Annotated in this window: 99 protein-coding genes and 1 pseudogene (2 of these 100 running past the window's edge); 80 read left to right on the top strand and 20 right to left on the bottom strand. The window is 39.2% G+C overall.

The genetic code is table 11. The annotated features are described in order from the left end of the window. Nucleotides 1-254 carry the beginning of a PLP-dependent aminotransferase family protein gene (locus V5M37_RS16540; RefSeq protein WP_423798272.1) on the bottom strand. The gene continues 1123 nt to the left of window position 1, outside the view, so 254 of the gene's 1377 nt are visible here — the first part of the coding sequence; the start codon lies at nucleotides 252-254; the stop codon falls past the left edge of the window. 164 nt (nucleotides 255-418) lie between these two features. Between V5M37_RS16540 and V5M37_RS16535 the strand changes: the two genes are divergently transcribed. After that, nucleotides 419-1363: a DMT family transporter gene (locus V5M37_RS16535; protein WP_423798271.1), complete on the top strand. Its 945-nt coding sequence runs from the start codon at nucleotides 419-421 to the stop codon at nucleotides 1361-1363. Nucleotides 1364-1765: 402 nt separating this feature from the next. On the opposite strand, the gene V5M37_RS16530 is transcribed toward V5M37_RS16535, so the two are convergent. Both V5M37_RS16530 and V5M37_RS16525 read right to left on the bottom strand, forming a co-directional pair. Further along, nucleotides 1766-2236, bottom strand: coding sequence for a DinB family protein (locus V5M37_RS16530; RefSeq protein ID WP_423798270.1), 471 nt, complete (start codon nucleotides 2234-2236; stop codon nucleotides 1766-1768). A 192-nt stretch (nucleotides 2237-2428) separates the two neighbouring features. Further along, complete coding sequence (locus tag V5M37_RS16525) at nucleotides 2429-2593, bottom strand: hypothetical protein (protein ID WP_423798269.1); 165 nt, start codon at nucleotides 2591-2593, stop codon at nucleotides 2429-2431. Nucleotides 2594-3493: 900 nt separating this feature from the next. Between V5M37_RS16525 and V5M37_RS16520 the strand changes: the two genes are divergently transcribed. The 10 genes from V5M37_RS16520 (at nucleotide 3494) to V5M37_RS16475 (ending at nucleotide 16190) form a co-directional block, all read left to right on the top strand. Further along, entirely contained in the window at nucleotides 3494-4750 is a 1257-nt protein-coding gene (locus V5M37_RS16520; protein WP_423798268.1) for an amidohydrolase, read from the top strand. A 63-nt stretch (nucleotides 4751-4813) separates the two neighbouring features. Next, entirely contained in the window at nucleotides 4814-6406 is a 1593-nt protein-coding gene (locus V5M37_RS16515) for an ABC transporter substrate-binding protein (RefSeq protein ID WP_423798267.1), read from the top strand. A 179-nt stretch (nucleotides 6407-6585) separates the two neighbouring features. After that, the gene (locus tag V5M37_RS16510) at nucleotides 6586-7539 is read left to right on the top strand and encodes an ABC transporter permease (protein ID WP_423798266.1); all 954 of its coding nucleotides are present in this window, start codon (nucleotides 6586-6588) and stop codon (nucleotides 7537-7539) included. A gap of 28 nt (nucleotides 7540-7567) precedes the next feature. Then, the gene (locus tag V5M37_RS16505; protein WP_423798265.1) at nucleotides 7568-8470 is read left to right on the top strand and encodes an ABC transporter permease; all 903 of its coding nucleotides are present in this window, start codon (nucleotides 7568-7570) and stop codon (nucleotides 8468-8470) included. Between the two features lie 50 nt (nucleotides 8471-8520). Beyond that, nucleotides 8521-9522: an ABC transporter ATP-binding protein gene (locus V5M37_RS16500; protein ID WP_423798264.1), complete on the top strand. Its 1002-nt coding sequence runs from the start codon at nucleotides 8521-8523 to the stop codon at nucleotides 9520-9522. After that, entirely contained in the window at nucleotides 9512-10567 is a 1056-nt protein-coding gene (locus tag V5M37_RS16495; protein ID WP_423798263.1) for an ABC transporter ATP-binding protein, read from the top strand. The genes V5M37_RS16500 and V5M37_RS16495 overlap by 11 nt, the downstream gene beginning before the upstream one ends. Continuing rightward, a complete protein-coding gene (locus tag V5M37_RS16490) occupies nucleotides 10549-11928 on the top strand; it encodes an amidohydrolase (protein WP_423798262.1) in 1380 nt (459 codons plus the stop codon). The genes V5M37_RS16495 and V5M37_RS16490 overlap by 19 nt, the downstream gene beginning before the upstream one ends. A gap of 35 nt (nucleotides 11929-11963) precedes the next feature. Next, the gene (locus tag V5M37_RS16485) at nucleotides 11964-13322 is read left to right on the top strand and encodes a CapA family protein (RefSeq protein WP_423798261.1); all 1359 of its coding nucleotides are present in this window, start codon (nucleotides 11964-11966) and stop codon (nucleotides 13320-13322) included. A 33-nt stretch (nucleotides 13323-13355) separates the two neighbouring features. After that, nucleotides 13356-14798: a M20 family metallopeptidase gene (locus V5M37_RS16480; protein ID WP_423798260.1), complete on the top strand. Its 1443-nt coding sequence runs from the start codon at nucleotides 13356-13358 to the stop codon at nucleotides 14796-14798. Nucleotides 14799-14966: 168 nt separating this feature from the next. Beyond that, entirely contained in the window at nucleotides 14967-16190 is a 1224-nt protein-coding gene (locus V5M37_RS16475) for a threonine synthase (RefSeq protein WP_423798259.1), read from the top strand. Nucleotides 16191-16213: 23 nt separating this feature from the next. Here the strand turns inward: V5M37_RS16475 and V5M37_RS16470 are convergent, their stop codons facing one another. Beyond that, nucleotides 16214-17110: a LysR family transcriptional regulator gene (locus V5M37_RS16470; RefSeq protein WP_423798258.1), complete on the bottom strand. Its 897-nt coding sequence runs from the start codon at nucleotides 17108-17110 to the stop codon at nucleotides 16214-16216. A gap of 165 nt (nucleotides 17111-17275) precedes the next feature. On the opposite strand from V5M37_RS16470, the gene V5M37_RS16465 reads away from it, so the two are divergent. Beyond that, the gene (locus V5M37_RS16465) at nucleotides 17276-18445 is read left to right on the top strand and encodes a M20 family metallopeptidase (protein WP_423798257.1); all 1170 of its coding nucleotides are present in this window, start codon (nucleotides 17276-17278) and stop codon (nucleotides 18443-18445) included. Between the two features lie 197 nt (nucleotides 18446-18642). On the opposite strand, the gene V5M37_RS16460 is transcribed toward V5M37_RS16465, so the two are convergent. Beyond that, nucleotides 18643-18933, bottom strand: a complete 291-nt coding sequence (locus V5M37_RS16460; protein WP_423798256.1) for a transposase — start codon at nucleotides 18931-18933, stop codon at nucleotides 18643-18645. A 210-nt stretch (nucleotides 18934-19143) separates the two neighbouring features. Between V5M37_RS16460 and V5M37_RS16455 the strand changes: the two genes are divergently transcribed. The 3 genes from V5M37_RS16455 (at nucleotide 19144) to V5M37_RS16445 (ending at nucleotide 19976) form a co-directional block, all read left to right on the top strand. Continuing rightward, complete coding sequence (locus V5M37_RS16455) at nucleotides 19144-19347, top strand: zinc ribbon domain-containing protein (protein ID WP_423798255.1); 204 nt, start codon at nucleotides 19144-19146, stop codon at nucleotides 19345-19347. Nucleotides 19348-19424: 77 nt separating this feature from the next. After that, nucleotides 19425-19727 (top strand): Ada metal-binding domain-containing protein, encoded by a 303-nt coding sequence (locus V5M37_RS16450; RefSeq protein ID WP_423798254.1) that lies wholly within the window; start codon nucleotides 19425-19427, stop codon nucleotides 19725-19727. Nucleotides 19728-19814: 87 nt separating this feature from the next. After that, nucleotides 19815-19976, top strand: a complete 162-nt coding sequence (locus V5M37_RS16445) for a hypothetical protein (protein ID WP_423798253.1) — start codon at nucleotides 19815-19817, stop codon at nucleotides 19974-19976. Nucleotides 19977-20686: 710 nt separating this feature from the next. Here V5M37_RS16445 and V5M37_RS16440 read toward each other — a convergent pair. Then, nucleotides 20687-21259 (bottom strand): hypothetical protein, encoded by a 573-nt coding sequence (locus V5M37_RS16440; RefSeq protein WP_423798252.1) that lies wholly within the window; start codon nucleotides 21257-21259, stop codon nucleotides 20687-20689. A 133-nt stretch (nucleotides 21260-21392) separates the two neighbouring features. Beyond that, nucleotides 21393-22376 (bottom strand): glycosyltransferase, encoded by a 984-nt coding sequence (locus V5M37_RS16435; protein WP_423798251.1) that lies wholly within the window; start codon nucleotides 22374-22376, stop codon nucleotides 21393-21395. A 193-nt stretch (nucleotides 22377-22569) separates the two neighbouring features. Here V5M37_RS16435 and V5M37_RS16430 point away from each other — a divergent pair, with 193 nt between their 5' ends. The 9 genes from V5M37_RS16430 to V5M37_RS16390 all read left to right on the top strand — a co-directional run bounded on the left by V5M37_RS16430 (nucleotide 22570) and on the right by V5M37_RS16390 (nucleotide 26914). Beyond that, complete coding sequence (locus V5M37_RS16430; protein WP_378582203.1) at nucleotides 22570-22818, top strand: hypothetical protein; 249 nt, start codon at nucleotides 22570-22572, stop codon at nucleotides 22816-22818. A 107-nt stretch (nucleotides 22819-22925) separates the two neighbouring features. Further along, the gene (locus V5M37_RS16425) at nucleotides 22926-23435 is read left to right on the top strand and encodes a hypothetical protein (protein WP_423798250.1); all 510 of its coding nucleotides are present in this window, start codon (nucleotides 22926-22928) and stop codon (nucleotides 23433-23435) included. Nucleotides 23436-23673: 238 nt separating this feature from the next. Further along, complete coding sequence (gene lgt / locus V5M37_RS16420; protein WP_423798249.1) at nucleotides 23674-24495, top strand: prolipoprotein diacylglyceryl transferase; 822 nt, start codon at nucleotides 23674-23676, stop codon at nucleotides 24493-24495. A gap of 170 nt (nucleotides 24496-24665) precedes the next feature. Beyond that, nucleotides 24666-25226: a hypothetical protein gene (locus V5M37_RS16415; protein ID WP_423798248.1), complete on the top strand. Its 561-nt coding sequence runs from the start codon at nucleotides 24666-24668 to the stop codon at nucleotides 25224-25226. Further along, nucleotides 25227-25472: a hypothetical protein gene (locus V5M37_RS16410; RefSeq protein ID WP_423798247.1), complete on the top strand. Its 246-nt coding sequence runs from the start codon at nucleotides 25227-25229 to the stop codon at nucleotides 25470-25472. A gap of 112 nt (nucleotides 25473-25584) precedes the next feature. Further along, nucleotides 25585-25971 (top strand): Hsp20/alpha crystallin family protein, encoded by a 387-nt coding sequence (locus tag V5M37_RS16405; protein ID WP_423798246.1) that lies wholly within the window; start codon nucleotides 25585-25587, stop codon nucleotides 25969-25971. Between the two features lie 11 nt (nucleotides 25972-25982). Beyond that, complete coding sequence (locus V5M37_RS16400) at nucleotides 25983-26165, top strand: hypothetical protein (protein ID WP_423798245.1); 183 nt, start codon at nucleotides 25983-25985, stop codon at nucleotides 26163-26165. A gap of 16 nt (nucleotides 26166-26181) precedes the next feature. Beyond that, nucleotides 26182-26535: a hypothetical protein gene (locus tag V5M37_RS16395; protein ID WP_423798244.1), complete on the top strand. Its 354-nt coding sequence runs from the start codon at nucleotides 26182-26184 to the stop codon at nucleotides 26533-26535. Between the two features lie 16 nt (nucleotides 26536-26551). Further along, on the top strand, nucleotides 26552-26914 hold the full coding sequence (locus V5M37_RS16390) for a hypothetical protein (RefSeq protein WP_423798243.1): 363 nt from the start codon (nucleotides 26552-26554) through the stop codon (nucleotides 26912-26914). A 111-nt stretch (nucleotides 26915-27025) separates the two neighbouring features. Here V5M37_RS16390 and V5M37_RS16385 read toward each other — a convergent pair whose 3' ends face one another. Beyond that, nucleotides 27026-27571 carry a TetR/AcrR family transcriptional regulator gene (locus tag V5M37_RS16385; RefSeq protein ID WP_423798242.1) on the bottom strand — a complete coding sequence of 182 codons (546 nt, stop codon included), beginning with the start codon at nucleotides 27569-27571 and terminating at the stop codon, nucleotides 27026-27028. Nucleotides 27572-27829: 258 nt separating this feature from the next. Here V5M37_RS16385 and V5M37_RS16380 point away from each other — a divergent pair, with 258 nt between their 5' ends. From V5M37_RS16380 to V5M37_RS16370, 3 genes are all read left to right on the top strand, one after another. After that, complete coding sequence (locus tag V5M37_RS16380; protein ID WP_423798241.1) at nucleotides 27830-28825, top strand: aldo/keto reductase; 996 nt, start codon at nucleotides 27830-27832, stop codon at nucleotides 28823-28825. Nucleotides 28826-29215: 390 nt separating this feature from the next. Next, on the top strand, nucleotides 29216-30220 hold the full coding sequence (locus tag V5M37_RS16375) for a DUF3231 family protein (protein WP_423798240.1): 1005 nt from the start codon (nucleotides 29216-29218) through the stop codon (nucleotides 30218-30220). A 225-nt stretch (nucleotides 30221-30445) separates the two neighbouring features. Continuing rightward, nucleotides 30446-30880: a CBS domain-containing protein gene (locus V5M37_RS16370; protein ID WP_423798239.1), complete on the top strand. Its 435-nt coding sequence runs from the start codon at nucleotides 30446-30448 to the stop codon at nucleotides 30878-30880. A gap of 176 nt (nucleotides 30881-31056) precedes the next feature. Here V5M37_RS16370 and V5M37_RS16365 read toward each other — a convergent pair whose 3' ends face one another. After that, a complete protein-coding gene (locus V5M37_RS16365) occupies nucleotides 31057-31194 on the bottom strand; it encodes a hypothetical protein (RefSeq protein WP_165976406.1) in 138 nt (45 codons plus the stop codon). Between the two features lie 302 nt (nucleotides 31195-31496). On the opposite strand from V5M37_RS16365, the gene V5M37_RS16360 reads away from it, so the two are divergent. The 12 genes and pseudogenes from V5M37_RS16360 to V5M37_RS16305 form a co-directional block, all read left to right on the top strand. Beyond that, entirely contained in the window at nucleotides 31497-32303 is an 807-nt protein-coding gene (locus V5M37_RS16360; protein ID WP_423798238.1) for an IclR family transcriptional regulator, read from the top strand. Between the two features lie 396 nt (nucleotides 32304-32699). Beyond that, a complete protein-coding gene (locus V5M37_RS16355) occupies nucleotides 32700-33866 on the top strand; it encodes an acyl-CoA dehydrogenase family protein (protein WP_423798237.1) in 1167 nt (388 codons plus the stop codon). Next, complete coding sequence (locus tag V5M37_RS16350; RefSeq protein WP_423798236.1) at nucleotides 33866-35038, top strand: acyl-CoA dehydrogenase family protein; 1173 nt, start codon at nucleotides 33866-33868, stop codon at nucleotides 35036-35038. Before V5M37_RS16355 ends, V5M37_RS16350 begins: the two co-directional genes overlap by 1 nt. Before the next feature lie 68 nt (nucleotides 35039-35106). Further along, on the top strand, nucleotides 35107-36276 hold the full coding sequence (locus tag V5M37_RS16345) for an acetyl-CoA acetyltransferase (RefSeq protein WP_423798235.1): 1170 nt from the start codon (nucleotides 35107-35109) through the stop codon (nucleotides 36274-36276). 2 nt (nucleotides 36277-36278) lie between these two features. Next, on the top strand, nucleotides 36279-36683 hold the full coding sequence (locus tag V5M37_RS16340) for a Zn-ribbon domain-containing OB-fold protein (protein ID WP_423798234.1): 405 nt from the start codon (nucleotides 36279-36281) through the stop codon (nucleotides 36681-36683). A 384-nt stretch (nucleotides 36684-37067) separates the two neighbouring features. Next, nucleotides 37068-38258, top strand: a complete 1191-nt coding sequence (locus V5M37_RS16335) for a TAXI family TRAP transporter solute-binding subunit (protein ID WP_423798233.1) — start codon at nucleotides 37068-37070, stop codon at nucleotides 38256-38258. Nucleotides 38259-38377: 119 nt separating this feature from the next. Next, nucleotides 38378-40285, top strand: a complete 1908-nt coding sequence (locus tag V5M37_RS16330) for a TRAP transporter permease (RefSeq protein WP_423798232.1) — start codon at nucleotides 38378-38380, stop codon at nucleotides 40283-40285. Between the two features lie 3 nt (nucleotides 40286-40288). Further along, entirely contained in the window at nucleotides 40289-42442 is a 2154-nt protein-coding gene (locus tag V5M37_RS16325; RefSeq protein WP_423798231.1) for an acetate--CoA ligase family protein, read from the top strand. Between the two features lie 77 nt (nucleotides 42443-42519). Next, nucleotides 42520-43290, top strand: a complete 771-nt coding sequence (locus tag V5M37_RS16320; protein WP_423798230.1) for a citryl-CoA lyase — start codon at nucleotides 42520-42522, stop codon at nucleotides 43288-43290. Between the two features lie 14 nt (nucleotides 43291-43304). Then, nucleotides 43305-45116 carry an acyl-CoA dehydrogenase family protein gene (locus V5M37_RS16315; protein WP_423798229.1) on the top strand — a complete coding sequence of 604 codons (1812 nt, stop codon included), beginning with the start codon at nucleotides 43305-43307 and terminating at the stop codon, nucleotides 45114-45116. 209 nt (nucleotides 45117-45325) lie between these two features. Further along, nucleotides 45326-46732 carry a hypothetical protein gene (locus V5M37_RS16310; RefSeq protein ID WP_423798228.1) on the top strand — a complete coding sequence of 469 codons (1407 nt, stop codon included), beginning with the start codon at nucleotides 45326-45328 and terminating at the stop codon, nucleotides 46730-46732. A gap of 330 nt (nucleotides 46733-47062) precedes the next feature. Continuing rightward, nucleotides 47063-47254: pseudogene (locus V5M37_RS16305) on the top strand (lactonase family protein); the annotation flags it as partial. Between the two features lie 306 nt (nucleotides 47255-47560). Here V5M37_RS16305 and V5M37_RS16300 read toward each other — a convergent pair. Beyond that, nucleotides 47561-48877 (bottom strand): neutral/alkaline non-lysosomal ceramidase N-terminal domain-containing protein, encoded by a 1317-nt coding sequence (locus V5M37_RS16300; protein WP_423798227.1) that lies wholly within the window; start codon nucleotides 48875-48877, stop codon nucleotides 47561-47563. Nucleotides 48878-49189: 312 nt separating this feature from the next. Here V5M37_RS16300 and V5M37_RS16295 point away from each other — a divergent pair, with 312 nt between their 5' ends. Both V5M37_RS16295 and V5M37_RS16290 read left to right on the top strand, forming a co-directional pair. Beyond that, the gene (locus tag V5M37_RS16295) at nucleotides 49190-50596 is read left to right on the top strand and encodes an alpha/beta hydrolase domain-containing protein (protein ID WP_423798226.1); all 1407 of its coding nucleotides are present in this window, start codon (nucleotides 49190-49192) and stop codon (nucleotides 50594-50596) included. A gap of 66 nt (nucleotides 50597-50662) precedes the next feature. Next, nucleotides 50663-50803 carry a hypothetical protein gene (locus V5M37_RS16290; protein ID WP_423798225.1) on the top strand — a complete coding sequence of 47 codons (141 nt, stop codon included), beginning with the start codon at nucleotides 50663-50665 and terminating at the stop codon, nucleotides 50801-50803. Nucleotides 50804-51054: 251 nt separating this feature from the next. Here the strand turns inward: V5M37_RS16290 and V5M37_RS16285 are convergent, their stop codons facing one another. After that, on the bottom strand, nucleotides 51055-51465 hold the full coding sequence (locus V5M37_RS16285; RefSeq protein ID WP_423798224.1) for an Lrp/AsnC family transcriptional regulator: 411 nt from the start codon (nucleotides 51463-51465) through the stop codon (nucleotides 51055-51057). A 131-nt stretch (nucleotides 51466-51596) separates the two neighbouring features. Here V5M37_RS16285 and V5M37_RS16280 point away from each other — a divergent pair, with 131 nt between their 5' ends. Beyond that, the gene (locus tag V5M37_RS16280; RefSeq protein ID WP_423798223.1) at nucleotides 51597-52358 is read left to right on the top strand and encodes an MBL fold metallo-hydrolase; all 762 of its coding nucleotides are present in this window, start codon (nucleotides 51597-51599) and stop codon (nucleotides 52356-52358) included. A 450-nt stretch (nucleotides 52359-52808) separates the two neighbouring features. On the opposite strand, the gene V5M37_RS16275 is transcribed toward V5M37_RS16280, so the two are convergent. Then, nucleotides 52809-53681, bottom strand: coding sequence for a LysM peptidoglycan-binding domain-containing protein (locus tag V5M37_RS16275; RefSeq protein WP_423798222.1), 873 nt, complete (start codon nucleotides 53679-53681; stop codon nucleotides 52809-52811). A gap of 657 nt (nucleotides 53682-54338) precedes the next feature. Here V5M37_RS16275 and V5M37_RS16270 point away from each other — a divergent pair. The 5 genes from V5M37_RS16270 (at nucleotide 54339) to V5M37_RS16250 (ending at nucleotide 58329) form a co-directional block, all read left to right on the top strand. After that, entirely contained in the window at nucleotides 54339-55106 is a 768-nt protein-coding gene (locus tag V5M37_RS16270; protein WP_423798221.1) for an SDR family oxidoreductase, read from the top strand. Nucleotides 55107-55397: 291 nt separating this feature from the next. After that, nucleotides 55398-55715 (top strand): Ada metal-binding domain-containing protein, encoded by a 318-nt coding sequence (locus tag V5M37_RS16265; RefSeq protein WP_423798220.1) that lies wholly within the window; start codon nucleotides 55398-55400, stop codon nucleotides 55713-55715. Between the two features lie 12 nt (nucleotides 55716-55727). Continuing rightward, complete coding sequence (locus V5M37_RS16260; RefSeq protein ID WP_423798219.1) at nucleotides 55728-56687, top strand: winged helix-turn-helix domain-containing protein; 960 nt, start codon at nucleotides 55728-55730, stop codon at nucleotides 56685-56687. A 72-nt stretch (nucleotides 56688-56759) separates the two neighbouring features. Beyond that, nucleotides 56760-57554 carry a hypothetical protein gene (locus tag V5M37_RS16255; RefSeq protein WP_423798218.1) on the top strand — a complete coding sequence of 265 codons (795 nt, stop codon included), beginning with the start codon at nucleotides 56760-56762 and terminating at the stop codon, nucleotides 57552-57554. Between the two features lie 31 nt (nucleotides 57555-57585). Beyond that, nucleotides 57586-58329 carry an SIR2 family NAD-dependent protein deacylase gene (locus tag V5M37_RS16250; protein WP_423798217.1) on the top strand — a complete coding sequence of 248 codons (744 nt, stop codon included), beginning with the start codon at nucleotides 57586-57588 and terminating at the stop codon, nucleotides 58327-58329. A 308-nt stretch (nucleotides 58330-58637) separates the two neighbouring features. On the opposite strand, the gene V5M37_RS16245 is transcribed toward V5M37_RS16250, so the two are convergent. Next, entirely contained in the window at nucleotides 58638-61016 is a 2379-nt protein-coding gene (locus V5M37_RS16245) for an immune inhibitor A domain-containing protein (protein ID WP_423798216.1), read from the bottom strand. A 218-nt stretch (nucleotides 61017-61234) separates the two neighbouring features. On the opposite strand from V5M37_RS16245, the gene V5M37_RS16240 reads away from it, so the two are divergent. From V5M37_RS16240 to V5M37_RS16225, 4 genes are all read left to right on the top strand, one after another. Next, nucleotides 61235-61510: a Sir2 family NAD-dependent protein deacetylase gene (locus V5M37_RS16240; protein WP_423802635.1), complete on the top strand. Its 276-nt coding sequence runs from the start codon at nucleotides 61235-61237 to the stop codon at nucleotides 61508-61510. 263 nt (nucleotides 61511-61773) lie between these two features. Further along, on the top strand, nucleotides 61774-62883 hold the full coding sequence (locus tag V5M37_RS16235) for a hypothetical protein (RefSeq protein ID WP_423798215.1): 1110 nt from the start codon (nucleotides 61774-61776) through the stop codon (nucleotides 62881-62883). A 1-nt stretch (nucleotide 62884) separates the two neighbouring features. Further along, entirely contained in the window at nucleotides 62885-64843 is a 1959-nt protein-coding gene (locus V5M37_RS16230) for an McrB family protein (RefSeq protein ID WP_423798214.1), read from the top strand. Beyond that, the gene (locus V5M37_RS16225; protein ID WP_423798213.1) at nucleotides 64827-66671 is read left to right on the top strand and encodes a DUF2357 domain-containing protein; all 1845 of its coding nucleotides are present in this window, start codon (nucleotides 64827-64829) and stop codon (nucleotides 66669-66671) included. The genes V5M37_RS16230 and V5M37_RS16225 overlap by 17 nt, the downstream gene beginning before the upstream one ends. 80 nt (nucleotides 66672-66751) lie before the next feature. On the opposite strand, the gene V5M37_RS16220 is transcribed toward V5M37_RS16225, so the two are convergent. Both V5M37_RS16220 and V5M37_RS16215 read right to left on the bottom strand, forming a co-directional pair. Further along, nucleotides 66752-67696, bottom strand: a complete 945-nt coding sequence (locus tag V5M37_RS16220) for a hypothetical protein (protein WP_423798212.1) — start codon at nucleotides 67694-67696, stop codon at nucleotides 66752-66754. A gap of 9 nt (nucleotides 67697-67705) precedes the next feature. Further along, nucleotides 67706-68095 carry a hypothetical protein gene (locus tag V5M37_RS16215; protein ID WP_423798211.1) on the bottom strand — a complete coding sequence of 130 codons (390 nt, stop codon included), beginning with the start codon at nucleotides 68093-68095 and terminating at the stop codon, nucleotides 67706-67708. Nucleotides 68096-68449: 354 nt separating this feature from the next. Between V5M37_RS16215 and V5M37_RS16210 the strand changes: the two genes are divergently transcribed. The 16 genes from V5M37_RS16210 (at nucleotide 68450) to V5M37_RS16135 (ending at nucleotide 88795) form a co-directional block, all read left to right on the top strand. Next, the gene (locus V5M37_RS16210) at nucleotides 68450-70747 is read left to right on the top strand and encodes a dynamin family protein (RefSeq protein WP_423798210.1); all 2298 of its coding nucleotides are present in this window, start codon (nucleotides 68450-68452) and stop codon (nucleotides 70745-70747) included. Then, the gene (locus V5M37_RS16205; RefSeq protein ID WP_423798209.1) at nucleotides 70744-73083 is read left to right on the top strand and encodes a dynamin family protein; all 2340 of its coding nucleotides are present in this window, start codon (nucleotides 70744-70746) and stop codon (nucleotides 73081-73083) included. Before V5M37_RS16210 ends, V5M37_RS16205 begins: the two co-directional genes overlap by 4 nt. Nucleotides 73084-73093: 10 nt before the next feature. Beyond that, on the top strand, nucleotides 73094-75460 hold the full coding sequence (locus V5M37_RS16200) for a dynamin family protein (RefSeq protein ID WP_423798208.1): 2367 nt from the start codon (nucleotides 73094-73096) through the stop codon (nucleotides 75458-75460). An 87-nt stretch (nucleotides 75461-75547) separates the two neighbouring features. Then, entirely contained in the window at nucleotides 75548-76753 is a 1206-nt protein-coding gene (locus V5M37_RS16195) for a hypothetical protein (RefSeq protein ID WP_423798207.1), read from the top strand. 1 nt (nucleotide 76754) lies between these two features. Continuing rightward, nucleotides 76755-78314, top strand: a complete 1560-nt coding sequence (locus V5M37_RS16190; protein ID WP_423798206.1) for a hypothetical protein — start codon at nucleotides 76755-76757, stop codon at nucleotides 78312-78314. Between the two features lie 4 nt (nucleotides 78315-78318). Beyond that, nucleotides 78319-78648 carry a hypothetical protein gene (locus V5M37_RS16185; protein WP_423798205.1) on the top strand — a complete coding sequence of 110 codons (330 nt, stop codon included), beginning with the start codon at nucleotides 78319-78321 and terminating at the stop codon, nucleotides 78646-78648. A 220-nt stretch (nucleotides 78649-78868) separates the two neighbouring features. Then, nucleotides 78869-79291: a DUF6884 domain-containing protein gene (locus V5M37_RS16180; RefSeq protein ID WP_423798204.1), complete on the top strand. Its 423-nt coding sequence runs from the start codon at nucleotides 78869-78871 to the stop codon at nucleotides 79289-79291. Next, nucleotides 79284-79916 (top strand): hypothetical protein, encoded by a 633-nt coding sequence (locus V5M37_RS16175; RefSeq protein WP_423798203.1) that lies wholly within the window; start codon nucleotides 79284-79286, stop codon nucleotides 79914-79916. The genes V5M37_RS16180 and V5M37_RS16175 overlap by 8 nt, the downstream gene beginning before the upstream one ends. Nucleotides 79917-79987: 71 nt before the next feature. Then, a complete protein-coding gene (locus V5M37_RS16170) occupies nucleotides 79988-80710 on the top strand; it encodes a DUF6946 family protein (RefSeq protein WP_423798202.1) in 723 nt (240 codons plus the stop codon). Between the two features lie 7 nt (nucleotides 80711-80717). Continuing rightward, entirely contained in the window at nucleotides 80718-81548 is an 831-nt protein-coding gene (locus tag V5M37_RS16165; RefSeq protein WP_423798201.1) for a hypothetical protein, read from the top strand. A 185-nt stretch (nucleotides 81549-81733) separates the two neighbouring features. After that, nucleotides 81734-82456: a uracil-DNA glycosylase gene (locus V5M37_RS16160; RefSeq protein WP_423798200.1), complete on the top strand. Its 723-nt coding sequence runs from the start codon at nucleotides 81734-81736 to the stop codon at nucleotides 82454-82456. A 302-nt stretch (nucleotides 82457-82758) separates the two neighbouring features. After that, entirely contained in the window at nucleotides 82759-84318 is a 1560-nt protein-coding gene (locus tag V5M37_RS16155; RefSeq protein WP_423798199.1) for a helix-turn-helix domain-containing protein, read from the top strand. 284 nt (nucleotides 84319-84602) lie between these two features. Further along, nucleotides 84603-85262: a flavin reductase family protein gene (locus V5M37_RS16150; RefSeq protein ID WP_378582135.1), complete on the top strand. Its 660-nt coding sequence runs from the start codon at nucleotides 84603-84605 to the stop codon at nucleotides 85260-85262. 213 nt (nucleotides 85263-85475) lie between these two features. Continuing rightward, a complete protein-coding gene (locus V5M37_RS16145; RefSeq protein ID WP_423798198.1) occupies nucleotides 85476-86825 on the top strand; it encodes a YjiH family protein in 1350 nt (449 codons plus the stop codon). Nucleotides 86826-87686: 861 nt separating this feature from the next. After that, the gene (locus tag V5M37_RS16140; protein ID WP_423798197.1) at nucleotides 87687-88631 is read left to right on the top strand and encodes an alpha/beta hydrolase; all 945 of its coding nucleotides are present in this window, start codon (nucleotides 87687-87689) and stop codon (nucleotides 88629-88631) included. A 29-nt stretch (nucleotides 88632-88660) separates the two neighbouring features. Further along, nucleotides 88661-88795 (top strand): hypothetical protein, encoded by a 135-nt coding sequence (locus tag V5M37_RS16135; protein WP_423798196.1) that lies wholly within the window; start codon nucleotides 88661-88663, stop codon nucleotides 88793-88795. A gap of 196 nt (nucleotides 88796-88991) precedes the next feature. On the opposite strand, the gene V5M37_RS16130 is transcribed toward V5M37_RS16135, so the two are convergent. Continuing rightward, the gene (locus tag V5M37_RS16130) at nucleotides 88992-90038 is read right to left on the bottom strand and encodes a hypothetical protein (protein ID WP_423798195.1); all 1047 of its coding nucleotides are present in this window, start codon (nucleotides 90036-90038) and stop codon (nucleotides 88992-88994) included. A 214-nt stretch (nucleotides 90039-90252) separates the two neighbouring features. Here V5M37_RS16130 and V5M37_RS16125 point away from each other — a divergent pair, with 214 nt between their 5' ends. The 3 genes from V5M37_RS16125 to V5M37_RS16115 are packed head-to-tail and all read left to right on the top strand — an operon-like array spanning nucleotide 90253 to nucleotide 96537. Further along, complete coding sequence (locus V5M37_RS16125; RefSeq protein WP_423798194.1) at nucleotides 90253-91449, top strand: DUF6361 family protein; 1197 nt, start codon at nucleotides 90253-90255, stop codon at nucleotides 91447-91449. Then, the gene (locus tag V5M37_RS16120; protein WP_423798193.1) at nucleotides 91442-93220 is read left to right on the top strand and encodes a phospholipase D family protein; all 1779 of its coding nucleotides are present in this window, start codon (nucleotides 91442-91444) and stop codon (nucleotides 93218-93220) included. The genes V5M37_RS16125 and V5M37_RS16120 overlap by 8 nt, the downstream gene beginning before the upstream one ends. Beyond that, nucleotides 93217-96537 carry a DEAD/DEAH box helicase gene (locus V5M37_RS16115; protein ID WP_423798192.1) on the top strand — a complete coding sequence of 1107 codons (3321 nt, stop codon included), beginning with the start codon at nucleotides 93217-93219 and terminating at the stop codon, nucleotides 96535-96537. The genes V5M37_RS16120 and V5M37_RS16115 overlap by 4 nt, the downstream gene beginning before the upstream one ends. Nucleotides 96538-96989: 452 nt before the next feature. On the opposite strand, the gene V5M37_RS16110 is transcribed toward V5M37_RS16115, so the two are convergent. The 3 genes from V5M37_RS16110 to V5M37_RS16100 all read right to left on the bottom strand — a co-directional run bounded on the left by V5M37_RS16110 (nucleotide 96990) and on the right by V5M37_RS16100 (nucleotide 98507). Then, nucleotides 96990-97304 carry a DMT family transporter gene (locus V5M37_RS16110; protein ID WP_423798191.1) on the bottom strand — a complete coding sequence of 105 codons (315 nt, stop codon included), beginning with the start codon at nucleotides 97302-97304 and terminating at the stop codon, nucleotides 96990-96992. Nucleotides 97305-97322: 18 nt separating this feature from the next. Further along, complete coding sequence (locus V5M37_RS16105) at nucleotides 97323-97688, bottom strand: DMT family transporter (RefSeq protein ID WP_423798190.1); 366 nt, start codon at nucleotides 97686-97688, stop codon at nucleotides 97323-97325. 147 nt (nucleotides 97689-97835) lie between these two features. Next, nucleotides 97836-98507, bottom strand: a complete 672-nt coding sequence (locus V5M37_RS16100; RefSeq protein WP_423798189.1) for a hypothetical protein — start codon at nucleotides 98505-98507, stop codon at nucleotides 97836-97838. 280 nt (nucleotides 98508-98787) lie between these two features. Here V5M37_RS16100 and V5M37_RS16095 point away from each other — a divergent pair, with 280 nt between their 5' ends. The 6 genes from V5M37_RS16095 (at nucleotide 98788) to drmB (ending at nucleotide 108996) form a co-directional block, all read left to right on the top strand. Next, entirely contained in the window at nucleotides 98788-99213 is a 426-nt protein-coding gene (locus tag V5M37_RS16095) for a hypothetical protein (protein ID WP_423798188.1), read from the top strand. A 472-nt stretch (nucleotides 99214-99685) separates the two neighbouring features. Beyond that, the gene (locus V5M37_RS16090) at nucleotides 99686-102184 is read left to right on the top strand and encodes a hypothetical protein (protein ID WP_423798187.1); all 2499 of its coding nucleotides are present in this window, start codon (nucleotides 99686-99688) and stop codon (nucleotides 102182-102184) included. Then, nucleotides 102181-102450: a hypothetical protein gene (locus V5M37_RS16085; RefSeq protein ID WP_423798186.1), complete on the top strand. Its 270-nt coding sequence runs from the start codon at nucleotides 102181-102183 to the stop codon at nucleotides 102448-102450. Before V5M37_RS16090 ends, V5M37_RS16085 begins: the two co-directional genes overlap by 4 nt. Nucleotides 102451-102460: 10 nt before the next feature. Continuing rightward, nucleotides 102461-103840 (top strand): hypothetical protein, encoded by a 1380-nt coding sequence (locus V5M37_RS16080; RefSeq protein ID WP_423798185.1) that lies wholly within the window; start codon nucleotides 102461-102463, stop codon nucleotides 103838-103840. An 88-nt stretch (nucleotides 103841-103928) separates the two neighbouring features. Then, the gene (gene drmA, locus V5M37_RS16075; RefSeq protein ID WP_423798184.1) at nucleotides 103929-107297 is read left to right on the top strand and encodes a DISARM system helicase DrmA; all 3369 of its coding nucleotides are present in this window, start codon (nucleotides 103929-103931) and stop codon (nucleotides 107295-107297) included. Then, nucleotides 107290-108996: a DrmB family protein gene (drmB, locus tag V5M37_RS16070; RefSeq protein WP_423798183.1), complete on the top strand. Its 1707-nt coding sequence runs from the start codon at nucleotides 107290-107292 to the stop codon at nucleotides 108994-108996. The genes drmA and drmB overlap by 8 nt, the downstream gene beginning before the upstream one ends. 53 nt (nucleotides 108997-109049) lie before the next feature. Here the strand turns inward: drmB and V5M37_RS16065 are convergent, their stop codons facing one another. Then, a complete protein-coding gene (locus V5M37_RS16065) occupies nucleotides 109050-111596 on the bottom strand; it encodes a sigma factor-like helix-turn-helix DNA-binding protein (protein WP_423798182.1) in 2547 nt (848 codons plus the stop codon). 160 nt (nucleotides 111597-111756) lie between these two features. Between V5M37_RS16065 and V5M37_RS16060 the strand changes: the two genes are divergently transcribed. The 4 genes in view from V5M37_RS16060 to V5M37_RS16045 are tightly spaced (at most 37 nt apart) and all read left to right on the top strand, a layout consistent with a single transcriptional unit that may run on beyond the window. Further along, nucleotides 111757-112839 carry a Wadjet anti-phage system protein JetD domain-containing protein gene (locus V5M37_RS16060; protein WP_423798181.1) on the top strand — a complete coding sequence of 361 codons (1083 nt, stop codon included), beginning with the start codon at nucleotides 111757-111759 and terminating at the stop codon, nucleotides 112837-112839. Nucleotides 112840-112842: 3 nt separating this feature from the next. Continuing rightward, nucleotides 112843-114330 carry a hypothetical protein gene (locus V5M37_RS16055; protein WP_423798180.1) on the top strand — a complete coding sequence of 496 codons (1488 nt, stop codon included), beginning with the start codon at nucleotides 112843-112845 and terminating at the stop codon, nucleotides 114328-114330. 37 nt (nucleotides 114331-114367) lie between these two features. Beyond that, a complete protein-coding gene (locus tag V5M37_RS16050; protein ID WP_423798179.1) occupies nucleotides 114368-115132 on the top strand; it encodes a DUF6063 family protein in 765 nt (254 codons plus the stop codon). Beyond that, a protein-coding gene (locus tag V5M37_RS16045) for a hypothetical protein (protein ID WP_423798178.1) crosses the window boundary here: on the top strand, nucleotides 115119-115343 show its start. The gene runs 4236 nt beyond the window's last position; the window shows 225 of its 4461 coding nt (coding positions 1-225); it begins with the start codon at nucleotides 115119-115121; the stop codon falls past the right edge of the window. Before V5M37_RS16050 ends, V5M37_RS16045 begins: the two co-directional genes overlap by 14 nt.

Below are 115343 nucleotides of genomic sequence, written 5' to 3'. Positions count from 1 at the left end.
GACAAAAAATCAATTACCTCATTTTCATCCTTCGCATTTAGATACTCATTCAAAACAAAGTAGCCACTTTTAGGGACAGAATAAATTAAATGCTCTTTTTCTAGTTCCTCGTACGCTTTAATGACCGTGTTTTTGCTACATGAAAAATGCTCAGATAGCTGACGAACAGAAGGGAGTTTACTACCTGCACGGAGCGATCCATCCCCTAGTCGAAGCTTAATTTCTTCCATTATCCTATTATATTTTGGGCTCAAATCTTTGATCCTCCTTTTAACTGAACCAGGACAGAAGGGTAAAAAAATGGTTTATTTTTATTGAGTGTACCCGTTATTATTTTGATTATATCAGAACTGTTTTTTAATAAAAGTAGAAAATGGTACAGATATGATACAAAATAAAAAGACAGGGGTAGGATAAAATGCAGAGAGAGACCAGAGAGAAATTTGGATTATTTATGGGATTAGTAGGTGTCATTTGTTTTAGCTTAACGCTCCCTTCTACAAGAGTGGCAGTAGAGTATTTTGGGACTACGGTCGTCGGTTTAGGAAGAACCGTTGCAGCCGCTATTTTAGTTACTGTTGTATTGATTGTTCGTAAAGAAAAACTACCTTCTCCTCGCCAATTCAAAAGTTTACTTATTGTTGCTGTTGGTGCAGTTTTAGGATTTCCTCTCCTCACCTCTTGGGCAATGGAATCCTTGCCTGTTTCTCATGGTGCTGTGGAATTAGCCCTGTTGCCATTAGCCACAGCAGGATTTGCAATGTTTAGAGCTGGTGAAGTCCCTTCTCTTAAATTCTGGATTTTCAGTATAATCGGTTCTTTTGCAGTTATTATGTATGCACTGCATCTAGGGTTCGGGCAATTACATTTTGCGGATTTAGCTTTACTAGCAGCAGTGATTATACTTGGACTTAGTTACGCAGAAGGTGGGAAACTAGCAAAAGAATTAGGAAGCTGGCAAGTAATTGCTTGGGCGATTATGATTGGTGCCCCATTTTTCATTATTCCAGTTGGGCTAAACCTTACAACTGAAATGCTACATGCTCCTTTACAAGCTTGGGTCAGCTTTATTTATCTCGCAGTGGTTAGTCAATTTCTAGCATATGTTGCTTGGTATAGCGGAATGGCTATGGGCGGAATAGCAAGAGTTAGTCAGATTCAATACTTACAACCATTTTTGATGATACTATTTGCAATAGTTTTCCTCCATGAATCCATCACATTTTTCACTCTTGTAATAGCAGTGATTGTTGTCTTTTCTGTTATATTTGGCAAAAATGCTCCCGTATCAAAAAAAGCAACTGTATCAGAGGACCAAATTGTATTAGATGAGGAAGCTGTCATTAATAAAGACCATGGTTAAAAAAATGGTTATCTTATAGAGAATTTTAAGGTTTAATGATAAGTAAAGATTCTGAGAGGAAAAAAACATGTATATTCCTGCACATTTTAAAATAAAAGAGGAAGCAATTGCATTCGACATTATAAAGGAACATAGTTTTTTTTATAGTCAGGTTAGCTGAACAAGAATAAAAAAGCGTTACTCCTTGGAGTAACGCTTTGCCAAATCTAAGCTATTCCATTCTTAATAATTGCCTAACAGACAGACAAACTCGCATATCTTAAACAAACGGGTGCTTGAGTGTAAGAAAGGATTGCTGCGGCGACCCTTTTTGCACTAACGGGGAGTTGAAGAGGGACACTAAAAAAAACAATACGCAATAAAAATGGTGCTTCACAACAGTAAAAGCACCTATATTACGCACTAATCCCAGATACGGATTATTGGAACACCTGCCGTTCTTAAATAATCTAATAACTGACCAGTATGAACAGATTCGTGATACGCAATGCGTAGGAGCATATCCCCTAGGTCCCTTATGTATCCTGCATCAGAACGGTCAATCTTAATATTTGTTAAGTCTTCTTCAGAAAATGATCTGATTGTATTTATGAATTGATTACGATAGGGTTCGGCAAATTCCAATTCAGAATTTACAGAAGTAAAAGGCCTGTTTTCAAAAGGGGAATTAAAAACGGATAAACTTCCTTGATTTTTAAGTGCAAGGTGATAATAATGTTCGCTTTCCAGTACGTGTCTGATCATTTCTAGGCAATTCATTGCTTCATTATCTGGCTTCCAACTTAGTTTTTCTTCAGGAATAGATCTCCAGACTTTTATGCTTCTTCTTCTAACTTCATTTAAATTTAATATAATTAATTCAATTGAATTCATAAAAAGTTCCTCCTTTGATAAGCATATTATAATTATACACGAATAAACGTTCGTGCCAATCTGAAGGAGGAATATTTTACAATATTTAGTTGTACTTTAAACGAACGGGTTGCGTTAGTTGGATAAATAAAATATAAATTCTCAATGAAGCCAAAGTATGCATTATTTTTTCGTAAAAAAGCGGAGAATCGGTTAATTCTCCGCTCTTTTACTTTCTAGTATTATTTTTAAGGCCTCAATTAGCCCAGGGAGTTTTTCATAATTTAGTTGATCGTTGTTATTTATGATCTCATTGATCCTGTTTTGGATTCGGGTCTCTGCCTCCTCTATAGTAAACAGAACAACTATTTCCATCATCCATAGTCCACCTCGAATCTTTTCATTATTATATGTGAGAAAATTGAAAGTGTTTGTACTTTTCCCCATTTTAAACATAGGACCAAAGTTTAAGAATGAACTACTACTTGATTACAAGTTTTTCTTTTATTAAAGAGAGTTAACAATTCAGTTAAGAGTTAATAATCCCAGATAAATCGACATATTTTAATAGATTGCTTGTCTATAATGACAACAGTCAAGGGGAACGGAGTAGAGATAATAACTTAACTCGAAAGGAGGAATTAGTGATAGTAGTTTTAAAACAGTCCAGTGATAAAAAAACGAGAATTATAGAAAATAAACACAAGGCCGAAGCCAAATAAATTAAAAAATAATAGAAAGGGTTGATACTTTATGAAAAATCGGTTCAGAAGTCAAAAAAGGAAGTTTATAAAGGCTTGTTTGGCTAATAAACATACAGGGAACATAAAATACCGTGTCTCAAACCTGATCATGATTGCCAGCTTCTTCTATAAATAGAGGTGATAAAAAATAGGAAATATACTACGAAACGCTGTTCAGTATCCAAATTAGTAAAGAAAATAATCCGCTCCAAACGTAATTGGGACGGATTATTTTTATTTATCAACAGTTAGAAATTTCCACTATAAAAGCGAATAAATAAATTAAACAAAAAAGCGTTTCTGTACATAGCAGAAACGCTTTTTCTAAAGCAAGAAGAGAATTCAGTTTAACATTCTATTCTATTAATTCAATGATTAAAAAAACTCATTATCAATATTTATAAAACTAATTTTATTTATTATCTTAACTTTGGTAATATTCTAATAACTTAAAAAACTATTGTCAAAATATCTCACATGATTCTAATTTATACCATTATTTTACCTATTTTTCAAGAGTAAGGAGGGATTCTACGTGAATGTCATAGATTTAAGAAGAGATTTTCATCGTTATCCTGAACTGGGTTTTACTGAATTCAGAACCGCTTCAAAAGTGGTTGGGGTCCTAAAGTTTTTAGGGTTTAACGTTTTATATGGCGAGGATGCAATCGATTCTGACTCTCGTCGTGGAGTTCCATCTAAACGAGAATTGGACGAGGCGTATGCAAGGGCAATAAACTACGGAGCCAATTTGGAAATAATTGAAAGAATGAAAGGCGGCAATACCGCAGTCGTAGGAGAATTAAAAGGAAAAAAAGAAGGGCCTACTGTAGCTTTCCGATTTGATATGGATGCACTACCTATTCATGAGAGCAGGGATGAGGATCATTATCCGTACTCGAAAGAATTCTCCTCTGAATACTTTGGAATTATGCACGCTTGTGCGCATGACGGCCATACGGCCATTGGGTTATTACTAGCTGAAAGATTAGCATACCGAGAGTTTGCTGGTACCTTGAAATTGATTTTTCAACCTGCAGAAGAAGGAGGACGAGGCGGATATGCGATGTCCCAAAAAGGGATTGTCGATGACGTGGACTTTCTCTTTTGCTCCCACCTTGGATTAGATTTGCCACTAGGTGAAGTTCATGGAGGAAATTCAAAATTTTTAGCTTCTTCCAAATTGAAGGCCTATTTTTACGGTGTTCCATCCCATGCTGGCGGTACTCCTGAAAAAGGCCGTAATGCCTTACTAGGAGCAGCTACTGCTCTATTAAATATCCATGCCATCCCTCGATTCAGCGGTGGGACCACTCGGGTGAATGTAGGAATTTTAGAAGGCGGAACAGCGGCAAATATTATTCCGAGCGAAGCTTCTATGGTCATTGATGTCCGTTCTGATAAAGCAGAAATAAAAGACGAACTAGAAGAACGGGTGAAATCAATTGTCGAACATAGTGCCTTGATGCACGGATTAACCTCTAAGATAGACATCATTGGTGAAGCGACCACAATCCATCCTGATCCAGAGTTAGTTTCCGTGGTACTCGAAGAGGCAAAGCAAATAGAGGGATTTACCTCTTTCAAAGAAGATTGTGACATTAGCCTAGGCAGTGAAGATGCTTCCTTCCTTATTAAAAGGGTTCAAGATAAAGGAGGAAAGGGAACTTATATGAATATTGGTTCCCCATTACCGGCGCCTCACCATCATCACAAATTTGATATTGATGAGGCTGTTCTGCCGCTAGCCGTTCAACTGTTAGTAAGAATTGGAAAACGGATGTTAACTTAGAAGAATAGTTCTAAATCCAACATACCGATTTCCGAATTTTTAAATAAAAAAGGGGGTTTATTTATGACAAAAACGTTTAAAAAGCTCAGTTGGTTAATCACATGTCTGTTATTGCTCTCAATAGCCTTAATCGGGTGCAGTAGTGATTCAGACAAAGAAACGAAATCCGCTAGCGGTGAGGCTGTAACGAAAAAAGGGGGAAATCTTCACGTTGCGATTGATGCCCAGCCGCCAACATTAGATCCCCAAATCTCTACCACCACTGCTACCAAAGAAATCGCCAGACACATCTTTGAAACCTTATTGGTGTTAAACCCGGATTATGAAGTGCAGCCGATGTTAGCAGAATCCTATGACGTAAGTAAGGATGGTTTAACATATACCTTCAAATTAAGACAAGGGATTAAATTCCATAATGGTAAAGAGATGACAGCAGAAGATGTAGTTGCATCGATGAACCGCTGGTTAACCAAATCAACACGGGCTGCTAATGCGATTGGAAAAGGTCAATTTGAGGAAGTAGATAAATATACGGTTCAATTAAAAATTGAAAAGCCAACCATTGGTGTATTAGATGTCATTGCTTCCACCAACCAGTTTGCTGGCATCATGCCGAAGGAAATTATTGACAATGCTCCAAAGGACGGGATAACCGAAATTGTCGGGACCGGACCATTTAAATTTGTTGAATGGAAACCAGACCAATATATTAAAGTGGCAAAATATGATGATTACAAACCTGTAGATGCACCATCTGATGGATTAGCAGGTAAAAAGGAAGCTTTGGTAGATAACATTATTTTTGAAGTTGTTACTGATGGCTCTACTAGACTAGGTGGAATTACAACAGGTCAATATCAGATTGCGTACCAAATCCCTTCTGATAACTATGAACAAATTAGCAGTTCCTCTGATATGAAACCAATCTTAAATTTATATGGGGGTCTGTCCTTCGTATTTAACAAAAAACAAGGGCCATTTACGGACGAAAAACTTCGTCAGGCAGTAAACACAGGGATTAATAATAAAGACGTATTGATTGGGGCGTTTGGGAATAAGAAATTTTACCGATTAGATAATGGGTTAATGTATAAAGACCAGAAAAAGTGGTACACAGATGCCGGGAAAGAGTATTATAACCAAAATAATAAAGAAAAGGCTAAACAGTTACTTAGTGAATCAGGCTATAAGGGAGAAGAGATCCGTATTCTAACAACCAGGGATTATGAGTATAGTTATAATTCTGCTGTTGTCTTGAAAGAAGAGTTAGAAGCGATTGGAATTAAGGTGAAATTGGACGTCGTGGACTGGGCAACATTAACTTCGAAACGGAATGATCCGGCTGCTTGGGATGCATTTATTACTGGATTTTCTCCAGTATCTTTGCCAACTCAAACGCTACCATTAGACCCTAATTACGCAGGCTGGCCGGCGGATGAGAAACTTCAACAATTCACAGAACAAATTCGTACCGCTGCATCTGATAAGGATGCTTATGCCAAATGGGAAGAAATGCAGGAATATGCTTGGAAAGAGTATGTACCTTACATTAAAATCGGTGATTATTATACCTTCCATGTCTATCGAAATAACGAAATTAAAGGAAACACTTATTTCGAAGGTATGATCCTATGGAATACAAGTCTAACAAAATAATAACTTCTTAGAATAACAAGAGGTTGACTGGTAAGGGGCGACCTCACGAGTAAGACAATGACCGGAAGGATGTTCAAACATCTAAATCTGGAAATTGTGCAGTGAGGTTTGCCCTTTACTAGTATAAACCCTACTTGTTATCTTCCGTTACATACTCTGCAAAAGGAGGCTTGTTTAATTTGAAATCGTATATTTTAAAAAGAATTCTTTCTCTTATTCCTGTTCTTCTCATCGTATCGATTGTCGTTTTCATGATTATCCATTTAACACCAGGAGACCCTGCAGCCGTGATACTTGGTCCTGAAGCAAGTCACGAAGATGTCAAGCAATTGCAAGATGATCTAGGACTAAACGACCCCGTTTACCAGCAATATTTCCATTGGGTTGAAGGTGTTTTCCAAGGAGACTTGGGCGAATCATTTTTTATGGACAAACCGGTAACAGAGGCGATCCTAGAACATCTTGGTCCTACCATATCACTAGCCATTTTGTCTCAAATTACAGCTATTCTTATTGCCTTGCCTTTAGGAATTATGGCTGCTAGAAAGCGGGGAACTGCAACTGACCAAACTTTTATGGGCCTTTCCTTGCTGGGCATTTCTATCCCCCATTTCCTCTTCGGATTATTTTTAATTATTATTTTGGCAATTAACTTAAGGTGGCTTCCGGTAGCTGGGTATAAGCCATTGAGCGCCGGATTTTGGGAGCATATTAAATATCTGATTATGCCAGCCATTGCCTTAGGTACCGGCCAAGCCGCACTTATTGCCCGGATGACTAGGTCTTCCATGGTCGAAACGTTGAATTTAAACTTTATTAAAACAGCTCGATCAAAAGGACTTCATGAGAGAAAAGTCATCTATAAGCACACGTTAAGAAATGCCTTTATCCCGATTTTAACAGTTATTGGGCAAACCTTTGGAACGCTTGTTGCCGGGGCTGCCGTTACCGAAACTGTATTTAATATTCCTGGCATTGGCCAATTAATCATCAATTCCGTTGAACGGAGAGACTACATGGTCATCCAGGGTACGGTTTTAATGGTTACTTTAACCTATGTATTAATCAATTTATTAGTTGATTTACTTTATGGAGTCATCGACCCACGGGTACGACTAAAGAAAGAATCGTAAAAAATTTGCTCTGACTGGAGGAAATCGAATGGAAGTAGCTGTTGAAAAGAGACGAGAATTAAGCGATTTTAGGCGAGATATTAACCGAGAACGGAGACGTTTGTTCGTCCGCCGGTTTTTTTCCAATAAATTGACGGTTACCGGAAGTGTCATTATCCTTTTTACCTTACTGGTTACCTTATTGGGACCTTTACTTTCGTCCTATACTCCCTATGAAATGGTAGTGACTAGCAGATTAAAAGCTCCAAGTGCAGATCATCTTTTTGGAACAGATAACTTAGGCCGGGACTTATTTGCACGAGTCGTATACGGGGCAAGGGCCTCTATGGGTGTTGGACTTTCTGTTGCCATCATTACATCGGTGTTAGGCATGATTATCGGTCTATATTCCGCTTATTATAAGGTATTAGATCATGTTTTGATGAGGATTTGTGATGGATTAATGGCTTTTCCTGCTATTTTATTAGCAATCGCATTAATGGCAGCATTAGGAACGAAAATTGACAATGTCATTATTGCTTTGGCCGCAGTCTTTACTCCTTATGTTGCTCGGGTAGTACGTTCAGCAGCGTTAGTAGTAAGAGAACAAACCTATATTGAAGCGATGAAGGCACAAGGGGCTTCCTCCATGAGAATTATTTGGGGGCATATAGCACCTAATACTCTTTCCCCATTAATTGTCTACTCTACCTTTATCTTCGCCGATGCGATTATTATTGAAGCCGGTTTGAGCTTTTTAGGTGTGGGTGTACCAGCTCCCGACCCAAGCTGGGGCAATATTCTTTTTGATGGCAAATTGGTTATTTTTAATGCTTGGTGGATGACCTTTTTCCCAGGGGTGGCCATTATTTTAAGTGTATTAGGCTTGAACCTGTTTGGTGATGGGTTGAGAGACTTGTTAGACCCGCATACAAACCATGCCAAGAAATAATCGAACAAGCTAGGTTTCCGAAAGCTAGTTTTGAAAGGAGGATGCGAAAAATGGGTGACCATTTATTAGAAGTAAACAACCTTAAGACTCATTTCCGAACCGAAAGAGGGAAGGTTACAGCAGTTGATGGGATTTCCTTTCATGTCGACCGTGGTGAAGTGTTAGCCATTGTTGGGGAATCTGGATGCGGAAAGAGTGTGACAGCACAGTCGATTTTACGATTGTTTGAAGAAAAAGGGGTAACGACCTATGATGGTGAAATTAATTTTGAAGGAAAAAACCTTTTAAAAATATCGGATTCTGAAATGAGGAAGATAAGGGGAAATGATATTTCTATGATCTTTCAAGACCCCTTAAGTTCTCTCAATCCTGTTTTTACGATTGGAGATCAAATCATGGAGCCGATTATGCTCCATCAGAAACTATCGAAGAAAGAGGCCTTCAACCGAGCGATCGAAATGCTGAAATTAATTGGCATTCCGGCACCTGAACAAAGGGTTCATGAATATCCTCATCAAATTTCAGGCGGGATGCGGCAGAGGGTCATGATTGCCATTGCCCTTGCCTGTCAGCCCAAACTGTTGATTGCAGACGAACCAACTACAGCATTGGACGTGACGATCCAATCACAAATTTTGGAACTCATTGACAGTCTGAGACAAAAATTAAATATGGGTATTATGCTGATTACCCATGATTTGGGTGTGGTGGCCCAGCATTGTACACGAGTAACTGTTATGTATTTAGGGGAAGTGGTGGAAGAAGGAGATGTGGAATCCTTATTCGAAAATCCGCTTCATCCCTATACACAAGGGTTAATCAGCTCGATACCCCAGCTTTCAGGCGATCGAAATAAAAAACTCGCCATTATTAAAGGAATGGTTCCGTCCCTAAATGAAATTCCAAAAGGATGCAGATTCGCTCCAAGGTGCCCCTTTGCAGATGCAAAATGCATGAATGAAAAGCCAGAATTAGAAACGCTGGATCACAATAAAAGAATTAAGTGCTGGCATCATCAAACAATAAAGGGGGCTGTATTGAATGCAACATGAAGCATTGAAACTGGACAGTGACCATGGGAACGGTTCTTATGGAACCGCCGCCTTTGAAGCCCGGCCAATAATAGGGAATGCAAGAGAGAAGCTTCTTGATATTAAAGGAATCAAAAAATACTTCCCGGTGAAAAATACGATCGGGGTCACCAAAAAATATGTGAAAGCAGTCGATGATGTTTCCTTTCATTTATATGAAGGCGAGACATATGGATTGGTGGGCGAGTCTGGCTGCGGTAAAAGTACTCTTGGTCGTACCATTTTACGGTTGACTGAACCGACGGATGGCGAGGTGTTTTTTGGGGGAACCGACATTTTTAAACTATCAAACTCAGAGTTTAGAAAACAACGGCAAAATTTACAAATGGTGTTTCAGGACCCGTATTCCTCGTTGAATCCCCGAAAAAGGATTGGAGACAGCATTGCAGAACCGATGGTGATTCATAATATTGGCACCAGTCAAGAACGGATGGAAAGGGTATTCGACATTCTGGAAAAAGTAGGCTTACATGCAGACACTTATTATCGCTTTCCCCATGAATTTTCTGGCGGTCAGCGACAAAGGATTGGTCTGGCGCGTGCATTAGTAGTGAACCCAAAGCTTGTCATCTGTGATGAACCAGTTTCGGCTCTTGATGTATCCATTCAATCACAGATTATTAATCTTCTCGAAGATTTACAGGAAGAATTTGGTCTGACCTACTTATTTGTAGCACATGACTTAAGTGTAGTAAGACATATATCCGATCGAATTGGTGTCATGTACTTGGGGAAAATGGTCGAGGAAGCCGAAACAGATGAACTTTTTGCCAATCCGCTTCATCCGTATACAAAAGCTTTGTTATCTTCCATTCCACATCCAAATCCAAAAATAAAACAAGAAAAGATTATCTTAAAAGGAGAAATTCCTTCTCCTATTAATCCTCCTTCAGGGTGCAACTTTCATACTCGCTGCCCTTTAGCAACGGACATTTGTAAACAAGCCGTTCCGAAAAGAGTAGAGAAGACACCAGGACATTTTGTGGCATGCCATTTAGCAGAGTAATCGCAACTAAAAAATTATATGAAATGGGTGATGAAATGAACTTAGTGATTAATGGTTTAATAGAAGAAATTTATTCTGAGATGGTGGAATGGAGAAGGGATTTTCATAAACATCCCGAATCGGGCTGGCTTGAGTTCCGCACTTCTTCATTAGTTGCTGAAAAGCTGGAGGCATGGGGATATGATGTGAAGATTGGGAAACAAGTCATTGACACCAATGCAAGAATGGGTGTTCCGCCAGAGGAGATATTACGGCAGCATGAACAAAGAGCGCTGAAGCAAGGAGCGAATGAAAAATGGCTGGAATATGTAAAAGGCGGTCATACCGGTGTTGTAGGTATTCTAGATACCAAGCGCCCTGGTCCAACGATTGGCCTGCGATTTGATATGGATGCGCTAGATTTAGTGGAATCAGGCGTTCCTGAACATGTACCTGCTGCAATGGGATTTCGTTCGGTGAATGAAGGAATGATGCATGCATGCGGCCATGATGCCCATACCTCAATCGGATTAGGATTGGCGAAATTATTTTCGCAAATTCAGGATCAACTTTCAGGGAAAATTAAGCTGATTTTCCAGCCGGCAGAAGAGGGCGTCCGCGGAGCAAAGTCAATGGTGGTTGCTGGTGTTCTAGATGATGTGGACGTTTTCCTTGCCAATCATATTGGCACCGGTGTGCCGCTGGGAGAATATGTGTGCGCCAATAACGGCTACCTATCCACCACTAAAATCGATGTCACCTTCACTGGAATCGCTTCCCATGCAGGCAAATGTCCGGAAGAAGGCAGAAATGCCTTACTTGCTGCGGCATCAGCGGTCCTTAACTTACACGGAATTTCCCGCCATGGCGACGGTAATTCTCGAATCAACGTTGGTGTCTTAAACGCAGGAACAGGAAGAAATATTATTCCGTCGTCTGCAAAACTCAAGATTGAAACCCGAGGCGATACCCCTGAGGTTAATGAATATATCTTATCCAATGCCATCAATATTCTTAAAGGAACAGCAATGGCTCATCAGGTGGATGTAAACATTGACATCGTAGGAGAAGCTAAATCGATCGATTGTAGTGAGGAATTGGCAGAATTTGTGCAAGAAGCCATTCAAAATATAGAAGAAATCAGTCAAGTTCATTTACTTTCAAATGAAAGTTCTGGTTCTGAAGATGCAACCTACATGATGGAAAAGGTCAAGAGCAACGGGGGATTGGCAACCTACGGTGTCGTGGGAACAACCCTTGCAGCCGGTCATCATAATGAAAAATTTGATATTGATGAACTTGGTATGAAGATTGGCGTAAAGGCATTAGCCCAAGTGGTATTAAACTCTACTAAACTCAATGTTAAAAAGGCATTAGTATAAGTTTTTTCCTAACTAAGGATAAGGGGTGCCAAACGATGAAGAGTACGATTTCATTTGCAGCCACCGGGGATTACTTACCTACACGACGAATTTCAAGTTATCAGGAGGAAAGCTTTCAAGCGATTGAAAAAATTATCAAGCAAGCGGATGGAAGAATCACAAATCTTGAAATTAGTATTTTACAAAATGAAGGTACCCCTGGAGCCATTCCGGGCGGTACTCACATCCGAACGACACCCGATCGTTTAGATGATTTAAAAGCCTATGGCTTTAATCTTGTTGGCACTGCAAATAATCATGCCTTTGACTATGGGTATGACGGACTCGAAGCAACGAACCGTCATCTGGATGAAGCAGGCATACTCCATACAGGAACCGGTGAGAACTTATATGAAGCAGGAAAGCCGATTTTCTTGGATACAACCGCTGGCCGTATTGGATTTATTTCCGTTTCGGTTGTTTCTCATTTAACCCACATGGCTACAGAACAAAGGCATAATATCAAAGGGAGACCCGGAATTAATGGTCTTCGTCATGTTCGTAAACATATGATTAGCTCTGAAGATCTCGCGGTGTTAAAAAATATTGCCGATAAAACAGAGGTAAATGCCTTCACCCAAATGTCCATCAATGAAGCATTCATGCTGCCATTTCCTGAAGGAATTTTACCTTTTGGAAGAGATCAATACGGCTACCAGATGTTATTTGAAGTCGGGGAGGAACAGTGCCTCGTAACCGAACCTAATGAAAAAGACATGAAACGTATTGAAGGGGTTATCGATGATGCACTAAGACAAGCGGATTATGTAATGGTTAACTTTCATGCCCATGAAATGAAGGGGACGAATAAACGAATCGGAGCTGATTTTGTAGGAAAAGCTGCGAAACGATTTATTGATGCCGGTGCCCATAGTGTCATTGGCCATGGACCGCATACATTGAGAGGCATTGAAATATACCGGGGAAGACCGATTTTTCATAGTCTAGGAAACTTTATTTTCCAAAATGAAACACTGGATGCCCTGCCGCAGGATTTTTATGATAACCATAATATTCCTAATGAATATGGCGTGATGAAGGCAATGGACAAGAAATCCTTTAACGGCACAAAAGGATTATTGAGTATACCGGAAATGATGGAGTCCGTCCTTCCCTTTTGGACCATGAAAGACGGAGAGTTAGTCGAAATAACCTTATATCCGCTTGAACTTTCTCATGGAAAGAAACGCCATCAAAATGGATTTCCGGAAATTACAAAGAATGAATCCATACTTAAAAGGCTTCAAGATTTATCGAAACCGTTTGGTACCAACATCATCATTGAAGATGGAATTGGTCGGATTTATGGGCAAGCAACCGCTGAAAGAGAGAAACCAGAAGTGAAATTTGTCTAGAAAAAATAGCGGTAATTGGAGGGAGAAGTGGTTTTGAAGCAAGTTGATTGGGTCAACAAATATATCGAACAAACACAGGAGAAATGGAAGAAAATCAGTGACTTTATCTGGGAAAATCCTGAAACAAGATTTTCGGAATACGTTTCTAGTAAGTATTTATGTGAACAGCTACAGAAAGAGGGATTTAAGGTTACAAGCGGTGTTGCAGGAATCGAAACAGCTTTTATTGGTGAATTTGGTGAAGGGAAACCAGTAATAGGCTTCTTAGGCGAGTTTGACGCATTATCCGGATTGAGCCAAACATGTGATGTAGACTATCAGGAAGCCATTCAGGCTGGTGGCAATGGTCATGGTTGTGGTCATAATTTATTAGGGACCGGTGCATTAGCAGCAGCTTCCGCATTGAAAAAATATCTCGAAGAGAATCGATTAAAAGGAACGGTTCGCTTCTATGGCTGTCCTGGTGAGGAAGGCGGATCAGGAAAAACCTTTATGGCCCGTGAAGGGGTATTTGATGATGTGGATTTCGCCCTGACATGGCACCCGAATAGCCGTACCGGTGTTCAGGGGTGCAGTTCATTAGCCAACATCCAAGTCTATTTTAAGTTTAAGGGGAGAAGCGCTCATGCCGCAGCCACTCCCCACTTAGGAAGAAGTGCTTTAGATGCCGTGGAACTAATGAATATTGGGGCTAATTATATGCGTGAACATGTCAGCCAAGAAGCACGGATCCACTATGCCATCACTAACTCTGGCGGCATTTCACCAAATGTGGTTCAGTCAGAGGCTGAGGTGCTTTACCTTGTGCGTGATCAGAATATGAACAAAACCAAGAAAATCTATGACCGTCTATGTAAGATTGCTAAAGGGGCCGCTTTAATGACGGAGACCGAAGTGGAGATTAATTTTGATAAAGCTTGCTCCAACTATAACCCTAATTATACTTTAGGAAAAGTGTTGGAACAATCTCTTCAAGAGGTGGGTATGCCTTCCTATACGACAGAAGAATATCAATTTGCCAAGCAGATTTGGAATACCTTAACGGAAGCGGAAAAACAAAATGGAGAGTATTTTCAGGCAGTTAGTAACAAGAGATTCCCGATTAGTCCTGAAGGTCCTTTCCTCGCTGCTGAGCCTATTCCTTTTGACGGACAGGGATTCCTCTCCGGCTCTACTGATGTAGGCGATGTAAGCTGGATTACTCCAACGGCCCAATGTATGTATACGACTTCTGTTTTGGGGACAGTGCTTCACAGCTGGCAAATGGTCACCCAAGGAAAGTCTTCCATTTCCCACAAAGGGTTGCTGCAGGTTTCTAAAGCATTGGCGTTAACAGCCATTAAGGCATTGGAAAATCAGGAAATCATCGAGCAAGCCAAAAAGGAATTACAAGCACAACTGGCGGAACACCCATACCAATGTCCGATTCCTTCTGGAGTAATGCCTACTAAATTAAAGGAAGGGCTATTAGTATAAAGATGAGGGACTGCTTAATGATGATGAATTAAGCGGTCCTCTTTTATAGCTTGATAGAAATGATGTCATTAAATTTCTAAATGATTTCCATTAATATTATTAATTTCAGTTATCAAAAACAATCAAGTATGATGTTTTACAAGAACGATAAAGAATGGAGTGAGCCCTATGAAATACAGTTACATATCACATTTATATTGTCCTAAATGCAGCAACACTTATTCACACGAACAGAAAAATCAGTTATGCACCTGTGGATCACCGTTATTAGTTGAATACGATTTAGAACAACTAGGCAAGGAACTTACAAAAGAAGATTTAGTTGGTAGAGTATCCAGCTTATGGAGGTATCATGAACTGCTTCCTGTTGGTGATGAGAATGATGTCGTTACGTTAGGTGAAGGGATGACTCCGCTTATTAAGATGCCTGCTATGGGTGAAGATATGAAAATAGCAAACTTGTGGATGAAAGACGAGGGAATCATTCCGACGGGAACATTTAAAGCTCGAGGAGCGGCAGTGGGAGTATCCAAAGCAAAAGAGTTAGGTGTAACAGAACTTGCCATGCCTACGAATGGAAATGCGGGTGCTGCTTGGTCACTTTATGCGGCGAGAGGTGGAATTCAATCTACCATCGTCATGCCTATTGATGCACCCAAAATTACTAGAAATGAATCAGCGATCTCTGGTTCAAACCTATATCTTGTTGATGGACTAATCAGTGATGCAGGAAAAATTGTGGCTCAGTCGGTCGCAAATCATGGTTTATTCGATGCTTCGACCTTAAAGGAACCATACCGGATTGAAGGAAAAAAGACCATGGGACTCGAAATTGCCGAACAAATGGATTGGAAGCTGCCGGACGTCATTTTATATCCAACAGGCGGCGGCGTAGGGATAATTGGTATTTATAAGGCACTTACTGAACTGAAAAAGTTGGGCTGGGTGGAAGGAGAACTTCCTCGCTTGGTCGCTGTTCAAGCAGAAGGCTGTGCCCCGATTGTTAAAGCATGGGAGGAAGGAAAGTCTGAATCAGAGTTCTGGAATGATTCTGAGACGGTTGCATTCGGAATTAATGTTCCAAAAGCATTAGGAGACTTTTTAGTACTAGAAGCCATTTATCAAACAAATGGTTGTGCTGTTGCGATTGAGGATGAGGCGCTTTTGGCGGAACAAAAGAAGCTAGCAAGCCTTGAGGGGGCATTCGTTTGTCCCGAGGGAGCTGCAACGTTTGTCGCAGCTCGCAGATTAAGAGAACAAGGCTGGATTAAAGAGCAAGATATCGTTGTTGCCCTCAATACAGGAATGGGAATTAAGTATCCCGACACCATTACCGTTGAGGTACCGATCCTACAAAAAGGGGACACAATTAAGAAGAGTATTAAATCATAAGCAAATCATGCTGATAACTAAAATTAAACGAAAATGTCTAAGGTTGAGTAGTTTTCTAGAAAGGATAAAAATAAACTAACGGATCTAGGTTGAAGGTCCATCTTAGGGATGACATAGCAAAAATTACGAATAAGCGGGTTGTTCTTAATTCTTAAGGTATGTAAGGATTTGAGTTCCATTTCTTTACGAATGGTATGAATGGATAAAATAGAAATCCCTAAACCGGCTTCAACCGATTCTTTAATAATCTGAGAGCTTCCAAAGGAGCGAATTTCGTTGGGTGAGAAGTTATTTTCTAAGAAAAGTTGATTGATAGCTTGACGGGTCGCAGAACCTTTCTCCCGAATAATCCATGTTTCATCGTTTAAATCTTGCAGTTCCACTTCTTGTTTTGATGCAAGTGGATGCTTAGGTGAGACAATCAGGACCATTTCATCTTGGGCAAATGGTTGAATATGCAATTTAGGATTCTCTGCCACACCTTCAACAATGCCTAAATCCAATTCGCCACGAAGCAGCTGTGAAATAATACGATGGGAGTTCCGAATGGCAATATTAGGCTTAATGAGTGGAAATTCTTCTGTAAATTCTGAAATGATTCTCGGAAGTAAATATTCCCCAAATGTATAGCTGGACCCAATCGTAAGAATCCCGCTTGCTGAATGAGTCAGTTCATCGATTAACCGATTCATCCGGTCATATAGGGATAGAATTTGCTTTGCATTCTGATACAAGATCTCCCCAGCCTTTGTTAATCGCACATATTTATTACTTCGATCTAGCAACTTTAACTCATATTGTTTCTCCAGTACTTTAATGGATAAAGTAACAGCTGATTGAGAAATATGTAGTGCTTCGGCTGCACGCGTAAAGTTTTTTTTCTCGGCAACTGTGACAAAAGTGAGAAGATGATAATCCATTTTTACCTCCTTAAGTCTTTTTATTGTAAAAATTTACAGAATTTACACCTTATTAAGAATGTTACAATAACAATTTTATGATAGGAATAGGTAAAAGGTTCTATAAACATAAATTTGAAATGATGCTAGCTTTTTATTGGTAATAAAATGTTAGGAGTGGAAAAGTTGATAGATGTAGTAAATGAGAAGATGGAGGACATGCTGAACCTTTTAGAGAAGCTGGTGAATATGGATAGCGGCAGTTATTTTAAGCAGGGGATTGATGAGATAGGTGCTGTTTTATCAAAAGAATATGAATCAATCGGTTTTGAAGTACATGTCCATCCCCAAGAGGAACGAGGAAATAATCTGGTGATCAGGCACCCTGATGCCATAGATCCTAAGGTGATGATTGTCGCCCATATGGATACTGTTTTTCCAAGAGGGACGGCAGAAAAGCGGCCTTTTAAGATAGAGGGGAATTATGCTTATGGACCTGGTGTCGTCGATATGAAAGCAAGCTTGGTTTCTGTCCTATTTGCCATGAAAACATTGGTTGAGAAGCAAGATGATGCATATAAGAATGTTGAAATTGTTCTCAATAGTGATGAAGAAATCGGCTCGAGACACTCAAGACCTCTAATCGAACAAATTGGAAAAGAAAAAGAGTATGCCCTTATTATGGAAGCTGCAGGGAAAGATGGTTCGATTGTAACGCAGCGAAAGGGCGGAGCAAGGTACAAAATTAAAGTAGAAGGTGTGCCTGCTCATTCAGGGTCTGAGCATGAAAAGGGCCGCAGCGCGATTGAAGAAATCGCTTATAAAACCATAAAATTGCATAAAATAACTGATTATAAGAAAGGCATCACCGTTAATGTTGGATTGTTAAAAGGAGGAACTTCCGCCAATACAATCGCCCCCATTGCGGAAGCTGAAGTGGATGTAAGGATCACAAAACTGGAGCAAATAAAAGAAGTGGAGCAGAAAATGAAAGAGATTTGCTCTGAGCCTAACATCAAAGGGACAAAAATCAAACTAGCAGGCCAGTTAAATCGGCCCCCAATGGTGAAGACCAAGAAATCGATTGAATTGATTGGTTTAGTGCAGGACATTGGGAATGAAATGGGGATTGAAATTAAAGAGTCATTTAGAGGAGGATGTTCAGATGGCTCTTTCACCAGCTCAATGGGCATCGCAACTGTCGATGGGCTGGGACCAAAAGGCGGGAACGGCCATAGGGATGATGAGTACTTAGACATTTCATCATTACCTGAACGAACGGCGTTGCTGGCAGAAACCATCAGCAGATTGACCCATATGCACCGGACTACACAATTTAAGGAAAAACAAAAATAATCCACCTTTGAGTCAGCGACTTGGATACTCATACTATTGTTGGTCGACTAGTGGGGAAATATCTATCTGCTAATAGTTTGGTAGAAATTTAAATCCATATATCGTGATAGAAGAATGGCGTAGGAAGAATTCCTTCGCCATTTCTGTTTGAAAGGGGGATCTAAGGGCTAAGGCTTAAATAGTTCAGAACTACTCATTTAGTTTTTATCATTTATTACTCGTAATACAAGAACATAAAGAAAATACAGTCCCAGATAAGCACCTGTCATAAGGAAAATGGGATTTAGAAATACCGCATGAATATTGGTCATAAAGACTTTATCATCTTTGATAATCTCAAAGATAGCGATTGAAGAAATATTTCCAAAAATAAGTGCCGACAGAATCGCCATTAAATCAAAAATGATCCTTATTTTGGACCATTTTCTTTGTAGTACAACCATTAATATAGGGAGTACAATACTTCCGATTATTAAAAGGAGCTTCATCAGTATCACCTCGCTTATCATTCTTCACGAAATATAGGGGGATTAAACATACTAAGTAAATGGGCGAAAAATAAATCCTCCAAGCGGTTTTTTCCATAAAAAGCAGTGATTGGCAGAAGGACAATGCTTCTATAAATCCACTGAAACCTTTTCGGGCTGCCTTCGTATTATAGGAAAACTAAATTGGTTATTTGTGGGAGGAGAACATGTATGTCTGAAAAAGGCTGTATAAAATGTGGAAGCAAAGAGGCAGGAACAAAGGAAGTAGCGATGACGGGTACAGGTTTATCGAAAATCTTAGATATTCAGCACAATACCTTTATCGTGGTGTATTGTAAAAAATGTGGATACTCCGAGTTCTATAATAAGCAATCTTCTAAAGGGTCAAATATATTGGATTTATTCTTTGGTTAATTAAATATAAACCATAATTTTATTATGTAAACTTAATAGAAGCTATTCAATAAAAATCTTAAAGGCGGAGATAATGAATGGATGTTAAGGATGAAGTAATTTCTGAAAAGGCACAGAGCAGTAAAACCTACACACTTATGGGGGCGGATAAGAAACTTTATGTGAGCCAGACCCCAGGTACATATGGCGGCAATCGCAAAACCAAAGTGTATGGAACAATGGATTGTCCAGCTGCACTGCGTGCCCTAGCGAAGTATGGTTACATCAAGGACCGAGTGTTTTTTACCGATGAGCAAACAGCTATTGCAGCTGGTTTCAGACCATGTGCAGCGTGCCAGCGCGAAAAGTATAAAATATGGAAGAACGAAAACAACTTATGATCCAAAGCATCCCCTCAGCAAGACTGGTAGTTCAAGAAAGAATAGGTTTCCGCAAAACCGAAATCAGTACACAATGGAGGAAAAGCTTTGAGATGTGGAGCAAAATGCTTTCTTGTTGAAATGGAAATAAACGGAGAAAAGCTAATCGAGTCTGTTATTGCAAGAACACCGGTGGAAGCAAGGAAGACCATACGAATCGAATACGGAGCGATGGCAGAAATCCTGAAGGTTAAAGAAGAGAAGAAGTAGGAGTTCAATCTGAAATTCAAGAGCGATTCCACTAGTGCACTAATGCCTTAACGTACGGGAGGACTTACCATTTTTTCTGTATTAGGATACGAGGACCGTCCGAGACCACTGAGAAATACAGCCAAAGAAGCTGAATCGCTACTTTCCTTGGGGTGAACGTGCAACATAAATGGCTTATTTTTACCCGTGCGACACTTTTCTTGTGCTCACGGGAAGAATACACGGCCTATTTTTACCGGTAGGCTACTTTTCTTGCGGTTACGGGAAAAATAGACGACTTATTTTTACCGGATCGATGCTTTTTCTGTGCTCGTGGGAAGAATAGACGGCTTATTTTTACCAGTAAGACACTTTTCTTGTGCTCACGGGAAGAATATACAGCTTATTTTTACCAGTAAAGACACTTTTCTTGTGCTCACGGGGAATAGACTAGCTTATTTTTACCAGTGTGACACTTTTCCTGTGCTCACGGTAAAAATAGACAGCCTATTTTTACCGGATCGCTACTTTTCTTGTACCCACGGGAAGAATAGCTGCCTTATTTTTACCGATATGCTACTTTTCTTGTGACCATGGGCAAAATAACTGGTTTACTATCTCGTATGTATTGTTCATCTCATTGTTAGGCTTTATATATTTTGAATTCGGGGTCAGTCCCCCAGCACACTAAAGCTTTAACGTACCGGGGGACTGACCCCGTTTTTACCGTTTTATATAGTTGACTGTCTTGCCGCATAAAACCTTACAAAAAACTTCGTCAGTCCGTAAGCAATCATTGTAATAACAATATCTATGAAAAATAGATGAACAATCGTAAATCCCTTATAGATGGAAACGAGACCCATCCACTTCTCAATAGGTGCAAAAACAAAAGCAAGAATAGCACTTAGTCCAGTAGTCCAAATAATGAAAGGTTTATCTTGATTCAAGCAATATTGATAGACAAGCATAAAAGAAACAGGGATAAGGGATGCTGTAATTCCTAACGCTTGTGGCAAGAATGGCGTTAGGAAATAACGATGGTCTACATAACCTTGTCTTATAAGTATGAGGTCTGTATATGTCCATAACATATGTACGGTGTACCCAAAGAAAAGAATTTCAAGACTTCTATTTCGGTTAAGCTTAACTAGAAGTATAATCAGCGGAACAAGCAAGAAGAGTAGGATGACCCAGAACTGCCAGTTTCCCCAGTCAGAATGCTCATGCCAAAAAGAATGCATTAAAGACGAAACCCGCTCACTCTTATCGTTTATTTCCTTCCAATATTGTTTAACTGTCAAGCTAACATCTCCTCTATACGCGAAAACCCGAATGATAGAAATATTTATAATTTCTCCTACGTTAGTTACCTTTTATTAAATTTGCCAAGCCCTTTATTTTTATACAAAAATAAAGTAATGCCATTGAGTACCCTTATTTTAATAAATCATTATACAAATTAAGGTAAGCAACGGTTTCTTGTTCGGGTGAACTGTACTCACGGATCCATTCTTGTGCTTGCTTGATCACTTTCTCCCTCAAGGCAACATCACATACAATGGATTGAACGGCCTTTTTAAATTCATCCATCGTTTCATAAAGCCAGCCTGTTTGTTCGTGGCGGATCAATTGAATATTTGCTTCATTTTTTCGCGCAATGACTGGTCGCCCTAATGCCATTGCTTCCATAAGGGCAAGCGACTGACCTTCAGATAGGGAAGTATTGATGACGATTTGGGCTTGTTCGTACCAAAATTTCATAACCTCATAAGGAACAACGCCAGCATACTTCATCCAGTGGCGACGTTCTGCTTCCTTTTGTACAACTTTATAAACGTTCTCATCTAACTTTGCCCCAAGAATCGTGAATTCCATATTGGGGTATTCGCGAATTAACTCATCAAGTGCAGGAACTACATGCAAAACATCTTTTACAGGTCGTAATCCGGCCGGAAGAAGAAAGCGTGGAAGCATTTCTCCTTTAATGGGTGATAGGTGCCAAGGCAGCCAGATCCCTTGGGGAATAACGATGGTCTTATCGGTCCACCCAGGGAATAACCGTGATACCTTTTCTCTTGCATCATCTGTAAAAACAGTAATAAAAGCAGCATCATTTAAAAATGAAAATATTTCATCATTCATGCTTGCCTGTAAATCAATATTAATATCTGTTCCTCCCATCGTGACCAGATAGGGGCGATTTAAAATAAAATTGACTTCTTTTTGCCATTGAATAAATCGGGTAGCATGTAAAATATGATAAATATCAGCATCTGAACGATGCCAATCATCCTCTTCCATATATGGAATAACGGAAGTATGAATATTTCCCTGCTGCAAAAAGTGAACAAGACGCTTTATGGTTGTAGAATTTCCTCTTGGCTGATTAAAATAAGGAGCAAAAAATAGGATATGCATACTGACCACCTGTCATTAATGTAAATAGAACCTACAACTATACTTTATTAATATCTCCTTATATTATAGATTGCTGAATTGCTTTTCCAAAACACAACATGGCACCATTTTTGAGATGTCGATTTTGTGTTCCACAGTTTATGGTTTGAACATAAAATAATAAACAGTAACGGGAGAATAGGAGGAAATTTGGATGGCTTCAATTGTTAATGTAGGAATGTTAAACATAAATTCTCCTCAACCTAGTTCCGCCATTTTTGTTGGTGAAGGTATTGTAAATGGGATGGATGCTAACAGGAAATACAATTTAAATACAGGGGGAATTTACGGTATTAACACCATTAATGCCGGAAATATAAATAATGTCGCGGATAGCTTTGAAATCATAGATGGGGTTATCTTTGATCAGGACTTTAAGCCGAGCATTCCAGTGAATGCATAATCAATCAGTATGACACGGCTTTTTAGTTGAGTGCACAACCCAAGATTCATGAACATAAATTAAAGCATGAAACCTCATTCATAATGAACTAAAGTGGTGAACCATAAATGGGTAAAACTACGGATTTTAATTTTGCAGGTAACATTCATGTCCAAACGATGGAGAGACAGTGTGGTATTTTTATTGGAGAGCAAAACACTGCGATTGGCTGGAGTGCACATGGCAAGCAAAACAGTGTGTTCGGAAGTATTGGCGGACAATCTAATTTGCTGCTTTGCAATACTTCCATCCTAATTGACCCTGACATAGTTGATACACCAATTGATGATCGGGACATTCATATTGCCGTCGAGAATTCAAGTGATGAAAACAACTTAACAAATCTTAATCTTAATAGTGTAAACGTCAATTCCATGCAGCCAGGAAGCTCGGTATTCGTTGGCAAGGGTCATGTTAATGGGATTGATGGCAATCAAAAAGAAAATACCAATCACGGTAATTTAAATGGGAATAATATTCAGCTAATGGGGAATATCAATATAACTGATGATCAAGATACGATAGATGCAGTCATGGATGATCGTGATATTAAAATCGCCATCATTGAAAAAGAGTAAAGAAAAGGATGCTTCGATGATGATCGAACCATCCTTTTTTAATAGGCTTATATTAATCCTCAGGCAATAACAACAATAGAAAGATTAAGGTGGCATTTGGTGAATATAAGCGAACTTTACTTAAACAAACTGATTTTAATGATTTTTTAATAAAACCAATAAACCATGTTTGTTATAATAAAAATGCAATCTTTTATGAATAATTTGTTAATGAATGATAGTAAGAAGGGAGTCAGGTATGTTAGCACTTATTTACCCATTTAATCCAATAGCGATTCATCTTGGACCTATTGCTGTGCATTGGTACGGTGTGATCATCGGTATTGGTGTTATTTTAGGGCTATTGCTAGCTGAAAAAGAAGGGAAGAAGAGAGGAATTCCTTCTGGAACAATTGGTGATTTAATTATCATTGCGTTACCAATAGCCATCATTTGTGCAAGGACATACTATGTCCTCTTTGAATGGAGTTACTATAAAAATCATCTTAATGAAATCCCTGCTGTTTGGCATGGTGGAATTGCCATTCACGGCGGAATTATCGGTGCCGTTTTAACAGCCATTTGGTTTTGTAGAAAAAGAAAAATATCCTTCTGGAAAATGGCAGATCTTTTAGCCCCTAGTCTGCTGCTTGGACAAGCCATTGGCCGATGGGGAAACTTTATGAACCAAGAAGCCCACGGGGGACCGGTATCTAGAAGTTTTCTAGAGTCACTGCATTTACCTGACTTTATTATTAACCAAATGAATATCAACGGTGTTTATTACCACCCAACATTTTTGTATGAATCCATCTGGAGTTTCACAGGTGTTATTCTATTAATCCTTTTAAGAAGAATCGATTTTAGAAGAGGCGAAATATTTTTAACCTACCTGCTTTGGTATTCAATTGGGAGATTCTTTGTCGAAGGCCTTCGGACAGATAGTCTCATGTTGACATCCCATATCCGAATTGCCCAATTAGTATCAATAGTTTGTGTAATCCTAAGTATCGTCATTGCCTTGTATCGAAGAAAGAAAGGTTATGCACTTTTAAGTTCTACCGCCGATAACTTTCAGTAATTCATTAATAAAAACCTTCCATTATATCCATTTTGGAAGGTTTTTTGTTGTTTCCATTTAATCCCACGACAATGCCTTCTCAATGGTGAAGAACCAAGACATATATCCAATCATATTTTATTATAAAAAGTTTATCCAAACGAGGAAAAAAACTGTGTGGGAGGCTAAGGATGCAAAAAGGACGCTTGACGAATCTTATCATCAAGGGAATTAATGTGAATTCCATTGATACTGCATCGGGAATATTTGTCGGAATAAATACTGTGAATAACTGGTCCTCTCATCACAAAAATAATCACGGTTTTGGCATAGTGTATCATTCACAAGTCGCCGAAAATTTTAGCTTAGTGATTGATAATGATGTGATTGACAGCCCCATGGAGAGCCATGCAGTGACGTACATGGATGGACCGAAAGATTTACAACCCATTGAAGCCCCAACCGAAGATCCCGCAGTCACTCTCATGGATGGACGGCCAGAGGTGCCGAAACAAATTGATATTAAGGAAATAAACGTAAATAGTTTATTTACAAATGCAGCAGTATCAGTGGGAGATAACTGCCTAAATGGATGGAGTGCCCATAGGAAAACGAATGAGGGAACAGGTAGAACAGCAGGTATTAGTCAGCTAACATCCAATACCAATATCGTGATTGATAACGATATGATTGACGCTCCAATAGCCGATAAATTTCAGCAAAAAAATCCCACTGAAATTGAGGTGAGATAGTTGGCGATTAGTATAGTAATCGGTGCTATTAATGTAAATCATCAAGATACAAACTCTGACGTATCAGTTGGAGAAAACCAATTAACCGGATGGTCAGCTCACAGAAAGACGAACAACGGATTTGCACAGCAAAGTGGTATTATTACGAATATACAAAATGTCAACCCGATAATTGATAATGATGTAAATGATGGGAATATGATTGATCCAGATATTGTACCTGGTGCTCAGGTGCAGGCACTTTAAGGTTACATTTTAAAGTGCCTGGCCTATTTTTATTGCACTTTTAGGCATGACCTTTCTAAACAGAACATAATGTTATATATAAGACTAGCCGTAGTAGGGAGGTTTTCAATGGGTGATAAAGCCTCATTTGCGTTCTAACGTGAAACAGATGTTAGGAGAGGATTTCTCCGGATTATTGCATGAAATCTCACCATTTGTGGAACCAAGGATGGATGTATACAAATTAAACCAGAACTTCATCATTTCCATTGATCTCGCCGGGGCCAGGAAAGAGGACTTGTCTGTAAGACGAATGAATCGTATCTTAACAATTGAAGGAAACATTCACAAAGATTATATAGATGATGATATGAAAGTAATCAGCAGCGAACGGTTTTACGGTTTTTTTCGAAGGGAGATAACGATTCCAGAAGAGTGTCAATTGGAACAACTTCAAGCCATCTTTGATAGGGGAATTTTATTAATAACAATCCCTTTTTTTAAAAAAGAAAAATATTAGGGAGATCGATCATGACATCCATTAAATATGGTTCATTAAAAATTAACGATATAAGAGATTCTTCAGGATTATTGGTGGGAACAAACATCATAAAGGGAAGAAAAAACGAAGTTGTGGTCAACGAAGGTTTTGGGACCATTAAAGGAAATAATAAGGTCAAATCAAATGCAGGAGTGATAGAAAAACACTCTTAAAAGGGAATGGAGATTGATGGATCAAGAAAATCTACTAAAAAAACTTGATGAATTATTCCAAAAGATCAGCACACTTGAGAAATCCCTCCACGATAAAAGCAATCCATCCGTCATCGTTAAAATGGACGTGAAGGATCTTCATCTACAAGAATTAAACATTGATGAACTAGCATTCCAGCTTGAAAAGTTGGATATTAAAGAGTTGAGCGGCATGTTGAATCTTGGAAATACATTCTCTCCCAACGTCAATCGCAAGCAGCGCCCTAAAAATCCAGCTGTCCAGAAGAATCCGCAAAAAGGACAAATAGAAAAAAGGGATGACATTCAAATAAACATTAATGGCAAGCCAGTGTCTTATACCATGAAATAGGGAAGGGATGTTGATATTGAAACGTTTTTCCCCATCTTTTTTTATTGGATCGATTTCAATCGGAACGGTAGAAGGTGCATCCTGTGTTAATCTTGGCACCAATCTTCCAAGCGGTTTTGTCAATTATAAAAAACAAACCCAAGGATTTGGCTCGATAACCGGTGATCATAACGATATCCACGAAATTATAGCCTCAATCGATGAGAATGCGATTAGTGATATATTTCATTATGATTTATTGGAACAACAACAAAATGGACAGGCATTAGATAAGATTCAACAAGAGATGTTAAATTCAGAACTTCATATTGAAGAAGTGGATGATGACAATGAGGAAAATAGTAATAATCCTGTCAAAGATGATCCCAATTCCTTCTGATTCAGAATCTTGGAGTCACCCTCGAAAGCAGTGGATTTCACAATAGAAATCGCACTGCTTTGAGCATTTTTACGAGTGATTATTGTAAAGTGACATATTGTATAACTTCAATTATAGATTCCTCTCCAGTAAAATCCCAACTTGTTCCGCCATAACATGAGGCGGGGAGGGCATTCCGTTCTTAAACCACCATTCCACAATTCCTACATAGGAGGTCACAATAAATTGAAGTATAATTTCTTCGTTTAATCCCTGATTTTTCCCTTTTGTTACATCCACTTCATCCTTGAACTCTTCGATAAGAAACTCATGAAACTGTCTACGAAAAGAAGGGGCTCCTTTGCTAGCTAACATCGTTGAAAAGAATAAGTAATTCTGTTCAAGATATTCAAACCAAGGTATATTCGCCTCGGTATATTCTGCTTCAGCTAACGATTGGCACATGTCACGCATCTTGTTAATGTGTTCTTCAATCAGTTTATCGAGCAAATCATATTTATCCTCGTAATGCAGATAGACGGTTCCTCGGCTAACATTTGCCCGATCGGAAATATCCTGGATCGTAATGTCATCAAAATTTTTTTGAGACATGAGTTCAATAACAGCTTTTTTAATTGCATCCTGAGATTTAAGTATTCTTCTATCTACTTTTGCCATTGCGAGATTCACCGATCTTTCATAAATAATGAACAATTTTAATGGATTTGTTTACTAATGAACAAATTGCAGTGTTTTAACAATTGTAAACTACTTATTTGTATTTATAATTATATACAGGTGTTCATTAATGTATAGATGTTTTAAAAAATAGTTTTCATTCAATTGTTCATGATTGGTCATAACGCATTCATTTGGCCAATTTTAGCATTTTGTTTCTGGTTATAATAACAGATAGTGGAAGGTGAGGGAAAAACAATGGAATATGTGAAACTTGGAAATACTGGCTTGGATGTATCCCGGCTTTGTCTAGGATGCATGGGTTTTGGCGAGAAGGAACGTTGGGTTCACCCTTGGGTAATCGATGAAGAGAGTAGTCGTACTGTCATCAAAAGAGCCCTTGATTTAGGTATTAACTTCTTTGATACAGCGAATGTCTATTCAGATGGAACAAGTGAGGAATTTGTTGGACGTGCCCTTAAGGATTTCGCAAAACGGGATGAGGTTGTCCTTGCTACAAAGGTCTATTTTCCGCTGGGTAAAGATATGAACAGCAAAGGTCCGAACAGGAGTGGTCTCTCCCGAAAGCATATTATGAGCGAAATTGATAATAGTCTGAAACGCTTGGGAACAGATTATGTAGACCTTTATATCACGCACCGCTGGGATTATAACACGCCCATCGAAGAGACAATGGAAGCATTACATGATGTGGTGAAAGCGGGTAAAGCGAGATATATTGGCGCTTCTGCCATGTATGCCTGGCAGTTCCTGAAAGCATTGAATGTGGCAGAGAAAAACGGATGGACACGTTTTGTATCGATGCAGAACCACCTCAACCTGATATACCGTGAAGAAGAACGGGAGATGCTGCCGCTTTGCAAGGAGGAAAAAATCGGGGTGACTCCATATAGCCCGCTTGCTTCAGGCAGATTGACGCGTGATTGGTCAGAAGCAACACTTCGTTCCGAAACCGACCAGACGCAAAGATCAAAGTACGATGCAACTGCAAGCACTGACCGATTAATTGCAGAGCGGGTTGCAGACCTGGCAGAAAAACACGGCGTCCTCCGTTCGCAAATCGCCATTGCTTGGTTGTTACAGAAAGAACCTGTAACATCACCTATTATCGGGGCAACCAAAATATCCCATCTTGAAGACGCAGTAGGTGCTCTGTCCGTCACATTAACACCGGAAGAAATTGTGTACTTAGAAGAACCGTATGTACCGCATCCGGTAGTTGGGGCACTCTAGATCGATGAAACTTTTTTTGGGGAGCAGGGTTTATACTCTGCTCTGTTTTTTGGAAAAACATCGGGTTTGGGGTGTATCAGATTCAACATGCAAATGTATGCGAAAATCCGTATCGACGCTATTACGGCAGGGTATCGTTTGTATCTGATTCGTCAACTGTTGGTGATGTTTTAGAACTGGTGGAATTTATAGCGATTATTGCTGTTGGAGCACTAAGCTTCTTTATTTGGGTATGTTTTTGTAGCAGGCTAGAGTGTATGTCATTCCGTTTATTTTTGTTTAATAACTTTTTTAGAGTATCGGTTTCATTAACTCATAAGCAACTCTCTTCTCACATTAAAAACCCGAATATCTTCTGAAATCAGGAAATAATACTAGGGAGGTGAAAATATGGATACGGAAAATTTGAAATTGACATCTTCTGAAATTGGTTCTTTATGGGGCGAGTATGTAAACGGAACAGCGGTAGACGTAGTAAATAGATATATGTACTCCATTATTGAAGACGAAGCAATAAAGGCGATTTTTCATGATGCTCTCAAGACGTTTGAAAAACAAAAGACACAAATGATCACCTTTTTTGAGAATGAGGGGTTTCCTGTCCCAATTGGATTTAATGAATCCGACCTGTATGCAGGAAAACAGAGATTGTTTTCAGATGCATTCTGCCTGCATTATTTACACGTAATGACTTTACATGGATTATTAGGACATATCACGGCATTAAGCATTTCTGTTAGAAAAGACTTAAGGGACTTTTACGACTCTTGTGATGGTGATGCAAAAAGGATGTATCACCAAACGATTGAATTATTGCTTGACAAAGGGCTTTTTCAGAGAGACCCATTATTTTATGCATATGAACATCCTCAATTTATTTCAAGCACTGATTTCAAAGATGGTCATTTTGGAAAGGGAAGAACTCTTGCTGCCACAGAAATCATTAGTATTTCTTTTAACCTGAAAAAAAGCATAATGGCAAAAACCCTTTCTATTGCATTCAGCCAGGTCGCGGAATCCAAAGAAGTTAGGAAATTTTTAACTGAATCTGAGGAAACAGCTGATGGACAAATAAAAGCATTAGCAAAACTACTACAAGCTGATAACTTACCAGTTCCAAAATCAATGGAAACTGAAGTGACAATTTCAACTGACTCTCCATTTTCTGATAAGTTATTAATGTACCACATGGGATTTTTGTTTCAAATTGCACAAACCTATCATGGGGCTGGTCTTGCAACAGCTATGCGAACGGACCTCGTGACCACTTATGAAGCAACTATTTTACAAAATCTTATGGTTACAAAAAACTGGTTTAATATTATGGTGAAAAATAAATGGCTAGAACAACCTCCACTTGCACCTAATAGAACAGAAATTGCAAAACAAAAATAACAAGAAATGCCCTTCAATCGGTTGGGCATTTTATTTATTAGAAAATCCTTCTTTAACCAAACTTCCTTTACTTCAATAAGCAAGGAAGCTACCATCACGACAAATCCTTCTATCGTTCAAGCACCGGTTTGTTAAAAGCGTTAAGATATATTTGAAAAAACTTCCATTAATAATATCGCCAATCTTCCCTATCCTATAAAGGTAAATATGATGGGAGGAATTTTCATGGCGCAATTAAGAGATATCATGACATCAAATGTAGTTTCAGTTAAGGAAACACAGACAGTACAGGAAGCTGCAGCATTAATGAGCGAATATAATATCGGAGCAATCCCAGTAGTAAATAACAACAAACAAATTGTTGGAATTATAACAGATCGCGATATCACCCTTCGTACGACAGCTCAAGGTGAAGATGCACAAACACCAGTATCTGAAGTCATGACTGCACAGCAAATCGTACAAGGTACACCTGAGATGGATGTTCATCAGGCAGCAAATTTAATGGCGGAGCAGCAAATTCGTCGATTGCCGGTAGTCGAAAATGGACAAATCGTAGGAATGGTTGCTTTAGGTGATTTAGCCGTACAAAATAAATATGCAAACGAGGCAGAAGAGGCATTACAAAGTATTTCAACTCCTTCTGCACCACAACAATAGTAAGGGGATACTTTTAAAAGCACAGATCCATACCAGGGTCTGTGCCACTATTTTATAATAGAAGTGATTGGCGTTTTTTATTCAATTATTAGAGCTACGGCAATGAAAAAACAGAGTATGGGGAAATTCCATACTCTGTTTTTATTACTATTCTAGCTACATCAGTTCCTATAGGCCTAAAACGGCTCGATAGCTTTCTCGTTTTTACCGGTTTGAGGCTGATTTTCAATACTTCTTGCTTCGACTTCTTTGGGAATTTCTTTTAGGTGTTTATTTACTTCTTCTACTTGATTGGTAGTTCTCATTTCATCCATTTTCCAAAACCTCAATTCATTTAAAATATTTTATAAATATAGTATGAGCAGTAACGAAGATTTTATGTCCGCTGAGTCAGATCCGTATGGTTTTGACATTTTGTCTTTGGCTGATTTTTTTATTTAGTTTTTCGTAGATCCAAATATTGCACGGTATTACCATCATGAAAGTGTTTTCTTTGACAAAAAACTTTTTTATATATAAAATTATTAAAAATTGGTAATTTAAAGATCTCGAAAATACGATCAATTATAATTGTTTTACTTAGTGCCTATTATTATAAAATTAAAGGGGAATTTGAATGGAAGATAATAAGAATGGAATTGAGGAAAAGAAAAAGCCCAAATACAACGTTCCAGCTGTTGATAGTGCGTTTAAAATATTAACTTTACTAAGCCGAAAAAAATTTAGTAAAAGTAATTTAACTGAGATTTCTAAAGCGCTTTCCCTTACCCCAACTACTTGTTTTCGGATTTTGCAAAAGTTAGAGGAACTATCGATTGTTCGTTTTGATAAAAGTTCAAAGCGGTATAGTCTTGGCCCGTATCTGGTTGTCTTAGGGGAAAGAGCAAAAGAAAATCAATTTGATATCTCTGTCATTATTCCGTACTTGGAGAGTCTTTCAGAAAAAACGGGACTAACCGCTTTTCTTGTCAGCAGAATTGGTAAAAAACGCTCAACCATTATTGCTAAGGCTGAGGGGGAAGAGTTTGGAATTAATGTATCGGTAGGAAGGCACTTTTCAGTCATTGATGGTTCCTATGGTAAATGTTTATTAGCTTATATGGAAGAAGAAGATGCTGGCGAACTTTTACATACCAATGAAGGACTGCGAACAATGTCTTCAGAGGAGATTCAAGAACTGATAAAAGAATTGCCAACCATCCGAGAGAATGGATATGCCACAACCTTTGGAGAGTACATTGATGGAATCGTAGGGATCTCGGCACCTCTTTTTAATACTGACGGATCTGTGGATATGGCCATTTCAATTATTGGTATGACCGCCCAATTTAACGATAATGAAATTGTAAAAATGGGCGAACTCATTAAAAGAGTTGGACAGGAAGTTAGTTTCAAAATAAGCGGTTATGTAAGTAAAAAATAAGTCTTTTTTATAAAAAATTTATATATCGAAATAATCATCTAAAGGAACGTATCCCCATCGAACGTTCCTTTTTTATTTTTTTCACTAAACTCCCTGGAAGAGCCAAATCGTAAAGGTCTTCCTTCCTCAGTATAACTAATGGCCTAATTTTCTAAATATTAAAATATTTCATTGACGAAAATTTTTTTTACATATAAAATCTTGAATAGATTAACAAATGTTTCCTTTCTTTCATCATCTTAATATATAGGAGTGACTGGCGGCCGTTTCATGCAATAACAGAATTATAGAATTATTTTAGGGATAGCAATGAACAATGAGGGAGTATTCAAGGTGTCAGGCACCTTTGAAGCTGTGTGCCATCAAAATATGAGCAATGAAAGGCGGGAAAGCTGAATGAATTTTGAGTACTCACAAGAGGCGGAGTCTTTTCGCGAGTCTTTTCGCACCTGGTTAGTGGCCAACTTTCCGAAGGAGTGGAACGATGAAGTAACTGGCGAGGAATTGGTGGAAAGACGAAGAACTTGGGGCAAAATGTTGGGTCAGGGAGGATGGGTAGCACCTGCTTGGCCAAAAGAGTATGGCGGTCTCGGATTAACGCTGGAACAACAGTTAGTTTATATTGAAGAATTAGTACGGGTCAATGCACCCGAAGTGTTAAATTCCAATGGAATTGGCATTTTTGGAATGACATTAATTCGCTATGGAACAGAAGAACAAAAGAAGCACTATCTACCCCGGATGCTTTATCATGACGACATATGGTGTCAAGGTTTCTCAGAACCGATTGCCGGATCGGATTTAGCTGGTCTTCAAACAAAAGCAGAACGTAAAGGAGACCATTATGTATTAAATGGTCAAAAAGTATGGACATCTTATGCTCCCTATGCAAATAAATGCTATATCTTGGTCCGAACGGGAGAATCCAGATACAAAGGCATTAGCCTGATGATCTTAGATTTGAAACAGCCAGGTGTCACAGTACGGCCAATAAAAAATATTGCCGGTGAATCAGAACTGGCTGAAGTTTTTCTAGATGATGCCGTTGTTCCAATCGAGGATGTCGTTGGAGAAATAAATAACGGGTGGGAGATGGCTAATTATTCGCTTGCCAACGAACGTGGAATTCATTTTGCGCAGCGCGCCTTAAAAATGCAGCAAGAATTCCAGCAGCTAGTTTCGCTTTTTCAAAATCAGATAAACAATGACAACTCGCAAGCAATCAGCTCCGTCCTGCAAAATAAATTAGTTCAGTCCTATTTATCCTGTGAAATATTAAAAAGTATCTCCTTACGGAATATTGCCCTTATTGCTCAAGGTGATGATAACGGTGCCATCCCCGCCATAGCCAAACTAGTTTGGAGTGAAAGTCATCAAGATTTACTTAATTTAGGCGTGGAAGTTCTAGGCGAAGAATCGTTAGTTAAAGGGGAACATGAAGTGTGGTTACAGAAATTTCTTATATCACGAGCCGAAACAATCTATGCCGGAACGACACAAGTTCAAAAAAATATTATCGCTAAATCTCTGGGACTGCCTAGCTCAAAAGGGGGGAGAGCATAATGGAATACCGCTTTTCTGAACAGCAGCAAATGTTAAAAAAGGCTCTGCAATCATTGTTAAAAAAAGAGATGACACTAGAACATTTTAAAGAAATAGTCGAAAAGAAACACGGCTTTTCAAAGGATGCATGGAGGAAACTGGCAGATAATGGCTGGCTCGGAATACTGGCACAAGGAAAATGGCAGGTCTTTGAGGATATGACATCTCTTGACTTGATGTATCTGTCAGAATCGTTTGGAGAAAGACCTTTTCCTGGCCCTTATTTGTTAACAGCTGGATTCATTGTCCCGCTCCTAAGTCAATTAAAATTATCGTCTGTTCAACAACAACAATTAGACCTTTTGCTATCTGGAGAAAGCCTCATCACCACGGTCTTGCCTCAGTTGGCAAAGTCCCAAAATGGAATAGACTTCAATTGGCCATCTATCAAAATAGCAAATCGGGAAACCAACCGAATTCAATTGACAGGTGAAATCAAACATATCCCGTTTATCCAGCACGCAGATTATTGTCTATTGCCTGTAAGAGACAATAGCGGGGGTGTTTCTCTAGCATTATTAAATACCAGCCTGGAGGGCGTAACGGTTTCAGCCGAGGAATCAGTGGAACTGGCCAAACCGCAAGGAACCATCCAGCTTGATCATGTTTGGATTAATAAATTGGATTTTATTGAAGGATTCGACACTGACCACCAAGAGTTGTTAAATGAGCAAGTTATTCAGTATTTACTTTGTACTAATGGAGAAATCATTGGCGGTGCAGAGGAAGTATTAAAAAGAACCATCCATTATGTGGCCGAGCGGAAGCAATTTGGAGTTCCAGTTGGATCCTTCCAAGCGGTGAAACATATGATTGCCGATATGCATATTGCTATTGAAAAAGCGCGCAGCTACAGTTTTTATATAGCAGCTCAACAGGAAACAAATCAGGATAAAAACTTATTGAATGTTATGGCAAGCCGCTATTTTAGTACAGAAATGTATAAAAAAGTCTGTGAAGATGCGATCCAGCTTCACGGGGGAATGGGCTTTACATGGGAAGAAAGCATTCATTATTGGTACAAATCTTCTATTTACCAGCTTTACCACATTACCCATCCGTCGATCATGATTGAATTTGTCATGCAAAACTTACTTTCACCTTCTGAAAAACCTCAAGGAATAACAATTTAATCATTCACCAAATAAAGGAAAAATGACTTCTGTGCGTAACAAAAAAAAAATAAAGGGTAGGTGAAAAGATGTCAATCAAACGGGCAGCTGCTATTGTCGGCGTTGGAGATGTTGAACTTGAGAAAGGAAAAGTAAAACACGGTCATTCGGTTTTACAAATACAGGCGATTGCTGCAAAAAGAGCATTAGAGGATGCCGGATTAACAAAGGATGATGTCGATGGGATTTTTGTTGCCGGACTTTGGGGATTACCTGGCATCGGTTCCTTTCCATCAGTTGTGGTATCTGAATACTTAGGGATTCAACCAAAGTATACCGATTCCACTCAAATAGGCGGATCAGCCTTTGAAGCGCATGTCGGCCATGCGGCTGCAGCCATTCAATCAGGATTATGTGAAGTAGCTTTAATCCTCTATGGAAGTACGCAGCGCTCTGAAAAATCCCGTACATTGGCTGGACGACCGCCAGTCTTAACGGCCCAATACGAAACTCCATATGGATTGCCGTCGCCTGCAGGTGCTTACGCTATGGCAGCCCATCGCCATATGCACCAATATGGGACAAAGCCAGAACAATTGGCGGAAATTGCAGTAGCTACCAGAAAATGGGCGCAATTAAATCCACACGCTACGATGCGTGATCATTTAACGATTGAAGATGTTTTAACTTCACCCATGATCTGTGACCCATTACATTTACTAGATTGCTGTTTAGTTACGGATGGGGCGGGTGCGATTGTTTTGGTCTCAGCTGAACGGGCCAAAGACTGCCGAAAAAAACCGGTATGGGTTCTAGGACAAGGAGAGTCTCACAGCCACTGGTCCATTCAAGCAATGCCGGATTTAACAGTAACTTCAGCGGCTGTCTCAGGAAAGAGAGCATTTGAGATGGCAGGAGTCACTCATGATGAAATTGATGTTGTGCAAATCTATGATTCTTTCACGATTACTGTTTTACTTACACTAGAGTCTCTAGGTTTTTGTAAACCTGGAGAGGGAGGGGATTTTGTTTCGAATCAGCGGACAGCTCCAGGAGGGGATTTTCCTTTGAACACAAATGGCGGGGGGCTATCCTATGCTCACCCTGGAATGTACGGAATCTTCTTGTTAATTGAAGCTGTGCGTCAGTTGAGAGAAGAGGCGGGAGAGAGGCAAGTAAAAAATTCAAAAATTTCTCTTGTGGCGGGAACAGGCGGAACGCTTTCCTCTACATCCGTGGTTATTTTAGGGAGGGATTAAAAATGATAGAAAAACCGCTGCCTATACCTGATGGAGACTCCTATGTATTTTGGCAAGGGTGTAAAGAGCATAAACTATTGATTCAAAAATGTGAGGACTGCTCCAGCTACATTTTTTATCCTCGGGTCTTATGTCCAAATTGTTTTTCTGAAAAAGTCGAATGGGTGCAATCCTCTGGAGTTGGAAAGGTTTATTCCTTTACCATAGCAAGACGCCCAGGGGGCCCGGCATTTAAAGATGAAGTTCCGTACGTTGTTGCATTGATCGAATTAGACGAAGGGGTTCGTATGCTTAGTAATATCATTGATGTAGATGTAGATAAAGTAGAATGTGATATGCCAGTTGAAGTGGTCTTTCAAGTAGAAGGAGATTTTACATTACCGAAATTCAAACCAAGAGCTATCTAACATGAACACTAGGGGAACATCACATACTGATGCTCCTCTAGCCTTAAACCAAGAAGGCTCGGAATCCAAAACGGAAATAGTTTTGGTATAAAGCGAAAACTATTCTATTATATTAAAAACCTCATCTGTTAAGATCCTTTCACAATGTTTCAACTTTGCAAACACTATGAGGAATTCCTATCAAAACGACCAATATCTCCTTTTTTCATTAGATGAAATATATGTTAACGGAAAATACTGAATTTTATAAAATTTCATTGACGAAAATATATTTTATATATAAAATAAATTTAGTAGAAATATGAAAACGGTTTCCTACCTAAAAAAAGTAATGATCTAACATCTTTTTCAGGTAGGAAGGCTTTAAATGAAGGGGGATTATGGATGTTGAAAAAACCGCTAAAATTCTTAATGGCTATCTTTTTACTCTCCATTTTATTGGTAGGCTGCAGTAGTAATGGATCACTGAAAAGCAGCGGAACTGAGAAAAAACCAGCTTCAAACAAAAGTACTTCCACAGCTTCTAGTACTGTCTCACTTCCCAAACAAATGACATGGAGTGTATACGATGTTGGGTCCGGTGGATACGCAGAAATGTCAGCAATTGCAAACACATTGACTAGTAAATATGGAACACAAATTAGGATGCTTCCATCCGCCAGTGGGGTAGGACGAATGCTGCCATTAAAGAGTAATCAAGCTTCTATTGGAAAATTGGGTGATGAAATTCAATTTTCTTTTGAAGCAATGGAAGAATTTGCGAAACCCGATTGGGGTCCTCAAGATGTAAGGGCCATTTGGGCACCAATTAGTCAATTTGGGTTTGCGGTTCGAAAAGATTCAGATATTAAATCGATTGCAGATTTAAAAGGAAAAAGGGTTCCTAGAATTACTGGTAATTCCTCCGTTAATATTAAAAACGAAGCAATATTGGCCTTTGCAGGTCTCACATGGGACGATGTAAAACCGGTGGATATTACTTCCTATGCAGGACAAGGTGATGCTCTCCTACAAGGGCAAATCGACGTAGCCGGAATTAATCCAACCGCTTCCACCATGTTTGAAGCAGACAGTAAGGGCGGAATTCGCTGGCTTGAAATGGATCCTAAAGACAAGGAAGGCTGGGCACGTGTAGAAAAGACGGCATCATGGCTGTTCCCATATACAATGGATAACGGTGCTGGAATGAAAGGCGCAACAAATGTCTTGGGTCATGGATATCTTATCGGCGGTTATGCCAGCCAGGATGCAGATACTGTTTATCAGTTATTAAAAGCTATGGATGAAAACTTTAATGACTATCAAAAGGCGATACCAAACTTGGCCCTATATTCAAAAGATAAAGTGTTGACAGAGCCACGCGGTATCCCATTCCACGAGGGGACGATTAAGTTCTTAAAAGAAAAAGGTTTGTGGAGTGATGAAAAACAAGCGAAAAATGATGCATTGGCCGAAAGATATAAGAAACTAAAAACTGCCTGGGATAAGGTAGTCGATGAATCTAAAAAGGAAGGCATTTCTAATGATAAGTTTCCAGCCTATTGGTTAGAGAAAAAGGCTGAACTTATAAAATAAGTTTTATATATAAAAAAGAAAGTCAGCCGCTGAAAGCTGGCTGACATTCTTTTTTATCAAGATCTCAGCAACGGAGAGACTATCAAAAATTCGATAATAATAAGATTGGGGGATCTCGCTTGAAAACAGAAAGGCTTAATTTTTTTTGGAAAGTAGTCGTGGCAATTTCCACTGTTATTGGTGTTTGTCTTTCTATTAATATGTTGTTTTATATCCATTTGTTTGGAATTAACCCCATCCAGAATGCTTACCTCATCTATTTGCTAGGCTGTTTTATGCCGATTTCATTTTTAATTTTCCCTGCCAAGAAAACTCAAACATCCGTCAAATGGTATGATGTTGTCTTTTTTGCTGTTTCAGTCATCATTACTGTTTACCTTGGTTTACAAGGAAAGCGTATCATCGAAGAAGGCTGGGATTGGAACGCTCCAACCATTCCTACATATTTCAGTATTGTGTTATGGGCCTTGTTACTTGAAGCACTTCGTCGAACTGCAGGCCTTGTCTTAGCCCTTATTTGCTTGGTGATTTCCCTTTATCCCCTCGTTGCTTCCAATGTACCTATCAGTCTATTACAGGGTCAATCCTATGACTTTTTAACATTAGCTAGAAACCATATTTTAAGTTCCAACAGCGTCTTTGGGATTGCTTATACTACGATCGGAAACTTGCTTCTTGGTTTTCTTGTGTTTGGCGTAGTGATCACTCGTACCGGCGGAGGAGATTTCTTCTTTAAGCTGGCACTATCCCTATTCGGCAGAACAAGGGGTGGTTCGGCAAAGGTTGCCGTTGTGGGAAGCGCGTTTTTTGGAATGTTAAGCGGAAGTGCTGTTTCAAATGCAGTAACCATCGGGGCCATGACGATTCCCGCAATGAAAAAGGCAGGATATAAACCATATTATGCAGCAGCGATTGAAGCAACTGCTTCAACAGGCGGAACGATTACACCGCCAATTATGGGTTCGGCTGCTTTTATTATGGCATCCTTTTTGGCAACCCCCTATTACCATATCGCCCTAGCTGCTGCAGTGCCCGCCTTTTTATATTTCTTTGGATTATTTATTCAGATAGACGGATATGCTGCAAGAAATAATTTAAAAGGATTGCCAAAATCGGAAGTTCCCCCATTTTGGAAGACATTGAAAGATGGTTGGCACTTTATATTTGCTCTTTTCATCATGGTTGCCTTTTTAGGATTCTTAAATTCAGAAGGTCAGGCGCCTTATTTAGCAAGTATTGCTTTAATTCTACTAACGATGATCAAAAAAGAAACACGAATGAACAAGAAGCAGTATTTTGATATGGTTTTGGAAATCGGAAAAGTATTAGCCGATATCGTCGTGATCATTGCAGGAGTCGGTTTTATCGTCGGAGCTCTATCAGCGACAGGAGTATCCTTTTCCCTTTCAAGAGAACTGGTTGCTGCTGCGGGAAACAACACATTCCTTATCTTAATAGGCGGAGCGCTTACGAGTTTTATTCTCGGGATGGGGATGACCGTATCTGCCGTATATGTGTTTTTGGCCGTAATCATGGCGCCGGCATTAATCACTGTTGGCGTGGATCCTATTGCCGCCCACTTATATGTAGTATATTGGGCAACTGTTTCTTATATCACACCGCCTGTTGCTTTAGCAGCGTTTGCCACAGCAAGTATCGCAGGTGCCAGTCCGATGAAAACAGGTTTTCAATCGGTGCAGCTTGGTTCTGTTAAGTTTATCGTTCCATTCTTTATGATTTACAATCCGGCCATTTTAATTGGTCGCGGCGAGCCTTTTGAGACAGTTCTAAGCATAGTTCTTTCGATTTTAGGGATATTCATGATTGCTTCATCCATTGAAGGATACCTTTTAGGAGCAGGAGCGTTAAAGATTGTAGAACGGTTATTGTTATTTGCTGGAGGGTTATTGATGTTTTTCATGAATCTTTATTTGCTGATTATCGGACTCGTTATCTTGGGATTAATCTATCTCTTTAAAATTAAAGTTTCACTAAATGTCAACAAGGAAAAAGGACAGGAGGTTTAAAATATGTCAAAAATAAATGCGATTGACCGCTTTTTGAATCCCCAATCGATTGCGATTGTTGGTGTATCGAAGGACTTTACCTCTATAAGTGGTAAACCAATAAAAAACTTAATTCATCACAATTATAAGGGGAAAATTTATCCTGTTAATCCAAAATATGATGAAATTGAGGGAATTCCTTGTTATCCAAGCCTTTTAGATATTCCCGGAGAGGTTGATGTCGCCTTAATCGCAGTTGCCTCCAAACGAATGCTGCAAATTCTGGAAGAATGTAAAACGAAACAAATCTACCATTTGGTTCTATTCGGCTCAGGTTTTGCTGAGGTTGGTGAGGAAGGAAGAAAGCTGCAAGAGCAAGTTTTGAAAAAAGCTAAGGAAGCGGGGATTCACATACTGGGTCCGAATTGCGTAGGCTTATTAAACGTTAAAAAGACAATCCCTATGGGTTTTGCAACTTCGTTTGAAACAGAAAAGGGATTCCAACCGGGCAATGTTGGTTTCGCTTCCCAAAGTGGTGCGATCGGATTTTCCTTATTTGGATTAGCTCAAGAGGAGAATATAGGTTTTTCCTATATCGTCAATACAGGAAACCAAATGGATATTCATTCGCTTGATTGCATCGAATATATGCTCGAAGATGAAGATACAAAGGTCGTGGCAGGTTACCTTGAGGGTATACCTGATGGGGAAATGCTGATTGAAATTTCCAAAACGTCTAAAAGGTTGAATAAACCAGTTATTTTATTAAAGTCTGGCCGTTCTGAAATTGGCAGGCAAGCCGCTTTATCCCATACGGCTTCCTTAACTGGATCAGAAGAAACGTTCCAAGCTATTGCCAAACAATATGGATTCATTTCAGTAAATGATGTCGATGACATGATTGATGCCATGAAGGTTTTTAGGAGACGCAAGAAGACTGCTGGCAATCGTGTTGTCACTATATCCAATTCAGGTGCAGCAGGAATTGCCATGGCAGATTATAGCGAAGTGCTAGGATTGGAAATGGTTCGTTTGTCTACGGAAACAGCTGCAGAAATAAAAGCCATTATCCCTCCATACGGTTCAGCGCTGAATCCAATTGATGTTACTGCTCAAGCACTAAAGGAACAGCATATTTTAACGGACACACTTGAGATTCTAATTAATGATCAAGACATTGATGCCATAGTCTTTCAAACTACGTTTGGCGGGGATCTGGGGAAGAAAATCTGTCAAAAAATAGCTGAGATTGATAAATTAACAGACAAACCAATTCTTGTCACAATCACGGGAACCAGTGAGTTGACCGGTCCTGGAAGAGCCATTCTCCAAGAAGCTGGCGTTCCTGTTTTCTCTACCTCTTATAAAACAATGATGGCATTAAAATATTTAGTCGATTTTTCGGCCTACTGCAGGAAAGAAGAAGCAGGGCTGCAAGTTCTAGAAAATCAGAATATCGAAAAGTCTAAGGGAGAAATGACAGGGATTTGGACAGAGGAACGTGTCAAGGAAGAGCTTTCAAAGCTGGACATCCGCGTTCCAAAGGGCACGCTCATTAAAGATCGCAGCCACTTAGAAGCAGTAAAAGAACATCTCCAATATCCGGTTGTATGTAAAGTAATTTCCCGTGATGTTCTGCATAAAACAGACGCAGGCGGTGTGAAGATTAACATTCAAAATTCTCTTGAACTAGAGAATGCCTTTGACGAAATCTTGCAATCTGTTAAACAATATGCTCCGGATGCAAAGATCGAAGGAATTCTAGCGGAGGAGATGTTTCAAGATGAAGGAATCGAAATGTTTATTGGGGTAAAACAAGACCCCCAATTTGGACCTTTAATTGTTTGCGGTCTTGGCGGGATTTTCATCGAAGTGCTAAAGGATGCTTCGATTCGCCGGGCACCAGTTAGTAAACAAGAAGCCTTTGATATGTTAAAAGAACTAAAGGGTTATCCTTTGTTAGAAGGAACCAGAGGTAAAAAGAAAAGAGATGTTTCTGCCCTGGCGGTGGCCATTGTGCAGGTATCACAGTTTGCGGCACAGCATAAGGAAAAAATCAGTGAGATGGACATAAATCCATTATGGGTGTTCGAAGATGGGAAAGGCATTGCTGCCCTAGACGGAATTATTATCTGGAAAAACGGTGTGGAATCTACTGTTTCAGCAGGAACTATTTAATCCAAAACGAATAGGACAGGAGTTAAAAACATGCTAATGTGCTTCAAAAATATAAAATTTTGGAGGTATAGCTAACAATGGAATTTCAAACGAAAATTGGTAAATCAACCCGTGATCGAATTTTTGTTCACGGTTATGACCTAACAGAAGATTTAATCGGAAAAATTACTCTGGCTGATATGGCATTTCTCGGAGCGATGCATCGGAAACCGACAGAAAATGAATCCAAGATGCTTAACGCACTATTAGTAGCCATCTGCGAGCATGGGTATACTCCAAGCTCTATTTCAACAAGGCTGACTTATTTAGGAGCACCCGAATCTGTTCAATCAGCCGTTGCGGCAGGGTTGCTTGGTGCGGGAACTGTTTATCTTGGGGCAATGGAATATGTTGCAGAAATGCTTCAGGATGCCTTTAAAAAATATGGAGAGGAAAGAGATCTGCAAGAAATCGCTTCTCTTGTCATTAATGAGAGGCAGGAAAGCGGAAAGCAGCTTCCCGGATTTGGACATCCCGTTCATAAACCCGAAGATCCACGAACAACCCGATTATTTGCGATTGCTGAAGACCTAGGCTTCAACGGAAAGAACTCAAAGCTTCTTAATGAGATTCATAGACAATTTTGCGAGAAAAAAGGAAAGACGGTTACCCTAAATGCTGTTGGTGCCATTGGCGCCATTATGGCCGACATGGGGATTGATTATCGAATTGTCAAATCGCTTGCGGTTGCTGCCCGGGCTGTCGGATTAGTCGCGCATATTGTAGAAGAAATAGAAGTGGGAAGAAAAGAAAGTTTCGGACAGCAATTGTTCGATTATATCGAAGAACATACGGACTATCGAGGTTAATGGAGGTTTTATTCTTGAAGAATAATCATTTACTAAGTCTGGAACCTAAGCTTGGAGGAATGCCAGAGACGGAAGGACTTAATTTTTTCCTTGATGATCCAAACTTAGATTTATTAATGCGTTTCTATGTTTCGAAGGATGAGTATGAAAAAGCACTTCCACTATTATCAAAATTGGGGGATGTGGCAGGTACTGAGTTAGATGACTTATCCCGTGATGCGGACCAACATCCTCCGGTATTAATCCCTTACAATCGACAAGGGGAAAGAGTTGATATTGTAAAATATCACCCGGCCTATCAACGAATGGAGGAAATCGGTTATGGTGAATTTGGGCTAGTAGCCATGTCCCATCGCCCAGGTGTGATGGGGTGGCCGACTCCTTTTTCGAGAGTGTTAAAATATGCATTTTGGTATCTATTTGCGCAATCCGAGTTTGGACTTTGCTGCCCAATGAGTATGACCGATTCAGCGGCCCGAGTCATTGAACAATATGCAAGTCCTGAAATAAAGAACAAATACTTACCTCGAATGCTCAGTACCGATCCAAGTGAACTTTGGACTGGTGCACAATTCATGACAGAAAAGCAAGGAGGATCAGATGTAGGTTCCAACACTGTAACAGCTAAAAAGGCAGGTGACCATTGGGAGATTTGGGGGGATAAATGGTTTTGTTCAAACGTATCTGCGGATGTTGCACTGGTGCTGGCACGTCCAGAAGGATCGAGTGCTGGTACCAAAGGTCTGGCCATGTTTTTAGTGCCTAAAAAACTGGAAAACGGTGAACAAAATCGATATCGAATCAACCGGTTAAAAGATAAGCTAGGAACAAGGGATATGGCCTCCGGAGAAGTTACTTTTGAAGGGGCGGTTGGTTATGTCATCGGAAATCTTGACAGTGGCTTTAAACAAATGATGTCAATGGTTAATTCCTCCCGGCTTTCCAATGCCGTCCGTTCTGCAGCCATGATGAGACGAAGTTTTACAGAGGCGCTGGTGACAGTAAGAGGAAGAAAGGCATTTGGTCAGGCCCTTATTGATTTGCCTTTAATGAGAGAGAGCCTGTTTGAACTGCTCCTTATGACAGAGGCAGCCTCATCGGCCATTTTTTACACAGCCCATGTCTTTGATCTGGCTGAGGGTAATCATGAAGAATCGAAAAAACTGCTTCGGATTTTAACCCCTCTGCTTAAAGGGACTATTTGCAAACAGGCACGATATGTAACTGCAGAGGCAATGGAAATTCGCGGTGGCAATGGCTACATTGAAGAATGGGTAAATCCAAAGCTCGTTCGAGATGCCCATGTCGGCTCCATTTGGGAAGGAACAACCAATATCGTTGCTTTGGATGTGTTAAGAGCCATTCACAAGGATGATGGCGGAAGGGCATTTATTAGTGATTTGGAAAAGCGGCTGTCAGGTTTAAAAAATCCTCATGTGCAACGTGCAGCAGAACTTTGCCGATGGAAAATGGAAAAATTCAAAGAACAAGTAGAGCAAATCGTCCATGGGAAATCACTTGAACAAGAAATTTCCGCGAAACGGTTTATGAACCGAATGTACCATCTTTTTACGGCAAGCCTGCTGCTCCAAGAAGCCGAATTTCAGCTTTCGTCGAACGGCGGTTATCGAAAATTATGTCTTTTTATCCATTATTTTCAACGGTACTTACACCTGGAGGATGATACGGGTATTTTTGATAAGAACGTAAATGAATGGCTTGACGCGATTATCGATTGGGAGAGCATTCCTGAAAATATTATCGATCCATTATTGACCGCAATGGAGAAGAATGTAAAAGTATCAACTAAAGCGTCAACTAAGTAAAAGAGTTGAGGATCCGCCATAAAGGCAAGAGATAGGATAGTTGATGCTCCGCACCAAAAAATAGGTTCTTTCAAAAAATATAATAGTCCCCATTTAATAAGCAGCCAAAACTTCCAAGTGTTCCTAATGGGGGCTATCCCTATTATCGGTGATTCATTTCCTTAGTCACGCTGATGAAAAAGAAATTTTATTTAACGGAGTTGAAAAAATTGTTGGTAACCAGGTTAATGCCTAGAGCAAAAGAAAATATACAGGTGAAAAGTTTACTGATCCTTGCCATGTGTTTGCTCTATATTCTTCACAATTTTACCCATTCCAATATCTTTGATTATTTCCTCGCAGCCCTCACCATCGTTGTTTTTTTATCCAACCTTAAACAAGCCGAGCCTCTTCCTCGTTATTTTAGTGTTTCTATGTTTATACTTGGATTTTTTATAAATATATATAAAGGTGCAGCGATTGAGGGGACAGTGAAGGGCTTACTCTCCTACCTTCCTTTATTAAGTCTTATTATATTGGTTCCTCTGTTGACAATTCCAATGAAACTCGGCGGGTATTTTCATTCCATTCAATTTTTTGTAGAGAAACTAGCTTATCATTTAAGAAAATTATTTGGCATCATTTCGATCTTATTGTTTTGCCTAGGACCGGTATTGAATCTTGGTACCATTCGAATCCTGCATGAACTGATTGGAAGTTTTAAACTTGCCCCTGAAATACTTGCAAAATCCTATCTGGTGGGGTTTTCATCTGTGATCCTATGGTCTCCCTATTACGCATCGGTTGCCCTGGTTCTTTATCAACTTAAAGTTCCTATTCTGCATTACATACCGTTAGGATTTACCCTTGCCATTATCCAGTTAGTCACCGGAAATTTACTATTTTGGATCTGGTTAAAACGCAGAAAAGATAGTCAGGTCATCAGGTCTTGTGTGACACTTAGTGAAGAACAATATAATGATGTCCAACTAGGTAAAAATCATCAAAAAAATATGCTTAATTTGGCCGGACTGTTTTCTCTGATCATTGGAATGACCTTCCTTCTTGAATTTTTAACCAAATGGTCAATGTTGTTTTTGGTGAGTTTAGTATCCATTACCTTTCCTGTTCTTTGGGCTGTAGCGAAAGGGAAATGGAGGGATTTTACAGAACAGTTTATTATTTTTAAAAATACATCTGTTGTTAATATGAAAAATGAGATTGTTTTATTTATCAGCGCTGGCCTTTTTTCTAAAGCATTGACTGGAACAGCTGCGGCTGACAGTATTAAACTTTTCCTAACTCATACAGCTTCTATTTCTTTTTTGCTTTTTATCCTCGTTGTTGCCGGAACAATCCTGGTCCTTACCTTTATTGGGGTTCATCAATTAGTCGTCGTTTCAGCCCTGGTCACCCAAATGGATGCGAATATGCTAGGAACACGGCCCGAGGTATTGGCATTATTGTTGATGCTGTCCTGGTCTTTATCTTCCGTATTAAGTCCAATTAATCCTATTAATTTACTTGTCAGTAGATTATTAGGGAAATCTAGCCTTTCCGTTGGGTTACGTTGGAACGGAGTATTTTTATTAATCATGCTTATAATTGGATCAACATTTGTTTATTTGATTCATTAAAAGTAGAATTGGCTATTGTTGAATATTGGAAGTTATTAATACCAGCAGTGGCCGGATTGGGCTTGTTACAACTATAGACCATTCGAAAAGCAATTGAAGCTATTCATACCAATTCGGGAAGTAAGAAAGGACTCAGTAATTTTTACTGAATCCTTTCATAAATATGACTGTAATGAACGGATTCAAGTTGAAACATCTAGATGCCAAGAGAAGAGTGAACGCCGTTCGATTGGATTTTATTATTTGGTTTTTCGTAAATCCAAATATTGAACGGTCTTACCATCACGATCAAGCTGAACAATCAATTGGCTTTTATTAAATGTATAAATACCAGGTACTGCACAAGGTCTGCCAATAGATGCTAGAGTAAGTAAAGATGGACGGAATTTTTACACCGTTAATGGAAATCAGGGTACAATCTCAGTATTTAGTATACAAGACAATGTAAGTCTAGCAAGATTACAGGTTGCTGCCTGGACTAACCTTCCTTACTTTGGGTCGCAAGGTTTAGCTGTTCTTTGAGGGTATTCGAACCTCTTATATTAGATGAAAAAAGATACTTCTTGGAGTTCGATGTTAACAAATAGGGAAGAAGACAGGAATAAGATGCATTCATTACACTTTTCCTCTACTATAGGATGTGCCAACAATGGGATTGCGTGGGGGAACCTGTAGTCGCTTCTGAGACCCAGATTAGAAACAAATCACTAACAAACTCGGAAAAAGAATCTTTTCACAGATAAACATAGTGCAACCACTTTATAAAAACAGGGTTTCCCAACCATTAATTCGAAAATGGTTTGAAAACCCCTTAGGATACTTTAAAGATTAATACAATTCTTCAATTGTTCTTCTAACAATGTCACCAGCTTCTCTTCCTAATGAAACTGTCTCCTCATAACCTGTAGTGCTCCATTCTGATTCTGGAATGAGATAGCCTAAAGTATCATGGGTCAGGCCCAGAAGCAGTTTATGGTCACCTGGCATAAGGTCCCGAATATTTAGACCCAAATTGGTAACCGCTTCACCTGGCAGGGTCACCATTTCCACGGCGTTAGCACCTTTACCTAGCGTAATTCGAGATATCCTGCAATCGAAAAAATATTGGTTTCCTTCCTGTCTCATCGCAGCATAGCCATTAAATAATCCAACATTCTTGGCGAAGATGAAGGATGGATTTTCAACCGGGAAGGTGACATTTTGTGTTTGGAAAGCAATGCCCTGAGAGACCGTCTTACTTTTTTCGATGGCTTCCAACACGTATTTTGATAGAGATTGACCGTAATCCTTGGCTAATGTATATTGTTCGGAAACCGGCACCTTCCAGTTTACATTGGGTTCAACATCTCCCTGGGCACCATTTACAAACATGGCGGTACCGCCGTATTTTGACTCAATTTCCTTCTCGAGCGATCCGACGAAATCGGAGGAAAGAAGTTTGTTATCATCCCTTAGTACAACTGGATGTACAGCGAAATTTACTAGTGTTGCTAATGTCTTGTTGCCGGACTGCACCCGTAAAATACCTAATTCTTGATCGGTATATCCAAGGCCGCGACGATTTTTGACTAATTCCTGCGGTACCGTCGTGGATCCCGTTCTAATTGTGGCATGCTTCATTTGCCCTGTCGCTTGTACTACTGCCTGGATTGAATTCTCAATGAATAATTGTTTATAATCCGCTGGCACGCCACCCCATAATCCATTCAAATCTGGCCCAGCATGCGTATGGGTAGCGCTAATTACGATATGGTCTTCTGGAATGCCGGTCTGGCTAGATGCACCTTGACGAATGGCATCGAGAATGACATTGCCGATAACAGTTGTATCAATGGTAAGGAATACGAGAGACTCCTGCCCTGATTTTACTGCAAGCGCACGTGCATAAATGCCATCGTTTGACACACCTTCAGCAGGTCCTCGAGTCTTATATCCGCCATATCCCCCCATGTATAACTTTTTTCCGTCTAATTGGTTCTGAGTCGGTGAAAGACTAACCTTTGCTACACCTGCTAAGAAATCTGCGTTTGTGCCTGCCTGTGCAAACCCAGACGTTGGTGAATACACAACCCCACCCAACAAAAGAGTTGTCATCACCATTATGTAAGTAAATAAGGATTTAAATCTACTAAACTTTTTACCCATCCAAACACCTCCAAAATCTATTAATTTTATTTTGAAGTCGACGCAGTACTAAATGCAATGATATTTAATCTAAAAAAGCGACAATTAGTTCGAAAATCTAGCATAGTAGGACTTATTTCACCTGTATATAAGGAATAAAACGTTAAAGTTACCGTCCGATAATGTCGATTGAAAATTCGGGATTCGAAATATCTAGCATGCTATTATTTATTTAGCTATTCAAATCGTTTAGCTTTCCAAATTTATATGAAAGGAGAAAACAAAGAGAAGAATGAACAGAACAGTAATTGGAATGAAAAGGAGTGAACACTATTGAAAAAGCTCTCTAAAGGATTATCTTTACTTTCCATCATAGCACTTTCTACTTCATTGTTTGCAGCTTCAGCTTCAGCCGATACTTCTTCTAGTAATTCAGCAGTTCCCAATCCAACCATTACAGGACCCATCCCATCGGTAACTCCAGGTGACCCATCTCATGACTATCCGTTTGGCGCAACAAATATGGATTTAGCGAAGAGAGGATATGTGGAGGAAGAGTTCTTCTTAGAAGGGACTGCTCGCCAGTATACAACTCCTTCCCAACAAACTGGAACGTCCATTCAAGATGGTGATACAGCATATAAAACTAGAATCGTGGTCCGTCGCCCAGCAAATCAAAAGAATTTTAATGGTACGGTTCTACTAGAATGGTACAACGTTACAGCAGGCTTAGATATTGAGTTTGACTGGATGCTCTCTCGTGACTACATAACTCGGGCAGGGTATGCCTGGGTAGGAGTCTCAGCGCAGCGTGTTGGTGTTGATCGATTAAAGGGATGGAGTGATCGTTATCAAACGTTAGATGTTACTGATCAAGGGAAAATAACCAATGATGCTCTGTCATATGATATTTATTCTCAAGTTGCCCAAGCACTTCGGAATCCAAAAGGAACAAATCCACTGGAAGGGCTGAAGGTAAACAAAATCATTGCAACAGGTCATTCCCAGTCTGCTAGTTATCTTGCACGTTACTATAACTCCGTTCACCCGATTCATCATGTGATAGACGGTTTCGTCATCCGTGGAACATCTGTGCCTTTAAGAAAAGACCTAGACACTAAAATCTTCCGTATGATGGCGGAAACGGACGTAAGACAAGCAACAAGCACGCCAACTGTTGCGGCCAGCGATGAGCGAGATACAGATAACTTCCGTAGGTGGGAGGTTGCAGGAACCTCCCATGTGGATTGGATCCAAAGAACGGGATATGAACCCGTCTTAATTAGGGATTTAGGAGGAATCACACCTATTCAAAGTACACGTCCTCCATTTAGTAGAATACCATTTACTTATGTACAAGATGCTGCCTATGACTACATGGTAAAGTGGATTGACGGACAGGCGATTCCACCAACTGCTCCTCGTTTTTCGTGGATGGCAGATGGTGTAACGAAAGCAAGGGATACTTACGGTAACGCCTTAGGCGGAATTAGATTGCCTGAACATGAAGTTCCAACTGGGGTTAATACAGGTGATAACTCAGGACCAGGATTTGAGCGGTTATACGGCTCATCAGAACCATTTGATTCGGCTACTCTATGTCAGCTTTACCCAAGCCATGGCAACTATGTTTCTAAAATGAACCAAGCGACTAATACTATTCTTAAGCAAGGTTTTATTCTGAAGGATGATGCAGAATTAATAAGAGTGGCAGCTGCTAAGAGTTTAATTGGTAAATAGAATGTAAGATAATATACAGATACTAACTAGGTTAGAAAAGTTAAAACAGTAAACAAATGGGAACAGATGAATTACCTTAATGGAACTTATTTAGAACGGATGCTGGACTATGTGTATGTCGATGGAAAATCGATTCATAAAAGACTGGCTAAAGGAAGGCTTGGAACATCTTATCTATCCTCCCTATCAGTATCTAATACTATTTAGGGAAGACGAACGTTAGGCAAACAGCAATGGAGCAATGCATTGCCATGGCAATTTCCTCTTCTGGAGTTACTTCCTTGAATTTTTAGAAACACTAGCAAAAATAGAACATTACCCTTTTTAATGTAAAACAGCCAAAAATATGCAAGCAATGAATAAAAACTTGCACTTTTTTGGCTGTTTAATTTTATTTCTTTTCGTGTACTAGTACCAAGTAGTATATTTATTCGCAAGTATCTCGTACTTACTGATGGCTATTTACTAATAACAATCGATAATTTATAGTTTGCATGCTCATTTAATTCTTCCAAAAATTGATTCATTAGTTCATTGGATGTAAATTTACATTCGAGGAGATAACAACCATCTCCACTGATTTTATAGTTATTTATTATGTATTTTTCTTGTGTTTTTATGAACGACAAATATGGCTGATGATTAGTGTTTTGAGTGATGATCGTAATAAAGGCATGTATATAAAACCCCAATTTGATTTGGTTAACTTTTATGGTATAACCCTCAATAACTCCACTATCTTCTAATTTCTGCACTCTAGCTGAGGTAGCCGGTCCAGTCAAATGCACTTTCTCGCCCAATTCTTTCATTGTAATCCGACTGTTCATAGTTAGTTCCTTCAATATAGACATATCTGTGGTATCTAACATTTATTTAACTCCTTTCATAAATAAAGTCAAACCGCCAAAAGACTTTATTTAATCTATGTATCCGTCATCGGTCTTAGTATAGACTATACCTTGTTCAAAGGAAAATTCAATGATAAAGGGGTTATTTAACTATGAATATACAACAAATTCGAAATGCAACAGTAGTTGTTGAATATGCAGGGAAAAAGTTTCTAATCGATCCAATGTTAGCGGAAAAAGGGAGTTACCCACCATTCCCAAATTCACCAAGACAAGACCAAAAAAATCCTTTGGTAAGTTTACCAACATCGATTGACAATATTATTAATAATATTGATGCAGTCATCGTAACTCATCTGCACTATGATCATTGGGATGAGGTAGCTAAAGAAGCATTGCCAAAAGAGATCAAAATATTTGCCCAAAATGAAGAAGATGCAAAAGAATTTCGAAACGCTGGTTTCCAAAATGTCGATGTTTTACAAGAGGATACAGTCTTCAAAGGTATCCAATTAATTAAAACAAAAGGCGAACATGGGAGAGGTGAAATCTTAAAAATTGCTGGTCTGGTATGTGGTGTTGTTTTCAAACACTCATCGGAGAAAACATTATATGTTGCCGGAGATACAGTTTGGTATGATGCCGTTCAAGAAGTAATCCAAACACATAAGCCAGAAATCATTGTAGTCAATGCTGGAGACAACCAATTCTTTGAGGGCGGTTCTTTAGTTATGGGGAAAGATGATGTCTATGAAGTGTATAAGGCTGCGCCTAACGCAAAAATTATTGCTGTCCACATGGAAGCTGTAAACCATTGGGCATTGTCCAGAGAAGAATTAAAAAACTTTGCTAATGAAAAAGGAATCTCCTCTAATATCTTAGTCCCAGATGACGGCGAATCCTACTCACTTTAAGATTAGAAAACCAAAGAATGCCTAAGGTATCTACGGATTCTTACTTATTAGAAGAATGAAAACAGATCATTCTTAGGAAAGATTAAAATCACGGATTCCTGAAATGAGGTTGGGAAAAGCAAATTGGAAGACGCCTGGCACCTATTCTTGTTATCCGTGAAAGGTGACAAAATCATTTAAAACCTTTAATTCAATATGCTAAGAAGCAACAAAGGAATAACTGATGTTGAAAAGAAAATAAAAGAATTGTTGTTAAAAGGATTAGAGTAGGCCTTATGGTTTTTCTCAGAATAAACCGAAACAGCAGCACCCTAATGGGATGCTGCTGTTTCGGTTTATTAAGTGTGCTTAATAGTTCGGCCAAGTACAGTCCTTTTTATAATAGGTTTTCTTTAATTTTCCAACCAGATCCTAAGTGGAGAGTGAGGGCTGCCGTTCGATTGGCTTTTATTATTTGGTTTTTCGTAAATCCAAATATTGAACGGTCTTACCATCACGATCAATCTGAACAATCAATTGGCTTTTATTAAGTGTATAAATCATTTGTTCACAACTAGCACTCTCATAGCAGGTATCGGTCTTTATTTCATTTGGGTTTCCATAAATATCGAGGATTTTGTTTTTGTCAGTGGGGATGGAAGTGGTTGTTAGAAATTCTGGGTATACTTGCAGCTGTTCAATGGAATCATTGGCTGCATTAAAGCTTATACGGACCCCGGCACCTTCGTTTTGATAATAAAGCGACCTTGTATTCTTATCATCCTCTGTTTTGGTTGGCTGACCGAATTTTTTAAGGAGCTGATTGTAAGAAGTTCCTAGTGTGATTCCGTTTATATGAAGTGGCTTCTCAGATAAAAGAAAAGCATCTTTAATCCCGATAGCCTTTACCTTTTTCATCATTTTCTCCGCATTGGATTTCTTGGAAAATACACCAGCTTGAACTCGATAGAGGTTTTTACCATTAATGACTTTTTTAACGACGATCGCGTCAATTCCTTTCTTTTTCAAAAAAGCAACTCGTTTATCTGCGTTCGTTTTCTTGCTAAATGATCCAGCGATGACAACATATAATGGTTTGGTTTGTTCAAAATCTGGAATCAATAACTTTTGGCCGGCAATAATCTTGTTGCTGGTCAGTTGGTTGTATTCCTTTAAATCATCAACGGAAATATGGTATTTTTTCGAAATGCTATATAATGTGTCTCCTTTCTTTATAACAATATAATTGTCCTTAGCGAATGTGTTCTCCTGACCGAAATAAAATACCGACCCGATCAACAATGTACAAAGGACAGCCTGCAGGAACCGTTTGAATTTTTTCATTTTATTTTCACCTCATTTATTTTGACGAGGAAAAAACCATTTTGATTCTGATAAATAAGCCCAATTATTATCGAAAAATAAAAAATGGGTACATGATATCATTCTGATCTATAGGTTATATGAGCCCGAACCGCAGATTTAATCAATCATTGAGGCACATAGAAAGGTTATATGAGCCCTAACTGCAGATTAAACAAGCGTTGGGGCGCATAGAAAGGTTATATGAGCCCAAACCGCAGATTTAATCAATCATTGAGGCGCATAGAAAGGCTATATGAGCCCGAACCGCAGATTTAAACAAGCGTTGGGGCGCATAGAAAGGTTATATGAGCCCGAACCGCAGATTTAAACAAGCGTTGGGGCGCATAGAAAGGTTATATGAGCCTGGACCACAGATTTAATCAATCAATGGGGCGTATAGAAAGGTTATATGAGCCCGAATCGCAGATTTAAACAAGAGTTGGGGCGCATAGAAAGGTTATATGAGCCCGAACTGCAAATATTATCAAGTCTCGGAGCGCATAGAAAGGTAATAAATGACTGGGAGTAAGTTTCGCAAAATTTAAATAATTTTCACTTCCGCCAGCATATTTCCTTAGAAAAAAAACTTATAATGAAGATAATCGATTTTTTCATGGAAATGGAGTTGGCGAGAACATGAAGCATGTTGTCATCACAGGTAGTACAAGAGGAATTGGTTATGGACTGGCCAGGGAATTTTTACTGGCGGGATGCAAGGTAACGATAAACGGACAATCCCAGGAAAGTGTCGATAAAGCATTGCAAAACCTAAGAGAAATGAATTCTGAGAATGTTGAAGGATTTGCGGCAAGTACCGATAACCGGGACGAATTGGAACAATTGTGGAATTATGCCGAGAAACATTTTGGTACCATTGATATTTGGATTAATAATGCAGGAATTGACCAGGAGAGAAAGTTTTTTTGGGAAATGGCCGAAGAAGAGTTCGATAAAGTGATTTGCACGAATCTTAAAGGTGTTATGAATGGCTGCCATGTTGCCTTTAATCATATGCTAAAACAAGGTTCCGGCCAAATTTTTAACATGGAGGGCTTTGGCAGCAACGGAATGATGCGCGAAAAGATGACGTTATATGGGACATCCAAAAGTGCCGTCAGCTATTTTACCCGCTCTTTGGCGATTGAGGCAAAGCAGACTAATATAAAAGTAGGTACGTTAAGTCCTGGAATGGTCACTACAGATTTTCTACGAAAATCGCTTGATGAACACAACCGGAAAATCTTCAACATCTTGGGCGATAAGGTCGAACCAGTAACGAAATTCCTTACCGCGAAAGTGCTAGAAAATCAAGCCAATGATGCAAAAATCCAATGGCTGACCAAACCAAAGGTAATGTGGCGATTTGCCAAATCTATGATTAGTAAACGGGATATCTTTAAATAATTTTTGATTTTCATCTATTAAAAAGTGCTTTATAAAACGGCTAAAGGGTTTACCATTTTTGGTAGACCTATTTTTTAATTTAGCCTAAGTTAAGGAAAAAAATGTATAATCTAATAAGATGGGCCATGTAAAATGGTAAAGTACTGCGAATCTTAGGGAAAGTATCATAAGTTATTAAAAATACACAACACTAAATAAATCATAATAATATTATGTTAACTAGTCCAACTGACATAGATTATATTTAATTTAAGACTAGAATGGTAGTTAAAATGAGAGGTAGGATAGCAAATGCCTGATCACAAAGAGGAAACCCAAAAAAACGACCAGCAAGACAAAACATATACACTTCTAGGTCCGGATAAGAAACCTTATCAGAGTAAAATTCCAGGTACATACGGTGGCCACAAGAAAACAAAAGTCTACGGACGTATGGATTGTCCGGCCGCATTACGGGCGATTGCCAAAGGGGGCTATGTGCAGAATCGCGTTTTTTTTGCGGACGAGGAGACCGCGATTGCAGCAGGATTCAGGTCATGTGCATCATGCCTTCGAGAAAAATATACGGCATGGAAAGAAAGACAAAAGCTTCAGAATCCTAATCGATAAGGAGATTTTCCCATGCATTCAAAAATGGAGGAATTGTTAGATTTCGAGGATAATTGGCTGGACAGGGAAGGCCTGGACGAAGGTGACGGAAGGAATGTATGGCTGGAGGAAGGAATTAGGTTATACACACGATTTCAGGAACTCGATAGAAAAGAACCGAGGTATTCGATTATGCTCGCCAATCTTTACCTTCAATTGGGGCGCGATGAAAAAATGCGCAGGGGCAACTATCGGAGGGCCTACGAGATATTACGAAGGGCAACCACATATAGCCCCGATAAACCCGATGCCTTTTACCATTTATCCTTTATCTTGGCTGAAGAGGATCGAAAGTGGGAAGCGGTCTTATTTTATGGCAAAGAAGCGTTGGAAAAGGGAATAGACGGCAGTAGACGAATCAAACTATTATGTAACCTGGCTCTAGCCTATATAAGAATCGGATACCCGCGAAAAGGTGAGGACCTGATTAGGGAAGCATCTACCTTAGATGTGAAAAAAGAACAACTTTGGTTCATCGAACTATATAGGGATAAGATGAAAAAGAGACAAATGGAGCCCATCCTTTTAAAGGGAAATGACGAAAAACGCAAGAGAATCACCCATCATGATATGGACCAAATCCTCGAAGATGCCATGAACGGAAAATACGTGGTTCTCAATCTGGCAGACTCTGAAAAACTTGTTTATGGGAGCAGCGATACCGTACGGCTGGAGCCGAAACAGGCAGAACTGCTCGGCTATTTAATCGACAACAAAGGAATCTATTGCGATAAAAACAGAATTGAAAAGGCGGTATGGAATGATCAAGTGTTAAATCCAGCCGTTGTCAAACGGTACATTGCGGGCATTCGAGGAAAATTAGCGCAGGCAATGGGCAGGAATGATATTAGACAGAGTGTATTAATAACAACCCGGAACGGCGAATATGTCTGGAATGCCGATATCCCGGCAAAAGTCCTCCGCAAGGGATAAAAATCCGGTTACGACCATCGTAACCGGATTTTTGTATATTTAAGGTGCAAAAGATAAGGGAGGATGATAAGCATGAACCTATTAAAATTAGAAATGATGACGGCGACAGAACGAATGGCAGAGGCATTAACAATGAGAGGGTTGTTTGTTGAAACGAAAGACGATTTCATCATTCTGGCAAAGGAAAACACCAACGCAGATATTGTGAAAACAAAAAGATTGCTAAATGACCTAGGAATACCGACGTTTTGGCAAGGAAACCAATTCCAGGTATTAGTGAGCCGGTTTCCGATTGCGGCGATGAAGAAGATCATCAACGTACCAGGCAGGGAATTTCCAGTCCATATGGAAGGCTATCATTTCAAATGGAGAGCCTTTGCCCAACGGCGATTTGGCATCAAAGTAAATGCTTTGGACCTCGATGCGAACATGGCCATGTTTGTCAAATCACTGAATCTAGCAGGGATTACGGCTCTTGCAGGCTGCAGCGGCCATCACCGTTACCAGCCAAACGTCCAGCTTTCAGGTGCCTATCAGGGAGCATGGTTTAAAGTAATCCAGGAGAAATATTTAAAAGGACTGAATCTCCATTATACATGGGAAGTCCATTTCTACAACGGATCAGGTTCCTGTATTAGGGCTGTGGAAACAGGGCGCTGGGACATGAGTTTGATTTATCAGGACACGGTGCAAATGGCCGAGGTGCTACAAAAATATGCTGCCGAGATTCGGGAAATCAAAAAATCCTCTTTTAAAAGCAGCAAAGAGATGAAAGAAACAGCCGGCAAACTACTAAAGGAAGAAAATGTAGACGTATTAATAGATTGGATGAAAGAACAAGCCGAAAAGCAGTTCAGCATGATCTGAACAAATTTGGATTGAAAGGATGGAGAGAATCATGAAAAGTACTCAAGATTATTCCGAACAAATAGTAACGTTAGCAGATTGGCTTCAGAAGTCTAAACACACAACAATCCTTACGGGCGCAGGGATGTCCACAGAATCCAACATCCCGGACTTTCGCTCGAAGGATGGCTGGTGGAACAATATAGATCCCAGAACGGTTGCCACCACCGAGGCGCTCGACAACCATTATGATTTATTTCATGAATTTTACAGTATGAGAATCAATCTGCTTGAAAGTTGCCTGCCGCATAGAGGGCATCATATATTAGCGGAATGGGAGCAGCAAGGTCTTTTACAAGCCATTTGTACACAGAACGTCGACGGCTTTCACAGCGCTGCCGGCAGCCAGCATGTATACGAACTTCACGGCTCCATCAACAAGTTCCGCTGTGCGGACTGTTCTAGGATCGTAAGCAAGGAGCAATTCCTGAACAAAGAGGGGTGCAGTCAATGCGGTGGCAAGCTCCGGCCAAATGTTGTCCTTTTTGGTGAAATGCTGCCGGAGGAAAGCTGGAGCGCTTCACTCTACCATATTCATCAGTCAGATCTTGTGATTGTGATCGGAACAAGCCTAGAAGTATACCCTGCCAGCCAACTGCCGCAAATGACCGAAGGAAAAACCGTTTATATTAACATGGAAATGAACGGAAAGAATCAAGACTTTAGTCTCGTCATTCAAGATAAGGCCGGAAATCTACTTGGAAAAGTCAATGAACTCATAGAAAAAATAGAATAATAATTTTCGGTTGGTAAAAGTAAAGGTGTACAAAAACTACTACCGCGGGAAATGCGAAGCGTTTACAACCTTTGAGGACATGTTTGAAAGGGACATAGCCGCGAAACCTTAGAACAAATAGTAAAATACTTTGAAGAAACTGTGTGTTTCATATTATGAGGAGGAAATAGAATCGGATATCCCTGATATAAAAAAGACTAAACGGCCTTATCCTATGGAATTTAGGGCTAAGGCCGCTTAGACCATTTTTTTATTTCCACTGTCTACTGGACAGCGGGCAGTTCAAAAATGAGAAGGGGGATCTATCTCTAGTTTTTAGAGATTAAAATAGACCCTACAGAATTGTCTTTTGAATTGCCATTAACACGTACTTTTAAACCATAATTAGGGACATTTCGGCCTGCATCAGGCATAAACGTATTCAAGTATGATTTGCTATCGTCAAATAGAGATACAGCAGGTTGACTTGGGAAAATGATGTTATAGGCTGGATATGAAATATCTAATCCCGATGTAGGATTTAATCCGAACGCAGCATCCGCAATATGGAAACGAGTAACTGCTTCCGCACCAGTGGTTAATTTAATGCTTTTTCCTAAATGAGCATCAACTACACCTAAGAATCCATCCCCAGGATGACCACCTACAGGACCTGTAAAGTTGTCAGTGAAGCTGTCATCAACATACCAAACTACTAAACCAGCATCATAACTCATCAAGGATTTACCACGTTTAATATGGGCTAGACCTTGGTCAACACCTTGATGGTTACGCCATTCAAGTAAGTAATAATGATTGGCGTATACATTACCATCGAATTTGTTGAAGCCGTTATGTGTAAATGTGGATGCTGAGCCTTCTCCGCCTTCATCAAGTACAGTAGCACCATCTGCAGTAACTTTTACGTTGTCCACGAAGAACCCAGTTTCACTATATCCCCAGTCAGTAATATAACGGAATTTTAATTGAATTTTCTTACCTGCATATGCGGATAAGTCAAAGTTTTGTTTTGTCCAGCCGTTGGAACTTCCTGTGAACCCTGGAAGGTTTCCCGGGATCGTAGGATAAACCCCACCTACAACACGAGAGGTTGTATTTGCGTTGGCGAGAGACTTCCATGTAGCGCCATTGTCTTCAGATACTTGGACAAAACCATAATCCCACTCATCTTCAATTTGGTACCAGGCGTCGAAGTCAAGCGCAGCAGAAGTCTTTCCAGTTAAATCAACGGTCGTTACCATGCTATTATCAATTTCATCCCCATTGCCTCCCCAGAAAGAGAAATTCCCAGTTTTAGGAGCCAACAAGAATTTTTTCTTCTGTGGTAAATTCACACGGATTGCCTGGTTATTTTTACCAAGTGGTGAATTCGCTTGATCAAGCAAGAACTGTGTTCCTTTTGAATTCAAATCTTCAAAATGAATTGCAGTTGGGGCAGTCCATTTACCGCCAAGTGTTGCTTGGAAATATTGTTTGGCAAATGGAGAGAATCCAGTAGGCTCTGCACCAGGGATCGCTCCAGCCCAAGAACCGCTTGCCATAATGGACCAATAACCAATTGCTTCACCAGCTCCAGTATACTGAGTGTCATACTCATCAGGAAGACCTAAGTCATGTCCATATTCATGAGCAAATACTCCGGTAGCTCCATCTTCTGGCATCATTGTATAATCATAGAATCCTGGCAATCCTTGACCAAGTCCATCTGGATCATAGAATACAGCGGAACGGTGTGACCAAATAGAATCATCTTTTTGGGCGCCTCCACCAGCTTCCTGACCCATACCGGAATGGATGATTTGAAGGTGGTCTACTAAACCATCAGGCTCCCAAAAGTTCCCATCACCGTCTAGATCATGCGGATCCTCCAAATCATAATCTTGAAGAGGAATCCCAGCTGCTCTAGCAGCATTTAAAGTATCTTTTACTAATTGTTTTGAACCACCTGGTGCAACATTGTCATGGCCTGATTTTCCGTCTTTTCCATAAAATGCAAAGGTACCAGGAACTTCTAACCATCCATAGGCATTACCCTCAATGGTATAAGTTCCGCCAGATTGCTCTTCATAGAATTGTTTCTGGGAAATTTGGTCTTCACCTTTTGGTCCTTTATATTCTCCTTTATTTCCAAAAATCATTTTTTCAAAGTGTTCCTTTGTATAGTCAGAATAATAGTTATCCGTTTCATTTGGTTGAATTTGGTTGTGTTTTAGGTCGGAGAACTCTACCAACAGTGTTAATAGTTTCCCTTTTTTCTGTACCCCTGGAGATTTCCCTTCCTTTACATTTAGACCGTATTTGTTGCCATTTCCATTCATCATTCCGTTGTTAAACTCTTTAAAAGCGTTATGTTTTTTTGCATCGCCCGCTTTTACTTTGGCAGCTATTGGATCAGGATCTTTTGCCTTATCTTCCTTCCCCTTTTGGACTAAATAGTTATGCAAGGCTTCTTGCTTTTCAGCTGCGGTTGCATCTTTGCTGATAAGTCCGCGGTTAATGAGTGATTCTAGTAATTTGTCCTCATTCATAACGGATAAGTCAATGGAACCGTAAGAATGAGAGAGAGCAGCAGGACTCTTATGTAATAATTCCCCGCTTACTGGACTAGCATAGTTGCCTGGAAAGCCGGCAAAAAGTGTGCCTGCCATTACGGCAGTGGATAGCCCCGTTTTTAATAGTTTCTTCAAGTTAATCCCCCTTTTTTATTTACAATTAAGCGCTTACAAAAATAATAATATTTCGAAAATTGAAATAAGACAACCTTTATTGTTCGGCAACTTCCGACATTTAGAAGCATTTATTAAGAAGGGTTTCAAAAAAACACTTGATTAAGTTATTGAAGCAATGGAAGAAAAGGAAATCTTAGGTAAGAAGTAACACTGTTATGTAAGAGAGATGCAGTCAAATCGCTGGCAAGCTCCGGCCAAATGTTGTCCTTTTTGGTGAAATGCTGCCGGAGGAGAGCTGGAGCGCATCACTCTCGCATATTCATAAGTCAGATCTTGTGATAGTGATCGGAACAAGCCTGGAGGTCTACCCTGCCAGCCAACTGCCGCAAATGACAGCAGGCAAAACGGTCTATATTAACACCGAAACGAACGGAAAGAATCAAGACTTTAGTCTCGTTATTCAGGATAAGGCAGGAAATGTACTTGCAAAAGTAAACGAAATCATAGAATAAAAAGAAAAATAATTTTCTGAGTATAGTAACTTTTTCCTATTAACCATGTTATACTAGTAATGCAATTGTATAAATAAGGAAGCGCAACAAAGAGTCACGGAAAGCCATTTCACTCGTTTTCTTTGCCGACATCACATGTATTACTATACTAATATGAATATACATGTATCTATTTGACTACTTCCATTCTTTGTTTGGAGTAGTTTTTTTAAATTTTGTTTTCAGAAATATTAGAACTTTTATACCCTTGGGAGTGTTAAAAAATGGAGAAGGAAATATGGAAATGGATATTGGATACTTTTCCGGATGATGGAATTGCCAATATTGCGGACAATATGATGATCAAAATAAAAGGTTTTCGCCAGTTAAATCCCCAGCAAGCAAATTTCAAAATGGTGAGAAACAGAATCATAAAGGAAGCGCTTAATCAAAAGAATAGCAAAAAACTATATTATTTCTTTGATTCTCTCATCGAAGACCGTCCCGAAATCGAGTCGTTAAGAGGGAAAAGTATCGAGGAGCTTTTACAGGTGCTAGAAGAGGAAGGGCTGTATCCATCCATCTTACTTGGGGTGCTGCTGTCCAGTGAGGATGAGGAAGATCATGGGAAGGCTCAGCAAATATATATAAAACTTAAAGAGGAAGAAAAACTCGACCTACTGGAAAAGCAAGTGGATGAAAAGCTTGCGAATGAAGAGGAAGTGGACGAGCAGGAAATCTTGGAACAGCTGCAAAAGGGGCTAAAAACGGCACTCAAGGAAATCGAGAGGCTGGAAAAGAAACTGAAGAAACTGGAACAAAAAAACGAGGAGCTAAAGACAAAAGAGGCAAGCAGTCAAACAAGCCTCAAAAATGAAAGGAAAGAATGGAAAACCGAGAAAAAGGCATTCCAGCAGGAAATTCATTCCCTTAAAGCGGAGATAGGCACGGTGCGTAATGATTCGAAGACAGCTTCAGCTGAAAAGGAAGAATTAAATAAAAAGTTAACTAAGCAAACAGAAACAATGAAGTTGAAGGATGAAGAGATTAATAGGCTTCATGCACGCGTCGTCAAATTAGAAACAGATTTAGAGAATCAAAATAATCAGGAAAAATCAGGTAGTGACAAGATAAAGGTTACGATGATTGGTGACCCTTATTCAAGCCGATTACAGAAGTATGACAAATTTGAACTGACCATTTTAAAAGGTTCAGAGTTTCAGGAAGAAGAAGGGCAAACAGTATTGGATCATGCCGACCAAGTCTGGCTCCTGACTTACAAAATCCCAAGAAGCGTTCAAAAACGAGTAAAATCCGTTGTGAAGAACAAACAAACGAAGGAATTTGCGACATTTGCCGACTTGGAAGACCATATGCTGAAGGGGATGATTTAACATGAACAAAACATGGAACACCAACTTGATCGGCGTCCTTGCCAGTGAGGAATCGGTACAATATGCACTGCGTAAAAAAGCCATTTTTAAAAATGTGCAAGATGTCCTGCAGTTTTATATAAGGATCATCAGTAAAACGCCAAACAGCTTCCCTTCTATTAAATTGATTACTTTCTTTGGGACAGATTTGGAAAAATGGGGCTTTGAAGGAAATCATCTAGAGGAAACGGAAGGCAGGAGGGCGGTCTATCGCTTTCTCGAGGATAACCTTCTGGTATTCAAACCGCAGCAGAAAATCCGCTACGATGGACAGGAAGTTTTTGACGGTACAAACCTGATCCTCATTCCAAAATCGGAAAGGTATCATGAGGGGGTAAGTTTAACGCCGATGCCGATCTTTTCGGAAGGGGAGCATGGCATGACGCAGGAAGAATTTGAGCTGCGGCTGCAAGCGGGGGAATGGGTGGGGAAAATTGCTGGCATTTCCCATGAACAAAAGGACACACCGGAATATATCTTGTGGAAAACCAGTGATTCAGTTTACACCGTTTATGGTGAGTTTTCCGGACACCATTACGGGGAGGAAGGGTTTTCCTTTACCAGGAATAAGCTTTTGAAATCGGCTCCTTTTGATGAAGAGTGGCTCGATGATTGTTACGAGGTTGATCATACAATGTTCGTACCGCACGAAATCTTTACGTACATCGATGGGACCATTGAAGCGGCGGAGCATTTGGAAATTCCTTATCGGAAATCGCCCTACATGGAAGAAACGGAGCGTCGTCTGGCGGCTGCACAAGTACTAAGTCCCGACCCTGTGATAACGGTTGACCGGAACCGCATGTCAGAAGCGGAATTGATGCAGGAATTCATCCGAACCACGACGGAACAGGGACTGCTTTATGACAAAAAGGATCTCTATAACTTTCATACAGCAATGAAATCTTCCAACCTGGTCATCTTGGCCGGGATGAGCGGAACGGGTAAATCGAAGCTGGTCCAAGCCTATGCACGGGCATTGGGGCTTACGGACGATTATCAGATGACATTGGTACCTGTCCGGCCTGCCTGGACGGATGATGCGGATGTTATTGGATATGCGGATACACTCAATAAAGAGTACCGGCCGGGAGACTCCGGTGTCATCAATGCTCTCATGAGTGCGAAGGACAACAGCAACAAGCTTCATATCATCTGCTTTGACGAGATGAACCTGGCACGAGTGGAGCATTACTTTTCGCAATTCCTTTCGGTGCTGGAGATGGAGGCCGGACCAAACAGGGGCTTAAGGCTATATAATGACGATTTGAAAAGCCAGCTGAAGAATTCATCGATGTATCCGCCCATCATCCCTATCGGTGATAACGTCATCTTCGTTGGAACGGTCAACCTGGATGAATCCACCTACCATTTTTCCGACAAGGTCCTGGATCGTGCGAATGTGATTACACTTAATGTTCTTTCGTTTGACAGTCTTATGATGTTGACGAAAGAGATGAGGGAAACAACAAAGCCTGCTGGAGGGAACGGAACCGTTACCTTAGATCTGTTCGACAGCTACCGTGACAAAACCAAGGATATTCATATGAAGGAAAGTGAATTGGCCCTGTTATGGGAAATCCATACCGAGCTGCAGAAGATCAATAAAAACCTGGGGGTCGGCCCAAGAATTGTCAGGCAAATCGATCAATATCTCAAGAACCTACCTAATAGCAGCTGCTTCACGAGGGAAGAGGCATTCGATAAACAAGTGGTGCAACGAATCCTAACCAAGGTAAGGGGGCCGGAGGATCTCTTGAAAAGGTTCATCGGTATGTACGATCCTGTCACAGAGAACATTGAATCAAGCATCCTGGGTGACCTATTGGACAAGTACGATGAGGTGTCCGAGTTCTACGACACCCGGAATGTCCTGGTCCAAAAGGCGAAAGAGCTGAAGTACAATGGCTATACCCTCTAATGGATTTGAAGTCATTTTTAACCAAAGACTAGGGAATCAGGACAACCCCATCACAGCAGGATCATTTTTTACGGATGAACATGATTTTTTTGAAAAAAGGGACGAATCCTCCATCGAAATAAAGGAATATTTAGCCGTATCTATCACTTTTCGTTCCAATAGGAAGGATGCCCAGTTCTTCATGGATGGATTGGATACCCTTCCTGAGCCGAATCTGAAAACCGATTCGCAAGTAGGGGAAGTATACCTTTCGCCTTCTGAAAATCCTGTCATCCTGTTCGATCATAATGATGAATATTACCCGCTGATTCCAGGGCATTATCGGATGATGGTGATTTATGATGGGAACAGGTATTACAGCTGGGTGAAGGTTGTTCCAAAGCAGCTCGAGGAATCACAGTGGGAACAGATGAAGCAGGAAGTGGAACAGGAATTAAACGGTTTGGCAAGGGAACTGCTGCTGAAAAAAACAGACCTGGATACCAGGATGGACAAAATCCCATTAGGGCTGCTGGAGCAATTTTTCGTGATTAACAAGCGATTTTCCTCGGTAATGGCGGCGTTGACTGATTTGTATCGAAAAGTCAATTTTCGAATCAATAAAGGCTATACCTTTGTTGCAAAGGAGAGAACTAGAGTTATAGACGATAAAACCATTCGTCATGCCGCCTTCCGCCCGAATAATGAACAGACCTTCAAGGCGCCCGTCAGTGAGGTGACCTATGATCTGCCGGAAAACCGTCTAGTCAAAAAAATCATGGAGTCCATTTCCAAAACGTTGACCGGCTTTATCGAGAGTGTCGAAAGGACGGCGGGGAGCCTTACGGATCATCATTCTGCGAGTCCTTTCGAAACTTTTCCACAAAAGGATATCACGCTGCTGGAACTTGAAAAATTAAGCAGGATTGCCGGAAAGATGCGGGGAGCCATCCAGTGGATCAAGACAGCACCATGGTATGAAAGTGTCGGAGTTTATCGAGAATCAAGCATCCCAAATGTAATGAACAGCGATCCCAGGTACCGTGCGATTTACCAGCTATATCGAGAACTCCATCAGGAGAAAAGCGAAGTTCGAACTTATCCATCCTATACTTATCAGTGGAAACGTTCAGATAAGCTCTATGAGATTTGGGGATATATCCAGTTCATTAAGGCACTCACGGGAGATGAATTAGCGTTTTCTCCTAAGAGCGGATGGATTTTCAATGAAGACTTCGGCAAAAACGATGGATCCATTCCATCGCTTCCTGCCAACACGGAGGTAGTAATGAAGAAGGACAACCTGAAAATCGTGTTAGTCTATGAAGGACACCTGCCGACACAGAGCAGGCTTGCGACAGCGAAAAAACCCTTATATACAAGGGGAACGCACACCACTCCGGATGTAAGGCTGGATGTCTATAAAGTGGATATCTTTATTGGCAGTATCATCGTCGATTTTAAGTACCGGCCAAGAAATAAGATTTGGGACGAAAATCTTATTTACAGCCAAAGGCAGAATGAGGTCATGCGGCAGCTGGTCAGCTATAGTGACAATATTCAATCGAACCTTCTGTTTGGAGACGTCGAGAACCCGCTCATCAGCCGGTTCAGCCCGGTTCAGGAGGTATGGGCCGTTTATCCGAACCGCTTCGGTGCATCGAGAAGTCACGAATATGCTGATCATAAAGTGTGTTTAGTAGAACTGACACCAGGTCAATTGAATGAGCTTCTTGTTGATAAAATTAGGGAAGGTATTGATCGTCTTTTGAAGACGAGTGAACTGATAATGGGTACTGCTTTCAAAGAGAGTTCCTCGGATCATACCGTGGTTCCGGAAATGGTTTGAATACACTTTACTGGCATCAACAATGTAGCTAGGAAATTAAAAGCGAAGGCGATTGAACCAATCTACCTTCGCTTTTTTCACTATACAGTTTGTAGTCCCACAATGTCTTTAAACACTCTGCCCACTTCATAGTCTGATTTTGAGAATACATCCTTAATAGCACAGCAAAGTGAGAAAACCAGTTCGGATCCTTCCGACTGTTCGAATTCTATATTAAAATGTTCCATTAAGAAATAGCCCATATCCCATCTTGCTCGATAGTTATTGTTTTCCATATAAAAATCTCTTAACTTAAATAATTTTCCTGCAAGCTCCACTTTTTCTGGGTTCTTTGCCAAGTAAATATTAAGTTCATTTGAAAATTGTTCTTTATCCTTTATATATACAGAAGAGAATAGCTTTCTGCAAAACTCAAACTCCAAGGAAGGCCCTATTAATTTTGCATATCCGCTTTTTAAAAACTTACCAAAGGCAAATAATGCTCGGTCCATTTTACTGATTCTATTGATTCTTTCCGTTTGGTTTTGTATATCGTTTAGTTTTTCATGAATAAACGGAAGGTAGGTCTCAAAATAGAAATCATTTATATTTTTTAGTTCAGAAATTTCTCTAATTACCCCAGTTTTGATAAATTGATATGCTCGATATGTATGTTGGTCAAAGATAGGATAATAGTCTGGTTTAGTAATATGTAGAAGAAATATTTGCCAAACACCTGATTTGTTCATAAAGCCCTGGATTTCTTCTTTAATTCTTTGTGTACTCGATTGTTTCAATTCATTTATGAACTCAACCCGGTCACAAATGTCCTTCACAATTTCACTTTTCTTCCCACTTAATGTCATTCCATTCTTCCAAATAAACAAATCCAATATGTCATCAGTCGCAAAACTTTGTTTATGGATGTTTCGAAAATATAAATTATTACCCTCCGCGTGCTTAGGACGATAAGAATAGAGTGATTCCCAGAATAAGATAAATTCTTCGAAACTAGCAGCATCTTCAGTTTTTAAAATTGGATACATAGGATCACCTTATTTCGCTTTTAATAGATAGCCATATTTATCAAGTACCGGCAGGGGATTTAACGGCTTAACGGCGCCTCTTAAATATTTATTGATGATAAATGTCAATTGTGTGTTCTTTGAAGAGTCTTTTTTTATAGAAAAAGTAAAATCAATCACAAAATCGAAGGAACCTTCATCGTCCTGTTCAACTTCAATGAAACTTTTAGCGGGGACTTTTCCTAGTACTTTGCTATGTCGGGAAGTTTGGATAATCTCATCATCATCTGTCATAAAACCGCCAGTTTCATAGGACAATTCCTCAATTTCTGTTTCAGTATTATTAACAAAATAAACAGTGTAATAAAAACCATCCGGGTCGGTTGGACGATCTTTGCAGACTGCTAAAAAATAGTCCATACTCCATACCTCCTTTTTCCTTATATACCTGAATAACCAAATTATTGCATATTTTTGATAAAAAGAAATGCCGAATTTGGTAAATCTAAAATATTTGCCAAATTTTCAATGGTGTTTGTATGAAAAAATAAAGCTTGTATATAACATAGCAGGGATGGTGAATCCACAGTAGAATTTATCCTCCTTTTAACCTATAATTCCCTAGTGTATTATGGTAAAATATTCATATGGATTTGGGAACTTTTAAGAGTAGTTGGTGAAAGAAACTAAACTCTTGAAAGGAGGGTTTTACACTTATTACATACCGCATTCAGAAGAAAAGAAACAGACTAATAGTCAACACAGGGGGACACAATGGCTAAGCCAAAAGAACTAAAACGTCTTAAGAAAACATTGGATTCCTTTCGCAAATTGCCAATTCTTAAAGGGGAAGAGTTTGAATATTATCATCAACGTGCTAAGTTTTTGCTAGACCAATTGGGGCAGCAGGAACTTCGAATTACGGTAGTTGGGGAGTTTAGCTCAGGAAAATCCACTTTTTTGAATGCGTTAATCGGTATGGATGTCCTGCCGCATGCCGTCAGCGAGACGACTGCCACTGTTACGTACATACATAATGTTAAGCAGGATCATCCGTTTATAAACAAAATGGTAATATCATTTTTTGATAAAAGGGATCCGATTGAACTTGATATTGTAAATGATCCGCTTGCCTTAAAGAATTTTGTTACGACCATGTCAAGTGAATACCAGGTTGTCAAGGACGTGGAATCGGTGAATCTTTATTTGAACTTTCCATTTACGGACGAACCAATTGTGTTTATCGATACACCTGGTCTAAACGGAATGGAAGAGGGGCATTTTGATCGGACTCTTTCTGAAATCCAGAGGGCACATGCGAGCATTTTCCTCTTTCAAATACGGGGCTTGTCGGATACCACAAAGGACATGTACAAGCTGCTCACCCAATATCAGCATTCTTTTCTATATGTCATGAATTTTATTGATGAACTGAAAGCAGATGAAGGGGAAACGGTTGAAGGGAAACTAAATGAATTAAAATTTGAACTGGAAAAATTAAGCTCCAATGAAGTGCAGAACTTGTTTGGGATTTCTGCCCTTAAGGCGCTTGCTTATAAAGATGCGAACGTGAAACGCTTATACGCAACAGATATGAAAGACCTGACAGACGAGGAGCGAAAAACTCTTTGGAAACCTTCGAGATTTGCAGAATTTGAAGATTATCTCTGGAATACCGTGATTCTTGGAGAAAAACAACAGATGATTGAATCCACATTTCAACATGGAGTCATTTCGTTAATAGACGAACTTTCCAATCATCTGCAAGACCTGTCTTCCATATTTGAATTAAATGTACAAACCGGTGAAAGACAGCAATTGGTGGAGAGAATCGAAGGGAGCGAAACCAGGTTCGATAAAAACTGGGAAAGCATCTCCCAATTTCTTGATAGCCGGCAAATCGACACTGAGGATATGTTCTCTTCAAAAATAAAATCGGACACTAATAAGCTGGAAACGAAAATAAGAGAAGAAATTAAGAAGGAAACATACGATTCACTGGAAAGGGCGATTGAAGGTAACAAGTATCAAAAACTATTGCGATCAGACGTGCGTTCTTTGCAAAACTCCTATGAAGCAGCTCTTTGGAGTGTACTGGAGGATATCTATCAAAGCTCAATTTTAAAAGTGAAAAAATTTCATCCAACGGTATCGGTCGATTCAAAGAAGAAATTGCAATTTACGTTCCAGTTAGATGAAGAAGATTTTAATGATAAAGGTATTGGTCGTGAAATTGATCTGCTTCAAACGAAAAAACGTAATTACGAGCAAGAGCAGAATGAGGCAGAGCGAAAGATTATCAGCCTTACAAGTGAAGATAAAAGACTTCAAACCGACAAACAACACCTGGACAGAAAACGCTCAGCGATAGAGAGAGAAGTAAGGGAAAAGCAGCAGTCATTAGGGTCGGCACCAGCTGTTCGAGAATACTATGAAACTCGATATAAAACAGTCGAAAGACATGATTGGAGTCCGTTTAGATTATTTGGAAGCAAGTATAAAGAAGTCTCTTACGAGGCAAAGGTAACCGATACGAGTGCAAGAGACGAGTGGAGAAGGCAGAAGGACAAAATCGAAAAACAGTTTAAAAATGAGAGTGCCAAGCTAGATGTAGAAATAAACCTTTATCACCAGCGCAAGGAACGGGTACGCCAACAGCAGATGGAAAACAAAACCCGTCTCCAGCAGATTGAGCGGAAACTGCGGGAGATGCAATCCGACTTGAAAAACCTTGAACAGCTGAAAAAGGAAGTTTACGAGAAAGCAAGGAACGAGTACATCGAGGTTCAAAAAAGGCAAATACTCACTTCCATTCAAGGAATCATCGAGAAAGAAATTATTCACAGTCTTCAAGGATCAATCAGAGAGAATCTGGACAGGAATATCCAAGTCATGAAGCCTATAATTCAATCCTATTATGAAAAATCGGCGCGAGCCTACAGGAAGCAGCTTCAATTATTGCTTTCGCAGATTGATCAAAAAGAAAATACGAAAGAACGTAAACAGGTTCAAGAAACAATTCAGCAGCTTACATTATTACAGAATAGTTTCAGGAAGGAGCAGCTTGTTTGAATTCCTATACAGCAGATTTTGAAAACAGGAAGAAAAAATTACTTCAATTATTAGAAATGAGCGCTGGGCACTTTTTAAAGTATGGGGCAGAGGAAAAGGTACATGCCCTTGAATCGTTAGCTGAAAGTGTCCGAAAGGGCGAATTTACCATTGTGGTGGTCGGGGAGTTCAGTGCAGGAAAGTCAACGTTCTTAAATGCCATCATGGGAGAAAAATATTTGCCTTCCTTTACAAGTGAAACCACGGCAACCATAAACTTTTTAAAACATTTTGGAAAATCACAGCATGGTCATGGCTTGGAAGTCCATTATCGAGATACAACAATTCCCCCTGCCTTTGCTGATGCGACTGAATCCGATATCAGAAAATATGTATCGACAGCAAGTGAGACGGATGTCGTAAAGGAAATCGATCATGTGAATTTGTTTTTAGATTCTCCTTTTCTAGAAAAAGGCGTCATGCTTGTCGATAGTCCAGGATTGAATGGAATCGCAGACGGGCATAGGCAGGTCACGAAGAATCAGGTCGAAAAGTCGCATGCCTGTATTTTTGTTTTTCGGGCGGATCAGCCTGGAAGTAAATCTGATTTCGAGGTTCTGACAGAACTGACAGACAAATTTGATACCATCATTCTCGTTTTAAATAAAATTGATAAAATCAAGCTTAGCGAAGAATCAGTTGAGGACGTAGTGGAACGGTTAATTGGAAACTATCGAAAAGTCTTTCCAGATAAACCATTACCGGAAATTTGGCCAATTGCATCCTATCCGGCATTAGTTGCGCGAAGCAGTAAAGCACTTGAATATCCGGAAGGCGGGAAGATTGATCATAGTGTTGAAGAAAAACAACATTATTTGGAGATTTCCAGACTTGAAGAATTTGAGAATAGGCTTTGGCGGTATTTGACTCAAGGTGAAAAAGCGAAAGAAGAGATGCTTGCACCTGTAATGAAAATGATTCACAGTCTCTCCTCAAGGCAGCAGTATATTGAAGACCGTATTCATGATTTAGAGAGCAAGAAGGATTCAACAGAGATTAAAGCACAAATGAGTGAGCTTGAAACGGAAATTGAAAAGCTTAACTTGGAAATCAGCAACAGCCAAGGTGAAATTTATCAGCAATTAACCGAAATAGTCAATGAAACTATTGAACATTTAAAAAGTGAAGCCCAGCACATAAAAACGAAGTATGAGAAAGAAGTGTCCGAATGGACAGATATGAACGACATCCAGAGTGAAGTCGAGTACATGAATCGTCTTATTACTCAAGAGTACTCTCAGGCCATCGAGAAGGTTTACAGTACGTTCCAAGATCAATTTCAAGAATTGATTCAAGGCCGTTATCGCCAATATTCGAATTCGGTCTTCACATCTGCAGAACAAAAGGATTTGTTCTCCGCACAGGCAGAAATTGCTGCAACAAAAGAACTGGATATGGATATATTCAATTTTTCAGTAGGACTAGATCGGTTTGAAGCAGAACGTAAGAATCTCCAAAAAGAGCTTAATGCATTAGAGGATGAACTGGACAAGGTAGAAGCCGATATGGTCAAGGCTGAAAGAGTTAGACTAAGTATTGAAACAGTAAAGGAAGATATCCAATATACTCGTGATAAAGAACGATATTTTGTAGAAGCTTTAGGACCGCGCCCTGAAGCAGTGATGAATAATAAAAAGGAACGGGTAAAGGAAAGCCGTGGAGGGGTCTTAGGCTTTGTTGCTGATATTTTAGTAGGAAAACGAAAAATTGATGTAGATCATCTCGAATATGATTACTCAATTCGACGTGAATACGACAAAGAAAGAGAAGCGATTCGAAATAAAATCATGAAGGAAGAAGATGAACTGGTGAACCAGCTGAAGGAACTTGAGCATAACCGGTCAACAGAAGAAGAATTCATGATTCGAAGAAGACAGATTGAACGAAGAAAACAGCAGGTACGTGATGAGCGCAAAGCCTACGAAGAACAATTTAGAGAAGAATTCCAGGAGAAAAATAGAAAAGCTTTAAGAAAAGTTAAAAATGAAATCGGTACCTACATTCGGGATTTACGAAGGGATACTGAAAAAGTCTTTATTGCTGAACTCAAGGAAAAGCGCAATCTCCTCGTAGACATCATCGTTGAAGTGATACACGAACAATTAAAACAGAAAGAGTTAAAAAAGCATGAGGATTTACGGCTGTTAGCAGAACAATTGGATTCCTCTGCACAAGAGAAGCAACGCCTAATACAGGAGTTTAATGAAGAATTAAGCGAACTTAAGCAATTATTGACGGAGGCTGTTTCCCTTGAACATGAACTTAAAATGATTGAGGCAGACAGAATTGAAAGGTAGGGGCACAGGAATGGAATCTGTACTACAACGTTATCAGCAAATTTCCGGTTATTTGCAGGATCAGCAAGCTTTAAAGACAATCACTACCCTAATAAATCAGGCAAGTTCTAAATCCTTTTTCATACCTGCTGTTGGCCAGTTTTCAGCAGGAAAATCACACATGTTTAATAATTTGCTAGGACGAAGGATTTTACCAACGAGAACTGTTGAAACAACAGCATTTGTCACCTTTATTCAATTTGCTGACGAAGAACTCGCAGTTGTCGAGACCGCAGATGGCAGCAGAATTGAGTTTTCGTTAGAACAATTGTTGTCTTTAAGTCAAGACCAAGATGATGATATGAAAACGTTCTTTGATAATCTGAATATTAAAGAAGAGGAAGTAAAAGCCATTCATGTCTATTTAAATAATGAATTGTTAAAGAATGGACTTGTCCTGATTGACACGCCAGGGGTCAATACTTTGATAAGCAGGCATGAAAATCATACACACTCTTTGCTGCCGCAAGCACAGGCTGTCCTTTATGTTCTCGGAAAAAGCATCACTGAAACAGACTTGGTCTTTATTGAACAAATCCATCGGATGGGCACTGAAATCATTTTTGTGAGGACGAAGCTGGATGAAATCAAAAAGACTGAAAATGAAACAGTTCAGTCTGTAATTGAAAAGGATATGCAAACTCTTCAAAGTCGATTAAATCAATCCGTACAATACTTTGGGATTACGAACGAAGAAACCCTGCTTTCCGATGCGGAATGGTATGAAAGGTTTCTTCAGTTTAAGTTCTATATTGCAGATGATTTTGCCGAGGATTTGGATAAAAAGAGGAAAGAAAGCATTGAGCGCAAGCTTCGCTTACTAAGTAACAGTTTGATTACCCAGCTTGAACAACGCAAACAGCAAAAACAGCAGATGGAGCAAGTGACACTCGAAGAGCTTGAAAATCAAATCAAACAGTTGAACCGTGAAATTGAAGGACTTATTTCTAATTCAAAAAATGCTCAGCGTAAAACGGAGGCTTCTTTTTCAATTGTAAAATCGGAAATCTTTGAAAGAGGACAAGACATATTTGATCGTGGACCGAATAAGTTCAAAAGCGAGCTTGCAGACCTTCACACGATTGATTCGCTTGAATTAGAAGGAGAGCAGATTGCCCGTAGATTGGTACAGGAGTCAACTGCGGAATTAAATGATGTAGTAACCCGGTCACTCGATCGCTTTTTACAAAGTACAACCGATGAATCGAATCAACTGCTTGAAAACATAAATGAGCAGCTCTCATTAAATGGGAAAGCCCGGATTAGCCTCAAGGTAGAGGCCCCAAGCATTCAAGATGTATTTGATGATGCAGATTATGTCTCCAAAAGAATAGAGGAACAATTGAAGGCCTATCAGTCAGATGGATTTTACGAACAAGAATTGGATTTGCAGCAGAAGCGTACAGAACTTATAGAACAGATCCAAGCCGTCAGAAATCGGTCTAACGCGGCAGAAAGACAATTATCAGAGCTCGATCCATATATTCCACAATACAAAGAAATTGTCTCCACCGAGAATGCCGAGACACTTGGACAAATCGGACAAATCTTAGACTGGGCTCTAGTATTTATGCCTAGCAAAGCTCCTGTTACATTAGCAAAAAGCCTGAATGCCGGCAAAACAGCAATCACTGCGGCTCAACAGGTCAGCAAACTGGACAAGGTGAAGGATGCCTTATATATGGTTAAGAATGTTCAGGAGAAAGCTAGAAAAGGGGAAATTGCCAAGGGTGTCCCAACGCCTCCAGGCATATTGGATATGATAACGGTGGAATATTGGTTCAAGCAGTTTGGACGAATGCTGGACGGTCCGCCGCAAATGGTAGAAGACTCAACGCATAGGATTGAATATGAACGCAGACAGCAGCAGCTTAAAGCGAAATACGATACGATTCGCCAGGAAGAGCTTCGGAGCTTGGAGCAGATGCGTTTATTGGATTCGCGTGAAGCAAAAATCAAAAAGGAAATCGAACTCCAGCAAAAGTATAAGAAACAGTTAGAAGAAGAATTGGCCAAAGAGCGTTCGAAGGAACAAAAAGAAGCTCTGCAAAGACAAGTATTGCTTTATCGTAAACAGCTCGTTCAGCATTTTGAGAAGGAGCTGAAATCAATCTATCAGCAGCAAGAGCAATTTTTGGAAACCTTCTTGCGGCAATTTCTGGAACAGCTGCCTGTCTCAATGTCCATGCGTATTCAAGAGGAGCTCAGAGCGCTTAAACAGCAACTTGAACAGGTAATGAAAGAAAAAGAAAACGTCGAGAAGCTAAATATGGAGTCGTTTAAAGAAATGGATGAGCATTTGGCTTGGCTTAAGAAGGCTTCACTCATTCAGGTATAGGACGAGTCTATTAATCTAAAAGCAGATGAAAATGGCTGGGTACTCTTCGAAAGAGCCCAGCCCAAAAGGATGTAAAGAGGAATGAACATGAATTGGATCCCATTATTAAAAAAGCAAAAACCAATCTTTTTTCTTGGCTGTAGAGGAATAGAACGTTATGGGTTATTTCGTGCGTTTTCCTCTCCTGGTTCAGTGCTGCAGCAATGGTGGCCATCTAATATGTCGGAATCCCCATCTGTTGCTTTTATTTTATATACGAACCCGTCACCGGATATCTTTTTTCTCACTAACGACGGGGAAATTAGAAGGAATAGCGGCAAAGAATCAACAAAGGCAGTTTTCTTGCCCGTTCGCCCAGGAATCATCCCAATAGGGACGATTTTCATCATACCGACTGCGATCGAGACTGAACAGGTTCCAATAATTCTTAAGCAAACAACATGGAACAATGTGCTTGCAGAATATGTATGGGTTGAAGGTTTCCCATATGGGAAAAACGAAAGCTTCCTTGCATTAGAACGGCTTCAGCTTGAAAGGCTCATCCATTATTCCAGGTTACAGGTTTATCTTGTTAAATCAGGACGAAAATTTGGCTATTCGGATCTTGGAAAAGAAGAAGAGGCAATTGCTCAAGCTGAAGCTTTTTTTACTGGGAAAAACATTTCCAACCGGATCCATCTCGTTTCCACTCCTCTTCAACAAGAGCAGCTTTTCTATTTATTTGGCGGAACAATCTCTTATAAGGATGAACTATTAAAAAGAAAAACAGATGAACTTATAAGTAGTAAGCGATATTTTGAAAATTTTTTTGAAATCGAATACGAAGATTTGTTGAATGATTTGAATTTAGTGCAACAGCTTAATGAATTGTTTTCATATGACAAATTCCAACGGGCAACTTCGACAAATCCGTATTCCCTTTGGATGAATCACTTGGACAAACATCTGCTGGTGAACGTGCACGATGGCTATATCAACTTTTGTATGTCCTTTATAAATACAATCAGTATATCGGAAGAAGATGCGAAAGCTAGAATTGACACCCTTTTGCATAACATCTGGAGCCGTTTAATAAACCGACTGAGAATCTACCAGCAGGAGACACCTATTTTACCGCCCAGGATAGAGGAATTGGATTATTTGCTTCAGATTAAAACAGTTAAAAATAAAATGAGCGAAGATATCAATCATATTTTGACATTTAAAGTGAAGAATGAACTTCACTCCTTTATCGAAGGCATGTACAGAACGTGGGACAACCTCAACTATGAATCTAAAGAAGCGAGGATCTAACATGGAGAAGTTACTTTTGAGTATTGGCGTGTTCATATTCTCTGCCGCCACTTTTTTTTCTTTTTACGAAGAAAAGGGGATGCTTGGGTACGGAATAGCTTTTGGAGCAGCATTGGTCCTGGGTGCCATGAGTTTTATATTTTTAAAAGAAAAAGAGAAACGCAGCCTTCAAGTTGACAATGAAATGAAAAAAATAGTTGAAAGATTGGAATCAGAGCAGAAGCAGTCTCGCGAACAGCAACAAGAACAGTTTCTGCAGTTATTCACCAGCCAGCAAAATCACCAGGAAGAAATGGCTGCCATGAATCAAAAGCACCAAAAGGAATTGCTTGTGATAAATGGTAAGCACCAGGAAGAAATGCATGAGGTGAACCGAAAGCTTCTGGAGGATATTGTTACAGCAAATCAGAAGAATTATGAGGAAATGATTTCTATAAATAAGCAGAGCCACGAAGAAATCTCCGCCGTAAATAAAAGGTTTCATGAGGAGGGTCTCTTGGAGAACCGTAAATGGAACAATGCAATCGTTGGCAATCTTTCGGGAATGGTGGCTGCTAACCAAAAGTCTTATGAAAACATGGTGGAATCCAATAAACAGCTTTATCATACTCTTTTTAATCAGCTGGAAAAAATCAATGCCGACAACGAAACGTTCATTGATAAAACTACTGCTGCCATCGAGAAGCTAGTGCTGATTGTTCAGCAATTAGGGCAGGAGTTAAAAGAGCAGACAAGCCAGCAAATAAAGCAAACTAGCGAACAGCAGATTTCTATATGGAATGAAGCGAAAGAGAACTTTTTCAAAATCTTGGCTGCCCAGCAGCAATCGAACAATGCTGCATTAAATGGGATAACCGAAATACAAGTGCAAATCCAGGAGCGACTGGCTCAACAGGAAGATCTATTTACATCAGCACAAAATTACTACGAAGAAACGGGCCAGCAATTATCACAGTTTATTGAAAGTTCCAAGGACATATCGGAAAAAACCGGGGTATCCATTCAACTCATGGAGGAACAACTCAATCATTTTGTCGATGAAATGACCGATTTGTTTGCTACAAAAATTGCTGAGCAGCATGAGCATTTGCACCAAGCAAATGACGCGATCCAAAAAAGCTTGTATGCGATGCAAGTAATTGAAAAAGAAAATATCGAGCATTACAAGCTGGCTTTGGATAAGGTAACGCACGATTCCAAAGAATTATTCCAGTTATTCTATGAAACTCAAAAGCGTAATAACCAAAACCAGGATAAATGGTTAAACAATTTTAGGGAAAAGTTAGAGGAAAAAATAGCGGACATTAGGGACATGACCGAAGATATGATGGAGAAACAGGTTGGCGTCTTCGCTGAATTACAAGAAGGTTTAGAGGCATCAACGAAGCAACTGGCTGAATCTCAGCAAAGTTTTACCAAGAAACAGGAACAAGTTTATGAGACAATCGCCCAACAAACCGCTGCAACACTTGAAAATACAAAAATAACGAAGAGAATACAAAGCGAAATCATCGATTTGAATAAGCAGGATATTGAAATCTTACAAAAGTTAGTAAGGTGATTGGATGGAAAAAGAAGAGATTTATAGAAGTACAATCCATAATATTATGCTGCAGGACTACTTAAGACAGCAAATACAGGATTCATTTTATGATCAATCCAAATCAAATCAAATTACCTATTACCTCCTGCATCATCCAGAAAAAAAGAATCAAATAGACCAGGCAGAACGATTGATTGCTTCCATTCAGCGCAACCTTGCACACGGCAATCTAAAACATGCCTTTTACATGGAAATGGCTTTGAAACATTTAATAGATAGTATTTTCGATAATATTGCTCCATTACAAATAAAAAGGAAGAAGAAAAGAAAACGTAAGGGAAAAGCTAAATAAGTTATTGGGTAAGCTTAAATTATATAAGACTATTGCAAGATTTTAGGAAATGGCATTTGAAAATGTCATTTCCTTTTTTATTTTATAAGCAAATCAGTTAACCGGAGGAACATATCCACTAATACTACGGGTCTTAAAATGTGATAAAAAGTTAAAGGAATTCACCATTTTATGTAGAAAAAATAGTAATAAAGTTATAAGGATTATGGAGTTGATTATCATGAAAAACATCGTACTTATATCATGTGTCAGCAAGAAAAAGAACTATGAAACAACGGCAGAAAATTTATATGACAGCACATTGTTCAAATATGCTTTGCAATATGCTAAATCTATTAATCCTGACAAAATATACATACTTTCCGCACTCTATGGGTTATTAGAAACTACTGATAAAGTAGAGCCGTACAACAAAACCCTTAATGATATGAGCGCTAAAGAAAAAAAGGAATGGAGCACGATGGTTCTTAAACAAATGAGGAAAAAAGAAATTGATCTTGAAAATGATCGTTTTGTTTTTTTGGCAGGTAATAATTATAGGAAATATTTAGTAGAGCATATTTCACATTACCAACTTCCTTTGGAAGGAAAGCGGATAGGGGAACAAGTATCTTATCTGAAAGGAGCGATTAAAGTTGTCTGAGAAGTGTCAAGAACTCCATGCATTATTTCGTAAACTTAAAAGATATCAATTTCCCTTTAATGAGAAGGAGATTCCCCAAAATGGCATTTATATTTTGTTTGAAAAAGGGGAACAAGCCCATGGCGGGGATAGGATTGTTCGGATAGGTACACATACAGGAAAAAACAAGCTAGGATCCAGGCTTAAAGAGCATTTCACAAATGAGAATAAGGATCGAAGTATCTTTCGAAAAAATATAGGCCGTGCTTTGTTAAATAGGAAAAGTGACGATTACCTAAAGATATGGGAGCTTGATTTAATTTCATCGGAGAATAAACAAAAGTACGGGCATTTAATTAATAAAAATTACCAACAGAAGATTGAACACGAAGTGACAAAAACCATCCAGAACAATTTTTCATTTGTTGTTATTGAAGAAGGTGACAAAGACAAACGGTTGTATTTGGAAGCGAAACTAATCTCTGACGTTTCGAATTGTACCGAATGTCGCTCCAGCAAACGATGGTTAGGAAATTATTCAATCAAAGAAAAGATTCGTGGGAGCGGGTTGTGGCAGGAGCAGGGGGTGTATAAGACTGGTTTTACAGAGTCTGAGTTTGCAAATTTTATTGAAAGATATTTGTAGAAGGCAAATCTGAGGAACTTAACAAAAATCAAGAGTTCAAAGGAAACATTTTTTCGAATGGGAGGCCGCTGATGGGTAAATATTTTGTCCGATCAAAAGGACCACGTACATGGAAGGAGTCATTAGCAAATCCAGAAAATCAATGGAGAAAGGGATATTCTGCATACGAGTTGGCCCATAGTTGGGAAGCGGCCGCCGATTTTCCATCCTGTGTTAAACAAGTGTTTCAACAGAGCCAAATCCCACTGTTTCAAAAGGTCGAGATGTTATTCGGATTACCTGAACACAAGGTTAGTTTACCTGGAGGATCAAAAGAATCACAAAATGATCTCTTTGTATTAGCGAAAGCAAATGACGAATTAATGACGATGATGATAGAAGGAAAAGTTTCAGAACCATTTGGAGAAACGGTAGAAGCTTGGAAGGGTCCAGCCCCAAGTGAGGGGAAAAGAAAGAGACTGGATTATTTATTGGAATTATTGCAATTAGATGAGGCTAATGTTCTAAACAAAAGATATCAACTATTACATAGGACAGCTTCCGCGTTGATGGAAGCAAAGAAATTTACAGCAAAAAATGCACTAATGCTTGTGCATTCTTTCAGTGAGAGTGGAAAAGGGTATGAAGACTATGCTGAGTTTGTTGAATTGTTTCATTTGCTACCAAGGAAGGATGATGTGGTTGGTCCAGTTGCACTTCAAGGAATAAATCTTTATTTCGGTTGGGTGACTGGAGAAACAACTCCGGTAAATGATAATTATTACTTGATAAAAAAAAAACAAGGAAGTCACTGAACAAAAAGTGGAGTTATGGTCAACTGAACGTTTACAATTTGAGCCGAAAAACTGGATGAAAGAAATGAGGGATGATTTAAGAAACCAGTTAAAACTAATTGCCCCAGTAAAAGAAGGTACATTATACTGTAAATTTTGTACACGAGAAAACGATTCTTTTTTTGATATCGAAAATGTTTTACTTTATAACGTTGGCAGCGGTTCATTCTCCCATATAAGTAATGACCATATAATAATTGAAAGGTCATTTGAAAATTTATCTAATGATAAAATTGCACAAACGTTTAACCATTACCATCTCTATAACTATACGAGCCGAGAAAATATTAATCTTTACTGGGAAAAGGATCAGACTGCAGTTAGTTGGACAGGAATGCAACTTCCTGTGTTGCCAGATAAACCACATGAATATTGGTACAGGATGAAGCACCTGAACTTAACTACAAAACTCCCAACCTTAACAAATGAAACGAACTTTGGTATAAAAATAAATCTTGGAGTACCTAAAGGCAAGAGAGTAAATTTAACAGGAATTTGTAAACCGTTAATAGATGGAATCGTCAGTGCCTTCCACTCCTATTTTGGGGGAGACCTCGAAGAAATGGCAGACCGTTTAGGAAGAATTCTAGATGAAGAAGCGAATGATATTCGAATATTACTTTTGGAAGATCAGTCAGCGATTCTTGGGAAGAGAGAGGTAGTTCGAAGATTTCAAAAAGGCATTCAGTGGAATCCCGCGGACGATTTCTGTTATCAAATAGAGTTAAAGACTTTTAACACCATAGGTACTAATTGGATTATTGATGGTGAACTTTATACGGTAAAGGAAGTAAATTAAATGCTTCTGTGAATAACTGGGGCCAAGTGATAACGATAAAGATAGGAATCTTCCGTGCACTAAATAAAGCTGATACTATACAAAACTTTCACAACAAAGACACCTCTTAAAAGGCTCACAGTGGTGTCTTTTTATTTTTATCTAAAGAAGATAGATGGTTGTAAGAACCAAAAGGAGATATTGTGATGTTGAAATTTATTGATGAACTAATGTCATATTATTCAGACCAAGCAGTATTTAATCCATGGAACGATTATTCTACACAACTAGACATTGGACCTGATGCACCGATGTTAAGGATAAATCATCTTCAACGCTTTTTAGAGCCAAGGATATCAAACGCTCGCTATATTTTTGTTGCTGAAGCATTAGGATTTCAAGGTGGTCATTTTTCTGGAATTCCAATGACTTCAGAAATAATGATCACAGGAAACCATTTAGAAGTAGATTATCAGCATGTTTTTCATGGTAAAGTTGGTAGAAGGACTAGCAATCCTAATTCACAGTTCCCGCGATTTAAGATGATTTGGAAAAAAAGGGGTGCGAGTGAACCGACAGCAACAATTGTTTGGAAAACTATCCTAGAGAATAATGTTGATCCCTTTGAAATTATTTTGTGGAATATCTTTCCTTTCCATCCTTATGATCCGGCAGTTGGTTTATTAAGTAACCGAACCCCAGAACCTAATGAGCTAAAATTAGGGGTTTATTATTTAAAAAGACTTTTAAATCTATGTCCCCAAAATATTAAAGTAATAGCTATCGGAAACCATTCTACAAATACCCTAAATCAACATGAAATTGAAAATATTCCTATTAGGCATCCCGCAAACGGTGGTGCCCCAGCGTTTAAAGAAGGATGTAAAAGAATTTTTACAGTTAATGATGTTAATAATTTTCTTAAATAAATAAACTTCAGTATGAACTCTGATTATGAAGGTGTGCCAAAAGTGGTACACCTTTTTGAGCCAATTTGTATTATTGAGGGAAGAGAAAGTTAGTAAAACGTATGTTCTTGACATAGAGTTATCATAACATTCTGATATAATGATAGTAAATTATATTAAGCGAACCTGTCCAAAAATTGACGTTACGAGTTGTTTTTTAACAAAAATTTGGATGAAAGAGATGAAAAATTTTTAGCAGGTTTTAATTTAAAAATAATTGAATAAAGAATAAGGTGAAAAATGCAATAACAGGTGGTTTATATATGAAAATATTAATAGCGGAACGGGATGAGCTTGAAAGAAAAGGATTGAAGTGGCTGCTTTTAACCAATCAAGTGCCGATTGATGAATTAAAAGAAGCCAGCAATGAAGAGGAATGCATGGCATTGCTGATGGAATGGAAACCAGATATTTTTGTCATGGAACTCGAGATGTTTCAGCCAAATCAGCGGGAACATTTATTCCGAATGGTCAGGAATTTGAGGATTCAAACGGTCATGCACACAAGCCATAAAACGTTTCAAGCAGCTGAACAAGCGGTAAAAATGAAAGCAGAAGCATTATTTGTGAAACCATATGTTGCGGAAGAATGGCTGAAGGCATTGAAACAAATGATCCGAAACCATAGAAATATTCCGAAAAAAGAAGGAGAAACCTCTTTATATCACGGTTGGGCTTATGATCTTCTATTTGGAAGAGTCATCAATGAAGCATTTATGAACGAACAGGTTCAAAATTGGGGCTACGATCAAGTGCCCAGCATAGTGGCCGTATTGGCTTTGGACCAACAAAATAAAAAGGAATTTGAACCAATTACATTGATTCATTTGATTCATGATGAACTGCAGGAGTATCGGCCCTTTGTATTGTCAGTCGATGAACAGATCATCCTTCTGGTGAGTGAGGAATATCTTCCAAAAGGGAACCATCCCATCCATTCCCTGTGGCAGATTTTGAAGGTATTTTGTGAACGGATGAAACAAAGAAATAATCTTTCCATTTCGGCCGGAATTGGAAATCAATATGATACTCCAAAACTTCTTTATAAATCCTATTTTGAAGCAAGACAAGCCTTGCTGCGCCGCTTTTATTTTGGCGGAAACCAGGTGTTCCCCTCCATGACGAAAAATTTGAATGAACAATATGATCCTTTTTTGACGCCAACGGAGAATGATGAATTACTAAATTACTTAATAGAAAAAAACAGGGATGGGATCAAAACATGGTTTTATAAGCTTTTTGGCGGTTTTCCCGATGAATATGGCAGTTATCCACATTCCGATTTAGTCCGGACCAAATTGACGAACGCTGTTGCCCCTATCCGCAGATTTATGAGAGAAAAACCATATTTGTTAAGGAATGACCAAGAATATCAGGATATCTTTCAGGAAATTTTATACGGCGAGGTTTTATTCGATATTATCCAAAAGATGATTCGTCTTTGCTCTTTACTATTTGACCAAGTTGAAAAAGAGGAATCCCTATACAGCTCCCAAATAATGGCTAAAGCAATTCAATACATCGAACAAAACTACCATAAACCCCTTTCATTAGAAGAGGTATCTGGATGGGCAGGCAGAAGCGGTCAATATTTCAGTTCTTTATTTAAACAACAAATGGGCTGTACTTTTACGGAATATCTTCAAGCAAAAAGGATTGAAAAGGCAAAAGCATATTTAAAATCAACGGCTATGACTGTTTCTGAAGTGGCGGAATCTGTCGGTTATGTGGATCCCAATTATTTTAGCCGTGTTTTTAAAACGGTTACCGGGGCTTCTCCGAGGACATGGAAAACGGAAAATTATGCAGATATCTTAAAATAATCCAGTTTTTACGAAAAAGGGATAAGAAACATTTCAAGAAAACAGTAAATATCACTAAAATTCGGAATATTCTCTATGGATATTCCTTTCTTTTTTCATTACCATAAAAACTAATAAAATAATTAAATTTAATAACGATTTAGGGGGTGATTACCTCATCAGCAGCACTAACAGAAATTCACAAGCAGTACCTAATAAGCCTATGGAAAAACGCTTTTCCTTGAGTGTCGTTGCAATAATTAACAAACTCAGTTGCTGAGAAAAAACATTTGGGAGGAATTCACATGCATTATTCACCAAAGAAAGGTCAGCATCATGGCTTACCATATGACCCCTTTAAAAGTAGTACGATACCACGCCCTATCGGATGGCTTTCAACCAGGTCTAAAGATGGAGTAGATAACCTTGCGCCTTACAGCCAATATCAAAATCTTACCTGGGATCCACCTATGGTAATGTTTGCAGCAAATCAATCAGTATTAGGAGGAAGAAAGGATACGGTTCGAAACGCTGAGGAAACTGGTTGGTTTGTATGGAACATGGCTACTTGGGATTTACGCGAAGCAGTTAATATTTCCGCAAAGGCGTCTACGGCAGACGTTGATGAATTTGTGGCTGCGGGTGTAACGAAGAAAAGCTGCATTGAGGCTCCTGTATCACGTGTTGCTGAGTCACCGGTTCAATTCGAATGTGAGTATATTCAGACGATTAGAATACCAACTGGTAATGAGGTTTCGACAGTCGATATTGTTATCGGACGAGTAGCTCATGTGCATATCGCTGATGACATCATTCTTCCTAGTGGGAAACTTGATATATTGAAAATAAAACCCATTGCCCGCCTTGGGTATTATGATTATACAGTTATCAACAATATATTTGAAATGAAGGCCCCAGCTGCTACAAAAGAAGAGTTGGCCGGCCTTGAGGGACGAAATGTTTAATGACACAAAGGAAGCTATTTGAAGATTAATTAACTAGTTAGTCTTAGCATACTCTTGAAAGGTTGCAAATGAATGATGAGGCTAATTTGGCACTCGGATTAAATCGGACATTCCCTAGTCTTTTCTCTCTATGTTCACCTTTTGTCAAGTAGCATATAGGTTTCAATTTATTTTTAAACACTATTTATGCTTAATGGAGGAGATTATACTATTATGCCGAATCCACAATCTACAAATGTAGAAACAAGTTCTGAAATTCAGAGACAAAAAGTGTACAGTATTTCAAATGTTTTGAAGTTCTTATTTTTTAGTTCAATTGGTATTTTTGTATTTTTTATTCCAATTACGTTAAATGGTACCTCATCTATCCCGCTTGATCATATTGTTACATGGCTAAATACTACTTTCCCTTCCGTTACACCTATCTACGCGTTGCTTGTCATTTTAGGGGGAGCAATCTATCCATTTGTAACAAAAACATGGAACAAAAACCCTTTTAATATTGTATTCTCAATTCTTAAAGTTTTAGGATTTGTCGTTGGATTAATCATCTACTTAAAAGTAGGTCCAAGCTGGCTGATGAATCCAAATATTGGCCCTTTTCTCTTTGACTTGTTAGTTGTTCCAGTTGGGATCATGGTTCCTTTAGGCGGGGTATTTTTGGCTTTATTAGTAGGGTATGGTCTTCTCGATTTTATGGGAGTAATATGTCAAAAAATTATGAGACCAATTTGGAAAACTCCAGGTCGTTCCGCCGTCGATGCATTGGCATCATTCGTTGCCAGTTTTGCAGTAGGATTATTAATTACGAATCGAGAATTTAAAAAAGGAAATTACACCATAAAAGAGGCTGCCATTATTGCTACGGGATTTTCTACTGTCACTGTATCGTTTATGATTGTGGTTTCTAAGACACTGGGGCTTATGGGGATGTGGAATTTTTATTTTTGGGTAACATTGCTGGTTACATTTGCTATTACTGCAATATCTGTAAGAATAAGACCAATCAGTAAGATGAGTGATGATTATTATAATGGCCAAAAGGGCAATCCAGAAGAGACTGTAAAGGGAAACTATATACAAAAAGCTTGGGAAAATGCAATGAATGCAGCAGAAAATGCACCGAGTTTTGGGAAAAATATTTGGGATAACTTACGTGATGGACTGGTAATGACGATGGGCATTTTGCCATCGATTTTATCAGTTGGTTTAATTGGCTTACTCCTTGCAGAATACACTCCAATTTTCGATTATTTAGGATACATTTTTTACCCAATAACAGCTTTACTTCAGCTTCCAGATCCGTTGCTAGTTGGAAAAGCATCAGCAATTGGAATTACAGAAATGTTCCTGCCAGCACTATTAGTCGTTAAATCTGCCATGGTAACGAAGTTTGTTGTTGCAGTCACTTGTGTATCATCTATCATGTTCTTCTCTGCAAGTATCCCGTGTATACTATCAACAGACATTCCAATTACAATTCGTCAACTTGTAATCCTTTGGTTCCAAAGAACCGTCTTAAGTTTAATCATTACCACACCAATTGCATTCTTATTTTTATAGCATCATGAAAGTGATTCTATTTGATTTATTAAATAATCCAAGAATTCAATATCAAACTATCATAATAGTTACAAAAAAATCCGGGCATAGCCCGGTTCTTTTTTGTTTAACGATTATCCGATCGCTTTGCGGGGGCAAGCACCGTTTTCGAGGGGAAAACCGAATCAGCAGTACCTTTATTGGAAGCAGTTGTTTCGGTTTATTAAGTGAAATTAATAACTCGGCCAAGTAAAATCCTTCTTATAATATGTCTTCTTTAATTTGTACAAATCATATTCCCATTCACCAATGGCGTAAATAAATTTAGTTACGCCATTTTTTTGTCCTTTTCTTAAACGGACATTATAAGCAATAGTGTAAGCCACTTTTTTAATCCTAAGACAGGAACCGCCTTTTGGAGGATGGCCCACCGTTTCGTGCGAGTAAGACCGGTAATTTGTCTTTCCTAAACGAACAATTTACTTGATAGTCTGGAAACATATTCTTTCGCTACATTCCTTTTCAGAAGATGTTCCATTAAATTTTATATAACTGTACGAATGCAGAAGATTAGGTTTCAGAGTATACAGAGATACAGTGATCAAATAAATAAAGTGTCAGCACGGAAATGGATTTTAGTAATGTGAGGTTTCCCATGCTTCTGAGGGGGAAAAGTTCTTTAGAACATCTGTCGGAATCATACATTAGTTCTGGTTAAAAAGAAGTTATTTTCTTGAATCTACTTTACATGACACAGCTGCAACTACACAGATAGTACTATACAAATTTATAATGGTAGTTCTAAGGGTCTGAATATTCAGAATAATGTTCCTGTCTGGAAATATTTGTTATATAATTTACTAAACTAATAGGGGGGATAACATGTTTAAAAGAAAATCATTTTTATTAGTAGTCATTTTGATGCTTTCCTTGGTGCTTCCAACTCTATCTTTGGCAGATGTGGAGTCTCCGAAATCCAGTAACAGCCAAATTATCCATGAAAGTTTCTATTCGGGAGTATTGGGTAGAGATTATAATTACAACATCTATCTGCCGACCGGTTATAAAACTTCAGACAAAGACTATCCAGTCCTTTATTTGTTGCATGGCTCGGGCGGGAACGAAAATGACTGGGTCCAAAATGGGGATGTGAAAGCAACAGCAGACAGATTGATTGAAAAAGGCGAAATTCCAGCTTCGATTATTGTCATGCCAGGAGCCAAAAGCTGGTGGGTGAATGGGTATAACGAAAATGCCGAAACCGCTTTCTTTCAGGACCTGATTCCACATATCGATAGTACCTGGAAAACCATTGATACAAAAGAAGGCAGATTAGTTGCTGGTTTATCTGCAGGAGGATATGGAACGGTGAATTACATAATGAGTCACCCGGACATGTTTGCTGCAGGAGCTGCTTTAAGTCCTGCTTCCTATGTAGATCAACCGCCTTCCAATTCATCAGGAAACACAAACCTTACTTATCAAAAACCGAATCCGAATTTTGACCCATCAAAACCAGTTAGTAAGGAAAATCCTAAAACTGTATATGACCCTGCAAAATGGACTGAACTCAACTACACTTCCCGTATAGATGGGTATAAGAATCAAGAAATTCGGGTGCCGCTATTTATTGAAACAGGCGACCACGATGTATTCAATATTGCGTATCATTCTGCTGTTCTTTTTCAAAAGCTAAGAGATTTAGATGCCACTCAGAAGAAGTTAGTTGAATTCAGAGTAATAGATGGGGATCATGAATGGAAGGTTTGGAAAGAGTCATTGCCAGATGCAATGAAATATATGTATCAATTTGTAAACGTAAAATAACCCGTTATAGTAATGTGGGATACAGGGACATGAAGATTGTCCCTATAGGGTTGCTTTCAACTATTAAAAAAGAATTCAAAAAGATGGATGAAGAGTATAAAGCATTTGCAGAAGTTGCGATTTATAAAAACATTGAGGAACGGGATCAGTTGGAAGTGATTTAACAGAACAGGTTTACTTGATAAATTCCTAATTTGGGGAAAGAGAGTAATTCTCCGATTTTTGGCTAGAAGTAAGTAGAAGTAAAAGCATATAATTTATTGACCATTTACTATGAGACACTAAGGTATACAAAGCAATAAAACCCACATATAGGCTGGGTTTTATTGTTTTAATATTCTTAAAGATATTCCGCTGTTCCTATTCGATTGGATCAAAGCCCATGCCATCAAACAGGTCGTATCCTTCTGCCCGAATCTCCGACAATGTCTTGTTCTTTTCTTTTACAACCGCATAATCATATCCATTGACCTTACCGCTTGGTGCAAATTGTTTCGCCCAGGCATTTAAAGAAATAATTTTTCCGTTAAATTCGACATTATTACCACTTTGAATCTTTCCGAGGGACTCGCTCTCCAGGTTTTTGAAGAAAATCTCATCGCCTTCCGACACAAGCCCCACTTCCAGCATGTGGGTGAGTTTTGGGAAACTTTTTCGCGTCCAGCTGGATTGTCTTCGGGCTGTAGGCCGCTTGTTTTCGTTCGTCAATATTTCTGAGAAATAATCGTCATCAGATCCAAGCGGAAGCAGCTTCTTGATTTCAAGGAGGTACTCATCACCATTTTCCCCTTCAATCAATTGAGGTGCAATTTCAAAGCAAGAAATATCGAGTCCTTTTGTTAATAACCAGGCGGAGGCGGATAAGACACTCGGGTCAAAACTCGAGGCAACTAATATGATACGTTGGTCGGCATTAAAGTTATCAAATGCTTCGTGATCATTTAAAAAGCCAACGATGTTCTCAATGCCAACTTCAATGGCCTCTTCTTCCTTGACATTTTCATAATGGACTAAATAATCGGCATACACTTTTTCCACAATTTCTTGGACGCTGGTGATTTTGGCAAAAGAGGCGGCATAGCGAATGGCCTGGGATTCGAAGTTATCTTTTCGACTCCTCATATCATCTTCATCCCGTTTGATTTCGATCACGACCACGTTCCCATTACTGTCGATTCCGACTAAGTCTGTCCGCTTATTCGCATTGTTGCGAACCTGTTTACCGATAATCTTGAGTTCGTAATCTTCTTCTTGGGTTAATACTTCAATATTTTCCTGAAGAAACTCCTCTAAGGCGCTTTCAACAAGTCCCAGACTCTTATATGTAATTCTTGATATCTCGTGGGTGTTTTTCTTCAATTTCTTTTTGTTGGGCGTACCTCCATCAATTTGAACCTTGACCAACATCTTAACTCCTCCAATTTACATTCATCTATTTAATTATACCTCTTTTCATTTTACAAGAGTCATATGGTGTATTAGGTTTACCATTTCCGGTAAACCTTCTTTTTTGATAGTCCCAAAAAAACGGAATAAACTGTATAATCTACATAAGAGAGCAAAAGAAAATTTTGGATAACAAAGTGCTTACATAAAAAATTATTGAAACGGGGTGTCTTATTTGAACCCAATTAAATTCGGCTGGATTGATTATTCCAGTGAGCATCGGAACAAGGTATTGGCCGTCCTGGATGCTTTGTCAGAACCGGATGCCGTTGATGAGATGGGGATTGGATTAATACGTGACGGTTTTGCTGACATCCTTTTTCCGGGAACCTCGACCATCCAGACAAGGGCCAAATATTTTTTAATCGTTCCCTATTTATTAATGGAACTAGAAAAAGAAAGATTTACATCCCCACAACGCTTCCTTGAGAAGTTGGGTCAAGAAGAAATCGAGTTAATTGACGTATTAAATCAAGCAGGATTCAGCGGTGTTATTGGTGCCAGAGCGAGGAAAAAGCTAAAGCGGAAGCCTTCTAGCATCTATTGGAACGGCTTAAGAACCTTCGGTATTTTCAGGTATCCCACATTATCCTTGGACAATTACGCCAAAGCACACATAAGCATGCAGAAAAATAAGAACGCCATCATTGCCTCTGGACATGATGAGCACGACGACGAGCTCGCCCACGGGGAATTCGCCAGCACTTTTTGGCGATGTTTAGTGCCGGATGCGAATTGGAAAGAGACACTTTCCATAAATCTTACCAAAAATGAAGCAGAGTATTTAAAAGGGAGAATCACAAAAGCAGAAAAGTCGAAGGACAGTTTGTATGCCTTTTTATTAAGGCAAGACCTTTCCGAGGTAACAGCGGTTGAAAGTTTTGAAACAATTGGTTCTGCTTTCACGCTCCCTGAACATTTATTGGCAGACTATACGCTAGCAAAGAAATTCAGTCAGTTTATCTCCGGTGCCAATATCCGCTACAATGTGATTCTTTCCAACTATACGAACCCGATAGCATTGGATAAGTGGAAAAACTGGCTTAACAGTGCGTTTGTCAGAAATGAATTCGAGTCATTTCCCTATTTAACTGTGATCGAACGGCTTCACATTAGAAACACAGGTTTAAGGCTATTTTTGAAAAACTGGCAAGAGGAGGTTCTTTCAGGAAATGATGATAAAATGGATCAACTCATCATTGACCGTGAAAAAGACCTTAAATCAAAAGAACGGGCTAAGCTGCTAAATTCCAAAGTCTATTCCTATAAAGAAGGAGATTGGGTGGGAACGGAAATGCTGCATTACCGGTTTCGAAACGCTAGAGGCTTGATCTCGGATATCAAGGACGGATTGGAGGGACATCATGCTTAGACCAGCAGAGGATCGACTGAATTATAGTGATATGCTGACACCACCGGTCGGCTTTGAAGTCGAGTTTGCAGTCGGGACAACCTATTCACTTGACCTCGAAGCGCTCATCGGTGTTCCCCTGGCACTCAGCTTATCGGAAGAAATGGACCAAACCTTTCAGGATAATCCTATTTATATTTTGGAGGGCTTAAGAAAGAGTGCTGATAAGTTTGCGATATTTTGTGAAGGAGGGCAAATCAAGGTTCCCCATAATGGGAACAACATATTTGCGTTGCTTGAAAATAGCGTGTTTGAAGTAACCTTGAAAAATGAGCACTCCTTTCATCCAAAAATTTGGGTGATCAAATATAACGATGCTGACCAAAACGTATTCTATCGGCTCCTCGTCTTGACGCGAAATCTCACCTTTGACCGCAGCTGGGATATGGCAATCGCATTAGAGGGAAAAAGAAATAATAAAAAAACGCTGAAGAACAGGCCGTTGGCTGATTTTCTACATTTTCTCGTCCCGTATACAAAAAACAAACAAAAGCAAAAACAGATAAAGAAGTTGATTGCCGAGCTCGATTATGTTCATTTTGATCCAGCGGATAAACACATCCCTGAGTTTGAATTTTGCCCGTTAGGAATCGACGGCTATGGGATTGAAGAATCGGGCTTGTTTGAAAAATATCATCAGCTGATTGTCATTTCTCCATTTCTAAGCCAAGCTACCGTCAAAGAAATAAATAAACAGGCTTATTCTGGAGCCGGCAAGACTTTAATTACCAGAAAATCAGAATTACATAAGCTTGAACCTAGTATGTTAACAGAGTTTGATGTTTTTGCATTAAAAGACATCATCATTGAAGGAGAAGGAGCCATTAGCGAGGATCATCCGGAAAAAGAGGCAGTTCAGGCCCAACAGCAGGATATCCATGCAAAGCTTTATGCTAGGACCAAATACAATGAGCATCATCTCTATATTGGGTCAGCCAACTGTTCAAGGAATGCCTTCCAGGGGAATGTGGAATTTTTATTAAAACTAAAATACCAAAAATACGGATTCAGGATTTCACATTTACTGGATGATCTATTTGGTGAGGACGAAAAGGAAAATCCTTTTGAGAAAATAGAGACGATCCCGGAAACGAATGATTCAGAAAGCGATGTAACGGATAAGCTGGAAAAAGCCATTAAACAGCTTTGCAGAAAGAAACTGCAAGCAATTGTCCTTAATGATTCAGAGCCATATACCATTTGCATCGAAATGGACACTCTCCCTGAAGGAATCCAATTTTCAATCGGACCTTTGTTAAGCAAACGTATGCAGCTTCTTAAAAAAGAAATGATAATAGAAAACTTAAGCCTGCTGGAGTTAGGTGAGTTTTACAAGATTCGGGCCGAGATGGATGGAGAAAAGGTCGAAAGAATTATCAAGATCCCGACGGAAGGCATTCCTGAGGAGCGGGATCAGGAGATCTTTCGCTCGATTATTAAAGACCCATATACTTTTTTAAAATACGTGTCCTTTTTGTTAGCGGATGATTTTCTATTATCGACTTTAGAACAAATGGACAAGAAAAGACTAGGGACAGGAGCCTGGAACACTGGCATGGGCGATTATCCGGTTGTCTATGAAAATATGCTGAAAGCAGCTTCCCGAACACCGGAAAAACTAGGGGACGTCAAAAACGTGATGAATATGATTAATAAAGAAGACATCGTTCCTCCCGAGTTCCAAAGCCTGTATGAAACTTTTGTCCGAGCGGTAAAGAAGGTGAAAAAATGATCGACTTAGAGCAAAGAGAAACAGAAATTCTTTCCAGCCTCAAAGATTTTCAAAAAGCAACAGTCCAAAGAATTCATGAGCTTTTCACTAATGGTTATCATCGGGTCCTTGTGGCGGATGAAGTGGGCCTGGGGAAAACATTGATTGCAAGAGGAGTGGTGGCGAAAACGGCTCGATTTCATCATGAAAAATTAAACGATGACCTCTTTAAGGTGGTCTATGTTTGCTCCAATCAAGGTATCGCCACGCAAAATCTTGCTAAGCTGAAAATCGATGACCGGGTGACGATCGAGGGGTTAACTGATACCAGATTGTCGATGCAGCATTTGAAGATATTTGAGAATAAGTTCGATCCAAAGATCAAAGAAAACTTTATTCAGTTGATTCCCTTAACCCCATCTACATCCTTTGATATGAAATCGGGGGGCGGGAATGTTGCGGAACGTTCCTTGCTGTATGTCGTATTGAAGGACTATAAGCCGTTAAAACCATACTTGAATGAATTCGAGCTATTAATGATTGATAAGGCTCCTGGGAGATGGGACTCCTGGAAAGGGTGGTTTGAAACAAAGGCTAGAAAATGCAACCAAGTCAGTAATGAAGAGTATACCAAGACTATCCTCGGAAAAGTGGAAGCGTACTTGTCACATCAGGAAGACTTACTGCCGGAGATTATCCAAATATGTGTGGACATTAAGAAAGATGGACAACGCGGCAAGCGAGTAAATGGAGCCCTTCACGTCATTCACAAGATTCGAAAAATGATGGCGGAAATTAGTATGGATTTGATGGATGCCGATCTCGTCATCATGGATGAATTTCAACGGTTTAAGGAGTTAATCAATAACGATGGCGAAAGTGAAACAGCGCTATTGGCGAAAAAATTCTTTAATACGCCAAAGTCAAATGAGCAAGCGGTAAAGATTCTCTTGCTGTCAGCCACGCCTTATAAGCTGTATTCAACCTTGGAGGAAATGGCCGATTCAAAAAGCGATGACCATTATCAAGAATTCATGCAGGTAATGGATTTTCTGTTTGAAAAACAACCTGACCATCGCCAGAAGTTCCGTCAAGTATGGAATGATTTTTCCATTGCGTTAAGCCAGCTTACATCCAATGATTTTGCCATACTATCGGCGAAAAAACAGGCAGCAGAGGATTATCTTTATAAAGGCATAGCAAGGACAGAGCGGATGCTGGTCGACGGTGCGGGTAGCCTGATTTCATCATCAATGGAGAAGAATATATTAAACATTACCGAACAGGACGTATTATCATTTGTAGAAATGGATCATCTTCTTCAGGAAATGGAGCTCACGGACAAGGTTCCGGTCGATTATGTGAAATCAGCACCCTATCTGATGTCCTATATGGAGCACTATAAGCTCAAACAAAAGGTCACCCACTATTTCCGAAAACACCGCGATAAAATCAAGCTAGCCCGAAAACCGGTACTTTGGATGAATCGTGACATCATTGCGAAATACGGAAAACTGCCTGAAGCCAATGCCCGACTAAGCAAACTTAAGGAAATCGCCATCCCGAAGCAAGCGGAACGACTGCTGTGGGTTCCACCTTCCTTGCCGTATTATGAGCCAGGCGGATGCTTTCAGGGGCAAAGCCAATTTTCTAAAGTGCTCGTTTTTTCCGCATGGGAAATGGTGCCGCGTGCGATTGCAACGCTTGTTTCCTATGACGCAGAGCGGTTGACGGTGGGAGAGCTGATTAAAAAAACACCAAGCAAAAAGAATAAGAAAGAAAATCGCAGTTATTTTGCCAAAAATCGTTTCCCACAGCCGCGCTTAACCTTTGCAATGAAAGACCATGCTCCTACCAACATGAATCATTTAGCGCTTGTATATCCATCCGCTACTCTGGCGAAGCTGTTTCAGCCTGCTGAAGTAGTGAATAAAAAGCTTTCCTTGAAAGAACTAAAGGATGAGCTTGTTGAAAATATAAAAGTGCTACTCGATCAAGTTCCTAATGAAATTAAGGATGGCAAGGCCGGATTGGATGAAAGATGGTACTATGTGGCGCCGCTGTTGTTTGATATAAACGAGGAAGTGATTCTAGACTGGTTCAGTAAGGATCAGCTCTTTGTAATGGAAGACGATGAGGAAAAACAGGACAAGGAAAATGAAGCGGCATTTGCCAAGCATTTCGAAGAATTGAAAGATATTTTTCAAAACGTTCATCAACTAAGATTGGGAAAACAGCCTGATGATTTACTGGATGTGCTGGTGAATATGGTGTTAGGTTCACCTGCTGTATGTGCTTTAAGAATGATGGGGCAGTATGACAGTGAATCCATTCCTTATGCTATTCAGCTTGCAAAAGCCATCCTTAGCCGATTTAACACACAAGAAGCGATTTCAATTGTGGAATTGGAGTATGGAAAGCGAAACAGCCAGGATGTCCATTGGCAAAATGTCTTGAAGTATTCTGTTGATGGAAATATGCAAGCGATGCTGGATGAATATGCCCATATGCTGATGGAAGAAGGCGCCCTTAAGGATAAAGAGGAGCTTTTGCGAAATAAACAGTTAGTGAAGATGATGGTGAAGGCGTTAAAGACACGAACTGCCAGCTTCAATGTCGACACTTATGCTCATTTCAAACAGCGAATTCTTCAAGACGGCAGGAAGCAAAACGGGGAGAAGGAACATTATATTAAAATGCGTACCAATTATGCGGTCGGGTTTTACGATACGAGAAATGAGGAGAACACCTTGAACCGAAAGGATAATATCCGGCTCTCGTTCAATTCGCCATTCCGTCCGTTCGTTCTGGCAACGACTTCAATTGGCCAAGAAGGGCTGGATTTTCATTATTACTGTCGTAAAATCATGCACTGGAACCTTCCGTCAAACCCGGTTGAGCTTGAGCAGCGCGAAGGCAGGATTAACCGATATAAATGTTTCGCCATCCGTCAAAACATAGCTGCTAAATACGGCTCCATTCCTTTTCAGGCAAATATTTGGGATGAACTTTTCGATACAGCGCTTCGGGAAGAAAATGATGAAGGAACTTCGGAATTAGTGCCTTTTTGGTGTCTCCCTGACAATCAGGAGATCAAGATTGAACGTGTGGTACCGGCCTATCCACTTAGTAGGGATATTCCCAAATATGAACGCCTTATGAAAATCCTTGCCCTGTACCGTTTAAGCTTAGGGCAGGCACGGCAGGAGGAATTGCTGGAATACCTGGTAAGTAATGATATTGAAGTGGAGCAGCTTAAAGAGTTGTTTATGAATTTGAGTCCTTACTATAAAGAGAGGGTGTGTGTTACTGAGCATTTGATTAGTACCAAAAATTAATAACCTGCAAAAAATTTACTTTCAAAAAAATTGAAAATAGAAATCTAATCAAAGAAGTTGGCCGTATACCAAAACCCTTTATATTATAAAAATGGGTTTCCTTCTTGTGTGTAATAAGGTAAACATATTAAAACACACGTTATTTTACATCAAAATAACGTGTGTATTTTTTTGCAATATCCAGGTTTAAAGTATATACAATATTTTCTCAAACACGATTTCACAAGACTGAAATATTTTTTTGTAGTGTATGCAAAATTGATGGGAATTACAGCGTGCATTTAGATGCAAAAAAATTATATTAAGTATTTTGTAAAGGAATTTAAACTCAATATAAGTAGGGATTGAAAAGTTATAATTAAATTAATGTGACAATTTAAGAAGGAACAAAACTTTTTCTCTAATAATATAGAGTTTATCCGTTTTTTGATTGAAAAATTGTCACGTTTACTTTATGAAATTAGCTTTAATCCAATAACACTAATAATTATTAAGATAAGAGAAATCATTTTCTTGAAACTTCTCTTTTCATTAAAAAAAAGCATACCTATGATAACCGTTCCGGCAGTTGTAATACCTGTCCATACAGAATAAGCTGTGCTAACTGGTAGCGATATTAAAGCTAAAGACAACAAATAAAAAGTAAAGGCATCTGCAAACAAAACTGCGATTGTAGGCTTTAACCTTGAAAAACCTTGAGAAAACTTAATAAATACAACAGCTGCTATTTCTGTAAAACCTGATAAACAAAGTAACACCCAAGACATAAAAATTCCCTCGCATTTTTAATTATTGCTGATTTTGGAGCCTTCCGCATCCATTTTTAAATGTTCGTCAGTTGTTGTCAATTTAAGCCCAATGATTCCAACTATAAGCAATAACACAAAAAAAGTTTTAACAATACTTAATGTCTCATCAAGGAAGATGGCTCCGCCAACTACTGTACCTACTGTACCTAATCCAGTAAAAGCTGCATATGCTACGCCTATTGCAATGGACTTTAACGCTAGTGAAAAGAAAAAAAAGCTAAGCAAAATAAGTAATATTGTTACAATAGTTATAATTAGATTGGTGAATCCCCTAGAAAACGTTAGCCCGAAAGCCCAACCCACCTCAAGGAATGCACCTAGAATTAAATAAAACCAACCCAACCTAAACATTCCTTTCAGAATATAAAGCCAAAATACGTTATCCTGAATAACATTTATAACTGTTATACAAAGTGACATAGGCTTCGTAAATAATAAAGGATTAACGAAAAAAACTGACTTATCTAATGCCCCAAGTTTTCTTACTATTTATCGACCAAGTATTTTTTCCTTTATTTGATTTGATTTTCTAGAAATACGATATAAAGGATTATTCCATATTAATAGTACGCCATAGTTCAAGCTTTCAGAATCTGGAAAGTAGTTTGGAATCACTTTCACTGGACGACATCCAGCCTTTTTATAGATATGAAGTTCGGGGTCTAGTGGTTTACCACTTTTTCTTTTAGCATTTATGTAATCTTCTGGACTCATCTGATTTGCATATTTATGATAAAAAGGAAGTCTCCCACCTAATACTACGGACCTTATACTATTTTTAAATGTATAGGTCGCAATATGGGCAAGGAGTATACCTGATGCTGTAAAAGGTGCTTCTTTACTAAAACTCAAGTTTATTCCAAATACAGTATCTCCATTAGGTATATGAGTCTTAGATATAAAGCCTTTGTTACACATTTCTGCCCAAGTTTTTAATTCGGTTTTTCCCTGAACATAGTTAATTCGCTGTGTATTAGCAAAACCAACTACTAAGCCATTATTTTCTACTACAAATTGACCATTAGGGTTTACCTTAATAAGTTCCTCAAAGTGCTTACTTGTAAATGAGTACTCCTTTGCTAATGGGTCTACCCATGCACTATTTTCAATTTCTACACATCGAATAATATCTCTGGCTTCCATAAGTCGTACTTTTGCCACCGTCTTGATCCTCCCATTTACATTTTCGATTTTTGTATTAGTAGTAATAATTTGGGTTAAATAACAAAATATTACAATTATTCTACTATTCTACTACAAAAGTCACAGTCAATCCATGCCAAAAGTCACGAAAAATATAAAAATCTTTCTTTAATCAATACTTCGAAAATAATGGGCTTTTTTTACGTGAAATTAAAACATTTATATAGGGCAAGATTATTAAATCGTAGATTTTTACATATATTGGTTAATACTAATTTTCAAAAAGGAGTATGAATAAATGGACGTAATTAAAAAATGTGTAAGGTATGCAGATTTTCCGGATACCACTAATGGATGTATTGGATTTAAACAGTATAAAGATGATCCAAAAGCTGTATTTCCATGGATACCGATTAAAAAAAAGAAGGATAGTGGAATAGCGTATGTTCAAATAGATTCTCCAGAAAAAATGGATGAAATTGCGATTCAAGTTGGGGCTCAAACAAGAGAGGAATTTATAGATGAGCATGGGGAACCTTGGAAAGATAAGTATTCAAATTATTTATCAGGAAAAATTGGTGTTTATTTGGAAGGTTCTGAAGAGCGTGGAGAAGGGTTATTAGTTCATGTATACAATGAAGAGAAAAAAATTGATCAATGGCTAGAGCTTTCGTACCCACCTAGAGAATTTGTTATTTGGACAAATAGAAGATATAAAAGGTAATACCTTTTAAATGAACAACTGAAATGGAGTTTATCTGATAGCATTATTTGTAAAGTCACTTGGTACTAAAAAGGTTTAGAGGAGATTTTTCTCTAGGCCTTTTTGGAAGTAAGTAATACTACTGGAACGATGTGATTATACCTGTGATTTGGTCCTGCGTTTTTTCCTTATACACCTTACAGATGAACTTCCATGTATCTGATTCGAGACACCAATTAGTCTATAAATATGGAACATTTCAATTTAGCCGTGAAATAATTAATAATTTTGTCTTGATCTAAACATTGAATCAAGTCCCGGGGTTTTTATCTGCGAAAATATCAAATATTTTTAGGATGATATGTAATTTATTTTCCAAATATGGTTACCTTTTTTCGAAGGTTATTTTACAATAGAATTATACAACTAAATACCTACTAACCATACAAACTCCCTAAATTTATTAGTTATTTCTCCTGGAGGAAGTAGAAAAATGTTAAAAGAAGTTGCTAGCTGGTCGAAAGACGATACTCCTAACCTAATTGGTCGTAAGAAGGTGGATTGGTCCATTTTTGAGCATGGTGGTACTACTGTTCCAAATCAGTTTTATGAGCACTTTAAAAAAGCTAATAATGGAATACATATTGGTAGAGGCGAAAGAGTAGAAGTTAGATTAGTTATTCAAGATAAACTATATAAAGGAAAGCTTAGAAATGTAAATAGAAATGTTCCATCAGATACAATACAAATACTATACGGTAAGGAACTGAAGGATTATTTTAAGGAAGTTTTTCATTCTAGTTTTAAATACCTTAAAATTCATCATAAAGATAGCATAAAGAAAATAATACCCCAAGAGTGTGCTGAATTTATTGAATTTTATGAAACGGGGGAACCATTTAATTACAAAGTAAATTTAATTACTAAAAGTAATGAAGAGGAAAAACTTGGGACAAGAGATGAAGGATTGATTAATATGAGAATAATAAATAACAAGAGTAGACCAGGTATTTGCTACAGCAATGTCAGCTTAATAAAAAAAGCATTATTGCAAAATCCAGACCATATTTTGCCTTATCCTGAAATATTACTTTATTTGAAAAAGAACTGGACCAATTTGAATTCTACAACCGAAGAGATTACAAGGATCGTTGACTTGGCACTGAATGCTCCAAAATCCTATTTTAAAGAGGTAGAAGATGGATTATGGGGGATCAAAGATAAAATTGACGGAAGATTGAACCATATCTATGAATACATGAACCCACGAAAAATACCGCTTCGGATACCAGATATGAAATACAGATTAAGAGTTTATGAGCCGGACGATGTGTTAATGCAGCTATTATTAAGTGATATTCGATTTTCACAGATTGAAAATACCGCCTATTGGGTACTTTCCGAATGGGTAATCATCAATAATCTGGTTTATGACTACATATATAATACTGAGCTTCTAAATATTGAAAGAGAAAAAGTGGTAGAAAAAGTGATCCAGTTACATAAATTGGACAGAGAAAAAGCCATTTACCTTCCTCAATTCGATGATCGCTTCACGATTTATGGAAATAAAATAGGCATAAAAAGATCAAGGGAAGAAGACCTTATCATAAATGTGAAAGAAAAATTGGAAATTCCAATTGAAATAAGTGAGGAGATTGGAAGATTAAGCTATAAAATCATTCATTATATTAAAGAAAGAGACGGGGAAGTCTCCACACAAGAAATTGCATTCCAATTTTTTAATGCTGGGCCAAATGACCCGTCATACCTCATCTATTATGTTGCTATTGAAGAACTGCTTCAAGTGGTACCTGAAATTAAACAAATAGAAGAGAGTGTGTGGAAATACAGCGATAATGTACCTAATCTGAATTTAGAGAAGACGGAAAACGTATATTATGCTGTTCGAGATTCATCTCCGACCATCCAAAATGTCGATAAACTAAAGGAAGTTTCCAATCAAATGGCCCACCAAATGCAAAAGGAAAATGTCGGTAGAGTGGAAACAAAGGGTGAGGTTGACCGAAAGTATGTGTACCATACGGTTTCGTACTATGACCGGGTAAAGGGTTATTTTTCTATACCAAATGCGTTAATCGAAATGTCTGTTCTATTCCGTCAAAATGATCATGGAAAAGTAATGATCAAGCATGAAGATTCCCGTTATGAATGGTTGTGGGAAAAGTCAGGTGACAAGTATTTCTTTTACGGTGATGGTGTAATGGACCTATTTTCGGATTATTTAATTGAACCTGGACATAGATTCAGATTCGATATGGATAAACAAGTCATGTTTTTAATCCACCTCCATAATGTAGGTTTTGATGAGCGCTATGCGTCTGAGCAACAAAGATTTCTGGATATTGGCAGACTTGTGGAAGAAAGCAAATCAGTAAATAAATCCATTTTTAGTCTGATGTGCGAGGTACTGGCCGTCCATCCTTCGGGAATGCATTGGTCAGTATTACAAGATAAAGTATCGGAATTACGCTCCACCACAAGAAATACAATTACAAACATGCTCAGCAAAAATGAATGCTTTGAACAGGTTGAAGGAAAAAAAGGGTATTGGAGACTGAATATTAGCAAATTATCAAGATACTATATTAACGAAGAAAACGAAAAAGCCATGGATGCTACCGATCCGGTTCAGGTTTTCCCGGAAGTTAAGGAAGAAGAGCTTTTAAATGTATCTTCCAAAGCTCATCCCGAAGAAAATAGACCGATCGAAAATGAAAACAATCGATTACATGAGCTTCAGCAGTTAAGCACACAGGATTTAATTATCCAAATTCAAGACAAAATGAAACAAATACGCCAGGATGAAATGAAATTTAAAGAATCAATTTCTGAAATGGTAAAGGAACATTTTATGATTGGCAACATTTCAGCCATCGAAGATTTGTACCAGGCAACCAAGCCTAACATCAAGTTCTTTGAGAGAGTTGGAAACTTTGTTATCGAACAGGAGAGGAAGAGTGAAGAATGAACCTGGAATCGTCCTCGAATATTGAACTGTTGAATAAATGGAATGAGATGATTAACGGTTATAAATTAGAGCTTAGTAGTTTTAAAGATTTGTTGAGTAAAAAACAAAGTGAATGTGAGAACGAATTGCACGGATTGGTAGCCAACACGTCTATTAGTTTTTCGGAACGGTCCAACCGAATGCTTGCTCTAATAAAGGAACAGGAAACTATTAAACATTTAATCGATGATCTAGAAAAAGTAACTGTGGATAATATACAGATTTAGGTGATGAACAATGAATGCGGTTATAGGAATGAGATTTCAAACATCCGAGATAAAAAACATGTTTAATCCTGACTCGGACATTTGCCAAAGTATTATCGAATTGGAACGATTTCTATTTGACTTTGGATTGTTCGATGAAATGAAGGAACTATACGGAATCCCCTACTCTCAATTAATCTATAAAAAACAAGGGGAAGAGATTTTAACCATTTATGTAAATAAATCAAATTATTATATTAAGCTCATAGGATATGACTGGAATGTTATTCCGTTTTTCCAACTCCCGATTGAATTGGAATTTACGATTGAAAAGACTCTTTCGTGGAGACTTACCAATTTGGATAAAGTAGAAACAAGGCTGTTGGAAGACTCATTGAAACAGGCCATATACCAATCAAAGGATTTAAAACAATTAAAAAGATTTATTCTTGTCGTAATTAAAGCTTATTCAGATAAGGCGTCCTTCTTAACTGCCAATAAATTGATCGAAAGTGTTATGGAGCATTTCTGGGAAGGAAATATAACCGAAATTTCACAGCTTTATAATCACTACACTCATTCAAAAAGCGAGCAGCTAAAACAGTTTATGGTTAAATGTGAGAGGGAGCTGAATTTTACGGCTATTGTTAACCCCAATAGGCTAAGTGCAACAATGGACATTGATCCTTCAAAATTTAGCAATATAATTCTGACCATTCAAAGCTACCTGGAACAGTCATTAAGGAAATATATCCATTCTATTAAAAACTTGTGGTTTGATTTGGAATTAATCCAAGATCAAGAGGAATTTCATAAAAAAGCAGAGGATATCAGATCCATCGTTGTTGCTACTCAGGAGTTTATCAATGAAATGAGTAGGTTAATAGAAAAAGAAGAAACTGAGGTTACCGAAGATGAACCTAAGACTGAAAACATTGTAGAATTGAACGTACCGGAAAACGGACTGTTAACTTATCTTGTTGAAAAGTCTAAAGTATTTCTTGATAAAAAAGATATTTTTCAGGAGTTGAACCCTTCCTTGGCCATTAATGAGCCTACCTTGGAGAAACTTTCTGGTGATCTGGCGAATCGGGATGCCTTTAAGGAAGAGTATAAAAACCTAATAAGGATTATTTTCGAAAAAAGCCAAAATAATGGGTTCACCGTAAGGGAGAAAGTTCGGACATTTTTTCTAGGAAAATATGATAATGAAGAGGTACGGAAAGACTTCGAGCGTAGGTATAATGTGAAACGGTTATTTGTAAAATCGACATTGGAAATTGTTTTTGAAAACATGATGAAAAAGCTTATAGAGTGCAATATGGTCAAAGAAGAAAAAACCATCATTCAGTTCTCGCAACAAGAGAAAATTACTTACAATTATAATTTCCAAATCTATGAAGTTGTCTGACCCCTTTTTTGGAGGGGGTTTTTTCTATTATAAACAATGCATGAAACTAAATGTATAAACATAGGTCATCCTAAGAAAGGAGCAAGTCATGAAACCTGGACCGAAAACAGTTTATCAGTTTCTTCTTGCAAAAGAGGATAAGAAAGCAAATGTAACGGAATTAATCGAACAGCTGCCGAAACTTTACCTGAAAAAGGAGCAAATAAACCGCTGGGCTAAGGAATATGCGGATGTTTTTATACTAGATGGGGACCAGTTAAGGATCAAAACCAAGGATGTGCCCGTTGCCACAAAGGAAAGAGAAAAGTCTAAACCGATGGATATGAAACCGTATGTCAAGCGGCGCTCTCAGTTAGTGAATGACCTGCATAAATTATTCGTGGGTCCATTCGAGGAAGAGGAAATATTGGGGAAACGGAAGCCGCCGATGTCTTTTTATCTTACTGGCAAACTAGCACCTTATGGTTCAACGTTTGAAGTCATCAACGAGGATGATAATGATATTCGCACGAAAGAAGTTCTGGATACGGAAAATTTAGATGAAATGTTATCAAACCGAAATCCTTTTCGCCCGTCTTCAATGGGACTTAGTTTCCGAATGAAGCAGTTGGTGCCAATTACCATTACTGCATCTTGGGGAATGTATGATGATGAAGAGCATAAGCGAACCTTAGTTCAAAAGGAAATATCATTTGTACCGGAAACAAAAGAATTTAGCTTAAAAGAACCGGCAGTATTGAAATGTAAGGTAAGAGAACGGGATGGACTTTTTCATGTCAGTTTATTTTTGATGAATAGCTATGTCAGAGATTCCTATCCATTGCAGAGTGAAATTATGTTTCAAACGCAAATATCTATTTCCTTTCAAGCAAGTGCAGCTGCTGCATTTTCATCAAAAGCGGACAAGTGGAATTATCAGGATGAATTGTTGTATCGGCATGTAAAAGAATATGCCATTGGACATGGGGTTGGCGTCGATTATCATGTTGATTCTGAAACCTGCACCATTCATTCGAATTGGCTGCCTGCATATGAATTGCCCGTTGTGGAACATCGATCGATTGACCAGTTAAATGTGAGAATGATGGATTTAGCAACCGTGTCGCAGCAGGAATTAAAGGAAAATTTATCGATTATTCCAAAGACGTATGAGAAATGGCTGAACCAACAAAGAAGCCAGGTAGTTGAATTACCTATCCATTTACAACAGGTAGCTGAGGAAAATATCCAGACAGTAGAAAAAATGATTACAAGAATAAAAGACGGGATCGATATTGTGACCGATCCACGTAATCCCTTAGAATATCAAGCTTTCCAATTTGCCAATAAAGTCATGGCTATCCAGCAAGGCCAATCACTTGTTGCACTCCATTATCGTGATAAAAAAGAACGGATTATGCCTTTCTATCATGGTGAATGGCGTTTATTCCAGATTACTTTCTTTTTAATGAATATAAATGGAGTAGGTAATCCAGAGCATGAGGACCGCGATGTCGTTGATTTGCTTTGGTTCCCGACTGGGGGAGGAAAAACAGAAGCTTATTTGGGGCTTTCTGCGTATCTGATTGGGCTTAGACGTTTAAAAGGATTGGCGGCCGACCCAGAAACTTATGCGGGCGTTACTGTTTTAATGAGATATACGCTTCGCTTGCTTACGACCCAGCAATTTCAAAGGGCAACGGCAATGATTTGTGCTGCTGAAACGATCCGAAGAAGCAATCCTTTAACATGGGGGATGGAACCATTTCGGATTGGCCTGTGGATTGGTCAATCCTCGACACCGAACAAATTCGAACAAGCACAGGAAAAATTAACGGAAATCTTGCAAGGCAATGAGGTTCAAGAAGGTAATCCAATGCAGCTAGAACATTGTCCATGGTGCGGAACCGAACTAACCGTTCATGATTATTATGTGTCCAGCACTAAACAAAAGATAACATGCTCGAATAAGCGGTGTGAATTCTCAAAAGAAGACGGAATCCCGGCCTTAACCATTGATGAAGCAATTTATAATTATGTGCCAACGATTGTAATTGGAACGGTGGATAAAATTGCTCAGATTGCTTGGAACAAGCGCCTCGGTGAACTATTCGGCAAAAAAACACATGTTAGCCCAATCGAGGGGTTTGTAAATGATCCAAATTACAGGCAAAGCCACCGGATCAATGGGAATGTCATCCCAACGAAAAAGATAAATGGGTTAATTCCCCCAGAATTAATCATTCAGGATGAACTGCATTTAATTAGTGGACCATTAGGATCCCTGACGGGCCTATATGAAATTGCCGTTGATTATTTATGCCAGTACCATGGGAGAGGTCCGAAAATCATTGCTTCCACAGCCACGATTCGCGGAGCCGAAGAACAGGTAAAACGGTTATATGGACGAAAAGTATCTCAGTTTCCCCCGCAAGTATTGGATACCAGGGATTCATTTTTCTCCTATGAAGTGCCGCTAGATAAAAAGCCAGGCCGCTTATATTTAGGTGTTTGTGCACCCGGTGTGAGTGGAACCATCCATACGGTTCATGCCTATTCAGCCTTACTGGCCTCGGTTAGAAAGGAAGAGGTGGATACTACATTGGATCCATATTGGACCGTACTTGGCTACTTTAACACAGTGAAGGAATTATCGGGTACTTCTACTAAATTGAAGGATGAAATTCCGATTCGCCTAAAACTTATCAGCCAAACGAAACATGATTGGGAGAATCTTCATACCGAAGAGATGACAAGCCGAAAGAAAGCATCAGAAATCCCTAAATTATTATCCTTAATGGAACGCAGCTGTAGTGAGGAAGGAGCTTTAGATGTTGTATTGGCTACAAACATGATATCGGTCGGAGTCGACGTGAATCGCCTAGGGGTGATGGTTATGCATAATCAACCGAAAACAGCCGCCGAGTATATCCAGGCAACAAGCCGGGTAGGCCGTAAATACCCTGGCTTAGTATTAACCTTATTTAACTCCCTTCGGTCAAGAGACTTGTCACATTATGAACAGTTTATCTCGTTCCATGAAGCGATGTATCGCCATGTTGAACCAACAAGTGTGACTTCATTTGCCCAGGGCTGCCGCGACCGGGGAATGGAAGGTCTCATCGTAGGAACAGTACGGCAAATCCATGACAACTTAGGAAATGAAACGAGTGCCATTAACTTCAAACCGGATAAGAAAACCGAAGATATACTAGCATTTGTATGTGAACGTGCCGAGGCGACTGGTGAAATTAGCAAAGAGGAAATCCGTGAGGAGATTGAAGAAATTTACAACTGGTGGTATAAGCAAACTCAAGAACAGGAGAAACTTTCCTATCGCCAAAGCCAATATAGAAAGATTCATTTATTAAAAGATTTTAATGAAGGAACGAACTATACTGAAGCTCGGCCTGCATTAAATTCACTGCGGAATGTAGAATCAGAAATAAAAGTCATCGAGGTGAGAGACTATGAGTAGAACGGTCGGGAAACTTCGTCCATCACAGTTAATCCAATATCATGCCCCCGGAGCCATCGTCGACCTGATTGAAGACAGTGTAATGATTACGGCTGCGGATGAATGGAAAATCCCGTATGCGAATCGTATGCATGAACAAAGACTCGAAGGATACCTAGGTCTTTCTCATTTAAGACTTATTAATGATCAAGAAGATAAAATTAAGGTGACCGCAACGCCATTTCCAAAATGGCGGATTTGCCCAAGCTGTGGGATGATGGATCCCTATGCAAGAAAAACCTGTTTTTATTGCGAGAAAGAGAAAAAAGAAGTCAAATTATACCCGGCACGTTTTGTGACAGTTTGTGAAAAAGGGCATATCAGCGACTTCCCTTGGATTGAGTGGGTCCATGAAGGAAAAAAATGTTCAAGTGATAAGCCTGTATTAAGATATGAATCAAGAGGAAATGCAGGTTCGTTATCAGATATTCTCGTCACGTGTGTGAAGTGCAGGAAATCTAAAACACTAGGCCAAATTATGAAAAAAGAAGAGCTTAAAAAGATTTTGCCAAAGTGTACTGGTGAACGTCCATGGCTCGGAGATCGTGTGGAATGCAATGAAGACATGCAGACGTCGATTCGAAGTTCATCGAATATTTATTCTCCCTCTATTGCCAGCGCCTTGTCGATCCCACTGCAGGAGGGGATGCAGGATGAGCTTCAAGTAAAGGTTGAGTCGCTAAGAGATGGTATTACCAATTTAATGAACAGTTTACCGAATGGGGATATTCTGAAACAGGCGATTTGTGGGATGTTATCAATCCCTCTGCAGCAGTATGAGAGGGTCATGAGATTTTATCACCGTGAAGGTGAGACCTTTACCTATGATTCAATTAGAACACAGGAATGGGGGACATTTTTACAAAAAAATGTGGATGACCGTTATAAAACTGGTTTTCTATCAAAAGAGGTTCCGATTCCGAATGAACTGAACGATTATTTTCAATCTATTGTCCGAATCGATAAACTTCGAGAAATTCGTGTCCTTAAAGGCTTTACCCGATTAGACTACCCGGACCCATTTGCTGAGGTCGAACACGAAGTGCTGCCAATTATGAAATACAAACAAGATTGGCTTCCTGCAATCAATGTCCATGGAGAGGGAATTTTCTTCGAGTTTAACTATGCGAAGGTACTAGAATGGGAGAATATTTCAACTGTAAAAGAGGAAGCAGCAAAGATTTTTGCGAAGTATAATCGACAAAGAGAGCAATTAGGCTACCAACCGCGGGCTCTGTTGCCAAGACATTTACTGATTCATAGTTTTTCACATATGATGATGAAGGAATTTGCCGCCCATTCCGGCTATGCGACGACTTCTCTACGGGAACGCATATATTGCAGTGATGAAATGATGGGGGTCTTGATTTATACGGCTTCTTCCGATTCAGAAGGGAGCCTGGGAGGATTAATTGAATTAACTAGACCAGGAAAGTTGGTTCCCATTTTCTTGCGGGCGTTAGAGAAAATGGAGTATTGTTCTTCCGACCCACACTGCGCCGACGGGGATTTTAGACTGCAAACTTCGATAAACGGAGCAGCCTGCCATTCCTGCAGCTATGTTTCGGAAACCTCGTGCGAATGGAACAACCAGTTGTTGGATCGCCGAATGTTAACGCCTATTATCGGCTATGAAGACCTTGCCTATTTTCGTATATAAATAATAAAAAAATCACTATTTCTGTTTTGAAAGCAACAGAAATAGTGATTTTTTTACCAGTCAAAGTGTTCAGCCTTGTAACCGGCTTGTTTGCAGTAGACTCTAGCCCGTTCAAGGGCCTTCACTTCGATTTGCCGAACACGTTCCCTGGTTACCCCTAACTTACTTCCAACTTGTTCTAACGTATTGTCACAGTTCTCTGGGTTCATCCCAAACCGATTCTTTAATACATCGGATGGACGAATCGACTTGTATTTTACATCAACAAACTCCAACAATCCCCCAAAAAAATCTTTATCCACCAATTGATAATCTTCTTCATAAATCATTTCTTGGTAGGAAGCATGGTCGGGTTCAGTGACATCGAAAAGCGGGGACCGATAATCGGTACAGAACTGTGGTTCCCATTCACTTGGCCGTGAAAAATAACTTGTGATCCACCCACGGGAAACATCCTCTTCCGAGTCTTCAAAGTTATTTTCATAACAATATAACTCTTCGAAACTTAGATAATTTGTTTTATAAGTGGTATAGTCAATTTCTAGGTCTTTATCTAACCGTACCGTGGACCCTTCTAATAGTAATTGGGTCTCAGATTCTTTATCAGCCTTTTCTATTACCTCAAGCCGATGAACAGGAATGCGAATTAGGTTTTTATGATTTTGCTTATACCGGGTAAAAAAATTAGATAAATGCAACTTAAAGTAGTTGTAAAAGCTTCCCTTATATTCCGGATTATAATTTTCATAGGATTTTAATAAAGCGAAATAAGCCTGCTGAAAATAATCCTCCATCGGAATTTCATTGGAAGCATATCTCTTGGCATAGTTATAAATATTATTGGCATAAACATTCCATGCAAGTTCAATGAACGCATTTTTGTCCATTAATTGGTACATTTCGTTCGTAAGCTTGGTCCGCTTTTTTCTAGCAGCTTTGGCGACGGCTTCTATACGTTCATCCATTGTTTTGACTTGCTGCGGTTTATGTTTAAATTTTTCCTTTGCTGCTGGTTGGACCTTGGTTTGTTGTATTAATAAGTCATAGTTTCTCTTTTTCCATTTTGCAGGGTTGAAGCGCCAAAATCCAAGCTGACCCGGAATTTTTTCGAAAAATGCCTGAGTAGAAAGCAAGCCGGTAATACTGCTTTCAGCATAAGGTGATTCCTCCTTAACCAGGCGGACTATTTCAGATACGTGGAGACCAGATGGATGATAAATCAATGATTCTGTGACGATTTGAAGTAAGGATTTAGTTGATAGTTTATTTTCCTCTGCCAGACGGGCGATATCAATGTATCTTTCCTGCTCTTTTAAATCGGCGTCTTTAACATATCCAATCTTTAATGTTAAGGTTCCTTCCTCTGTTAATTGAAAATGTAGCTTTTGCCCAGGAATTAATGCATAATCACTCATTAAATTTTCAAGATGGGTTCCAAAAATCACTTTATGTACCTCATCAAAAAAGAACATAAGCGAAGCTGATTCTTTTCCATCGAGTAACTCAATATGTAATTCGTTCTCTGAAAGCCAGTCCCTAAAATAATGAGCTGTAAGGGTTTCTTGGATTCGATCATAATATCTTAAGGTATAAGTAAGTGAAGTTCGGCTTTCGCGTTGCCCGCTCGTTTGTATCTTTGCGACTGAATCCTCAACGGCTACTGTACCTAAAGGGATATGTTGAATTTGGCGATCGATGATGATTGTATCGGTAACTCCCTGCAAAGATACTTTATCTGTAATGGAAGCCAATTCCTCTTCAAGATAGGTAACATGCTCGCCGTTATTTGTAAAATAAACCGATGAGGAGGCGTCCAGATGCTCCTTCACGGCTGTGTAATAGGCGGGAAACTTAGGTGCGTGCGCCTCAATTTGAAACACAGTTTTAATTAATTCATGAATCTTTAAAGGTTCTCCATATCGTTCTTTTAAATAGGCAAGGATTTTTGGTGATCGTCTGGCAACTTCCTCTCGAATAAAATCGGTAATTTCAATAGAATAGGTCACGATTTGCGATTCATCATATGATTTGAGCGAGACTTTCCCGCTTTTGGTTACGACAAAACGGCTATCAAAATGCGGAAAAAACAGGGCATTAGGGTCAGAAATTTGAAAGTGTTCCTTAACTCTTTGTAAAGCATCAAAGAAAGGGATCTTCTCCAAATGTTCTTCAATAAACAATTTGATGGCCAAATCGTTTAAAAGGTTCCATTCACTTAAGAGAATATATGTATCATTGGTTTCGGTAACCATAATCGTAAACCGCGGGTCACTATATAAATCCTTCAAATTATAGAGTGGATTCTTACCATTTTGCTTAACCGGAACCTTTTGGTATTTCAACTGATCATACAAGCTATCCAAATTAGCAACTGAAAACTGCTTACGTTGAAAATGCTGCTCCTTCACCTCTTCATAGTAGAATCCTGCATCCAGTGCGTAATTCAATATTTTCTTAGCTTCAGCTTCTATAATTCCCTTACCAAAATCCCAGTTTACCCTTAAATAATCGACAATTAACTTGTAATGCAACGGGCTGCCAAGCTCGGAAAAAGCTTTATTTATTAGGGAAATGTTACTAATTACAGGACCGTTTTTCATTTCTTCACTTCCTATATAAATCACTACCTTTTATATTTCGACATTTTTAACAAAAATCCCTCTTAAAACTCCATTATTTAGCAGAAATCTGATGCCATCTATTGGTATCTTTTATCTTATCTAGTAAAATAGTAGGAGATGTGGGAAAGGTGGAAACCCAATGAAGGAAAAGATGAAAGCCTGGTTAACCAGCTATTTTCATACCTTACAACTACCAGCCAGACGAAAAAAAATACATATACAACAAATTGAGGACTATATTATCAAGGAAAAATTCAAGGACCCTGTTCGTTATCAAATGGAGAACGGTTACCGAAATTTTGTCGAAATAATGCTTGAACTATCCGAAGAACAAATAATAACACCCGTTAAAAAAAGCCCGTTAAATGGAAGAAGGCCGAGCCTTCATAGTGAATGGTGGCTGGAAAAGGCTAATGTCCAGCCGCAATGGAGTGATATGCAAATATTAGCGTTATCTGATCTGTTGAATCTCGCAAAATACCGGCAGCATCTAGAGTGGCAAACGATAGAGGAGCTAGAGCGGGTCCAAGCCATCTACACATTTTTAAAACAAAAGGACCAATTTACCTGGGTGACAAGGGAGGAACGCTCCTTTCAGCTTTTTGGGGAAGAAAAGCTGCTTGCCAATGAGGGGGCTGTCTTGTTGCAGCGGCTGCAGCTTCCTCTCGAGGCTTTAAAAGCCAGGGTTTACGGGGAACCATTTGCATTTTGGCCTGCGCCTAACAGGGATATTCGGCTGGCCAAAACGGTTCTGATTGTGGAGAACCAATCATTTTACCATACATGTAGATTATTAATGAATATGGGCAAGGATATTAGTGGGATTCGACCGGATTTATTGATTTATGGAGAAGGGAAGAAAATTGAGAAAAGCTTCAATTTCTTGCGTGATATAACGAGTCACCATGATGTCTCAATTCAGTATGTTGGCGATATCGACCCTGAAGGATGGGGCATTTATATTAGATTAAAAGATACGTATCCTGAAGCGAATATCAGGCTGGCAGTCCCGATTTACGAGGCGATGATTAAGCAGAACTTGAGCAATAAAACAGAAACGAATCAAAACGAGAATCTCATTTATTTGGCTCGTATCATTGACGAATTTAAGCAGCATGGCCACCCGGAGTTGGCTGAGCAAATTCAATTGCTTTGGGAACAAAAGCGAAGAGTGCCTCAAGAAACATTGTCACTGGATACAATCGAATGGGTAAAGGAGTAAGGAATGAAAGCACGTTGGCAAGGTTTTGGGGAGCGAATCAAGCGGTTAAATCCAATTTGGAATCTCGCATCGGGGATGCAGCTGCCTGGATTAAGGGATTATGCGCAGTTGTTGGCACTAAGTGTGCTTTTAGAGGTTTTTTACCGGGAACTTGAAAATAGTCCTGACCGTAAGAAACAGGATTTACTGGAAATAGCCAAATCCTGTATAAACGATTTACATATAACCGTCGAAACGGAAACACTGGATGAATTAATCCAACGGTTTGTAGATGGGTTGCTTTGGAGCGGCCAAGCTGAGCTTCATCAGCCATTTTTGGCCAAGTGGTTTGATGAGAAGGAAAAGGAAATAAAGGAACACCGCTTCCGTTATCTTGTGGAAGACAGGGAAACGTCTCAATGGGAAAAAGGCGGGAAGACCGTTTATCGATGTTCTGATGAAACAAAAGAATTAATTTTTATGAGCCGGGAGATTCTCCAAGAGCTTGAAATCACGATAGATCAGCTTTATATCGAACACTTGGTTAAAAACGGCCATTTCCAACAAGCCCTATCCGGTCTGGATGATTTAATGGCCCGAGTCAAACGAATGATTGCAAGGGAATTGGATTACCGCGAAAGTATGAAGCGGAATCCAAAGATTATCTTTCAACAGGAGCATGAACTGATGAGCGCACGTGAACAAGAAGTGCAGCAGCAGTTTCAGGAAGAAAGGACGCGGTTTCAACAAATGCGTCAATTGCTGCAACGGATGTCTTCTTCCAATCAGCATTATGAAATTGCAGAGAAGCTGGAACAAACGAGACGAATCCACGACCAGCTCGCCAGTCATGTCGTAGAAAATATTCGCCTGGAGATGGAGCTTCGCTATGAGTTTCCGAATCTATTTTGGAAGCAGCATCTCGTTAGCTTTCAACAAAGTTATTATCAGGATTGGCTAGTCTTAGAAGGATTGCCTAAACCAGATGATATGGGAACCCTACAGGAGCCTTTGTTCTCGCCTCAGGCTCATTTTATTTACCCGCTGGATTGGAGCTGGATGGAGCAGGAATCCGATCTCCAGACAGAAGAGATGAGCGAGACAACTGTAGAAGAACTTGAGGAAGCAGTCTATCAACCGCGTGAAGTCGATTGGGAAAAAATTGTTCGGCTATGGGAACCGCTTTTCGTTGAACTGATGGAAACAGGAGAATGTCAACTTTCCAGATTGCAAGACATTTCGGCATCATTGCAAGAGAAGTGGCTCGAGCAAAAAGAAGCCGTTGATTTATGGCTGCTATTCCATAGCGAACCCTTCATCGTACCGCAAATAGATGCGGAAAAGGAACAAGCCGATGAAAGATTAATACTTTTCTCTCATTTAGTCCACCGCCAGGAGCGGTTTTTAAGCATGGAAGGGAAGTTAATTACTTCTATAATTGATGGAAACCAGCCAATGATTCAGTGGAAAGGTGTCTGTATTTCACCATTTATATTACGGATAACGGAGTAATGGTGCCTGACACCAATTGATAAAGGAAGTGAAACATTTGAGTATTTCAACTCAGCAGCTGCAGGATGCGGCAAAGATATTTTTTCAGTTATTGAATCGTAAAATGGTAGGAACGAATGATCCGATTTTGAATCCTTACTTTGAGGAGGATGGGGTGCGGGATGCGTTAAAAATTCTCGCGGAGGAATCGAGGACCCGCATTATTCAAACGGCAGATCGACTCCATTTGGTCGCCAGGCCAGAAGGTTCCATCTTTGCCACTTCATTCACCCAGTTTAAAAAGAGATATAGCGAGGTAGAAACAAAGAAGCATTTTTACCTGATGAACCTGATTGTCTTTGTTTTTTTAGCAGAGGTTGATATACCTTCTACTTCCAATCTGCGCTGGGAACATGCCGGTGTTTCCTATTATTTATTGGAGAAAAATATGACCCAATTATTGGAGCAATGGTCCAAAGAAAATAAGGAATCGGAAGGAAAGTTTAGTGAGTCGTATGGATTGGCTGTCAACGATATGGCAGAACTTTGGGGTTCGATGGCGGTGGATTCCGATTCAGAAACCGTGGATGAACGGATTTCGTCAACAAGAAGAACGCATATTGGACTTATCCATACAGCGATGAGGTTATTGCGTGATGAAGGGCTAGTCTATATTGTCGAGGATGAAAAGCGGGTAATTCCCAAGTTGGAGTTATACGAACGGCTTGAAGAAGGCTATCACCAGCAGGCGCGTTACGAGGAAATGCGGGAACTTGTTTTAACCGCGTTATCGTGTGGAGGTGATTCGAGTGCCCAGAATTGAAAAGGTTCGAATAGCAGGTGTTCGCTATGACAAAATGCGAAAGCATTATGAAAATACGATATTTGATTTTATTAATGAATCGGAACCGCAGCATGCCTTATTGACCTTAGTGAACGGCGGGGGTAAGGGGGCGCTGCTACAAATGATCTTTCAGCCGCTGATGCCTTTGACTACTTGGGGGAAAAATGGCGAAAACCATATCGATGCGCTA

It is taken from the genome of Neobacillus sp. SAB-20_R2A, from assembly GCF_049568635.1.
Classification (GTDB): domain Bacteria; phylum Bacillota; class Bacilli; order Bacillales; family Cytobacillaceae; genus Neobacillus; species Neobacillus citreus.
This window is presented reverse-complemented; position numbering and strand designations above follow the sequence as displayed.

Excerpts from the sequence above, each read along its gene's own strand:
- V5M37_RS16535 (WP_423798271.1), top strand. The coding sequence starts at position 419 with ATGCAGAGAGAGACCAGAGAGAAATTTGGATTATTTATGGGATTAGTA.
- V5M37_RS16530 (WP_423798270.1), bottom strand. The coding sequence starts at position 2,236 with ATGAATTCAATTGAATTAATTATATTAAATTTAAATGAAGTTAGAAGA.
- V5M37_RS16525 (WP_423798269.1), bottom strand. The coding sequence starts at position 2,593 with ATGATGGAAATAGTTGTTCTGTTTACTATAGAGGAGGCAGAGACCCGA.
- V5M37_RS16515 (WP_423798267.1), top strand. The coding sequence starts at position 4,814 with ATGACAAAAACGTTTAAAAAGCTCAGTTGGTTAATCACATGTCTGTTA.
- V5M37_RS16505 (WP_423798265.1), top strand. The coding sequence starts at position 7,568 with ATGGAAGTAGCTGTTGAAAAGAGACGAGAATTAAGCGATTTTAGGCGA.
- V5M37_RS16500 (WP_423798264.1), top strand. The coding sequence starts at position 8,521 with ATGGGTGACCATTTATTAGAAGTAAACAACCTTAAGACTCATTTCCGA.
- V5M37_RS16495 (WP_423798263.1), top strand. The coding sequence starts at position 9,512 with ATGCAACATGAAGCATTGAAACTGGACAGTGACCATGGGAACGGTTCT.
- V5M37_RS16490 (WP_423798262.1), top strand. The coding sequence starts at position 10,549 with ATGCCATTTAGCAGAGTAATCGCAACTAAAAAATTATATGAAATGGGT.
- V5M37_RS16485 (WP_423798261.1), top strand. The coding sequence starts at position 11,964 with ATGAAGAGTACGATTTCATTTGCAGCCACCGGGGATTACTTACCTACA.
- V5M37_RS16475 (WP_423798259.1), top strand. The coding sequence starts at position 14,967 with ATGAAATACAGTTACATATCACATTTATATTGTCCTAAATGCAGCAAC.
- V5M37_RS16470 (WP_423798258.1), bottom strand. The coding sequence starts at position 17,110 with ATGGATTATCATCTTCTCACTTTTGTCACAGTTGCCGAGAAAAAAAAC.
- V5M37_RS16460 (WP_423798256.1), bottom strand. The coding sequence starts at position 18,933 with ATGAAGCTCCTTTTAATAATCGGAAGTATTGTACTCCCTATATTAATG.
- V5M37_RS16455 (WP_423798255.1), top strand. The coding sequence starts at position 19,144 with ATGTCTGAAAAAGGCTGTATAAAATGTGGAAGCAAAGAGGCAGGAACA.
- V5M37_RS16450 (WP_423798254.1), top strand. The coding sequence starts at position 19,425 with ATGGATGTTAAGGATGAAGTAATTTCTGAAAAGGCACAGAGCAGTAAA.
- V5M37_RS16435 (WP_423798251.1), bottom strand. The coding sequence starts at position 22,376 with ATGCATATCCTATTTTTTGCTCCTTATTTTAATCAGCCAAGAGGAAAT.
- V5M37_RS16430 (WP_378582203.1), top strand. The coding sequence starts at position 22,570 with ATGGCTTCAATTGTTAATGTAGGAATGTTAAACATAAATTCTCCTCAA.
- V5M37_RS16425 (WP_423798250.1), top strand. The coding sequence starts at position 22,926 with ATGGGTAAAACTACGGATTTTAATTTTGCAGGTAACATTCATGTCCAA.
- lgt (WP_423798249.1), top strand. The coding sequence starts at position 23,674 with ATGTTAGCACTTATTTACCCATTTAATCCAATAGCGATTCATCTTGGA.
- V5M37_RS16415 (WP_423798248.1), top strand. The coding sequence starts at position 24,666 with ATGCAAAAAGGACGCTTGACGAATCTTATCATCAAGGGAATTAATGTG.
- V5M37_RS16400 (WP_423798245.1), top strand. The coding sequence starts at position 25,983 with ATGACATCCATTAAATATGGTTCATTAAAAATTAACGATATAAGAGAT.
- V5M37_RS16395 (WP_423798244.1), top strand. The coding sequence starts at position 26,182 with ATGGATCAAGAAAATCTACTAAAAAAACTTGATGAATTATTCCAAAAG.
- V5M37_RS16385 (WP_423798242.1), bottom strand. The coding sequence starts at position 27,571 with ATGGCAAAAGTAGATAGAAGAATACTTAAATCTCAGGATGCAATTAAA.
- V5M37_RS16380 (WP_423798241.1), top strand. The coding sequence starts at position 27,830 with ATGGAATATGTGAAACTTGGAAATACTGGCTTGGATGTATCCCGGCTT.
- V5M37_RS16375 (WP_423798240.1), top strand. The coding sequence starts at position 29,216 with ATGGATACGGAAAATTTGAAATTGACATCTTCTGAAATTGGTTCTTTA.
- V5M37_RS16370 (WP_423798239.1), top strand. The coding sequence starts at position 30,446 with ATGGCGCAATTAAGAGATATCATGACATCAAATGTAGTTTCAGTTAAG.
- V5M37_RS16365 (WP_165976406.1), bottom strand. The coding sequence starts at position 31,194 with ATGGATGAAATGAGAACTACCAATCAAGTAGAAGAAGTAAATAAACAC.
- V5M37_RS16360 (WP_423798238.1), top strand. The coding sequence starts at position 31,497 with ATGGAAGATAATAAGAATGGAATTGAGGAAAAGAAAAAGCCCAAATAC.
- V5M37_RS16355 (WP_423798237.1), top strand. The coding sequence starts at position 32,700 with ATGAATTTTGAGTACTCACAAGAGGCGGAGTCTTTTCGCGAGTCTTTT.
- V5M37_RS16350 (WP_423798236.1), top strand. The coding sequence starts at position 33,866 with ATGGAATACCGCTTTTCTGAACAGCAGCAAATGTTAAAAAAGGCTCTG.
- V5M37_RS16345 (WP_423798235.1), top strand. The coding sequence starts at position 35,107 with ATGTCAATCAAACGGGCAGCTGCTATTGTCGGCGTTGGAGATGTTGAA.
- V5M37_RS16340 (WP_423798234.1), top strand. The coding sequence starts at position 36,279 with ATGATAGAAAAACCGCTGCCTATACCTGATGGAGACTCCTATGTATTT.
- V5M37_RS16335 (WP_423798233.1), top strand. The coding sequence starts at position 37,068 with ATGTTGAAAAAACCGCTAAAATTCTTAATGGCTATCTTTTTACTCTCC.
- V5M37_RS16325 (WP_423798231.1), top strand. The coding sequence starts at position 40,289 with ATGTCAAAAATAAATGCGATTGACCGCTTTTTGAATCCCCAATCGATT.
- V5M37_RS16320 (WP_423798230.1), top strand. The coding sequence starts at position 42,520 with ATGGAATTTCAAACGAAAATTGGTAAATCAACCCGTGATCGAATTTTT.
- V5M37_RS16300 (WP_423798227.1), bottom strand. The coding sequence starts at position 48,877 with ATGGGTAAAAAGTTTAGTAGATTTAAATCCTTATTTACTTACATAATG.
- V5M37_RS16290 (WP_423798225.1), top strand. The coding sequence starts at position 50,663 with ATGAATTACCTTAATGGAACTTATTTAGAACGGATGCTGGACTATGTG.
- V5M37_RS16285 (WP_423798224.1), bottom strand. The coding sequence starts at position 51,465 with ATGTTAGATACCACAGATATGTCTATATTGAAGGAACTAACTATGAAC.
- V5M37_RS16280 (WP_423798223.1), top strand. The coding sequence starts at position 51,597 with ATGAATATACAACAAATTCGAAATGCAACAGTAGTTGTTGAATATGCA.
- V5M37_RS16275 (WP_423798222.1), bottom strand. The coding sequence starts at position 53,681 with ATGAAAAAATTCAAACGGTTCCTGCAGGCTGTCCTTTGTACATTGTTG.
- V5M37_RS16270 (WP_423798221.1), top strand. The coding sequence starts at position 54,339 with ATGAAGCATGTTGTCATCACAGGTAGTACAAGAGGAATTGGTTATGGA.
- V5M37_RS16265 (WP_423798220.1), top strand. The coding sequence starts at position 55,398 with ATGCCTGATCACAAAGAGGAAACCCAAAAAAACGACCAGCAAGACAAA.
- V5M37_RS16260 (WP_423798219.1), top strand. The coding sequence starts at position 55,728 with ATGCATTCAAAAATGGAGGAATTGTTAGATTTCGAGGATAATTGGCTG.
- V5M37_RS16255 (WP_423798218.1), top strand. The coding sequence starts at position 56,760 with ATGAACCTATTAAAATTAGAAATGATGACGGCGACAGAACGAATGGCA.
- V5M37_RS16250 (WP_423798217.1), top strand. The coding sequence starts at position 57,586 with ATGAAAAGTACTCAAGATTATTCCGAACAAATAGTAACGTTAGCAGAT.
- V5M37_RS16235 (WP_423798215.1), top strand. The coding sequence starts at position 61,774 with ATGGAGAAGGAAATATGGAAATGGATATTGGATACTTTTCCGGATGAT.
- V5M37_RS16230 (WP_423798214.1), top strand. The coding sequence starts at position 62,885 with ATGAACAAAACATGGAACACCAACTTGATCGGCGTCCTTGCCAGTGAG.
- V5M37_RS16225 (WP_423798213.1), top strand. The coding sequence starts at position 64,827 with ATGGCTATACCCTCTAATGGATTTGAAGTCATTTTTAACCAAAGACTA.
- V5M37_RS16220 (WP_423798212.1), bottom strand. The coding sequence starts at position 67,696 with ATGTATCCAATTTTAAAAACTGAAGATGCTGCTAGTTTCGAAGAATTT.
- V5M37_RS16215 (WP_423798211.1), bottom strand. The coding sequence starts at position 68,095 with ATGGACTATTTTTTAGCAGTCTGCAAAGATCGTCCAACCGACCCGGAT.
- V5M37_RS16210 (WP_423798210.1), top strand. The coding sequence starts at position 68,450 with ATGGCTAAGCCAAAAGAACTAAAACGTCTTAAGAAAACATTGGATTCC.
- V5M37_RS16200 (WP_423798208.1), top strand. The coding sequence starts at position 73,094 with ATGGAATCTGTACTACAACGTTATCAGCAAATTTCCGGTTATTTGCAG.
- V5M37_RS16195 (WP_423798207.1), top strand. The coding sequence starts at position 75,548 with ATGAATTGGATCCCATTATTAAAAAAGCAAAAACCAATCTTTTTTCTT.
- V5M37_RS16190 (WP_423798206.1), top strand. The coding sequence starts at position 76,755 with ATGGAGAAGTTACTTTTGAGTATTGGCGTGTTCATATTCTCTGCCGCC.
- V5M37_RS16185 (WP_423798205.1), top strand. The coding sequence starts at position 78,319 with ATGGAAAAAGAAGAGATTTATAGAAGTACAATCCATAATATTATGCTG.
- V5M37_RS16180 (WP_423798204.1), top strand. The coding sequence starts at position 78,869 with ATGAAAAACATCGTACTTATATCATGTGTCAGCAAGAAAAAGAACTAT.
- V5M37_RS16170 (WP_423798202.1), top strand. The coding sequence starts at position 79,988 with ATGGGTAAATATTTTGTCCGATCAAAAGGACCACGTACATGGAAGGAG.
- V5M37_RS16160 (WP_423798200.1), top strand. The coding sequence starts at position 81,734 with ATGTTGAAATTTATTGATGAACTAATGTCATATTATTCAGACCAAGCA.
- V5M37_RS16155 (WP_423798199.1), top strand. The coding sequence starts at position 82,759 with ATGAAAATATTAATAGCGGAACGGGATGAGCTTGAAAGAAAAGGATTG.
- V5M37_RS16150 (WP_378582135.1), top strand. The coding sequence starts at position 84,603 with ATGCATTATTCACCAAAGAAAGGTCAGCATCATGGCTTACCATATGAC.
- V5M37_RS16145 (WP_423798198.1), top strand. The coding sequence starts at position 85,476 with ATGCCGAATCCACAATCTACAAATGTAGAAACAAGTTCTGAAATTCAG.
- V5M37_RS16140 (WP_423798197.1), top strand. The coding sequence starts at position 87,687 with ATGTTTAAAAGAAAATCATTTTTATTAGTAGTCATTTTGATGCTTTCC.
- V5M37_RS16135 (WP_423798196.1), top strand. The coding sequence starts at position 88,661 with ATGAAGATTGTCCCTATAGGGTTGCTTTCAACTATTAAAAAAGAATTC.
- V5M37_RS16130 (WP_423798195.1), bottom strand. The coding sequence starts at position 90,038 with ATGTTGGTCAAGGTTCAAATTGATGGAGGTACGCCCAACAAAAAGAAA.
- V5M37_RS16120 (WP_423798193.1), top strand. The coding sequence starts at position 91,442 with ATGCTTAGACCAGCAGAGGATCGACTGAATTATAGTGATATGCTGACA.
- V5M37_RS16115 (WP_423798192.1), top strand. The coding sequence starts at position 93,217 with ATGATCGACTTAGAGCAAAGAGAAACAGAAATTCTTTCCAGCCTCAAA.
- V5M37_RS16110 (WP_423798191.1), bottom strand. The coding sequence starts at position 97,304 with ATGTCTTGGGTGTTACTTTGTTTATCAGGTTTTACAGAAATAGCAGCT.
- V5M37_RS16095 (WP_423798188.1), top strand. The coding sequence starts at position 98,788 with ATGGACGTAATTAAAAAATGTGTAAGGTATGCAGATTTTCCGGATACC.
- V5M37_RS16090 (WP_423798187.1), top strand. The coding sequence starts at position 99,686 with ATGTTAAAAGAAGTTGCTAGCTGGTCGAAAGACGATACTCCTAACCTA.
- V5M37_RS16085 (WP_423798186.1), top strand. The coding sequence starts at position 102,181 with ATGAACCTGGAATCGTCCTCGAATATTGAACTGTTGAATAAATGGAAT.
- V5M37_RS16080 (WP_423798185.1), top strand. The coding sequence starts at position 102,461 with ATGAATGCGGTTATAGGAATGAGATTTCAAACATCCGAGATAAAAAAC.
- drmA (WP_423798184.1), top strand. The coding sequence starts at position 103,929 with ATGAAACCTGGACCGAAAACAGTTTATCAGTTTCTTCTTGCAAAAGAG.
- drmB (WP_423798183.1), top strand. The coding sequence starts at position 107,290 with ATGAGTAGAACGGTCGGGAAACTTCGTCCATCACAGTTAATCCAATAT.
- V5M37_RS16065 (WP_423798182.1), bottom strand. The coding sequence starts at position 111,596 with ATGAAAAACGGTCCTGTAATTAGTAACATTTCCCTAATAAATAAAGCT.
- V5M37_RS16060 (WP_423798181.1), top strand. The coding sequence starts at position 111,757 with ATGAAGGAAAAGATGAAAGCCTGGTTAACCAGCTATTTTCATACCTTA.
- V5M37_RS16055 (WP_423798180.1), top strand. The coding sequence starts at position 112,843 with ATGAAAGCACGTTGGCAAGGTTTTGGGGAGCGAATCAAGCGGTTAAAT.